Below are 115,343 nucleotides of genomic sequence, written 5' to 3'. Positions count from 1 at the left end.
TTCGACACCTCCGCCATGGACGGCTGGGCGGTCGCCGGCCCCGGCCCCTGGGACGTACGCGACGAGGGTGTCCTGGCCGGGCACGACGAGCCCGAGCCGCTGACCGACGGCGAGGCGGTACGCGTCGCGACCGGCGCCCGCGTCCCGCAGGACAGCACGGCCGTGCTGCGCAGCGAACACGGCCACATCGACGCCACGGGCCGGCTGTACGCCACCGAGCAGTCCGGGCACGGCAAGGACATCCGCCCGCGCGGGCAGGAGTGCCGCAGCGGGGACCAGCTGCTGCCCGTCGGCACCCTGGTGACCCCGGTGGTGCTCGGTCTGGCCGCGGCCGCCGGATACGACACCCTCACCACGGTCCCCCGTCCCCGCGTCGACGTCCTCGTGCTCGGCGACGAACTGCTCACCGGGGGCCTGCCGTACGACGGACGGATCCGGGACGCGCTCGGCCCGATGCTGCCGCCGTGGCTGCGGGCGCTGGGCGCCGAGGTCACCGGTGTGCGCCGGATCGGCGACGACACCAAGGCCCTGCACAAGGCGATCACCGGGTCGAAGGCCGACGTGATCGTCACCACCGGGGGAACCGCCGCCGGACCGGTCGACCACATCCATCCCACCCTGCGCCGCATCGACGCCGAACTGCTGGTGGACGGCGTCCAGGTGCGGCCCGGCCACCCCATGCTCCTGGCCCGCACCAAGGAGAACCAGCACCTCGTCGGCCTGCCCGGCAACCCGCTCGCGGCCGTGTCGGGTCTGCTGACGCTCGCCGAGCCGCTGCTGCGCACGCTGGCCGCGCGACCGGCGCCTGAGCCGTACACGCTGCCGCTGACGGACGTGGTGCACGGGCATCCGGACGACACCCGGCTCGTGCCCGTGGTGCTGCGCGGCGACCACGCCGTTCCGCTGCGCTACAACGGCCCCGCCATGCTGCGCGGTGTCGCGGCGGCCGATGCTCTCGCTGTCGTACCACCGGGTGGTGCCCGACCGGGCGCGGAGGCCGAACTCCTCGACCTGCCGTGGGCCGCCGCCGGAATCGGGGTGTGTTTCACGTGAAACTTCCGGGCCATGACGCGATCGCCCGCCAGGCGGACGAGCATCTCGTGACCCATCGGGTGAAACTCCCCCGAAAAGTGGTGGAGCGCCCGATACGTCAGGTCGGCAAACGACTGTCCCTGGCAGTCCTGGTGCTGCTGCTGACGGTCGTGATCGTCTACGTCGACCGCGAGGGATACCAGGACAGTGCCAAAGAAGCCCCGGTGGATCTCATCGCCGCGGCGTACTACGCGACGGTGACCCTCTCCACCACCGGATACGGGGACATCACCCCCGTCAGCGACAGTGCGCGCCTCACCAATATCTTCGTCATCACCCCGCTGCGTGTGATCTTCCTGATCATCCTGGTCGGCACCACGCTCGAAGTCCTCACCGAGCGAACCCGTGAGGAATGGCGTCAGAATCGCTGGAGGTCCGCTTTGCGCGATCACACCGTCGTCGTCGGATTCGGCACGAAGGGGAGGTCGGCGCTCCAGACCGTCTGCGCGGCCGGGCTGAAGAAGCAGCAGGTCGTCGTGGTCGACCCCAGCGCCAAGGTGGTCGACGCGGCCACGGCCGAGGGCTACGCGGGCGTGGTCGGGGACGCCACCCGCAGCGACGTGCTCATGCGGGCCGAGGTGCAGCGGGCACGGCAGATCATCATCGCCACCCAGCGGGACGACACCGCCGTGCTGGTCACGCTGACCGCCCGGCAGATCAACCGTTCGGCGAAGATCGTCGCGGCGGTACGCGAGGAGGAGAACGCGCCCCTGCTCAAGCAGTCCGGTGCCGACGCCGTCGTCACCAGCGCGAGCGCGGCGGGGCGGCTGCTCGGGCTGTCCGTGCTCAGTCCGGCCGCGAGCATGGTCCTGGAGGACCTCATCCAGCAGGGCAGCGGCCTGGACATCGTCGAACGGCCCGTCATAAAGGCCGAGGTGGGCCAGGATCCGCGGGACATGGACGACCTGGTGGTGAGCGTACTGCGCGGACACCGGGTGCTGGGTTACGACGACCCGTCCGTACGGGCACTGGAGCTGACCGACCGCCTGATCACCATCGTCCGGGCCACACCGGGCACGAAGGTCACCCCGGACACCCGGCCGCTTCCCCAGGACTGACTGACGGCGGCCTCACAGACGAAGCAGTAGCGTCGGGTCCATGCATGCGATCACGATTCCCGAACCCGGTGGGCCCGAGGCGTTGGTGTGGGACGAGGTACCGGATCCCGTGCCCGGCGAGGGGGAGGTGCTCGTCGAGGTGGCGGCGAGTGCCGTCAACCGGGCCGACGTCCTCCAGCGGCAGGGCTCCTACAACCCGCCGCCCGGTGCCTCCCCCTACCCCGGCCTGGAGTGCTCCGGGCGGATCGCGGCGCTCGGCCCCGGGGTGTCCGGCTGGGCCGTCGGCGACGAGGTGTGCGCGCTGCTCTCGGGCGGCGGTTACGCCGAGAAGGTCGCCGTTCCGGCCGGTCAGCTGCTGCCCGTGCCCGACGGCGTCGGCCTCCTGCAGGCCGCGGCGCTGCCGGAGGTCGTCTGCACCGTCTGGTCCAACGTCTTCATGGTCGCCCAGCTGCGCCCCGGCGAGACGCTGCTCGTGCACGGCGGCTCCAGCGGCATCGGCACCATGGCGATCCAGCTCGCCCGCGCCGTGGACGCGAAGGTCGCCGTGACCGCGGGAAGCAAGACGAAGCTCGAACGCTGCGCCGAACTCGGCGCCGAGATCCTGATCAACTACCGCGAGCAGGACTTCGTCGAGGAGATCCGGCGGGCGACGGACGGCGACGGCGCCGACGTGATCCTCGACAACATGGGCGCCAAGTACCTGGAGCGCAACGTCCAGGCCCTCGCCGTGAACGGCCGGCTCGCGATCATCGGTATGCAGGGCGGAACCAAGGGCGAGCTGAACCTCGGCATCCTGCTCAGCAAGCGGGCCGCGATCAGCGCGACCTCGCTGCGCGCCCGCCCGCTCGGTGAGAAGGCGGCCATCGTCGCCGCCGTGCGCGAACACGTCTGGCCGCTGTTCACCGACGGGCATGTCCGGCCGGTGATCGACCAGGAACTCCCGATGAGCGACGCCGCGGCCGCCCACCGGATCCTGGAGGAGAGCGGCCACATCGGCAAACTGCTCCTGGTGGCGCGCTGAGCTGCTAGCTCCGGCGCATGCGCAGGGCGATGAACGCCAGGCCGAGGCCGAGGCCGATCAGGACGAGCCCGCTCCCCAGCGGCAGATACCGCAGCACGGGCCCGGTATCGGTCTCGTCCTGCGCGACGGGCAGGCCGTCGGGGCCGTCCGTTCCGGACGGCAGGGGAGCGGCCTCCTGACCCGACGGCGAAACGCTCGGTGCCTCCGCGGTCGCGCTGTCGCTCCCGAAGTCCTCACCGCGGTGGTCGTGCTCCCCCGGTCCGTCCGTGTCGTCGTCCTCGTGCTCCGGCCGCCGATCGTGCGGCCGCCCCGGCCGCAGCCGCCCCTCACCCGGACGGCTCCCGGCCCGCGACGGGTCGGAGGAAGGCGAGGGCGGAGCGGCCGAGGTGGAGGCCGAGGCGGAAGGGGATGAGGGCGGGGACGCCGGCGCGGAGGACGGCGAGGTCCCGTGGACCGGCGAGGACCGGAAACCGGCGGCCATCTCGGGCGCGACGGCGCCCGAGGCCGCGGCGCCGGAGGGGTCCGTGGCGGGCGCGGGCGCGAGGTCGTACGGCGTGGCGGAGGCCGAAGGCGCGCGGTCGGGGTCGTACGCCCAGGCGGAGCCACTGGCCGGGACGGCCGCCGCCAGCGCGAGCAGCAGTACCGTCGCGCGCAGCGGAGCGCGCAGCCCTGGAGTCACGTCGGGGACCCCCTCACGGTGCCTGGCCGGTGCATCGGATCGTTCCTGCGACCACGGTCACATCACCGGATCAATGCGGCATTCCAGGTTCGGCCACGCGGTGGACCGCTTTCCGTGGGGGGCGCCACAGAAGTGGCGGGTGCGGGTGCGAGACAATGGACTCATGGAGATGCCGAGGAACGAACGGTCGCCGGAGAATCCGCAGATCCTGGTCGTGGGCCAGGACGGCATGGCGCTCGGCGGCGGCGGGGACGACGACTCCCGTGAGACCCCGGTGACGGAGCAGGTGGAGCAGCCCGCGAAGGTCATGCGGATCGGCAGCATGATCAAGCAGCTTCTCGAAGAGGTGCGCGTGGCTCCCCTGGACGAGGCCAGCCGGGTCCGGCTCAAGGAGATCCACGCGAGCTCGGTCAAGGAGCTGGAGGACGGCCTGGCGCCGGAACTCGTCGAGGAGCTGGAGCGGCTCTCCCTGCCGTTCACCGACGAGGGAACCCCCAGCGACGCCGAACTTCGCATCGCACAGGCGCAGTTGGTGGGCTGGCTGGAGGGTCTCTTCCACGGGATCCAGACGACCCTGTTCGCTCAGCAGATGGCTGCCCGCGCCCAGCTGGAGCAGATGCGCCGTGCCCTTCCCCCGGGTATCGGAGTCGAGGGCGGCGACGACCCCCGCACCGGCGGCCGCTCGGGCGGACCGTACCTGTAGGCACACGTACGCACCCGCACCCGCCCTTGTGACACGGACGCGGGAAGGCCCCGGCAGCCGGACTGCCGGGGCCTTCGACTCGCGCGACCGTCCGCCGTGCTCGACGGGATCCGGTCAGGACGACGGAGGGTTGCCGGTCGAGATGTCGAGCTGGATCACCGGCATGTTCTTCGGGTCGACGTCCGTGTCGGCCGAGGGGAACTGGTTGAGGACCGTGTCCTGACCGTACGTGTTCTCGTCGACGTAGACCTTCTTCAGCTTCCAGCCCGCGGCCTGGAGGCACTCCTTGACCGACCTGAGGTTCTTGTAACGGAAGTCCGGCAGCCGGATCTTGTCCTCGTCCTCGTAGGACACCCGCGGCTCCCCGCACTCGTCGGACTTGATCGTCTTCGAGGTGTCCGGCCCGCGGTGGCCCTCGACCACCGAGGTGGACGCGCTCGCGCTGCCGCCCCCTCCCTTGGCCTCGTCGCCACCGCCCCCGCTGCCGCTGCCGCTGTCCAGGATCAGCGCGACGACCAGGCCGAGCACCGCCATCGCGGCGACGGAGACCGCCCCGATGACCACGGGCCTGGTGTTCCGGTCGCCGCCCGGCGGGGGCGTGTGCTGGGTCGGGACACCGTACGGAGGCGGAGTCGGCGCCTGCTGCTGCGCGTACGGCGAGGAGACGGGCGTCTGGTAGCCGGGCTGCTGCGGGTAGCCGTAGCCGGGGGTGCCGGTGCTGTAGGGGTTGGGCGTCGGGGCCGGCTGGTACGGCGTCTGCACCTGGCCGTGTGACACCGGGCCGGTCTGGTCGACGGGCGGGAAGACGGCCGAGCCGACGCCCGCGCCGCTCGCCGTCCGGGCGCCGGGGACGATGCTGGGCGCGGCCGCCTGGAAGGAGGCCGCCACGCGCAGGCACTCGTCGCGCATGGACTCCGCGCTGGGGAAGCGCTCGTTGGGGTTCTTCCGCAGCGCGCGGGCGACCAGCGCGTCCACCGCCGGAGGGAGCGAGCGGTTGAGGGAGGAGGGCGCCACCGGCTCCTCCTGGACATGCGCGTACGCGATGGCCAGGGGCGAGTCCGCGTCGAACGGCAGCCGCCCGGTGGTCAGTTGGAACAGCATGATGCCGACCGAGTACAGGTCGGACCGCGCGTCCACGCCCCGGCCGAGCGCCTGCTCCGGCGAGAGGTACTGCGGGGTGCCGACGACCATGCCGGTCTGCGTCATCGAGGTCACGCCGGACTGCATGGCGCGGGCGATGCCGAAGTCCATGACCTTGACCACGCCGCGCTTGGTCATCATCACGTTGCCCGGCTTGATGTCGCGGTGGACCAGGCCCATCTCGTGGCTGATCTCCAGCGCGGCGAGCACGTCCGCGGTGATCTTCAGCGCCTTGTCGGCGGGCATCGCGCCGTGCTGCCGGATGTCCTCGTCCAGCACGGAGCTGAGGGGCCGGCCCTCGACGTACTCCATGACGATGTAGGGCGTCGTCATGCCGTCCACATCGTCCTCGCCGGTGTCGAAGACCGAGACGATGTTGGTGTGCGTGAGCTTCGCCACTGCCTGGGCCTCGCGGCGGAACCGCTCGCGGAAGGCCTGTTCGCGGCCGAGTTCGGTGTGGAGGGTCTTGACCGCGACCTGACGGTCGAGCACGGAGTCGTAGGCCAGGTGCACCGAGGCCATGCCGCCCTCGCCGAGCAGGTCGCGCAGCTGGTAGCGGCCGCCGGCCAGTGCCCGTCCCGGATACTGGCCGTGTGCGCCGTCCTGGCTCATGTCTCCCCGTCCCCCATTAGGCCGTCAGGCGCCCTCGTTGATCCAATGAGTCAATCCCGGCCAAGTCTGCCCCAGGGCACTGACACGTCAAGCTCAGTGCCCGTTCCGTGACCGTACGCGAAAGAAGCGTCGCGGAAGCGTTACAGCGGGCGTACCGCCGGTACACGGAATTTGCACCACGGCACCCGCACGGGGTTTCATGGCCGGTCAGCCTCGGGTCAGTTCCGGCGGTGCTCGCCGCGACGATCCTGGACCGGCGGCCCCCGCGGAGCCTGTAGCGTGGCCGACGGAGACCGTGACAACACCGCGCGCACCGCGGGCAGAAACGACGGCGAGGACTGATGGCACAGCAGCATCGCGCCCAGGGCCCGTCCGACCCCGAGGCGAGTGGCGGCAGTATGTCGGACGCGCCGGAGATGTGGGGCAACGACGGCGTGGTCGGCGACGGCCGGTACCGGCTGACGCACAGACTCGGCCGGGGCGGCATGGCCGAGGTGTTCGCCGCGGAGGACGTGCGTCTCGGGCGGACCGTGGCGGTGAAGCTGCTCCGCGCCGACCTGGCCGAGGACCCCGTCTCCAAGGCCCGGTTCACACGTGAGGCCCAGTCGGTGGCCGGCCTCAACCACCACTCGATCGTCGCCGTGTACGACTCCGGCGAGGACGAGGCGAACGGCCAGGCCGTGCCGTACATCGTGATGGAGCTGGTCGAGGGCCGCACCATCCGCGATCTGCTGCTCAACGCCGAGGCGCCCGGCCCGGAGCAGGCGCTGATCATCGTCTCCGGTGTCCTGGAGGCGCTGGCCTACTCGCACCAGCACGGCATCGTGCACCGCGACATCAAGCCGGCCAACGTCATCATCACCGACAACGGCGCGGTGAAGGTGATGGACTTCGGCATCGCCCGCGCCCTGCACGGTGCGTCCACCACGATGACGCAGACCGGCATGGTCATGGGAACTCCGCAGTACCTCTCCCCCGAGCAGGCCCTCGGCAAGGCCGTCGACTACCGCTCCGACCTGTACGCCACGGGCTGCCTGCTGTACGAACTCCTCGCGCTGCGGCCCCCGTTCACCGGCGAGACCCCGCTGTCGGTGGTCTACCAGCACGTCCAGGACATGCCGGTGCCGCCCTCGCAGGTCGCCGGCGGCACCTGCCCGCCGGAACTCGACGGCCTGGTCATGCGCTCGCTGGCCAAGGAGCCCGACGACCGTTTCCAGACGGCCGAGGAGATGCGCGGGCTGATCCAGTACGGCTTGCAGATGCTGTACGACCAGGGCGGCCACACCGGCACCTGGAACACCGGCCCGGTCGAGGGGCACGAGGGCCGGCACACCCCAGCGGCGGGCTTCGCGGGCACGACCGTGATGCCGCACGCGAACGACTTCGGCTCCGGCACCACGCAGATCCCCCAGCCGATCCTGCCCGCCGGGTACGGCAACGGCGACGACGGCGGCTTCGAGGGGTACGGCAACAAGGGCAGCGGCCGCGGCAAGCTGTGGATCCTGGCCGTCCTCGCGGTGATCGCCATCGCCGCGGGCGTGGCGCTGGCGCTGCAGACCACCGGTGGCGACACCGGCGGCGACCCCGAGACCTCCAAGTCGCCGTCGAACACGCAGTCCACCGACGAGGAGCAGCCCTCCGCCACCCCGAGCGAGTCGTCGAACGAGCAGCCGTCCGACACGTCGACGGACCGGGGCTACGGTTCGGGCGGGGGTAGCTGGGGGAGGTACACGCCGTCGTCCCGGCCGTCGTGGACCGAGTCCGAGCCGTCCGGCGAGCAGACCACCAACGAGCAGCCCGACCCGCAGCCCTCCAGCGAACCGGCCGACCCCGGGTCCGTGTCGCCGCCCCCGGACACGGGCGGCGCTCCGGGCGACGGCACCGGGGACGGCGGCGGTGGTGGTGGCGGCGACGCCGCCGGTACCTCCGCGGGGACCGCGGGGAATGTCGGCGGAGGCGCCTGAGTCCCGCCGGGGACCGACCATCCTTGCACGCGCGCGTGGGGCCGTACGGGCTCCACGCGCGCGGTGTTTCTCCGGCTCTTCCGGCGTCATCCCGCGCGTCATTCCGCGCGTCATTCGCGCGTCATTCCGCGAACGCGCCGCACACCGCGCCGTACTCCCGCGTCCACCACACCGCGAGCGCCGAGGCGGCCGGGAACTGCGGGTCGGCGCGGGTGTCGCCGCGCTCGTAGTGCCAGCGCAGCATCCAGAAGTCGTTCAGGCGCTCCCACCACACGCGGCGCACGGCCGCCGCCAGCTCCGACGGGGTGACACCGGCCGCCAGCCGGTACGCGCGTGCGTACGTCCTGACCTTCGGCAGGTCCAGGGTGCCGGCGGGCCGGACGAAGAAGATCGCGGCGGCGCGCACCGCCTCCTCCGCGCGGGGCTGCACGCCGAGCCGGTCCCAGTCGACGATCGCGGCGGGGGCGTCCCCCTGGTAGAGCAGGTTGAAGGGGTGGAAGTCGCCGTGCACCCAGCCGACGGGCCCGCCCGGCGGCGGGCGCCGGTCCGCGTGCCGTTCCAGGAGCGCGCGGCGCTCCAGGAGCCGGTGCCGGGCCAGTTCGTCGAAGGCGTCCGCGGGCCGGTGGCGGCGGACGTGCGCGAGCAGGTCGTCGATCAGGGCGAAGGTGTCGGAGGGATCGGCACTCCGCACGGGATGGGGACTCTCGGCGGGGCGGGTGCGGCACTTCGGCGGCATCACGCGTTCCAGACCGGCGTGCACGGCTCCCAGCAGCGTCCCGAGGCGGGCGCACTGCTTGGTGGTGAGCTGGCCGCCGTGCCGGTGCCGGCCGTCGATCCACGGGTGCAGGGCGTAGGCGTGGCCGCCCACGACGGCGACCGTGCGCCCGTCGCGGCCGGTGAGCGGCGGCGCCACCGGGACGCCGAGGTCGGCCAGGCGCTGGGTCGCCCGGTGCTGGCGCGCGATGGCGGCGGGATCGGCTGTGTCCGGATCGAAATGGTGCTTGAGGAAATAACGGCCGCGGGTCGTGCACAGCCGGTAGCCGCGGTTGAGCAGGCCCTGGTCGACCGGCTCGCAGGTGAGCGGCGAACCGGCGGCGTACTGGCGCATCAAGGCGCTCAGAGGGGGCGCGTGGGGCACAGGGGGTGGTACACATGGGCGCGGCACGCGCCAGATGCTAGGGCACCCCCGGAGGGCCGTGAGCTGGGGCTTGTCACAGAAAGTCGTCGGCGGTCACTTTCGGTCACGTAAGGTCGCGATGTCGTCCCGCGACCGCCCGCCGCGCGCCGATGCGCCCCCTGCCCGAGTCCCGCTTGTCGCCGCAGGACGGGTTCAGGCCCGCCCCCGCCGGGTCCCTTTCCGCCTTCCCCCGGGCGGGGTCATCCATCAAGAGCAGTTCCGGCCATTCGTCGACCCTTCCCGACTCGGGGGTGACCGGGATAACGTGCCGGTGTTCCGGCCCCCTGCACGGCTGTGACCAGCGGCTGCCCCGACTGCCCGGCGAGGTACTTGGACGTCCAAGCGTAAATACTTGGAAATCCAAGGAAACGCCCAGGTCAGGAGGGGTTTCCCAGAAATGTGGAGCACTGGGTAACGTGACTGCTGCAGGGCGCTCGCCGGGGCACCTGTCACGCCTGTTCCCGGCCGAGTGGCACCCACCCCGTGCCCGGTGGTCCGGAACAGGTGAGCCGCACTGGCTACCGGCAACCCCGGGGCCGGACCGACGGAGGAGCACACGTGACCGTGGAGAGCACTGCCGCGCGCACATCGCGACGCAGCGCCGGAAGCAAGGCCGGCGCGACCGGCACGAAAGCCGCCGGCACCAGGCGGCGTACCGGCGCCAAGAAGGGCGCCGACCCCGAACTCGTGCAGTTGCTGACGCCCGAGGGCGAGCGCGTCAAGAACGCCGAGTACGACAAGTACGTCGCCGGCATCACCGCCGACGAGCTTCGCGGCCTGTACCGCGACATGGTGCTCACCCGCCGCTTCGACGCCGAGGCCACCGCCCTGCAGCGCCAGGGCGAACTGGGGTTGTGGGCCTCGCTGCTCGGCCAGGAGGCCGCCCAGATCGGCTCCGGCCGCGCCACCCGCGAGGACGACTACGTCTTCCCGACCTACCGTGAGCACGGCGTCGCCTGGTGCCGCGGGGTGGACCCGACCAACCTGCTCGGCATGTTCCGCGGGGTGAACAACGGCGGCTGGGACCCCAACAGCAACAACTTCCACCTCTACACGATCGTCATCGGCTCCCAGGCGCTGCACGCCACCGGCTACGCGATGGGCGTGGCCAAGGACGGCGCCGACTCCGCGGTCGTCGCCTACTTCGGCGACGGCGCCTCCAGCCAGGGCGACGTGGCCGAGGCGTTCACCTTCTCCGCGGTCTACAACGCCCCCGTGGTGTTCTTCTGCCAGAACAACCAGTGGGCGATCTCCGAGCCGACCGAGAAGCAGATGCGGGTCCCGCTCTACCAGCGGGCGGCCGGCTTCGGCTTCCCCGGCGTCCGCGTCGACGGCAACGACGTGCTGGCCTGCCTCGCGGTCACCAAGTGGGCACTGGAGCGCGCCCGCAACGGCGAGGGCCCCACCCTGGTCGAGGCGTTCACCTACCGCATGGGCGCCCACACCACCTCCGACGACCCCACCCGGTACCGGGGCGACGAGGAGCGCCTGGCCTGGGAGGCGAAGGACCCGATCCTGCGCCTTCGCCGCCACCTGGAGGCCGCAAACCACGCGGACGACGGATTCTTCGCGGAACTCGAGACCGAGAGCGAGGCGTTGGGCAAACGAGTGCGCGAAGCGGTCCGTGCCATGCCCGACCCGGACCTCTTCGCCATCTTCGAGAACGTGTACGCGGACGGGCATGCGCTCGTCGACGAGGAGCGCGCCCAGTTCGCCGCCTACCAGGCGTCGTTCGCGGACGCAGAGGGGGTCTGAACATGGCTGCGGAGAAGATGGCCCTGGCCAAGGCGATCAACGAGTCGCTGCGCCGTGCCCTGGACAACGACCCCAAGGTCCTCATCATGGGCGAGGACGTCGGCAAGCTCGGCGGCGTGTTCCGGGTGACGGACGGGCTGCAGAAGGACTTCGGCGAGAGCCGCGTCATCGACACACCGCTCGCCGAGTCCGGCATCGTCGGCACCGCGATCGGCCTCGCCCTGCGCGGCTACCGCCCGGTGGTCGAGATCCAGTTCGACGGCTTCGTCTTCCCGGCGTACGACCAGATCGTCACGCAGCTCGCGAAGATGCACGCGCGCTCGCTGGGCAAGGTCAAGCTGCCGGTCGTCGTGCGCATCCCCTACGGCGGCGGCATCGGCGCGGTCGAGCACCACTCGGAGTCCCCCGAGGCGCTGTTCGCGCATGTGGCGGGCCTGAAGATCGTCAGCCCCTCCAACGCGGCGGACGCGTACTGGATGATGCAGCAGGCCATCCAGAGCGACGACCCGGTGATCTACTTCGAGCCCAAGCGGCGCTACTGGGACAAGGCCGAGGTCGACACCGAGGCCATCCCCGCCCCGCTGCACAAGGCGCAGGTCGTCCGCGAGGGCACGGACCTGACCCTGGCGGCCTACGGCCCGATGGTGAAGCTCTGCCAGGAGGTCGCCGCCGCGGCCGCCGAGGAGGGCAAGTCCCTGGAGGTCCTGGACCTGCGCTCGGTCTCCCCGATCGACTTCGACGCCATCCAGGCGTCGGTGGAGCGGACGCGCCGTCTGGTCGTGGTCCACGAGGCGCCGGTGTTCTTCGGCTCCGGCGCGGAGATCGCCGCCCGGATCACCGAGCGCTGCTTCTACCACCTTGAGGCTCCGGTGCTCCGGGTCGGCGGCTATCACGCGCCGTACCCGCCGGCCCGCCTGGAGGAGTCCTACCTGCCGGACCTGGACCGCGTGCTCGACGCCGTCGACCGCTCGCTGGCGTACTGAGGGAGAGGTTCGTGACGACGATGACCGATGCGTCCGTGCGCGAGTTCAAGATGCCGGATGTCGGCGAGGGTCTGACCGAGGCGGAGATCCTCAAGTGGTACGTCCAGCCCGGTGACACGGTCACCGACGGACAGGTGGTCTGCGAGGTCGAGACCGCCAAGGCGGCTGTCGAACTGCCCATCCCCTACGACGGGGTGGTGCGCGAGCTGCACTTCGCCGAGGGCACCACGGTGGACGTGGGCACGTCCATCATCGCGGTGCAGGTCGCGGGCGCGGCTCCGGCCGAGGTCCCGGCGCAGGCCGCCCCGGTGGCCGAGCCGAAGACCGGGCAGGGCACGGACGGGGAGGAGAAGCCGCAGGGCCGCCAGCCGGTGCTGGTGGGCTACGGCGTCTCGGTGTCCTCCACCAAGCGCCGCCCGCGCAAGGGCCCGGAGGCCGTGGCCGCCCCGGCGGCGACGGCACCGAGGGCGGAGCTGAACGGGCACGGCACCGCGGCCGCCGCGGCGCCCGCCGGGCCCCGCCCGCTGGCCAAGCCCCCGGTGCGCAAGCTGGCCAAGGACCTGGGAGTGGACCTCGCCACGGTCGTGCCGTCCGGCCCGGACGGCATCATCACCCGCGAGGACGTGCACGCGGCGGTGGCGGCACCGGCCGCACCCACCGCCCCCGAGCCGGCGGCTGCGCCGGCGCCGGTGGCCGCGGCTCCGGCTCCCGCCGTGAGCCACGACGGGGCGCGCGAGACCCGTATCCCCGTCAAGGGCGTCCGCAAGGCGACGGCGGCGGCGATGGTCGGCTCGGCGTTCACGGCCCCGCACGTCACGGAGTTCGTGACGGTGGACGTGACGCGCACGATGAAGCTGGTCGAGGAGCTCAAGCAGGACAAGGACATGCAGGGGCTGCGGGTCAACCCGCTGCTGCTGATCGCCAAGGCCCTGCTGGTCGCCATCAAGCGCAACCCGGAGATCAACGCGTCCTGGGACGAGGCGGCTCAGGAGATCGTCCTGAAGCACTACGTCAACCTGGGCATCGCGGCGGCGACCCCGCGCGGCCTGATCGTGCCGAACATCAAGGACGCCCACGCCAAGACGCTGCCGCAACTCGCGCAGGGCCTCGGTGAGCTGGTGGCCACGGCCCGCGAGGGCAAGACGTCCCCGGCGGCCATGCAGGGCGGCACGGTGACGATCACCAACGTCGGCGTCTTCGGCGTCGACACCGGCACGCCGATCCTCAACCCCGGCGAGTCGGCGATCCTCGCGGTCGGCGCGATCAAGCTCCAGCCGTGGGTCCACAAGGGCAAGGTCAAGCCCCGCCAGGTCACCACGCTGGCCCTCAGCTTCGACCACCGCCTGGTCGACGGCGAACTCGGCTCCAAGGTCCTGGCCGACGTGGCCGCGATCCTGGAACAGCCGAAGCGACTGATCACCTGGGCCTGACGGCCCACGGCACCACGGCGCCCCGCACCTCCGTCCGGAGGTGCGGGGCACACGAGAAGGGCCCGCCGCTGGTCTCAGCGGCGGGCCCTTCCGGCCCGGTGGGGCCGGTGAGCGGCGGTCAGCCCTTCTGGGTGAAGCCGTAGTTCAGGAGCTTCGTCGCGTCCGTCGCGCGCTGGGCGTACGTCGACGAGGCCAGGACGGTGCCGATGACGGTCCTGCCGTTCCTGGTGGCGGCGAAGACGAGGCAGGCGCCGGCCTGCGGGCCGGAGCCCGTCTTCACGCCGATCGCGCCGCTGTAGCTGCTGAGCAGCGTGTTCGTGTTCGTCCACTTGCCCATCGTGCGGATGCTGCCCGTCTTGGTGACGGTCTTGGCCGTGTACGACTTCGTCTTCACGACCGTACGGAACGTGGCGTTCTTCATCGTGCTGCGCGCCAGCTTCGTCAGGTCGCGCGGCGTCGAGTAGTTGTTGCCCTTGCCGATGCCGTCGAACGAGTCGAAGTGCGTGTTCGTCATGCCGAGGCTCTTGGCGGTGCTGTTCATCTTGCCGATGAAGGACTTCACCCGCGCGTCCCGCGTCGAGCCCGAACCGTACTTGTCGGCCAGCGCGTAGGCGGCGTCGCAGCCCGAGGGCAGCATCAGGCCGTACAGCAGCTGGCGGACGGTCACCTTGTCGCCGACGATCAGGTGGGCCTGGGAGGCGTTGTTCTTGACGACGTAGTCGCTGTACGCCTTCTGGATGGTGACCTTGGCGTCGAGGTTCAGTTTCGGCTGGGCCAGCACGACCTTGGCGGTCATGATCTTCGTGGTGGAGCCGGTGGAACGCTTGGTGTCCGCGGTCTTGGCGTAGAGGGTCTTGCCCGTCGCGTCGTCCATCACGAAGCCGCCCTTGGCCACGATCGACGGCGTGGCGACGGCCTGCGCGGGTGCTGCGGTGAGGGCCCCGGCGGCGAGCACGGCGCTCGCGGTCACGGTGACCGCGGCGGCTCTGCGGATACGGATGCCCTGGATGCCGGTTTTCAAGTGAGGTACCCCGATTATGTCGAATTCCTCTGCGGTGCGGCAGAGTTGAGAGCCCACAAGGTGGGGCCGCACCAGTCTGACTCGCGGGCGCCGTGGAAGGTTGTGCGGTTTCCGGGGTGGATTTCCCGCCGGGCCCGTATGGTCCGCATGCTGGATGCGGCGGGCCTTGCGTACGTGTTGTATCTATGCTGTGGGCATGAGCATGGCCGTGAAACAGCCCCCCGCCGCCGACCGCGTGTACACGCACGTCAAACAGGCCGTCCTGGACCGCAGTTACCAGGGCGGCACCCTGCTGACCGAGGGTGAGCTGGCCGAGGCCGTCGGGGTGTCGCGCACGCCCGTGCGCGAGGCTCTGCTGCGGCTGGAGGTCGAGGGGCTCATCAGGCTCTACCCGAAGAAGGGCGCCCTCGTCCTGCCGGTCTCCGCGCAGGAGATCGCCGATGTGGTCGAGACCCGGCAACTGGTCGAGGAGCACGCGGCCAGGAAGGCCGTACCCGCGCCGCCGGGGCTCATCGAGCGGCTCGAGGAACTGCTGCTGAAGCAGAAGAAGGAGGCCGCCGCCGGTGACTTCGCCGCGGCCGCCGTCACCGACCGCTGCTTCCACGCCGAGATCGTCCGCAGCGGCGGCAACGAGATCCTGTCCCGGCTCTACGACCAGTTGCGCGACCGGCAGCTGCGCATGGGCGTCGCCGTCATGCACTCCCACCCCGACCGGCTCGCCAAGACGCTCGCCGAGCACGAGCAGATCCTCGACGCGCTGCGCTCGGGTGACGCGGAGGCGGCCGTCGAGGTCGTGCACCGGCACGTCAACTGGTTCTCCCACCTCGCGCGGGGTGAGGTCCGGTGAGCGCCTCGTCCTCGTCGGCCTCCTCGCCGGCCATCCTGCCCGGCGATCCGCCCGGCGGCCGGCGTGCCGTCGCCGTGTGGAGCATCGGCGTCGCCGTCTACTTCGTCGCCGTCATCTTCCGCACGTCCCTGGGCGTCGCCGGCCTCGACGCCGCCGACCGCTTCCACGTGGGCGCCTCGGCGCTGTCGACGTTCTCCATCCTCCAACTCCTCGTCTACGCGGGCATGCAGATACCGGTCGGCCTGCTCGTCGACCGGCTCGGCACCAAGAAGGTGCTGGCCATCGGCGCCGTCCTCTTCACGGCCGGCCAGCTCGGCTTCGCGTTCTCCCCGTCGTACGGCACCGCGCTCGCCTCGCGCGCGCTGCTCGGCTGCGGGGACGCCATGACGTTCATCAGCGTGCTGCGGCTGGGCACCCGTTGGTTCCCCGTCCGGCGCGGTCCGCTGGTCGCCCAGCTGGCCGGACTGGTCGGAATGGCCGGCAACCTGGTGTCCACGCTGGTGCTGGCCCGGCTGCTGCACGGGGTGGGCTGGACGGCGGCCTTCGCGGGCAGCGCGCTGGCCGGAGCCGTGGTGCTGGTGCTGCTGGTGCTGTTCCTCAAGGACCACCCGGAGGGCCACGAACCGGAGCCGCTGCCCCACCTGGGCGCCGCGTACGTTCGCCGGCAGATCGCCGCGGCCTGGCGGGAGCCCGGGACGCGGCTCGGGCTGTGGGTGCACTTCACCACGCAGTTCCCGGCGATGGTGTTCCTGCTGCTGTGGGGGCTGCCGTTCCTGGTCGAGGCCCAGGGCCTGTCGCGGGCGGACGCGGGGGAACTGCTCACGCTCGTCGTGGTGTCCAACATGGCCGTCGGGCTCGTCTACGGGCAGATCGTCGCCCGGCACCACGCCGCACGGCTGCCGCTCGCGCTCGGCACGGTGGCGGTGACCGCGACCATGTGGGCGGTGACGCTGGCGTATCCGGGCGGACGGGCGCCGGTGTGGCTGCTGGTCGTGCTCTGCCTGGTGCTCGGCGCGTGCGGGCCGGCCTCGATGATCGGGTTCGACTTCGCACGCCCGGCGAATCCGGCGGAGCGCCAGGGGACGGCGTCGGGCATCACCAACATGGGTGGCTTCGTGGCCTCGATGACGACGCTGTTCGCGGTCGGGGTGCTGCTGGACGCGACCGGGGACGACTACCGGATCGCCTTCTCGGCGGTGTTCGTGCTCCAGGCGCTGGGCGTGAGCCAGATCCTGAGGCTGCGCAGGAAGGCGGCGCGCCGGGAGCGGGAGCGGCTGGTCGCCAGCCGGGTGGAGACGGTGCACGTGCCGGCGTGACGGTGCCCCGCGTCACCGCCGCGAGGCGGGGCCGGCGCCGGCGCGCTCGCCGCGGTCGGGAGGCGCCTCCCCCCAGGCTCCTGGAGCAGGGGGGATCCGGCTCGCCCCCGGGGAGGCACCTCTGTCCGCGGCCGCGGTCCCAGTGTCCCAACAGGCAACGTTCGCCCCGTCGTCGACGGGCAAACGTTGCCTGCCGCGGCACTAGGCAGTCACCACGAAGTTCCGCAGGATCGCCTCCGCCAGGTCCAGGTCGCCCTCCGTCTTCACCCGGTCCGCGACCGCTTCCGGGGTGGTCCGGCCGCAGGCCAGGCGTACGTAGGTCTCCCAGTCGAGCGCCAGGGTCGCCGCCGGGCCGAGGGCCGGGGCCGTCTCCAGGGTGCCGCGGCCCTGGATGTCGACGCGGATCGTGCGCAGGAACTCCACCGGGCCGTGCACGTCGAAGACGATCGCCGAGCTGCGCGGGGCGTCCGCCTTGACCGCGACCACGTCCGGGAGGGCGGCCAGCAGATGGTCACGGGCGACGTGGGCGCCCGGCGAGTCCAGGTTGCCGGGCCGGCCGAGGGCCACGCGCAGATCCTGCTCGTGCACCCAGATGTCGAAGGCCCGGTAGCGCATGGCCTCTTCGAGGGTGATCTCCGCGCTGAGCGGACCGCGCACCTTGGTGCCGGGGTCGCGGGCCTCGTTCCGCAGCTGGCGGTTGCGGCGGATGATCGTGTACTCCAGCTCGGAGGTCATCTCCGGCGAGGTGTGGTGACGGCGGACGTCGACCTGCATCTCCATGTAGCGCTGGTGCTCGTTGGTGACGTGGAACAGGTCGCGCGGCAGCGCGTGGATGGGCCGCGGGTCGCCCAGCATCTCGCAGTCCATGCCGATGATGTGCGAGACCACGTCGCGGACCGACCAGCCGGGGCACGGGGTGCGCCGGTTCCAGTCGGCTTCCACCAGGGGCTGCATCAGCTCCGATATCGCCTCGACGGAGTGGGTCCAGGCATCGGCGTAGGGCTGGAGGGTGGGATGCAGACTCACGGAACGGGACCCCTCGGCGGTCGGTACACGGGCAGGATGTGATGGCATTGCCAGTGGGCAGGTGGCTGCGGTCGGCGGGTGTCTTGAGACGCTAAGTTACGCTGCTGTGAGGCAGCCCGGCAGTGCTTTCGTGTGACGATCGTAGGCCTGTCCGGACGACTCGAGTGCCAGGACGGTGGTAGTGTGCGCGCTTCGCTGATCCAGATTGCCGTGGACGAGGGCGAATCGGTCGATTCGCGGCGTCAACGAGTGGCCGCACTGGTGTGCGAGCAGGCCGGGGCCGATCTCGTGGTGCTCCCGGAGCTGTGGACCACCGGGGCCTTCGCCTTCGCGGAGTTCGAACGCGAGGCCGAACCGCTGGAGGGGCCCACCTACGAGGCGATGGCCAAGGCGGCGAGCGACGCGGGCGTGTGGCTGCACGCCGGCTCGATCCCCGAACGCGTCGCGTCCGACGGCGATCCGGCCCAGGGCGCGGACGCCCTCTACAACACCTCCCTGGTCTTCTCCCCTTCCGGCGAGCTGGCCGCCGTCTACCGCAAGATCCACCGCTTCGGCTTCGACAAGGGCGAGGCCGTGCTGATGAGCGCGGGGCGGAAACTGGTGACGGTCCCTCTGCCGGACACCACCCTGGGCCTCGCGACCTGTTACGACCTCCGTTTCCCCGAACTCTTCCGCGGGCTCGTCGACGCGGGCGCGCAGACCCTGGTGGTCCCGGCGGGCTGGCCCGAGCGCCGGCGTGCGCACTGGACGCTGCTGGCCCGGGCGCGGGCGGTGGAGGACCAGGCGTTCGTGCTCGCCTGTGGAACGGCGGGGACGCACGCCGGAGTTCCGCAGGCGGGTCACTCGATCGTGGTGGATCCCTGGGGCGAGGTGCTGGCCGAGGCCGGCCCCGGCGAGGAGGTCCTCACGGTCGACCTCGACCCGGCGAGGGTGCGGGCCACCCGGGACCAGTTCCCGGCCCTGAAGGACCGGGTCCTCGGCCTGGAACCCCCACGCCGCCAGGACGGCGTCTAGCGCCGCAACAGGCAACGTCTGCCCCGTCGCGACGCCCGGCACGCTCCCCCGAGCTCTTCGAGCAGGGGGGACCCCCACTCGCCGCACCGGCCGAAAGCCAAGTACGTCCAGTACGAGGACTTCCGGCCGGCACGCCGAGAGCACGCACCGGACGCCGCTCCTTGACGGGCAAACGTTGCCTGCCGCGGCACTAGCGCCGGGGCTTCTCCGCCCGCCGGGACGGTGTCCGGCGCCGGGGATTCTCCGTGCCGCCAGGATCACGTCCAGCGACGGGGGGCCTCGCCGGCGCCGGGAGGGCTCCTGGCGCACGGGCTCCTCCTCGGCGCCTACCGGTGCTCGCGTTCCTTCTCCGCCAGGTGGATCACGCACACCGCCACCGCGATCAGCAGCGCGGGGTCGGCGTCCTCGCGCACGATGTCGACGCCGTAGGTCTCCACGACGCTCAGCCAGCGCCGGGAGATCACCGCGAGCAGGTCGCCGTCGTACTCCACGGCGAACTCCCGGTCGAGGATCTTGCCGCTGACGTCGAGCTCGGTGCCGTCCACCAGGGACACCCGGTAGTGGTTGCGCAGCAGCGACAGCCGCTTGCGCCTGATCTTCGCCAGGGCCTCCCCGTCCCGCTCGATCACCATCGTGTCCCGCAGCGCGAGCATCTTCTGGTGGATGTTGATGAGGACCCGGCCGTGGGCGTCCTTCAGCTCGAAGGTGTCCCGCAGCCGCATCGCCTTGCCGTCGACGAGGAAGACCTTGCGGCCGTGTTCGTCCTCGATCCAGTAGTCGTCACCGATGCCGAAAATCCGGTCGCGTACGAGGAATCTCATGTCCTCACCGCTTCCCCGGCTCCGCCCCCGCGACGCCGCCGGTGGTCCGACAAGCCCCGTACGGCACCGCGCCGGACGGGCCACCGCCGCCGGGTGGCACCCTTGGTCCCATGAACGACACGGCACCCCGACGCGCCCGCGTACGCGCCCCCGAACTGACCGGCAAGGGCGGCTGGCTCAACACGGGCGGGAAGAACCTCACGCTCGCCGACCTGCGCGGCAAGTGCGTCGTTGTGGATTTCTGGACGTTTTGCTGCGTGAACTGCCTGCACGTCCTGGACGAGCTGCGCGAGCTGGAGGAGCGGCACCGGGACACGGTCGTGGTCGTCGGGGTGCACTCGCCGAAGTTCGTGCACGAGGCGGAGCACCAGGCGGTGGTCGACGCGGTGGAGCGGTACGGGGTGGAGCACCCGGTGCTCGACGACCCGGAGCTCGCCACCTGGAAGCAGTACGCGGTACGGGCCTGGCCGACGCTCGTCGTCATCGACCCGGAGGGCTACGTCGTCGCGCAGCACGCCGGCGAGGGGCACGCGCACGCGATCGAGCGGCTGGTGGAGGAGCTGGAGGCGGAGCACGAGGCGAAGGGCACCCTGCGCCGCGGTGACGGACCGTACGTGCCGCCGGAGCCGGAGCCCACCACCCTGCGCTTCCCGGGCAGGGCACTGCTGCTGCCCTCCGGGAACTTCCTGGTCAGCGACACCACCCGGCACCAGCTGGTGGAACTGGCGGAGGACGGCGAGACCGTGGTGCGGCGGATCGGCCAGGGCGGCCGGGGGATGGCCGACGGCGGTCCGGACCGGGCCCGGTTCCAGGAGCCGCAGGGACTCGCGCTCCTGCCGGACGGCGCCGTCGTGGTCGCCGACACGGTCAACCACGCCCTGCGGCGCTTCGACCCGGAGACGGGCGTGACCACGACGCTGGCGGGCACCGGACACCAGTGGATGCAGGGCGAGGCCACCTCCGGCCCCGCCCTGGACGTGAAGCTGTCCTCACCTTGGGACGTGGCCTGGTGGAACGGCAAGGTGTGGATCGCCATGGCCGGCGTGCACCAGCTCTGGGCCTACGACCCGGAGGACAGGAGCGTCGCCGTCACGGCCGGGACCACGAACGAGGGGCTCGTCGACGGGCCCGGCGCGGACGCCTGGTTCGCGCAGCCCTCCGGGCTCGCGGCCACGCCGGACCGGCTGTGGCTCGCCGACTCCGAGACGTCCGCCCTGCGCTGGGTGGACCTCGAAGGGCACGTCCACACCGCCGTCGGCACGGGTCTGTTCGACTTCGGGCACCGGGACGGCGCGGCCGAACAGGCCCTTCTCCAGCACCCGTTGGGTGTCACGGCGCTCCCCGACGGATCGGTCGCCGTCAGCGACACCTACAACCACGCCCTGCGCCGCTACGACCCGGCGACCGGTGAGGTCACGACGCTCGCCACCGATCTGCGTGAGCCCAGCGACGCGGTGCTCGTCGGCGACGACATCGTGGTGGTGGAGTCGGCGCGGCACCGGCTGACCCGGCTGCGCCTGCCGGAGGAGGCGGTACGGGTCGAGGCGGTCGCCCACCGCACCCAGCGCTCCGCCACGGAGGTCGCCCCCGGCCGCCTCCGCCTCGACGTGATCTTCCAGGCCCCGGCGGGTCAGAAGCTCGACACCCGGTACGGGCCGTCGACCCGGCTGCTGGTCTCCTCCACCCCGCCCGAGCTGCTGCTGAAGGGCGAGGGCGCGGACACCGACCTGTGCCGCGAACTGGAGCTGAACCCCGCCGTCGCGGAGGGTGTCCTGCACGTCTCCGCGATGGCGGCCTCCTGCGACGACGACCCCGCGAACGAGTACCCCGCCTGCCATGTGCACCAGCAGGACTGGGGCGTTCCGGTCCGCCTCACCGAGGGGGCGGCGGACCGGCTGCCGCTCGTCCTGGCCGGGATGGACGAGAGCGCGGCGGGCTGACCCTCCAAGGGCTCCGGCGGCACCGTGTCACCCCCCGTCGTGATGATGTCGAGGGCGGAAAGTCTTCACGATGTTCACACAACACGACGAGGGGGTGGGCCGAGGGAAATGCTCGGGCTTGTCGCCGTCCGCCCGTCATGTTCCGTGGTCGCGGGGCCGGCCCGGTACGCGGCTCAGAGGCCGTAGCCGTCGCTGTAGCCGTCGCGTGCGTGGTGGTGGTGATCCTCTTCGACGACCGTGGTGGGAGGCACCATGACACGGCGGCGGCGGTAGATGCTGCTGAACGTCGTGACGCCGATCAGGCCGACGATCATCAGGATGACGCCGACCACGTGCAGGTTGACTCCCTGCATGTGCCAGTCGGTCGCGAACGTGAGGATGGCTCCCACGGCGATGAGGATGATGCAGCCGCCGAGGCCCATGAGTGTCGCCTCCCTGTCCGGTGTCGGATCCGGAGGGTCCGGCCGTGCCGGTCCCTTCCGGTCAACTCCGGGTACCCGCAAGCCGGGTGACCATGCGGAGGCGGCGCCTCATGGGCAGGGAGGCCGCGCCGCTCAGCCCTCCAGGAACGCCACCAGCGCGTTCGCCAGCAGGAACGGGTCGTCGGCGGCGCACAGTTCGCGGGCGCTGTGCATCGACAGGATGGCCACGCCGATGTCGACGGTGCGGATGCCGTGCCGGGCCGCGGTGATCGGGCCGATGGTCGTGCCGCACGGCATGGAGTTGTTGGAGACGAAGGACTGGAACGGGACACCGGCCTTCTCGCAGGCCGCCACCCACACCGCGCGTCCCGAACCGTCCGTCGCGTAGCGGTTGTTGACGTTGACCTTGAGGATGGGGCCGCCGCCCGCGCGCGGGTGGTGGGTCGGGTCGTGCCGCTCGGCGTAGTTGGGGTGGACGGCGTGGCCGGTGTCGGAGGACAGGCAGACCGTGCCGGCGAAGGCGCGCGCCCGGTCCTCGTACGACCCTCCGCGCGCGAACACCGAGCGCTCCAGCACGCCTCCGAGCAGCGGGCCGTCCGCGCCGGTGTCCGACTGGGAGCCGTTCTCCTCGTGGTCGAAGGCGGCCAGCACGGGGATGTACGGCAGCTCCGGCGCCCCCGTCGCGACGGCCGCGAGCGCCGCGGCGCCGGCGTGCACCGACAGCAGGTTGTCCATCCGGGGCCCGGCCATCAGCTCACGGTCCCGGCCCAGGTAGGCGGGGGGCTCCACGGAGTGCGTCATCAGGTCCCAGCCGGCCACCTCGCCCGCCGCGAGTCCCGCCTCCGCCTCGAGGAAGGCGATCAGATCGCCGTCGCGGACGTCGTCGCCGAGGCCCCACACCGGTTGCAGATGCCGCTGCTTGTCCAGCTTGAGGCCCTCCGCCGAGACCTGGCGGTCCAGGTGGATCGCGAGCTGGGGGACGCGCAGCAGCGGACGGTCGACGTTGACCAGGCGGGTGGAGCCGTCGCGCAGTGTGAGCCGGCCGGCCAGGCCCAGGTCGCGGTCGAGCCAGGAGTTCATCAGCGGGCCGCCGTAGATCTCCACGGCGACCTGGCGCCAGCCGTGCCCCCCGGTGTCGGGCAGTGGCTTGACGCGCAGGTTCGGGGAGTCGGTGTGCGCGCCGACGATGCGGAAGGGGGTGTGCGGCGCCGCGCCCTCGGGGACGTACCAGGCCACGATCGCCCCGCCGCGCAGCACGTACTTTCCGCCCGCCGTGCCGTCCCACGCGTCCGTCTCCGAGACCTGGCGGAAGCCGGCCTTCTCCAGCCGCTCGGCCGTGTTCGCCACGGCGTGGTACGGCGACGGGCTCGCCGCCAGGAAGGACATCAGGTCGTCGGTGTGGCCGCGGTCGAAGCGCTGGCTTGTACTCATGGGTTCACCTTAACGACGTCACGAGGGTCCGCTCCCGGTGCCGGGAGCGGACCCTCGTCGGGTGAGGAGCGGGCGGCGCCCGGTCCGGGGCTCGCCCTAGAAGGCGGCCTCGTCCAGCTCCATCAGGTCCAGGTCGACGTTCTGGGCGACCTTGCGGGCCAGGGTGACGCCCGGCAGGACGTTGGCCGCGAAGAACTTCGCCGCCGCGATCTTGCCCTGGTAGAACGCCCTGTCCTTCGTGGAGGCCGTCTCGAGCTTCTCGGCGGCGATCGCGGCGCCCTTGAGCAGCAGGTGGCCGACGATCACGTCACCGGAGGCGAGCAGCAGGCGGGTGGTGTTCAGGCCCACCTTGTAGATGCTCTTGACGTCCTTCTCGGTGGCCGCGAGGTCGGTCAGCATCAGGCCGACGAGGCCCTCCAGCTCGGCGGCGGCCCTGGCGAGGTGCTCCCGGGCGCCGGCCAGGTCCTCGCCGCCGGTGCCGAGGGCGAGGAACTCCTTGATGTCCTCGGCGACCGAGTTCAGCGCGGCACCCTGGTTGCGGACGATCTTCCGGAAGAAGAAGTCCTGGCCCTGGATGGCCGTGGTGCCCTCGTAGAGGGTGTCGATCTTGGCGTCCCGGATGTACTGCTCGACCGGGTACTCCTGGAGGAAGCCGGAGCCGCCGAAGGTCTGCAGCGACTGGGCGAGCTGCTCGTAGCCCTTCTCGGAGCCGTAGCCCTTGACGATGGGCAGGAGCAGGTCGTTGAGCGCGTGCTCGGCCGAGGCGTCCTCGCCGTTCGCCTCCTTGACCGCGATGGTGTCCTGCACCGCGGCGGTGTGCAGCACGAGGGCGCGCATGCCCTCCGCGTACGCCTTCTGCGTCATCAGCGAGCGGCGCACGTCGGGGTGGTGGGTGATGGTGACCTTGGGCGCGGACTTGTCCATGAAGTTCGCCAGGTCGGGGCCCTGGACGCGCTCCTTGGCGTACTCGAGCGCGTTGAGGTAGCCGGTGGACAGCGTGGAGATCGCCTTCGTGCCGACCATCATGCGGGCGAACTCGATGATGCGGAACATCTGGCGGATGCCGTCGTGCTTGTCGCCGATCAGCCAGCCCTTGGCGGGGTGGCGGTCGCCGAAGGTCATCTCGCAGGTGTTGGAGGCCTTCAGGCCCATCTTGTGCTCGACGTTGGTGGCGTAGACGCCGTTGCGCTCGCCGAGTTCACCGGTCTCGAAGTCGAAGAGGTACTTCGGGACGAGGAAGAGGGACAGCCCCTTGGTGCCGGGTCCCGCGCCCTCGGGGCGGGCGAGGACGTAGTGGAGGATGTTCTCCTCCATGTCGTGCTCACCGGAGGTGATGAAGCGCTTCACGCCCTCGATGTGCCAGGAGCCGTCCTCCTGCTGGACCGCCCTGGTGCGGCCGGCGCCGACGTCCGAGCCGGCGTCGGGCTCGGTGAGCACCATGGTGGAGCCCCAGGTCTTCTCGACCGCGATCGAGGCGATCTTCTTCTGCTCCTCGGTGCCCTCGTCGAAGAGGATGCGCGCGAACGCCGGGCCGGAGGAGTACATCCAGATCGCCGGGTTGGCGCCGAGGATCAGCTCCGCGTAGGCCCAGATCAGGGACGGCGGAGCGGTGGTGCCGCCGATCTCCTCGGGCAGGCCGAGGCGCCAGTACTCGGAGTCCATGAAGGCCTTGTAGCTCTTCTTGAAGGCCGCCGGGACCGGCGCGGTGTTCGTCTCGGGGTCGAACACCGGCGGGTTGCGGTCGGCGTCGACGAAGGACTCCGCCAGCTCGTTCTCCGCCAGGCGGGTCAGCTCCTCCAGGACGCTCCTGGCGGTGTCGGCGTCCATCTCCTCGAACGGACCGGTGCCGTACAGCTTGTCGCGTCCGAGCACTTCGAAGAGGTTGAACTCGATGTCGCGGAGGTTCGACTTGTAGTGCCCCATGGCCACGGCTCCCGTCGAGGACTCGGCGAGGCACTGACTCCTCGCATCTGGTTCACGTACCAACTAGTAGCTCCGATGATGCTACCCGTCGGTAATAAGAAGCAACCCCGATCCCGCCATGTGTGACCGAGCCCTCGTGCGGGTCAGTACGCTGTGGCTCATGTACGGATACGGCCAGCCGATGGACAGTGGGGCGGCACAGCAGGGGTACGTCCCTCCGCAGCAGCAGATGCCCGGCGGTGTCGGCGGGTACGGCCAGCAGGCTCCCGCCTACCCCGAGCCGTCGCCGCCCTCGCTCGCGGAGGCGGTGCGCGCCTTCACCACGGGGCAGATGGCCGCCGAGGACTTCCAGCAGGTCTTCGCGACCTCCAAGGTGTACTGCCCGCGCGGCGACAACCCCGGGTTCCTGGCGCTGCACAACACCCAGCAGCCGGTGATCCCGATGTTCACCTCGCTCAAGGAGCTGCGCCGGTACGCGGGCAAGGAGTCCAAGTACTTCGTGATCACCGGCGCCGAGGTGATCGACCTGCTGCCGACCGGCTACGGCTTCGTGGTCGACATGGAGGGCGAGCACCGGATGGTGTTCGACGCCAAGGCGGTCGAGCAGATGGTCGACTTCGCGATGCGCCGGATGTACGGCTAGGAGTCGGCACGTGGGTGCCGTGGAGCCCGGAGGGAATGCCCTCCGGGCTTCTTCTGTTGGGGCTGGCAGAAAGTTCAACGCTCAACTAAAGTGGGCGCACAAGGAGGAACCGACATGCCTGCAGTGACCGTCGAGAACCCGCTGACGCTGCCCCGTGTGGCAGCGCCCGCAGACGCCGTGGCACGTCCCGTGCTCACCGTCACGACCGCGCCGAGCGGCTTCGAGGGCGAGGGCTTCCCGGTGCGCCGGGCGTTCGCCGGGATCAACTACCGCCACCTCGACCCGTTCATCATGATGGACCAGATGGGTGAGGTGGAGTACGCGCCGGGCGAGCCCAAGGGCACCCCCTGGCACCCGCACCGTGGCTTCGAGACCGTCACCTACATCATCGACGGCACCTTCGACCACCAGGACTCCAACGGCGGTGGCGGCACCATCACCAACGGCGACACCCAGTGGATGACGGCGGGCAGCGGACTGCTGCACATCGAGGCCCCGCCGGAGTCGCTGGTGGTCTCCGGCGGCCTCTTCCACGGCCTCCAGCTGTGGGTGAACCTGCCGGCCAGGGACAAGATGATGGCGCCGCGCTACCAGGACATCCGCGGTGGCAGTGTCCAGCTCCTCACCTCCCCCGACGGCGGCGCGCTGCTGCGGGTCATCGCCGGTGAGCTGGACGGCCACGCGGGCCCCGGCAGCACTCACACGCCGATCACGATGATCCACGCGACGGTGGCGCCGGGCGCGGAGGTCACCCTGCCCTGGCGGGAGGACTTCAACGGCCTGGCGTACGTGATGGCGGGACGCGGCACCGTGGGCGCCGAGCGCCGGCCGATCCACCTGGGTCAGACCGCGGTCTTCGGCGCCGGTTCCTCGCTGACCGTCCGCGCGGACGAGCGGCAGGACTCGCACACGCCCGACCTGGAGGTCGTCCTCCTCGGCGGGCAGCCGATCCGGGAGCCGATGGCCCACTACGGCCCCTTCGTCATGAACACCCGGGAGGAACTCATGGAGGCCTTCGAGGACTTCAAGAAGGGCCGCCTCGGCACCATCCCCGCGGTCCACGGAATGTCTGAGAGCGGACTGTAAGGCCTGGCTGAAGCGGCACGCGGACGAGACCAGCCGGAGAGGGGCGGGGCTCGTCCGCGCTCGCTGCCGCCTTCTTCGTCTCCCAGTGCCGCGGCAGGCAAAGTTTGACCGTGAAGGAGCGGCGCCCGGTGCGTGCTCTCGGTGTGCCGGCCGGAGGCCCTCGTACTGGACGTACTTGGGCTTTCGGCCGGTGCGGCGAGTGGGGCGCCCCTATGGGGCGCGACGTCGACGCACCTCCGTCGACCCTGGTCAACCACTCCAATGGCATGCTGAGCGCAGGGACTGGATCTGCCCCGGCGCGCCCGCTGCGGGTGTCCTTTCGGGTGATCGACGATGCCGGGCCGAACCCACGAGCCCGGGGACAGGTCCGCGCCATGGCCGTGACCGTCGACCGGGTACGACATCGGGCAGGCGCGCGTCGTCGCTGCCGGCTCGCCTGTGCCTGACGCCCGCGACGGGCGGGCTGGACGGCATGTGGCGGCCTCGCTCCCGTTCCCTCACCCGTGAGCTGCCACCCCTTGCGCCTGCGCCCGCACACCGTCGAACTGTCCGCGCACACCGCCGTGGGGCCGGGTACGGGCCCCGCCGTGCCGGACGCGGCCCCGTCCCGCGACGGCGCGCGGCGCAGCCGGAGACGAACGGGGGGATCATCACTCGGCACCGGAGCCACCAACTCCTCCACAGCCGCACCGCCCCACGCCGGGGCCGAGCCCTGCGGTCCCTCCCCAAAATCGTCATCACCGCCGTGCCCTTCCGCGTATAGCGCTCCTGCGCGCACCCGGAAATCCCTTACGTGTCTCAGCAGCCCGTCAAGAGGTGCCGGCTGTTACCAAACCCGCCACGCCAACTGGTCGGCCGGCCAACCAAGTGGAAAGAGGCTCACGGACTTGTGCCCCTCGATGAGTGGTGCCTGCTGGTGAGTTGTGCTCGGCATGGTGTAGCTGATGGCGGGTGATCCGTTGGTCCTCCTGGCAGAGCGACGCCACGCCATCGCATTTCTTTCCGCACCTATACGCGTCTTTGTGTGTGGATACGAGTAACTTACGTTGGCGAGTGACGGTTCATCACGAATCCGTGAGATGCCGTCGTGAGTTCAGCGGCCTGTCACCTGACCGAACTGCCTTGGACGCCCGGACGCCCGGACGTCCGGCGACTGCGTCAATGCTGACGAGAAAGGACTCGTCCATGGCAATGGACACCCTCCCGTCCGACCCTCTGGGAAAACGACGAAAATTGAGATTCAGAGCGACTGTCGTCATGCTGCCCGCGGTCGCGCTGCTGATGTCGATCACTTTGATCTCGAACCTCGCGAGCGCAGCCGAGGCCCCGGTGGGACTGGGAACCGCCACGAGTTACGCGGTCCTGGCCGGTTCAGGGGTCACGAACACGGGTCCCACAGTCGTCAACGGCGACCTGGGAGTCAGCCCTGGGTCTTCGGTGACGGGCTTCCCGCCCGGAATCGTGAACGGAGTGCAGCACGTCGCCGATGCTGCCGCCGCTCAGGCCCAGTCCGACCTGACCACTGCCTACAACGACGCGGCCGGCAGAGCCCCGACCACCAACCTGACCTCCCCGGGCGACATCGGCGGACTCACGCTGACCCCGGGCGTCTACAAAGCTTCGTCGTCGCTGAATCTCACCGGGACGGTCACCCTTGACGCCCAGGGTGATCCCAACGCCGTCTTCATCTTCCAGATCGGCTCCACTCTGATCACGGCTCCGGGGAGCAACGTCCTGCTCGTCAACGGAGCACAGGCCTGCAACGTGTTCTGGCAGGTGGGCAGTGGCGCCACCCTGGACACCAATTCCTTCTTCAAGGGCAACATCCTGGCCCTGACATCCATCACGGTGAATACCAACGCCGCGGTCGAGGGCCGGGTGCTGGCACGCAATGGTGCGGTCACGCTGGACAGTAACGTGATCACGAGGGCGGTCTGCATGACAGGGCCGCCCGGGCCTCCCGGACCGACGGGGCCCACTGGGCCTGCTGGACCGTCCGGGCCTCCCGGACCGACGGGGCCCACTGGGCCTGCTGGACCGTCCGGGCCTGCCGGACCGACGGGGCCTGCCGGGCCGTCCGGGCCTGCCGGACCGACGGGGCCTGCCGGGCCGTCCGGGCCTGCCGGGCCGTCCGGGCCTCCTGGACCGTCCGGGCCTCCTGGACCGTCCGGCCACGGTCACAAGGGCCACGGTCACAAGGGCCACGGCTACAAGGGCCACGGTCACAAGAGCCACGGCTACAAGGGCCACGGTCACAAGGGCCACGGTCACAAGAGCCACGGTCACAAGAGCCACGGACACAAGAGCCACGGCTACAAGGGCCACGGACACAAGAGCAAGGATGGCGAGGGCAAGGGCCACGAGAGTTAGTTGGACGAGTCCTTCCGAACACGTTTAGTGGTCGTGGGCGGTCAGTGAGCAACTGACCGCCTGGCCGGTCCGCACTGCCGGATCGCTGCGGCCGCACCTGCGAGGACCGCGCCGCGCGACGCGTACGGCGACACCCTTGCAGGTGCGGCCGCGGTGTGGTTCCAGGTGAAACTGACTCTTCGGGGTGCCGTTCACCGACTCGATCAGCTGGCGGACCTTCTTGAGAATCGGCTCTCCGGGGCGGGGACCTCACACTTCTCTGCTGCTTGACGACCTTCACGGAAAGGGCGACGGCCAGGAGGTCGATCACAACAAAGCGTGCTCGAGGTTGAGCCGGTGGATCACGAATGCCGCCGCTGCGATGAGGACCAGGAAGGCGGCGGTCGTCAGGAGGTGTTCATGGCGGCCGTCTCACATGCCGATGATCAGGCGGCTGACGCCGCCGGCCTGTGCCGGTACAGCCGCAGAGGTCGAGGAGGCGCCGCCCTCGTACTCCCATGCCTCGTCGGGATCGAGTGGCCGGTCGGCCGCGGAGACGGCGTGCCGGGCCTTGTCCGCGGTGATGAGCGCGCTCGCGGTCAGCGGCGGCCCGTCGTAGTCGGACGCGACCGCCATCAGGCGGGCTGCCGACGCCGCCCCGGTCTCGGGCGGGACGACCAGCAGATCCCAGCGGCCGGTGCCGTAGGAGAGCAGCAGCAGCTTGTGCGGGTCGATTTCGGGGGTGAACCAGCCGACCTTGACGATGTGTCCGCGCACGGGAACCTTGTGCGGGATGACCGGCCAGTACTTCGGGTTGACGGCGATGCGGGTGATGCGGCCCCACAAGCGGTCCAGCACATCGGTCAGCGCGGGCAGCTCGCTCAGCAGATCCCGGGAGCGGGGCCACCAGGCACCGTCCAGGAGGCCGAGGGAGGTGCCGTCGGTCTTCAGCGCGAGACGCGCGGCCGGGGCTGCGACGGGCTCGTGGTGTGGCAGGGGTGGTTGCAAGGTCGCCGACATGATGCGGACCCGTCTCCGGGCCGCCTTTGCGGCGACCCGGGTTTCATCCTTCGCCGAGAACGACCCGGCGTGGAGACCGGTGTGCGAAATACCCTCGGTACTGTCCACCGTACTCCGCACACGCCGGGGCGGCTGTGGGGACGACTCCGTCTTCGGCGAAGCGGCTGTCGATACCGGCGGGATGCGCTGCGGGTGCGGGGGCACGTCGTATGCCGGCTACCGGACCGGTCTCACGGACGATGGCCCGCGTGCCCTGGCTGCCCCACCAATTCGTGCCGGTGTGCCGGTCCGCGTACCGCCCGTAGCTGATGCCGTGTCACCCGGGTGGGCCGTCCGTGCAGGACAGCACGTGCGGGGTGTGGTCGTCTGGAGGCGTGCAGGCCCCCGCCCCTCTGCTGCCCGAGCCCGTCCGGCGTCTCGCCGCCTGGTGCGCCGCCGTTCTGCTGGTCTCCGGGGTGGTGTGGATCGGGGCCGAGCTGTGCGTGCTCTTCCGGACCGCGGTGATCCCGGTGCTGCTGGCGCTGCTCGGCACCGCGCTGCTGCGGCCGCTCTTCAGGCGGCTCGTGAGCGCGGGGATGAACCGGTCGTTCGCCGCCGGGATCACCTGTGTGGCGGTCGTCGTGTTCGTGGGCGGGGTGGTGTACATCGTGGTGTCCGCGCTGATCGACAGCGGGGACCAGATCGTCGCCTCGCTCAGGAAGGCCGCGCAGTGGCTCGCCACCCACTTCGGGGCGGCCGGCACCTCGCTGGACGACCTCGCCTCCAACGGCAGGCGGCTGCTGGAGAAGTTCGCCGGGACGGCCGCCTCCAACGTCATCAGCGGGGTCAGCGTGGTCGGCGAGTCGATCGCCATGGCCGTACTGGCCCTGCTGCTCGTGTTCTTCTTCCTGCGCGACTCGCACAAGGCCGCCGCCGTTCTGCGCACGCTCGCCCCGCGCGGGAGCGGTGACACCGCGGAGGCCACGGCCCGGCGGGCCTTCGCGGCCGTGGAGGGCTTCATGCGCGGCACGACGCTCATCGCGCTGATCGACGCCACGTGCATCACCGTCGGCCTGCTCCTGCTGGGCGTGCCCGGCGCGCTCGGGCTCGGCGCGCTGGTCTTCGTCGGCGGCTATCTCCCCTACCTGGGCGCCTTCCTCTCCGGCACGGTGTCCGTGCTGGTCGCCCTCGCCGACCGCGGCTTCGTCGTCGGACTGTGGGCGCTCGGGGTGGTGCTGGCGGTCCAGGTGCTGGAGGGACACGTGCTCCAGCCGGTGATCCAGAGCCGGACCGTGCAGATGCACCCGGCCGCGGTGCTGCTGGCGATCACCGGCGGCGCGTCGGTCGCCGGGATCGTGGGGATGCTGCTGGCGGTGCCGCTGACGGCGGCGGCCTTCGGGACCGCGCACGAACTGCGGGAACGGTACGCGGCCGCGTCGTAGGGCTCACCCGGGGAGCGGCTCACCCCGGGGAGCGGCTCACCCGGCCGCCGAGGGCTCGTACAGCTCGAACCAGATGCTCTTGCCCTTGCCGCGCGGCACGACGCCCCAGGCGTCCGCGAGCAGTTCGATCAGCACCAGTCCGCGCCCGGAGGAGGCGAGCTCACCGGGCCGGCGCTTGTGCGGCAGGTCGTCGCCGGCGTCGGTGACCTCCACCCGCAGCCGCCGCTCCTCCTTCTCCCCGCTGACCTCGGCCAGCACCAGCGCGTCGGCGTCGGTGTGCAGCAGGACGTTGGCGAGGGTCTCCGACAGCAGCAGCACCGCCGAGTCCACATGCTCCTCGTCCGACCAGTCGTGCAGCAGCTCCCGCAGTTGCCTGCGGGCCACGGAGACCCGCTCCGGCTCGGCCTGGGCGACCGTCATCAGGGTGTGCCGCAGTCTGGGGCGGGCCGCCCGGCCGTCGCGGTGCCGGCCGAGCAGCAGCACGGCGATGTCGTCCTCGCGGCGGTCGGCCAGGGGTCCGGTGGTGTGGTGCGAGGAGGGCCCGTGCACGGCCTGCACCAGCGCGTCGGCCAGTTCCTCGGTGTCGCCGCCGTGCCGCTCCAGGATCGTGCGGATCCGCTGCCAGCCGGTGTCCAGGTCGTGGCCACCGGTCTCGATCAGGCCGTCCGTGCAGATCATCATCGTCTCGCCCGGCTCCAGCGTGAACCGGGTCGTCGGGTAGTCGGAGTCCGGGTCGATGCCGAGCGGCAGCCCGCCCGCCGTCAGCCGCTGCAGCACCGTGCCGTCCGCCATCCGGATCACCGGGTCCGGGTGCCCCGCGCGGGCCACCTCCAGGACCCCGGTACGCGGGTCGACCTCGACGTACAGGCAGGTCGCGAAGCGCAGGTCGGGCACCTCGTCGTCACCGCCGTCACCGCCGTCACCGCCGTGACCGTCGTCTCCGCCGCCGTCGCCGGCGGAGAGCATGCCGTGCAGGAAGCGGGAGGCGCGCGAGAGCACCGCGTCCGGGCGGTGCCCCTCGGAGGCGTAGGCGCGCAGGGCGATGCGCAACTGGCCCATCAGTCCCGCGGCGCGTACGTCGTGGCCCTGGACGTCGCCCATGACCAGGGCGAAGCGCCCCGATCCGGTGGACGTGCTGGACCGTGAGGTGGCGCCGGGCAGCGGGATCATGTCGTACCAGTCGCCGCCGACCTGGAGGCCGCCGCCGGTGGGGACGTAGCGGGCGGCTATGTCCATGCCGGGGACCTCGGGGCCCAGCGTGGGCATCATCGCGCGCTGCAGGCCCTCGCTCAGCTCCCGCTCGCTCTCGGCGGTCCCGGCCCGGGACAGGGCCTGGGCGAGCATGCGGGCCACCGTGGTCAGTACCGAGCGCTCGTCGGGGGTGAAGGCCACCGGGTAGGTGAAGGCGGCCAGCCAGGCACCCATCGTGCGGCCGGCGACGGTCAGCGGCAGGAACGCCCAGGAGCGGCGGTGGAAGCGTTCGGCGAGCGGCCAGGTGAGCGGATAGCGGGACTGGTACTGCCCCGGGGAGGAGAGGTAGACGGCCCGCCCGCTGCGGACCACCTCGGCGGCCGGGTAGTCCGTCTCCAGCGCCATGTTCAGGAACGGAGCCTCGTCGCCGGGCCGATGCCCGTGGTGGCCGATGATCGTCAGCCGGTCGCCCTGGACGCCGAAGACCGCCAGGCCGTCCGGCGAGAACCCCGGCATCGACAGGCCGGCCGCCACCCGCAGTACCTCGGCCGTGGAGCGGGCCTCGGCCAGCGTCCGGCCGGCGTCGAGCAGGAAGGCCTCCCGGGAGCGCCGCCAGTCGCCGGTGACCGCCCGTCGCCCCGCGGGGGAACCGGGTGTCGGCTCGGCGACCTCCTGAAGGGTGCCGATCAGCTTGTACGCCCTCTTGCGGGCGTCGAAGGCCGGTTTGGAGCGGCTGCGCACGACGCGGATGATCCGGTTGTGCTCGTCCATGATGCGGATGCGCACCTCGGCGAGGCTGTCCTCGGCGGCGGCGAGCTGTACGACGCCGGTGATCTCGTTCCAGTCGACCGGGTGGAGGCGGGCGCGCACCTGGGCTTCCGTGAGCGTGGCCTTCTCGGGAGGCAGCCCGAGCAGCCGGGCCGCCTCGGCGTCGACCGAGACCAGGCCTGTGGCCGTGTCCCACTGCCACATCCCGGTCGCGAGGGAGGCGAGTACGTCCCCCACAGCGGGCAGGGGCTCACCAGTGCGCATTGCCCCACTGTAAGAAGAGGCGATCGGACACTGCCACCGATGGCGTACGGCCGTACGGTCCGGGAGCTGCCCCGGGACCGGACGGGGCCGCTCCTTATTGTGGGGAGCCGATCTTGAGCCGCCCGGTACGCTTGGTAGGTCCGGGCCATGCCCGCCCGGTGATCCCCGATCCGCGAAGACTGGATGAACGACGATGCATCGGTACAGGTCCCACACCTGCGGCGAGCTCCGCGCCTCTGACGTCGGCACCGACGTCCGGCTGAGTGGCTGGCTGCACAATCGGCGAGACCTGGGCGGCATCCTCTTCATCGATCTGCGCGACCACTACGGCATCACGCAGCTCGTCGCCCGCCCGGGCACGCCCGCGTACGAGGCCCTGGACAAGCTCTCCAAGGAGTCCACGGTCCGCGTCGACGGCGGCGTTGTTTCACGTGGAACCGAGAACGTGAACCCGGACCTGCCGACCGGCGAGATCGAGGTCGAGGTGACCGAGGTGGAGCTGCTCGGCGCGGCTCAGCCCCTTCCCTTCACCATCAACACCGAGGACGGGGTCAACGAGGAGCGGCGCCTGGAGTACCGCTTCCTGGACCTGCGCCGCGAGCGCATGCACCGCAACATCCTGTTGCGCACGGCGGTCATCTCCGCCATCCGCCAGAAGATGTCGGCGATGGGCTTCAACGAGATGGCGACGCCGATCCTGTCCGCCACCTCCCCCGAGGGCGCGCGCGACTACGTGGTCCCGTCCCGGGTCCACGCGGGCCGGTTCTACGCCCTCCCGCAGGCCCCCCAGCAGTTCAAGCAGCTGCTGATGATCTCGGGCTTCGACCGCTACTTCCAGATCGCGCCCTGCTTCCGTGACGAGGACGCCCGCGCGGACCGTTCGCCGGGCGAGTTCTACCAGCTCGACGTCGAGATGAGCTTCGTCGAGCAGGAGGACGTCTTCCAGCCGATCGAGAAGCTCATGACGGAGCTCTTCGAGGAGTTCGGCGGCGGTCGCCACGTCACCTCGCCCTTCCCGCGGATCCCGTTCCGCGAGGCGATGCTGAAGTACGGCTCCGACAAGCCGGACCTGCGCGCCAAGCTGGAGCTCGTCGACATCACGGACGTCTTCGCGGGCTCGGAGTTCAAGGCGTTCGCGGGCAAGCACGTGCGGGCGCTGGCGGTGCCGGACACCGCCGGCCAGCCGCGGAAGTTCTTCGACCAGCTCGGCGAGTACGCGGTCGAGCAGGGCGCGAAGGGCCTGGCGTGGGTGCGGGTCGGCGAGGACGGCGTGCTGACCGGCCCGATCGCGAAGTTCCTCACCGAGGAGAACGTCGCGGAGCTGACCAAGCGGCTCTCCCTGGCCCCCGGCCACGCGGTGTTCTTCGGCGCGGGCGAGTTCGACGAGGTCTCGAAGATCATGGGTGCGGTGCGGGTGGAGACCGCCAAGCGCGCCGGCCAGTTCGAGGAGAACGTCTTCCGCTTCTGCTGGATCGTCGACTTCCCGATGTACGAGAAGGACGAGGAGACGGGCGGGATCGACTTCTCCCACAACCCGTTCTCGATGCCGCAGGGCGGTCTTGAGGCCCTGGAGACCCAGGACCCGCTGGACATCCTGGGCTGGCAGTACGACATCGTCTGCAACGGTGTCGAGCTGTCCTCGGGCGCCATCCGGAACCACGAGCCGGACATCATGCTCAAGGCCTTCGAGATCGCGGGCTACGACCGTGAGACCGTCGAGGACAAGTTCGCGGGCATGCTCCGCGCGTTCCGCTTCGGCGCCCCGCCGCACGGCGGCATCGCGCCGGGCGTCGACCGCATCGTGATGCTCCTCGCGGACGAGCCCAACATCCGCGAGACCATCGCCTTCCCGCTCAACGGCAACGCCCAGGACCTGATGATGGGCGCCCCGACCGAGCTGGACGAGTCGCGTCTGAGGGAACTCCACCTGTCGGTACGCAAGCCGCAGCCGAAGTAGTCCCCAGCGGTTGTTGGGAGAGGCCCGGAACCGCACGGTTCCGGGCCTCCGCCGTATCTGCTCCCTGGCTTCAGCGGTCGTCCTCAGCAGTTGTGCGGCTGGGTGCCTATCTGGTACGTGAACATGCCGCCGGGCACGATGACATCGCTGCCCTTCGGGTCGACGTCCGCGTGAGCGCGGCCGTGGAGGTAGAGGGCTTCGGCGGCTCTGGCCAACTCGTCCGCCTTCTTCCCATTTCCAGCTCAACCGCGTACTGCTTCCATGGCTTCGTCCAGGACGGCGCCCAGCTCGCGCAGCGCCTCTTGAGCGGTGACAGGGTCCTCGTCTTCCAACCTGCTCTGCGCGTGAGCCAGGCGGGAGGACAGGTCGGGGCGCCGGGCGATCTCGATGTTCCTGGCCCAGGTGAGGACCCAGCCTCGCACAGGGCTCAGAGACTGCCATTCGACGGCCTTGGCGAAGGCGCCGTCCTTGGTGGCCTGCATCTCCTCCAGGCGACCGGGATCGACGACGGCGAGAGCCGTGCGCAGGGCGTCAGGAGTCTGCTCGGGGCGCGGGATCAGCTCGTGTCCGTGATCGGCCTGAGTGCTCATGGTGTCCTCCACCGGGTGCCGTGGCCAGGGTATCCGGACAGGGGCGCGGAGGAGCCGGACCGGAAGCACGGCGGGACCCGGTCGGCCGCTCATGGCTGCGCCTGCGCGGAGAGCGGCGTCGCGCCGGCGCCGGAGTCGGGACTCCACGGGCCGGTGCCTGCTGACGCGCATCCCTGGCAGTTGTGTGGGTCGGGGCCTCGGTAGCCGCGGTCGCAGGTTTCGCAGTTGCGGAGTGGGTGCCTGACGGGCGCGCGGGACTACGGAGGGGTGCGGCATGTCGGTGGACGGCGAGGCGGTACGGCTCGGGGAAGAGGCGGACGAGCCGGGGTGGGAGGTGGATCCGGACGACGAGTGGGGAGTCGCCGTCATCACCACCGTGGGGCGGCAGTTGCGGCTGCGGCGGGAAGCGGTCGGGATGCGGGCTGCCGAGTTCGGGGTGGCGATGGGGTACGGGGAGGACCTGGTCTACAAGATCGAGGGTGGGAAGAGGATTCCCCGGCAGGAGTACCTGGACAAGGCCGACGAGGTGCTGCGCGCGGGTGGGCTCATCGCGGCGACGTGGGAGGACGTGAAGAAGGTCCGGTACCCGAAGAGCGTGCGGGCACTGGGCAAGCTGGAGGCCAAGGCGGTCGAGATTGCTCTGTACGAGTGTCACATCATCCCTGGGTTGTTGCAGACGCCTGAGCACGCGCGAGCCGTGATCGGGGCAGCGCAGCCGCCGTACTCTCCTGACGACGTGGAACGCATGGTGGCCGCTCGACTGGCCCGGCAGTCGGTCTTCAAGCGCTCACCTGCGCCAGCGCTCAGTTTCGTCCTGGAAGAGGGGGTCCTGCGGCGTCCCATTGGAGGCACAATGGCGTGGCGTCAGCAGCTTGAACGTCTGCTGGAGGTGGGGCGGTTGTACAACGTCGTGCTTCAGGTGATGCCGATGAATTGCAAGACCCACTCCGGCCTGGACGGTCGGATCGAACTGCTGAAGTTCCCGGACGGCACGGCCGTAGGTCGCTCCGATGGCGCGTTCAACGGCCGGCCGATCTCCGACCCCAAGCACCTGCGCATTCTTGAGCTGCGGTATGGCACCATCCGGGCTCAGGCGCTCTCGCCAGGGGAGTCGCTGGCCTTCATTGAGCAACTGCTGGGAGAAACATGATCCGCAAGACCACTGCCGGGGACGCCTCCGAGCTGGCGTGGTTCAAGAGCAGCTACAGCGGCGGCAACGACGGCAACTCCTGCGTTGAGCTCGCCGTCACCCCCGGCACCGTGCATGTCCGCGACTCCAAGAACACCGGAGGCCCTCAGCTCGCGCTCACGCGGGACGCGTGGAGGGGCTTCGTGGGCTATGCCTCGGAACGCTGACTCGGCAAGGCGTGCGAAGGGGTCCGGGAACAAGTCGTTCCCGGGCCCCTGTGCGCAGGCGGTGAGCCCTACTCGTCCGAGCCGCCGAAGCGCTCCTTGTAGGTCTCCAGGTCGTCGTCCGTGAGCTTGGCGAAGAGGACCGGGGGGACCGTGAACGGGGTGCCGGCGGGGACGGTGGTCAGGGAGGCCGCCTCGGCGGGGGTCACCCAGGTCGCCGTGTCGTCGTTCAGGGAGAACGCCGCGCGCATGGTTGCCGACGAGGTCGGGATGAACGGTTCCGAGACCACCGAATAGAGGTGGATCAGGTTCATCGCGGTGCGCAGGGTGAGGGCGGCGCCGTCCTTGTCGGTCTTGATCTCCAGCCAGGGCGACTTCTCCTCCAGGTAGGAGTTGCCCGCCGACCACAGGGCACGCAGGGAGGCCGCCGCCTTGCGGAACTGGATGGCCTCCATGTGCTCCTCGTACTCCGCGAGGAGGCGGGCGATCTCCTCGCCGAGCCGCGCCTCGGCCTCGCCCGGCTCGCCGCCCTGCGGGACCTCGTCGCCGAAGCGCTTGCGGGAGAAGGACAGCACCCGGTTGACGAAGTTGCCCAGGGTGTCCGCCAGGTCCTTGTTCACCGTGGCCGTGAAGTGCTCCCAGGTGAAGGACGAGTCGTCGGACTCCGGAGCGTTCGCCATCATGAAGTAGCGCCAGTAGTCGGCCGGGAGGATCTCCAGCGCGTCGTGCGTGAAGACACCGCGCCGCTGCGAGGTGGAGAACTTGCCGCCGTAGTAGTTGAGCCAGTTGAAGGCCTTGATGACGTCGACCTTCTTCCACGGCGAGCGGGTGCCCAGCTGGGTCGCCGGGAACATCACGCTGTGGAAGGGCACGTTGTCCTTGCCCATGAACTGCGTGTAGTGGACGTCCGCGTCCGACTCCCACCACCACGAGCGCCAGTCCCGGTTCTCCGGGTCCTGGTCCGCCCACTCCTTCGTGGCGCCGATGTACTCGATCGGGGCGTCGAACCAGACGTAGAAGACCTTGCCCTCGGCGGCCAGGTCCGGCCAGGTGTCGGCCGGGACCGGGACGCCCCAGTCCAGGTCACGCGTGATCGCGCGGTCGTGCAGGCCCTCGGTGAGCCACTTGCGGGCGATCGAGGAGGCCAGCACCGGCCAGTTGTCGGCGCGCTCGTCGACCCAGGCCTCGACCTCGCCGGCCAGTACGGACTGGAGGAGGAAGAGGTGCTTGGTCTCGCGGACCTCCAGGTCGCTGCTGCCGCTGATCGCGGAGCGCGGCTCGATCAGGTCGGTCGGGTCCAGGACCCGGGTGCAGTTCTCGCACTGGTCGCCGCGTGCCTTGTCGTAGCCGCAGTGCGGGCAGGTGCCGATGATGTACCGGTCGGGCAGGAAGCGGCCGTCGGTGTTGGAGTACACCTGGCGGATGGCCCGCTCCTCGATGAACCCGTTCGCCTTGAGCTCGCGGGCGATCTCCTGCGTGATCTCGCGGTTCTGCGGGGACGAGCTGCGGCCGAAGTAGTCGAACGCGAGCGAGAAGCCGTCGTAGACCGCCTTCTGCGCGTCGTGCGCCTGCGCGCAGAACTCGTCGACCGGGAGGCCCTGCTCCTTGGCCGCGAGCTCCGCCGGGGTGCCGTGCTCGTCGGTCGCGCAGATGTACAGCACGTCGTGGCCGCGCTGGCGCAGATAGCGGGAGTACACGTCCGCCGGGAGCATGGACCCCACCATGTTGCCCAGGTGCTTGATCCCGTTGATGTACGGAAGGGCGCTGGTGATGAGGTGTCGAGCCATCGCGGGCTGCTCCCAAGTCGCTACGTGGGGTGACGATCTCGTCGGGTGCGGGTCGTCTACGGAACCTTGAAATCGTAGCCGACACGGGTGGGCCGCCCGCTTCCCGTTTTAAGAGGTGGGAAGGGGCGGCCCTGGTGCGGTGCGGGTGCCGTGGGTTACGGGCGCGTGGTTCCGTGGGTCACGGGCGCGTGGTTACGTGGGTCACGGGCGCCAGTTGGCCAGTACGCCCTCGTAGAGCTCCTGGTCGGTCAGCTCGCGGGGGGTGGGGCCGGCGTGGAAGAAGGCCGCGGTGTCGGTCTTCAGCTTGCGGAGGTAGTCGAAGGCCTTGTTGTCGTGCTCGCCGAAGGCGACGAAGGAGAAGAAGACGGAGGGGTGCTTCTTCGCGGCGTCGGTGAGGGACTGGGTGGCGGGGGTCTTGGCGTCCGGCGCGCCGTCCGTCTGGAAGATCACCAGGGCGGGGGTCGCCGGGTCGTCGGCCGACTCCGCGCGGTGGGCCAGTACGGCGTCCACGGCGGCGTGGTAGCTCGTACGGCCCATGCGGCCGAGGGAGCCGTGCAGGTCGTCGACGCGGTTCTCGTGCTCGGCGAGGGTCAGCTCGCCGGTGCCGTCCACCTCCGTGGAGAAGAACACGACCTGGACCGACGCCTCGGGGTCGAGGTGGGCCGCGAGGGCGAGGGTCTGCTCGCCGAGGGCCTGCGCGGAGCCGTCCTTGTAGTACGGGCGCATGGAGGCGGAGCGGTCGAGGACGAGGTAGACCTTGGCGCGGGTTCCGGTGAGGTCGTACTTCGCGAGGGCGGATGCGGCGGCGTGGTAGGCGGTGGTGAGGGTGGGGGGGACGGTGGGGGCCGTGTTCTCCTCGGCGTCCGGCTGCGGCTCGGCTTCGGCCTCGGCCGCGGGCTCCGGCTCCGTGGTCGGCTGTTCGGCCTCGGCTTCGCCTTCGGCCGGGTCGTTCCCACCCGCACCACCCGTGCGGCTTTCGTTGTCGGGTGCCGTTGGCCCCTGCGGGGCTTCCTCGCCGTCGGCGGCTTGCGGAGCGTCCGCCTCGGGCTCCGGCGTCGGATCTTCGGCCACCGGCTCCGTGGTCGGTTCGGGCTCAGTTTCCGGCTGCTCGGCCGCGGGCTCCGGCTCCGTGGTCGGCTGTTCGGCCTCGGCTTCGCCTTCGGCCGGGTCGTTCCCACCCGCACCACCCGTGCGGCTTTCGTCGTCGGGTGCCGTTGGCCCCTGCGGGGCTTCCTCGCCGTCGGCGGCTTGCGGAGCGTCCGGCTCAGGCTCCGCCTCGGCCTGCGGCTCGGGCTCCGGCGCCGGCTGCTCGGCCACCGTTTCCGGGGCCGGTTCGGGGTCGGGCTCCGACTGCGGCTCCACGACTTCCGGTTCGGGAACCGGTGTCGGCTCCTCCGCCACCGGCTCCGGAGCCGGCTCGGGCTCCGACTCCGGCTCGGCAGCTGCCCGTTCGGGTTCCGGGGTCGCCTCCGGCTCCGGCTGCTCGGCGGCGGGGGCGGGCGTCGCCTCCGGCTCGGGCTCCGGCTGCTCGGCGGCGGGCGTCGGCTCGGGCTCCGACTTCTGCTTCGCAGCGGACGGTTCGGGTTCCGGGGTCGGTTCCTCCGCCGTCGGCTCCGGGGCCTTGGCTGCCGGTTCCTCCGTTGCGTCCGCGGGGGGCGCGGGCTTGGGGACCGTGATGTTGTCGAAGGCGGCCGAGACCAGTTCGTGCTCGTCGTCGCCGGACGGCTGGGCGGGGACCTTCGGTTCCGGCTGCAGGGCAGCGGTGGGTGCCGGCTTGTGGGCCGGAGCCTGTTCCGCACCCTCTGCCTCGGCCTTGGGCCCCTTGCGTGGTCGGCCGAACGCGTTCCGCAGGAGAGTGAGAATGCCCATGTGCGCAACCCTTCGTGAGTTGATGCCCGTCAATCCCTGGCCAGGACGGACACGTAAGGTTAGCGGCCCTCAGTGGTGATCTTGGGCAGGGGCAAGCACCCGGAGGCGGCTTCTGTCAATGCGCTCCTCGGCCGTCGTGCAGCGTGACGTCGACGAGCAGCGCGCGGTGGTCGGTGCCGGCGACGGCGAGGAAGCGGGCGCCGGTCGCGGAGAAGTCCCGTGAGACCAGCACATGGTCGATCTGGGCGCCGAGGGCGGGCGTGGTGCGGGACGGCCAGCTCGGGTCGCGTTCCGCGCCGGACAGCCGGGCCGCGTCACGCAGGCCGGTGTCGATGATGCGGCGGAAGGCCGCGTGGTCCTGGGAGGCGTTGAAGTCGCCGGCCAGCACGGTCGGCGTCGTACGGTCCGCCGCCGCGAAGGCCCGCAGCCGGGCGAGTTCCCGGTGCCAGAGCGCGACCTGGCCGGGCAGCGGCGGCATGGGGTGGGCGAGCTGGAGGCGCACCGCGTGCCCGCGCACGTCGGCGACCGCGCCCGGCATGCCCATCGTGCCGCGTACCCCGGCGGTGCCGCGCAGGGCGTAGCGGCTGAGGATCAGGGACCCCTCCGAGCCGTACGCCCGGACCGCCCGCCGGTAGGGGTAGTCGCCGCCGACCTCCCGGTCCAGCGTCGACTGGCAGGTGTACTCGCACTCCTCGACGAAGACGATGTCGGGCCGCTCTCGGCGGATGACCGGGACGAGGGCCGGGGCACCACGCCCGAACTGCACGTTCGAGGTCAGCACCCGAATCCCGGCCACGGCCGGGCCGGCCGGTGCGGAGACCTTGCCGTACGGCTCGATGTACCAGGCCAGCAGCCCGAGCAGCGCCACGCCCCACACCGCCCCCGTCCACCGGCGGCCGCGCAGCGTGAGCGCCAGGCCGAGCCCGGTGGGCACGAGCAGCCAGGGCAGGAAGGCGAGGAGCTGCGGTACGGGCGTGATGCCGTCGCTGTCGGCGATCCGGCATCCGACGACGACGCTCACCCCCGCGAACATCAGCCCGGCGCACCAGTTCGCGAACCGTCCCCCCTGCTTGATCACGCCGACGAGCCTACGGGGTCGGCACGGGACCCGGGTGTCCTGTGCGCGGGACCGGGCGCCGGGTCAGACGCGTACGCGCGGTGGCGGCTGCTCGGGGCGGCTCTGGGTGGTGGGGGCCGTGGACGCCCGGCGGCGGAAGGGCAGGCGCGGACGGCGGGTGAGCCAGGTCAGGGCGGCCACCGTCAGGCCGAGGGCGACGAGGATCCACGAGGCGGTGCGCAGGGTGGCGGTGAGGGCGTCGTAGACGGCGCCGACGGCCGGCTGGGAGACCTCGGCGGGCAGGTCGGCGAGGGTCAGGCTGCGTCCGACGGCGACGGCGAGGGCGAGCAGCGCCCCGCCCAGGGCGATGCCGAGCGCGGTGGCGGTCAGCGCACGACGGCGGCGGGCGGCCAGGGCGAGGCCGGCCACGGCGAACGCGACGGCCGCGATCGGCAGCCAGAAACCGGCGACTTCGAGCACGTGGAACCCCTTCCGCAGGCGGCCCAGCTGCTGGGCCGGAAGCAGGTCGACCTCGGTGTGCTGGACGGGGATGCGGTTCGCGAGCGGTACGTGGTCCTGGGCGAGCTGGGCCTTGACCTGGGCGGTGACGGGCGCGAGGTCGACGGTGACCGGGCGTTCGCGTCGGTCGCGTTCGTCGCGCAGGGCCCGCAGGACGGCGTCGTGGGCGGCCCGGTTGCCCTCGTTCCACACGGTGCGGAAGGCCTCGGTCCGGGTGAACGAGCGGACCGCGTCGTGCACGAAGGGGGTGATGGTGCCGCGGCGCACGTAGGCGTCCAGTTGGTGCCCGTACTCCTGGACGATCCCGTTCCCGACGGTGTCCGCGACGGCGTCGCGGACGTCCGGGTCGTCGGCGAGCGGCGCCATGGTGGTGACGTAGCGGCCGGTGTCGGAGAGCCCGTACGCCGCCCAGGCCGACAGCGCGCCGAACGGCACGAGCAGGCACGAGAGCGCGATGAGCACGGCCGACAGGCCGCTTCGCATACGTCGGGACACGTTCTCAGCCAAGGCCGTCGCCCGCCCCTCCGCGAGCGGAGGGGCGGCATTCGGGTGACCGGGAGAGGGCGGGCGGGCCGGCCGGGCGCCGGCCGGGGTGCGTCAGCGGGTCAGCGGGTCAACCGACGCGATGGCCCGCCGCGTCCTCGTGCGTGTAGAACCAGTAGAAGCAGAAGAGGCCCGCGACGATGCCGATCCCCAGGGACAGGCCCACCACCGACATGATCGCGTGGCCGCTCTGGCTGTAGAGGAAGCCGAACGCCACGCCGATGAAGGCGAACCACAGCGCGGCGTGCTGCTCCCGTCGCAACCGGGGGCCCACGACGAGGACGGCCGCCAGGAGCACGGCGAACACGATCGTGGTCACGAAGCCGAACAGCACGTTCCAGCCCGTGATCGGCCCGCCGTGGCGCCGGTCGGCCGCGGCCCAGTAGCCGTAGACGAGCCCCAGCGCGAGCGGTCCCGCCCACCGGCCGACGGCATGGGCGCGGGCGCTGAACAGGTCGGGCGGGCGGGTGGTGCGGGTGGTGATGCCGGACGCGGGTGCCACGTGAACCATGAGAGCGCTCCTCTCTCCTCGCCCCCCGCATACCAGAGCACACCGGGGAAGGGGCCCTGGCAAGTCGGTGGAGCCGTTAACGTGCTGGCGTAAGCGACCGACCGGATCACGACACGGGGGGACGATGCCCGGAACCGTGCTGCTGCTCGCGGCCGCGCCCGTGGGCAGGGGACGTCTGGTGGACGCCGCGTCCGTGCTGCCGGTGCTGGCCGCCGTGGCGCCCTCCGTGCTGTCCGGCACGGACACGGCGACCGTGGTGGAGCTCGCCGACCCGCTGGAGCCGCAGGCCGTGCTCACCCGGCTGCGCGCGGCCGCGGCGGCGCCCGGCCCGCTGACCGTGTTCGTCGCCGGACAGCTCCAGCTCGACCGCCGCCAGCGTCTGCTCCACCTGGCGCTCGCCCGCACCGCACCGGCGACCGTCCGCTACACGGCCCTGCCCTGGCACTGGCTGCGCGAGGAACTGCGGCTGCGCCCGGACGGCACGACCACGGTCGTGGCCGATCTGCACGCGGACGCCGAGAGCTGGGCGCTGCTGCGCGGGCGCCCCCTGGACTGCGGGCGCAACATCGCCCTGTACGGCCGGGTCGCACCGCCGCCGGCCCGGCGCACGGTGGCGGCACCGGCGTACATGAGGGCGGTGGCGACGATCCTGCGCAGCGGGCACCGGCCGCCGCCGGCGGAGCTGCACGAGCAGGCACTGTCGCGGCTCACCGAGGAGGACGGCCGCCCCGGCCTCGTGCTCACCGCGCCCGGCCCGGTGCCGGCCGACCCGCACACGGCCATCGCCGCCTGCGTGCGGTCCGGACGGCACGGTGACGCCGACGCGCTCGCCGCCCGCTGGGAGCGGGCCGCCGCCCTCGAGCACGGAGCGGCCTCCGAGGACGCGCTGCACTGGGCCGAGGTCCGCGCGGACCTGGCGATGCTCGCGGGCGACGCCGCCCGCAGCTGCCGGGCCTGGCTGACGGTGGCCGCCACGCGTCTGGACATGGGCCAGGCCGCCGACGCCGTGCCGGTCGAGACCGCCGTCGACCGCGCCCACCACCAGTGGGGGCTGATCCACGATCCCGGACGTGCCCGCGAACTCGGTTCGGTGCTCGCGGAGTTGCGCGGCCGGGTGCCGGGCCGCCGACAGGGCGCCCTTGACCATGTGCGCCGCCAGCTCAGCCAGTTGCAGGAACAGGCCTGACGCGGCTCTCGTACCCGGCTGCGGCTGCGGCTGCGGCTGCGGCGCGGACCCGGCCCCGGTCTCGCCGCGGACGGTACGGGTCCGGCGTGGCCGAAATGCGCCCTCCCGGGGAGTTGTGTCCCGCTGCCAGAATGATGAGTTATGGCTGAGGGGGATGGCGTGGCCGGCCGAGGTGTACGGGTCCGGCTGGACGGAAGTGCGAGCAGCAAGGACGTCGGCGCGCTGAAGGCGTGGCTGGAGCGGGAGAAACCGCTGGAGGAACTGGTCCGGCAGGGCCGGCTGCGGATCGACGAGCGGCCGCGCTCGGACGTGCCGCCCGGCCGCATGGGCGCCGGCATGGAGATCCTGCTGTTCCTGCTCGGCGCGGGCGCCGAAGCCGTGTTCGACGAGCTGGTGGCGCAGACCAGGCGGGCGGTGGCGGCCTGGCTGGAGAACCGCCGCCGGGTGGAGTCCGGCGACTCACCCGAGACCCACGTCGATCCGGTGCACCACGACGAGGGGTAGCCCCGTGGACCGTTTCGACCCGCGGGGGCGGGTGAACCGGGCGCTGCTGGTCGGTGTGGAGGAGTACGAGCACACGCAGCCGGACGATCCGGAGGGTGTGCCCGGCCAACTGCCTGCCGTCCGGCACAACCTGAGGCGGCTGGAGGGCGTGCTGCGCCGGGGCGGGATCTTCGGCGCGCGGAACGGCGACGGCGGGCGGGGGGACGACGGCGGGCAGGGGGACGGCGGCGGGCGGGACGGGATCACCGTCCTGCGCTCGCCGTCCCTGGACCAGTTCAGCGAGGCGCTGCGCACCGCCGCCCAGGACGCCGAGGGGCTGCTGCTGTGCTACTTCGCCGGGCACGGCGCCGTGCCGAGCGCGGGCAACGAGCTGTTCCTCCAGATGCGCAACGCGCGCGTGGTCGCCGGCGGCCGGGCCGTGTTCCCGGGCGCGGACGCGTTCACCGGGGTGCTCACCGTGCTCGCCGGGAGCCAGGCCGAGCGGATCGTGGTGATCCTCGACTGCTGCTACGCGGGTAACGCCGCCAAGGTGTGGCACGACTTCGCCGACCGCCGGCACCGGATCCTGCTGCTGATGAGCGTGCAGGCCAACCGGCTCATCGACTCGGGCGACGGCACGAGAGCCACCCCGTTCACCGAAGAACTCGTGCAACTCCTCGACATCGACGAGGAGTTGTCCTTTGTGGAGCTGTCCGACCAGCTGCGCGGGCAGATGGCCGAAGCGGGCCGCAGGACCCCGCTCGGGGACCTGTGGGAGCCGCAGTCCGCCGCCGAACCGGGTATGGACGTGCTGCTGACGGCGGGGGAGGAAGGGCGGGCGGACGGGCGGAAGGGCGAACAGGAAGACGGGCCGCAGGGCGGGCAGAAGGGCGAGCAGGAACAGGAGGACGGTCCGGGGCAGCCGTCCCTGACCCCGTCGGACCCGGCGCAGTCGTCCGAGGAGCCCGCGCCCTCGGCGCAGTCCTCCGAACAGCCGCCGCGCACCGAGCCGCCGGACGGGCGGTCCGGCTCCGAGCAGGCGGCGGGTACGGGGAGCCCGGTCCGCTTCCTGGTGGCCCTGCTCGCCGCGCTGCTCGCCCGGACGCGTGCCGTGATCGACTGGTTCGCCGGACTGCGCACCAGGACCCGGGTCGTGGTGAGCGCGCTGCTGGCGCTCGCGCTCGCCGCGCTCGGTGCCGGCGGCTACGAACTCGTCGGGCCCGGCGGTGGCCACTCCTGCGCGCCGCCGCTCGAACTGCGCCTGCTGACCGACCCCGACCTGGAACCGACGGTACGGGCCGCCGCGGACGCCTATCTGACCTCGCGGGCCAACACCACCGGGCACGGCTGCCGCCGCAGCGGCATCACCGTCTACAGCGCGGGCGCGACCGCCGCGGTCACCGCGCTGCGCCGGGAGAGCGACGCCTGGCAGGAACCCCGCGTGGAGGACACCAACCCGCAGCGGGACGTCGGGCCGCAGCCGGACGTGTGGATCCCCGCCTCGGGCACCGGGGCGGCCCGGGTCACCACCGACTGGACCACCCGCAGCTACGTCGAACTCCAGCCGGACGAGGGGCCGTTCGTGTACTCGCCCGTCGTGCTCGCCGTGCCGCAGGACCTCGCCGGGGCCCGACTCGACGAGCGCGTCGGGCTGCCGCTGTCCCGGCTGACCGCGAACCTGACGAAGCAGGACCGGAACGCCGGAGTGCTCCGGCCCGACCCGGAGTTCACCGACTCCGCGCTGCTGGCGACCATCGGCCTGTACGGCCCCGCCACCGACTCGCGCGCCGCCGAGCAGCGCGTGCGCCCCGCGGGACCGCCCTCGCCGACCGCCGCCGCGCTGCTGTGCGCGCTGCCGGCCGACCGCGCCGCGGACGGCCGCACCGCCGTGCTCGTGCCGGAGTTCCTGCTCAGGAGCGGGGTGGGCTGCGCGCGGAAGACCCGTGTGCCGCGGACCGCCGAGTACCCCGTCGACGTGCCGGCGCTGACGCCCACCTTCGTGCGGGTCCGCTGGGAGGGCGGCGACCTGGACGCGGCGGCGCGGGACGACGCCGTCGGCCGCTTCCGCACCTGGCTCACCGGAGAGGACGGCCTGGCCGCGTTCGCCGCCGCCGGCTTCCGGTCGGCGACGGAATCCGGCCACCGGCTGCTCGATGCGGACCACGTCGGCGTGGGCGTGCTGCGCGGCCCCAGCCCGCTGCCGGGCGCGGCCCGCCGGACGGCGATGGAGGAGGCCCTCACGCGGTACCGCAGCGCCCACGGCCCCGGCCGGGTCCTCTACCTGCTCGACAGCTCCGGTTCGATGAACACGCGGTGGCTGGGGCCCGGCGGCGGCCCCGGCATCCTGAAGCAGTCGTTGGGCGGGCTCGGCGCCCAGGACGACTACGGGGTGTGGGCGGTCCACGGCACCGGCGGCGACCGGTCCCACCAGGAGCTGCTTCCCTACGGGCACCACCGCCGCGCCGACGCCGAGCGCGTCGTCGACGCCGAGGCGCGGGTGCGCGACGCCGAGGCCGACCCGCACGCGGCGCTGCTCGACGCGCTGGACGACATGGCAGGGCGCGGCACCGACGACCAGCGGCCGCAGCTGATCGTCTACATCACCGACGACGAGGACAACAACCGGCTGACCGGCAAGAACCTGGACGAGGTGCTGGCCCGGGCGCGGAAGGCGAAGGTGCCGGTGGACATGGTGTCCCTGGTCAGCGGCTCCTGCGACGCGGACCGGCCGGACGCCCGGATCGCCGAGGCGAGCGGCGGCCGCTGCCTGGACGCGGGCGACGATCCCGGCCGGGGCCTGCGCGACGAGGTGGCCCGAGTGGGGACGGGGGAGCACTGATGGCACGACGACCGGCCGTGACGCTCGCCCGGCTGCTGGTGCTGCCGCTGCTCGCGGCCACCGCCTGCACCGGGGGCGGGCCACGGGACGGGCAGACGCCCGCCGCCGACGTGCCCGGGGACATCGTGGTGGCCAGCGGCCGGGACGTGACCGGCAAGAACGGCGTCCGCCAGCAGCTCATCGACGCCTGGAACCGGCAGCAGGAACAGCAGGACTCCGGCTACCACGCCCGGCTCGTGGAACTGCCCGGATCCGCCGACCAGCAGCGCAGCCAGCTGCTGGGCGCGCTCCAGTCGGGCAGCGCCCACTACGACGTGGTCAACCTGGACGTCACCTGGGTGCCGGAGTTCGCCGAGGCGGACCTGGTCAGGCGGCTGTCCGACGAGGCCGTCGACGACGACGTCATCAAGTCCGTGGCGGGCACCGCCCGCTGGAAGGACAAGGTGTACGCGGTGCCGTTCAACAGCGACGTCGGTCTGCTCTACTACCGGCGCGACTATCTGAGCCGGGCGGGCGTCCAGCGGACCGACCCGGACGCGATCCGCACCTGGCACGACCTGCTCGGGCTCGGCGACACCCTCGACTCGCGCCCGCCCAAGGGGTACGAGAAGCTCTGGACCACGCAACTGGCCGCCTACGAGGGCCGTACGGTCAACGCCGTGGAGGCGTTCGCCTCGGCGACCGACGACTTCGCGCTCACCGACGCCTCCGGCCGCTACACCGGCGATCTGCGGGAGCTGACCGACGGCATCGCGGAGCTGCGCCGGCGCACCGACAAGCCGTACACCCTGGACAGCGCCCTGGGCTCCGACGAGGCGTCCTCGCTCAGCGACTTCGAGAACGGCCGCACCGCCTTCCTGCGGCAGTGGCCGTACGCCTACGGCACGCTGCACCAGAGTTTCACCGAGCAGCAGCTCGGCGTGGCCCGGCTGCCCGGCAGGGCGGTGCTCGGCGGGCAGAACCTGGCGGTGACCCGGTCCTCGCAGCGGGCCGGGAAGGCGGCCGAGCTGATCACGTTCCTCACCAGCCCCCAGAGCGAACGCTGCCTGCTGGACGCGGGCTTCGCCGCCACCCGTACGTCGGCGTACACCGACGACCAGGTCCGCTGCGAGGCCTCCTCGGGCTCGGGCGGTTCGCCGTCGGCTTCGCCCACCGGCGAGAGCACCGACCGAGTGCCCCGTGACGCGGCCGGCCGTCCCGGCTATGCCCGCGGCATCCTGCTGCCCGCCCTCCAGCGGGCGGTCTCCCGCCCGCGCACCCCGCTCTACGGGGCGTTCACCCAGACCTTCACTGCCGAGCTGGGCGCCCTGTTCACCGACGATCCGCCCAGTGACGCGGTGCTGGCCGGCCGGCTGGACGAGGCGCTGAGCCGGGCGCTGCCGGGCTGAGCGCGAGCATGCGAGAGGCCGCCTCGGGCCGCTAGCGGCTCTGCACGGCCTGCGGGGCCGGGGCCGGGTCGGACGACGAGGCCACCGGTCCGGCGTTGGCCGCCGCGATCAGGGCGGCCACGGCTATGAGGGCCGCGCCGAATCCTCTGACGCAACGTGCGGAGAAGTGTCCTTGGCGCGCGACAGTGCGTCCGAGCACGGCAACCGACCTCGCAACGACAGTGATGGATTAAGCGCGTTTAACGCTGTCTCCAACGTAGGGGGTGGAAAGGCCGAACGGAAAGGCCGCCAGGGCGAGTTGGGGGCCACTGGGCGTAAGGTCCGGTGCTGACCCCTGGTCAGTCCTGCACGGCTCGTCACCAGGCGGCTTGCTGGCATGATGAAGCGCATGGCGAAGCGGGACGACCCGGAGACCATCGGGCGCAGGGTGCAGCGGCTACGGCGGGAACAGGGCCTGACCCAGCGGCAGTTGGCGGAGCCGGCGTACACCCCCGCGTACATCTCCACGCTTGAGGCGGGCCGGGTCCGGCCCTCCGACGATGCGCTCAGGCACGTCGCCGAGCGGCTCGGGGTCGCCTTCGACGAGCTCGCCACCGGACGCCCCGCCCATCTCGCCACCGACCTGCGTCTGAGGCTGACCGAGGCCCGGCGCACGCTCGCCACCGGGGAGTCCGAGAAGGCGGCCGAGCAGTACACCCGGCTGCTGGCGGAGGCCGAGGAGCACGAACTCGTCGACGTCCAGGCCGAGGCGCTGCTCGGGCTCGGCGAATGCGCTCTGGAGACCGGTGAGCTGGAGAGCGGCCGCCAGTTCTTCGAACGCTCGGAGCAGGCACTCGCCGACGCGCCGCTGCCCGCCCGCGTCCCCGCGCTGCGCGGCCGCGCCGTCTCCCACTACCTGGCGGGGGAGCTGCGGTACGCCGTCTACCTGATGGAGTCCACCCTCGACGAGCTCAACCGCGGCGGACTGCACGACCCGGACGCGCTGCTGCTGCTCTACGCCGGTGTCATCGGGCCGTACATGGACATGGGGGCGCACGCGCGGGCGGCCCAGGCCGCCGAGCTCGCGCTCGCGCTGGCCCCGCAGGCCGGCGATCCCGCGCTGGTGGCCCGGATGCACCGGTCGGTGGCGCGCACCCTGCTCGCCGAGGGCCGCATCGCCGAGGCCGACGCCTCGCTCGCCAAGGCCGCCGAGCTGTACCGGACCCTCCAACTGCGCACCGAACTCGCCAACTGCCACTGGATGCGCGGCTACGTCTGCGCCCAGAACGGCGAACTGAAGCTCGCGGAGAAGGAGTTGAGAGCCGCCCAGGCCATGCTGTCCGCCAAGCGGGCCGCGCTCTACACCAGCCAGGTCGCGGTCGAGCTGGCCGACGTCCTGCACCGGCGCGGCAAGTCGGAGGAGGCGGCCGAGCTGCTGCGGGACGTCCTCGGTGATCTCTCCCCCGAGCGGGGCGCCGTGCACGCCGCCGCCGCGCACCGGTTGCTCGGCATCATCGCCGAGGACGCCCGCGACACGGAGGCCGCCGAGGAGCACTACGTGCGGGCGCTGAGCCTGCTGGAGCGGGCGGGCGCCGCCGGTGACCTCGCCGACCTGTGCCGCCTCCTCGGCGACCTGCTGCGCCGCACCGGCCGTGTGGAGGCGGCCCTGGACGCCTACCGCACCGGCCTCGGCCACCGCACCGCTCCCGGCACCACGACCCTGGGCCCGGCCCCGGCGCAGCCGCCGCTGTGACAGCCGTGGCCTGGGCGGATCGCGTGATCCGGGGGCAATTTCCGGGCGGTTTCCCGGTGTGGGCCGGGGGTACCCGCCGCGTGCCCGGGCCGGGGACGCGCGTACGTGCGGTTCTCCTCGTTCGGCGTGTGCGGATGCGTCCGGTCCTGGCGAGGTGCGCGGACGGGTGACGACGGCCGCGCCGATGACGTGAGGAGGCGGTGGCCGTGCGGCCCAGGGACGACGGCCTCGGCGTCCCGGACGAGGAACCCGGCCGGGACGGCCCGGCCGGCCGGGGCGAAGGCCACCCGGAACGCTCCGGCGGGACGCCACGCGAACAGGGCCGTAGGGGAGGCCCGCTGGACGTCGCCGACGTGATCGCCGAGGGCGTGCGGGGCGTACCGGCCGCCGAGATCCCGCGCCGGCTGTGCGCGGTCGCGGTGGAACTGCTGCCGGTGACCGGCGCCAGCGTCTCGCTGCGCGGCAACGGCATGCCCGTGCGGATGGGCGCCAGCGACCCGGCGGCCGCCCGCCTGGCCGAGATCCAGGCCACCCTGGGCGACGGGCCCTCGCTGTACGCGGCCGAGGCCGGTGCGCCCGTGCTGGCCTCCGACCTGACCGCGGGCCGCGACGCCCGGCGCTGGCCGGTGTTCGCCCAGCAGGCGGCCGAGGCCGGCGTCCGGGCCGTGTACTCCGTTCCGCTGGGCGACGACGCCGTCTGCGTGGGCACGCTCGACCTCTACGGCGACGCCCCGCACGAGCTCAGCGGGCGGGAACTGCACACCGCGCGGCTGGTGGCCGGTGTGATGACACTGGCCCTGATGTCCCTGCCCGTGGCCGAGGACGACGACGCCCCCGCGGAGGCGTCCTGGCTGAACGCGGTCGCCGCCGAACAGGACGAGATCTACCAGGCCATCGGCATGATCATGGCCCAGCTCGGAGTCGGCGCCGACGAGGCGCTCGCGCTGCTGCGCGCCCACGCCTTCGCGGAGGGCCGCACGGCACTCGACGTGGCACACGAGGTGATCACGCACCGGATGAGATTCGACGAGGACTAGGGTCTTTCGTTCGGCGGCTCAGGCGTGGGCACGGGCCTTGCGGTGCACTGTCGTCAGGCGGTCCACGGCGTGCTGGACCGCCTGTTCGGTGGCGTTCCGCGCGGGCACGCCCAGGGCGCCGTTGGTGAGGACGATCGCGTCGTCGCCGACGCGTACCGTGGCGAGGTCCACGGTGAGCGTGTCCGCGGACGACTCGTCGGTGAGGGTGAGGCGCAGGCCCTGGCGGGCGTCGCCGGTCTCCGGCAGAGCGAGGTTCGCGACCCGTACGTCCAGGACGCCGGAGCTGGTGGTCCTGGCGGAGAAGTCCGCGCAGGTCTGCGGCATCGCCCTGAGCCACGCGAGGACGCGGTCCACGTCCGGGGCGTGCAGCGCGAGCACCTGGTGGCGCAGCTGGGCCTCGTTCGCGCCGTCGTCGTAGGCGGCCACCGCGTGCGCGCCCGAGGGGGCGCCGAAGGGTTCCTCGGTGTAGAGGGCGTCGAGGAGCCGCCCGCACTCGGAGCTGTCGGCCTGCGCCTTGAGCATGCCGTCCCGCCAGGTCGCCGCGCCCTGGGTCGGCGCCCACCCCGCTCCGAGGTCGGCCTGGGTCAGCAGCGCGGCCCGCGCCTGGTCCTGTGTGAGCGCCGCGGCCGGTGCCGCGGCGGCGGGGCCGGGCGGGCGGGTGGCCATCGGCGCGGGGGCGTGGACGGTCCGGGCGGACTGCCCGGTGGTGCAGGCGGCCCCGGCCAGCAGGGCGGCCGCGCAGAGCGCGGAAGCGGCCAGGACATGGGCCGGGGTACGGGACATGGAGGCCTCCAGACGGACGGGACCCGCACTGCGGACCTGGCGTCCGGGCGGCGGCGCTCCTCCCACGGCACCACCGGGCGGCCCCGGCCACCAGCGCGCCGGTCCGTCCGGGTGAGCGGCGCCGCCGGGGACGGGGGCGCGGTGGCCGGCCGGAGAAGCGACGATGGTGAAAGCCCCGTACGACGGACCACGGCGAGGCAACGTGCGACGAAGCCCGTACGACGGTGTCCGTGCGACGCCCGCGGCCGGGCGAGGCGGAACCGCACGGCGAGGCCCGCGAACAGACCCTGGTGGACGTGGCGTTGGGCATCGACGCCGAGCGGTGTGTCCGGCTGTACCTGGCCGCCGGCGAGGGCACCGGGGCACCGGGCCGACATGCGTGACGCCGGCCACCGTCGGCAAGCCGTGGTGGCCGGCGTCACGCGAGCCGTTGTGCGGGGATCAGGAGGACTGCTTCGCCGCCCGGCGCCGGGTGACGACGACGAGCGCCGCGCCGCCCGCCAGCAGCACCGCGGCGCTGCCCGCGATGAGGCCGGTGTTGCTGCCGCCGCCGGTCTCGGCGAGGTCGCCGCTGCCGCCGTTCGGGGCGGGGGCCGGCGCGGTGGTGGACTCGGAGGCCGACGGGGCCGGGGCCTCGTCCGACGGCGTCGCCGGGGCCGACGACGGGCTCTCCGTCTCGGCGGGGCTCTGCGTGGCCGGAGTCGTCGGCTCCTCGGCCGGGGACGACGGCTCGGAGGACTCGGACTCGGACTCGGACGGGGCCGGCGTGGACGGCGTGGCCGGGGGCTGCTCCTCGGCGGCCGTGCAGTCCTTGGTGCCGCCGTTCCAGGCCGCGATCAGCTTGTCCTTGATGACCGGGCGGTCCGGGCCCTTGGGCAGGTCGCCGTGCTCGAAGCCGTCGTTCGCGTCCTTCTTGCCGTCGAACTTGACCGCGCCGCGGTACAGGTCGACCTGGGCGAAGCAGCCCGCGTCCGGGACGGCGATGTCGAGGGAGTCGGTCTGGCCCCGCTTGACCGTCACCGTGTCGAAGTCGACGAACACCTGCTCGCCGGAGCTGGCGAAGGTCGCGCCGTGGGCGAGGTAGGAGGCCAGGGAGGCGGTGCAGGTCGTGGCGTCGCGGGCGGTGCGGACCTTGACGTGGACCTTGCCGTCCTCGGTGGGCCGCAGGTTCTGGTCGTCGACCTTGACAGCGTCGAAGAAGTTCTTGCCGTCCAGCGAGAACTGGCAGCGGTCGCTCTCGGTGACCGTGCCGGCGCCGGTGCCGGGCTGGTAGCGGCCGCCGTCCTTCCAGCCCTCGCCACCGGGCGCGCTGTGCGCCCAGGCACCGGAGGCGGCGGCGACGGAGGCCGCACACAGGGCGAGCGTGGCGACGCCCGTTCCCAGCAGGCGGGCGGCGGAGACACGACTGGCTATGGACATACGGATCCCATCTTGCTCGTGCGCGAGGTGGCTGGTCGCGGGGCAATGGCACGGACCGGGACGGGCCGACGGAAGGCCGAAGAGGACAGCGGGCCCATCGGTCACATGCGCCACAGTGTGAGGTCATGCTCGTGCGTGCGACTGAGCCTGTCAATCTGCCGGGCCACAAAGGGACTTCACGCCTTCATCACACTTGTGTCACATAGGGGGCGACTCGTTCCGTCGTGCGGCCGGTGTTCGCTTTTCGGGCCATGTGGACAGACTTACAGAGTTGTGGACAGAGCTCCCGTCTCGCCCGCAGTCATCCGTACCTCCGCGTACGCACCGAAGAGGAGACCGCGTGACCGATCACTCCACCACGCACGACTCCCCGCAGGACACCGCGTCCGACCTGTCGTCCAGGAACCCGGACTGGTGGCGGCAGGCCGTCGTCCACCAGGTCTACCCCCGCAGCTTCGCCGACTCCGACGGGGACGGGCTCGGCGACCTCCGCGGCGTCACCGGGCGGCTGCCGCACCTCGCCGCCCTCGGCGTGGACGCCGTGTGGCTCAGCCCCTTCTACCCCTCCGAGCTGGCCGACGGCGGCTACGACATCGCCGACCACCGCGACGTCGACCCGCGCCTGGGCACCCTGGACGACTTCGCCGCCCTGACCGCCGAGGCGCACCGCCTGGGCCTGAAGGTGATCGTGGACCTCGTCCCCAACCACACCTCCCGCCTGCACCCCTGGTTCCAGGAGGCGCTGCGGGCCGGCCCCGGATCCCCGGCCCGCGACCGCTACGTGTTCCGCGACGGCCGCGGCGCGCACGGCGAACTCCCGCCCACCGACTGGTTGTCCGTCTTCGGTGGCAGCGCCTGGCGGCGGGTGCCGGACGGGCAGTGGTACCTGCACCTGTTCGCGCCCGAGCAGCCGGACCTCAACTGGGACAGCGAGGAGGTGCGCGCCGACTTCCGCACCACGCTGCGGTTCTGGGCCGACCGCGGGGTGGACGGCTTCCGCGTCGACGTGGCGCACGCCCTCGCCAAGGACCTCGACGAGCCGCTGCGGGACGTCGGTGACATCGGCGCCACCGGCGAGGGCGCGCTGCTGCTCGTGCCGCCCGGCAGCCATCCGTACTACGACCGGGACGAGGTGCACGAGATCTACCGCGACTGGCGGCGGATCCTCGACTCCTACTCACCGCCGCGCACGGCGGTCGCCGAGGCCTGGGTGCCGGGCGCCCGGCGCGCGCTGTACGCCCGGCCCGACGAACTGGGCCAGGCCTTCAACTTCGAGTACCTGCAAGCCGGATGGGACGCCGAGCAACTGCGGCAGGTCATCACCGAGTCCCTGGCCACCGCGCGGGCCGCGGGCGCTTCGGCCACCTGGGTGCTGTCCAACCACGACGTCGTACGGCACACCTCGCGCCTGATGCTCCCGCCCGGCACCGACGAGAACGCCTGGCTGCTGTCCGGCGGCCGCGTCCCGGCCGTCGACGAGGCCGCGGGACTGCGGCGCGCCCGCGCGGCGACGCTGCTGATGCTGGCGCTGCCCGGCTCCGCCTACCTCTACCAGGGCGAGGAGCTGGGGCTGCCGGAGGTCGCCGACCTGCCCGCCGAGGTGCTCCAGGACCCGGTGTGGGAGCAGACCGGCCACGCCCGCAAGGGCCGCGACGGCTGCCGGGTGCCGCTGCCGTGGACCAGCACCGGACCGTCGCACGGCTTCGGGCCCGGCGCCGCCTGGCTGCCGCAGCCTCCGGGGTTCGCCGCGTACGCCGTCGAGGCGCAGGACGGGGTGGAGGGCTCGACCCTGGAGCTGTACCGCTCGGCGCTGCGGCTGCGCCGCAAGCTGCTGGAGGGTGAGTCGCTGACCTGGGTGGAGGACGGCCCGGCCGGGGTGCTGGCGTTCGTCCGCTCCGGCGGCCGGCGGTGCGTCACCAACCTGTCGGACCGTGCCGTGCCGCTGCCGCCGGGGGAGGTGCTGCTGAGCAGTTCGCCCCTGACGGGGCGCCGGCTGGACCCGGACACCACCGTGTGGCTCGCTTAGGGCCTCTCGTTCGGACCATTCCGGCTCGCGGGGCGCGGGTCCCCGCGCGCGGGCTTCCTCCCGCGCGCGGGTTCCGGCTCAGCCCGCCGCCGGGCTGGGGCTCGGGTCGCCGGGCAGCACGAGCGGGCTCGACGTGGCGTTCGGCGGCGGGGTGAGCACGACCTCGGGCTGTCCGCCGGAGGGGGGCGGCGGGGTCAGGTCCGAGTTGGGCAGCTTGGGCGGGGTCGTCTGCATGAAGAGCACCTGGTCGAAGTTGACCAGGCCGGTGTCCTCCATGACCGTGATGTGGTCCAGGACGGTGGCGTTGGCCTGGTTGGCGAGCTCGCGGACCAGGTCGTTCTTGGTGGTGGAGCGGATCTTCGCGATGGTGTTGAAGATCGCGCCGTGCGTCACGCGCAGGATGTTGGCCATGTCGGAGTCGAACTGCTTGCCGTCGTCCCCGGCGAGCTGGGTGACGAAGCCTTGCTGCTGGGGGCTGGCCACGTTCGGCAGCGTGATGTTGAGCAGGGGCGCGATCCTGCGGCAGCTCACGTCCAGCGCCGCGTGCCCGTCGATCAGGTGCTCGCCGGCCCTGACGACCTCCTTGGTGGTCCCCTTCTTCACCGCCATCTCGCCCACGGGGTACTCCCACAGCCCGGCCGCGCGCACCTTGACCACGAAGTCCCGGTCCGCCTCCGTCAGCGGACCCCACTGGGTCTGGGAGATGACCCGGGAGCCGTCGCTGGAGACCTTCTCCAGGCCCAGCATGCTCGGGTAGGCGAGCGCGACCAGGGTCAGACTGAGTGCCCCGCCCACGAAAAGAGTTCCCGTCGCGTTCCGCGAAAAGCGCACCGTGCCTCCTGCCCGGTCAAGGTCCCGCCGTGGGCGGTTCGAACACCCACATGTACGGGCCGGGAAGCCCGAAGAACCTTTTGATTCGGTAAAAAATATCGAACACGACGTGAGGCTGCTCACGCGGGTGAGAAGTTCGCCCCGCCCTGCTGGCAGTCGCGTCCAAGTCATCTTTCATACATCAGGGTTGACGGAACGTTGACCCGTTGGGGGGGAGAGCTCTGGCGAAAGCTCGCACTACCGGCAGCGCCTGCCCGGCGGCCGGCTCGACGGCAAGGTCGTGCAGCCCCCGCGCCAGAACCTCGTCGAGGCCCTGGGCATCTGGTTGGCCTGACCCCGGCAGCGGCACGCCGGCACGAGGCGGTGGCGGTAAGCGAACCGCGGGGTACGGGTACCCGCCCCTCCGTGGCACCCGCGCGGCCCCGCGGGGTGCCCGCCGTACCTACCAGGAGGAGCCAGGAGGAGGACGACATGACCGACACCCGTACCGTGGGCGTCCTGGGCACCGGGATCATGGGCTCCGCGATGGCCCGCAACCTCGCGAAGGCCGGACACACCGTCCGGGTGTGGAACCGGACCCGGGCCAAGGCCGAGCCCCTGGCCGCCGACGGCGCGCACGTCGCCAGCACCCCCGCCGAGGCGGTGCGCGACGCCGACGTGGTCCTGACGATGCTCTACGACGGCGGCACGGTGCTCCGGGTCATGCGCGAGGCCGCCCCCGCGCTGGGCCGGGGCACGGTCTGGGCGCAGTCGACCACCGTCGGCCTGGAGGCGGCCGGCGAGCTGGCCGCCCTCGCCGACGAGCACGGCCTGGTCCTCTACGACGCCCCGGTGCTCGGTACCCGGCAGCCCGCCGAGGCGGGCCGGCTGACCGTGCTGGCGGCGGGGCCCGCCGAGGGCCGGGAGACGGTGAGGCCGGTGTTCGAGGCGGTCGGCTCCCGCACGGTGTGGACCGGCGAGGACGCCGCGGCGGCCACCGCCACCCGGCTGAAGCTGGTGGCCAACAGCTGGGTCGTCGCGGCCACCGCGGCGACCGGGGAGACGCTCGCCCTGGCCAAGGGGCTCGGCGTGGACCCCCAGGGCTTCTTCGACCTCATCGCCGACGGCCCGCTCGACATGGGATACCTGCGCGACAAGGCCGGCATCATCCTCGACGACGCGTACCTGCCCCCGAGCTTCGCGGTGGCCACCGCGGAGAAGGACGCCCGCCTGATCGTCCAGGCGGGCGAGGCCCACGGCGTCCGCCTCGACGTGGCCGCCGCGAGCGCCGAACGCTTCGCCCGCGCCGCCGCACGGGGCCACGCCGGCGAGGACATGGCCGCGGCGTACTTCGCCAGCTTCGACGACTCCGGAGAGTCCTAGCCCAGGCAGACCACGAGCAGGCAGAGGTGGGACGGCGACGTGGGTGTGTTCGTGGGGCTCGTCTGCGGGGTCTGCTGGGTGGTGCCGTCGGACGCGGTGGACCCGGGCGCCGTCCGCTGGGTCGCCGTCGAGGAGGACCGGGAGGCCGACTGGCCGGACTGGGCCGGCCGGTCCGCCGGAACCGACTGGGCCGACTGGGCCGACCGGTCGGCGGAGGCGGAGTTGCCGGCGTCCGGTGCCGTGGCGCCCTCCTGCGGGGCGGACTGCTCCGTCCGGGCCGGCGCCGCGGACACGTCGGAGGGTTCCGACGGGGCCTGCGCCGTACGGGGAACGGCGGCGTCCGGGCGTACGTCCTGCGGCGTGGTGCCGCGCGGCGCCGACCGTTGGTGCCGGGAACCGGCCGCGGGTGAGGTCTGCCGGGCGTCCGAGGGCGTCGCGGCCGGGTCGCCGGGCTGCGCCGGCCGGCTGTCACCGACGGTGCCCGTGTGCGGGGCCTCCGGTGCCGGGGCCGCCTGCGTGCGGTCGGTGGAGTGCCGGTCCATCGAGGCGACGGTCAGGCCGCCCCCGACGAGGGCGACGGCGGTGGCCACCAGGGCCCTGCGCTGGGTCTTCTTCCAGCGGGCCAGCTGGCGGCGCCGCGCCGCCCGCCCGGGCCGCTGCCGTGAGGGCGCGTCCGACACGTCGGCGGGGAGGCCGGTGGGCGTGCCGCCGGGGACATCGGCGGGGTTGCCGACGGGCGCGAGGCCCGGGGCGGAGCCCGCGGCCCCGCCCGCCGCGACGCCGGCTCCGAGAGCCGTCGCGGGAACGGCCGCGGCGCCGGCCGCTGTATCGGCCGCGGTTTCGGTCGCTGTATCGGTCGTGAGGGGCGCCGTGACGTCCGGTGCTATGTCCGGTGCGTACGCACCGCAACCGGGGCACACCAGGGCGCCGTTGAGGTGCCTACGGCACGTGGAGCAGTAGTCCATCCGGTCTTCCTGACTAGGCCTGCCGAGCGGCCAGTCACGCTAACAAGGCCCGCGACGGACTGTGTGCAGCCTGTGTGACGCTCCTGCGCGGATTCCCGGCACCCCGACCCGGCCGGGCCGTCAGGCCCGGTCGGTGAGCTCGTCGGCGTACACCTGCGACAGCGGCTGCGGACCCACGTACTGCTGGCAGTTGCACTGCCCCGGCTCGAAGCGCAGCGGCTTCTTGTTCTCGTCCCAGGCCGTCGGCACCTCGACGCGCTCGTGGCACCGGCCGCTCTTGTCGTGCTTGGCCAGATGATGGGTGCACCCGCACACCGGCTCCGGCGGCTTGTGCGCCGCCTCGACGGCCAGCCGCTCCGCCTTCGCCGCCTCCATCAGTTCGAGCTTGCGCTCGTGCCGGTTGCGCAGCGCGGTGCGGATGTTGTCCCCGAGCCAGGCGAAACCGCCGGTCCAGAAGACGATCAGCACCCACCAGATCCAGCCCATCGGCGTCACCCTTCCCCCGTGGAGTTCCTCGTGATTTTAGGAGGAATCCCGGATGTTCGCGCCTGGCAGGGCCGGGTGGCGTCGCGGACGCGGCGGCCGGGGGTGCGGATACGGGACTGTCGGCGCGGCTGCCGGTGCACCCGCGCCTGCCGGGGCAGCCGCCGGAGCCGGGATCCGCCGCCACGGGACCAGTACAGCAGCCCGGCGCGGCAGCCATCCAGGGCCGCGGCCGTGGAAGAGCGCGAGGACGACCGCCGCGGCCACCGCGATCAGGTGTTCGCGCCCGGCCAGGTTGGGCTTGACCACCGACTCCACCACCATCGAGCCGCCGGTCAGGAGGAACACGACGGGGGCGCGCCGCACCACGGACAGGTAGGTGAACAGCCCCACCACGGCGGCCGAAGGCCCGGTGTCGAGGATCCGGCCGGTCTCGGGCGGCAGCCCCAGCCCCCACCAGCCGGGCCCGATCGCGATCATGAGCCGCACGGTGAGGGTGCCGGCCAGGGTGGTCGCGTACGAGATGAACAGCGTCCGGCCGCGGCCCAGGGTGAGTTCGGCCAGCGCGAAGGCGAGGAACAGCTGGGTGATGCCGGCCCACACCGGCAGGTCGAGCGCCGGGACGTACAGGGACACCGGGGTGCGCAGCAGGGCCAGCCACAGCGGCAGGTCGGCCTGGACGCCGCCGGCGATCCGTACCACCGCCTCCCCGGCCGGCCGCTGCGCCACCGCGTGGAAGAGGACCACGCCGAAGGCCGCCACGAAGGCCAGCACCAGCCCGGACAGCCCCCGGTGCGCCAACCGCCGTACGGGGTCGACGACGATGCCGTGCCACTCGGCGCGCAGCGTCCGCACGGTGAACCGCGCGAACCGCACCGCCACATCACGCACCCGCACCGGTGCGTCGCCCGCCGGTCTGCCGCCCCTCGCCGCGCCGTTCGCCGGTGGGCCGTCCGGTGGCCGGACGGCCCACCGGCCGCGGTCCCGCCGCCCGGCGTCCCCCCGTCCCCCCGGACGCTCCGGACGCTCCGGCCATTCCCTCGTCTTCCTCGTGTCCCTCACACCGCTGTGCTGCTGCACCGCTGTCCGGCTCCTTAGCAGTTCCCCCACCTCGTGCGCACAACCGTATGGACCGTAATTCAGGCCGCCGCGTTGCCACAGACGGCCTCACAGCGGCGGCAGGGGCCGCGGCGGGGAGCGTCGCGCGGTGGTGGCGTCGCGCGGGGGCGGCGGGTTCGGGGGACGGATCAGCCGGCGCGCTGCTGGCAGGGCACGCAGCAGCGCGCGTACGGCAGGATCTCCAGGCGCTCCACCGGGATGGGCTTGGCGCAGTCCTCGCAGTTCCCGTAGGAGCCGCCGTCCAGCCGCGCGAAGGCGGCCTCGATGTCCTTCAGCGCTTGCTTCAGGGCGTTCTTCTGCGCGGTCAGGAGGTCGTCGGCCTCCTGACCGCCGTCCTCGCTCTCCTGGACGGCCCGCAGTTGGGCGAGGCGGGAGTTGCGCTCGTGTTCGAGGCGCTGCCGGGCATCGTGCGCGCTCAGGCGCTCGGCCGCGGAGGCACTGCTGGTGGTCTCCCACGACATCGGCGATACGGTCCCTTCTGGCAAAAGAGCCGGTGACGAGGGGGGCCGCGGTGACGTACGGCCCCCCTCCTGACCTTCCAGCGTGGCCGCGCGCGGAAGCGGCGGCCATCGGTCGCAGTACCCATTTCCGGCGGGCGGCGGGGTGCACCGCCGCCCGCCGTCCGGGCCTCAGACCCGCGCCGCCGGTGCGGCGCGCTGTGCGGACCTGCCACCGCTCGAGCCACTGCCCGAGCCGCCGCCCGGACCGCGGCGCCGGCCGCCGCCGCGCTCGTGGCGGTGCAGCTCGATGGCGAGCGGGGACGCGGTGAACACCGAGGAGTAGGTGCCGACCACGAGCCCGATGAGGAGGGCGAGCGCGAAGTCGGTCAGCGAGTCCCCGCCGAAGACCGTCAGGGAGACCAGGATCAGCAAGGCGCCCATGCCCGTGTTGATCGTGCGGGGCAGCGTCTGCAGGATTCCCTGGTTGGTGATCTGCTCCAGCGGTGTCTTGCGGTCGCGTCCGAGCAGTTCCCGGATGCGGTCGAACAGGACCACCGAGTCGTTGACCGAGTAGCCGATGACGGTGAGCAGGGAAGCCAGGAACACACCGTCGATGGGCTTGCCGAGCCATGCGAAGACGCCGACGAGGATGACCACGTCGTGCGCGAGCGCGGCGACCGCCGCGGTGCCGAACAGCCAGCGGAAGCGGGCCGCGAGGTAGAGCAACTGGGCCCCGAGGGCGACGCCGAGGGCGATGAGCGCGTTGCGGCGCAGTTCCTCGCCCAGGCTCGGGCCGATCAGCTCGTCACGGACCTTCTCGGTCTTGCCGCCGAGTTCGCTGATGGTCCCGGTGACCTTGGCGGCCTCGGCGTCGGTCAGGTCCTCGGTGCGCACGGTCAGGCCGTTGTCGTTGGACGACTGCACGAGCGCGCCGGGGAAGCCCGCGTCGGCGAGGGCGGTACGGGCCCGGTCGGGGTTCACGGGCGTCGTGGTCGTGTACTCGATCAGCCGGCCGCCGGTGAACTCCAGGCCGAAGTTCAGGCCCCGGGCCGCGATGCCCGAGCCGGCGAGCACCAGCAGGACCGCGGAGACGGCCAGCCAGCGACGCGGGTGGCTCATCAGGTCCGGGCTGCGGCGCATGACCAGATCGCGGACCCGCCCGGTGGTCGCCAGGCCGGTGAACAGGTGGCGCCGGCGCACCCAGGCACGGTCCACGGCGAACTCGGCGAGCACCCGGGTGATCACCAGCGCGCTGATCATGGACGCGGCGACACCGATGGCGAGGGTGACGGCGAAGCCGCGCACCGGGCCGGTGGAAAGGAAGAACAGCAGTCCGGCCGCGATCAGCGTGGTGATGTTGGAGTCGGCGATCGCGCTGAAGGCGTTGCGGAATCCGGCGGTGAGGGCCGAGCGCGGGCTCGGCCGGTGCATGCCGGCGTACTCCTCACGCGCTCGTTCGAAGACGAGCACGTTGGCGTCCACGGCCATGCCGATCGCCAGGACGAAACCGGCCAGGCCCGGCAGGGTCAGGGTGGCGCCCAGGGCGGCCAGGGCGGCGTAGGAGATCAGTCCGTAGCAGAGCAGGGCCACGGCCGCGAGGAAGCCCGTGAGGCGGTAGACGGTGACGATGAACAGGATCGTCAGGGCGGTGCCGATCACCGCGGCCCAGGCGGTGGCCTCGATGGCGCTGGCGCCGAGGGTGGGGCCGATGGTGTGCTGCTCGACCGTCTCGACCGGTACGGGCAGGGCGCCGCCGTTGATGAGCAGCGCCAGCTCGCGGGCCTCGGCGTCGTCGAAGGAGCCGGTGATCTGCGTGGAGCCGTCGGCGATGCCCGTGCCGCAGGCGACGGACGGGGCGACCTGCGGGGAGGAGATGATCCGGTCGTCGAGCACGATGGCGACCCGGCGCGCGGGGTCGCCGACCTGGCGGCAGGCGGCCTCACTGGTCAGCTTGGCCCATGCGGACCGGCCCGCCTTGTCGAAGTCGACGGTGACGGTCCAGCCGGCGCCCGTCTCCTGCTCGAAGCGTGCCTGGGCGCCCTTGACGTCCCTGCCGGTCATGGCGCTGTCCTGGAGGCGCAGCTTCTGCCCGGACTCGTCGGGCAGCACGAGCTCCTTGGACGCCTCGGGTTCCTTCGAGGCCTCGGGCTTCTTCGAGGCCTCGGGCTCGGACTTGGCGGGGTCCTCGGCGCTGTCGGCGACGCCGACCACCGGGTGGAAGGTCAGCTGGGCGGTACGGCCGAGCACGTCGGCCGCCTTCTTCGGGTCCTGTACGCCGGGCAGCTCGACGATGATCCGGTTGCTGCCGGAGCGGACGAGGGTCGGTTCGGCGACGCCGAGCGCGTCGACCCGGCCGCGCAGCACTTCCAGGGCGCGGTCGGTCGCCTCGCGGTCGGCCTTGGTGGTCGCGGTGGAGCGGGTCTCCAGGACGATCTGGGTGCCGCCCCGCAGGTCGAGCCCGAGTCGTACGGGAACGGTGGCGGTGATGTACACGGACAGGGCGATCACGGCGAGGGCGAACAGCGCTCTCCACCTAGATGTGCGTTTGGTGTGCTTCGTGCGTGTCTTGGGGGTCAACGGAGGCCTCCGGCAGGCACGCCGCGACTGCGGCCGACGCGGTCACGGCGGTCGAGGGACGAAAGGGGGACGTCAGATGCCGAAGGCCCGCGGCGGCGCCCGGCCGCCGTCCTGCACCACGTGCACCGTGCGGGCGGCCACGGTCACCGGGACGGGACGCGTCCGTCCGGGTGCGGGGAGGGGAACGTCCGTGACGTCCTCGGTGGTGGCGAACTGCCCGTGCGCGACGGGCCGGTCCCCGTGGAACTCCTGCCGGGTCCCGTCCTGCGCCGAGCACACGACGGTGCACCCCTGCCCGGCGTGCGGAGCGTCCACGTGACGCTCGTCGGTGCCGGGACGGCCGTCGCCGGGCGCGGAGCCGGAGTGCTGTCCGGGCTCGAGGTCCGCGACGGAGGCGGCCGCGACGGGGGCGGGCAGTGGCGGCGGGCTGCCGGTGGTGAAGACCGCCAGGAGGGCGAGCAGCGCGGCCGTCAGGAAGGCCAGGGCACGGGAGGCGGGGTCGGTGCTCGGCGCTGGGTGCATGCACCGTCCCCTTTCGTGTGGCACTCGTGAGCGGACGCGGATGTCGTACCCGGGACCCCGGCCGGGGAGTGGACAGCCGGGACCCCGGGGGGTCGTGGGCGGGCGGTCAGGGCTCGATCAGACCGGCCCGGATGGCGTAGCGGGTGAGCTCCAGGCGGTCGCGCAGCCCGAGCTTCTGGAGCAGGTTGGCGCGGTGCCGCTGGACGGTCTTGATGCTGATGAAGAGGATCTCGCCGATCTCCTTCGAGGAGTGCCCCTCCGCGACCAGCTTCAGGACCTCCTCCTCGCGGGGTGTCAGAACCTGGTCCGGGGTCTCCTCGCCGTGGCGGACCCGGTCCAGGTAGTTGCGGATCAGCGCGGTCACCGCGCCCGGGTACAGGAACGGCTCGTCCCGCATCGCCGCCCGGCAGGCGGCGACGAGGTCCTGGTCGGCGACGGACTTGAGCACGTACCCGCTGGCACCGGCCTTGAGCGCCTGGAAGAAGTACTGCTCGTTGTCGTGCATGGTGAGCATCAGGATCCGCAGGTCCGGCTTGAGCGCGATCAGTTCGCGGGTGGCCTGGAGGCCGGTCAGCCGCGGCATCGCGATGTCCAGCACGGCCAGGTCGATGTCGTGGGTGCGGGCCATCTCGATGGCCTCCGCGCCGTCACCGGCCTCGGCGACCACCTCCAGGTCCGGTTCCTGGTCGAGGATGAGCCGCACTCCCCGGCGTACCAGCGCGTGGTCGTCGGCGAGCAGGATGCGGATCGTGGTCGGGTCGGACATGATCAGCTCTGCTTCCTGGGGACGACGGGCGCGGTGAGCCGGACCTCGGTTCCGGCCGTGGGGGCGGGGGCGATGTCGAGGCCGGCCCCGATGAGCAGGGCCCGCTCGCGCATGCCGCGTATGCCGGCGCCTTCGTGCGCCGCCTTGATGCCGCGCCCGTCGTCGGTGATGGCCAGCTCCACGGCGCCGTCGGTGTGCCGCAGGCTGACCTCGATCCGTTCGGCGTCCGCGTGCCGGGCCACGTTGGTCAGGCTCTCCTGGGCGACACGGTAGAGGACCAGCTCCGTCTCCGGTTCCAGGGCGGGCAGGTCGGCGTCGAAGCGGCGCACCACCTGCAGCCCGGTGTGGGTGGCGAAATCGGTGGTCAGCGAGGTCAGCGCGGCGACCAGACCGAGGTCGTCGAGGACGCCGGGCCGCAGCCGGCGTACCAGCCGGCGGACCTCGTCCAGGCTTCCCCGGGTGATCTCCTGCGCCTGGTGCAGCTCGTCGCGCAGCGGCGCGTCCGCCTCGTCCGCGGCCCGCTTGAGCGCGAGCAGGATCGCGGTCATGCTCTGGCCCACCTCGTCGTGCAGTTCCTGCGCGATACGGCGCCGCTCGGCCTCCTGGGCGAGCAGGACCCGGGCGCTGCTCGTCGCCCGCTCGTTCTCCAGCCGGTCGAGCATGGCGTTGAACGTGCGGATGAGCTCCGCCACCTCGCCGCCGCCCTGCTCGGGCAGCCGCTGGCCGGGGCGCAGCAGGTCCACGGTGGTCATCAGCTTCGTCACCCGGTCCAGGGGGGCCAGCCCCAAGCGCAGCAGGGCGGCGTTGGCGACCAGCATGACGGCCAGGCCGCCCACCAGGATGACGGCCTCGGTCAGCACGACCGGCACCGAAACGGTCACCGGGGCCCACAGCAGCAGTGCGGTGGCCGAGCCCAGCACCACGGCGTTGAGCCCGAAGATCCGCCAGAACAGGGACACCAGGGTCACGCCTCCTTACGTGATGCGGTCTGCCTCTACTGTCGGGCATCGCGCATCCCGGACGAGCCGCGGCCCCTGTGGTCCCGACCGGGCCTGCCGCCAGTGTGCCGTCCGCCGGCTCCCGCAAGCGATGGGGCCCGGTCCCCATTTCACCCGGTGCGGCCTACCCATGCACGGGTCGAGTGGATCCCCCGACCGGCCGCAAATGGGTCCTGGACCCGATGGGAAACCGCGGCCGGTTCGACCAGGGTTGAGGTGTGACCGACCCCCGTCCCCCGTTGCACAACGAAAGGCACTGACCATGTCGCTCGACGCCGCCCGGACCGAACCCCGCGAGCGCCTGTCCGCTCAGGAGGCCCGCCGGCGCCTTGAACACGCCCGCGGGACCCGGCTGGTCCAGCTGGAAGCCCTCGGCGAGACCGGGCAGACGGCGGACGACCACCTGATGTCCTCCCAGCGTGAGGCCATCATGCGGGTGCTGAAGGAGATCGACGAGGCGTTCGCCCGCGTCGAGGACGGCACCTACGGGTCCTGCCTGGAGTGCGGCAAGCCGGTGCCGCCGGAGCGCCTGGAGATCCTGCCGTACACGGGTCACTGCGTCGGCTGCCGGCGCCGTACCGCCTGAACCGTCCGCCTGTCCGTCCTGCCTTCGTCCTCCGCCCTGCCCGAGGGGTGAAACGGTGAACAACCAGATCATCGGCGACCGCGACACGCACCTGACGGCCGAGGACCTCGCCGCGCTGCGCGCGAACCTCGACGAGCAGCGCCTGTTCCGCCAGGAGCAGCTGGAGCAGATCTCGGCCGCCGCGACCTCCCGCGCGGACGCCCTGCTCCAGCAGCAGGCCGCCTCGCAGGTGGAGGTCCGTGTGAAACTCGCGGCCTCCGCCCGCATGGTCCTCGCCGACGTCGAGGCGGCCCTGGCGCGCATGGACGAGGGCGGCTACGGCATCTGCCACCTGTGCCGGCGTCCCATCGCGCGGGAACGCCTGGAGATAGTGCCGCAGGCCCGCTACTGCGCGCGCTGCCAGCAGGTCAGGGAGGCAGGGCGGTGACCGTCACCCAGCGTTCGCGTGCCGCCGCGGCCACCAGGCACCGGCCGTGGCCGCTGGGCCGGCAGGGCTGCGGCATCGCCCTCGACATGGGCAGCGCCCGCACCCGCGCCTGGGTCGCCGGGCGGGGTCTTGTCCTGGACGTCCCCACGGTGACGTTCCCCGGCTCCGGGGCGGTGTATCCGATCCAGCGCGGCACGATCATCGACACCGCGGGCACGGCCCGGATGCTCGACCGCCTGCTCGGCAACCGCCTGCCCCGCTTCACCCGCCCCCTGGTCGTCCTCACCGCTCCGGTACTGGACGGGGTGGCCTTCCGCAACGAGGCCCGCACGGCGGTGGAGGTGCTGCGGCCGCGCGGGGTGCTGACCATTCCCAGCGCGCGGGCCGTCGCCCTGGCCGCGGGCGCGGACCTGGCCCGCCCGCTGCTCGTGGTGGACATCGGCGCGCATCTGACCGAGGTGGTGCTGCTGTCGGAGGGCGCCGTCGTCGACGCGCGCCGCACGGCGCTGGGCACCAGCGACCTCGAATCGGCCGCGCCGATGCAGATCTGCGAGGCGGTGGCCACCATGGTGACCGCGATGCTGCGGCAGGACCGTACGTCGCTCACCGTGGACGCCCTGCGCCGGGGCGCGCTGCTGGCCGGGGGCGGCGCCCTGCGCCCCGAGATCACCTACCACCTCACCGGCAAGCTGCACGCGCCCCTCAGGGCCGTGGCGGCGCCGCACACCGCCGCCGTCCGCGGCGCCGCCACCCTGCTGCGCTCCGCGCACGACCACCTCGCGGACCCGGCGGACCAGCCCCCCGCCCCGTAGAACAGCCCCCGTCCCCACCCCACCACGAGGACAACGAGGACACGAAGGAGGGCCGCACCATGGCCGGCGGCATCCCTCGGGCACAGCCGCCCCCCGAAGGACTGTCACCCGACGACCCGCTCCCCGACGAACTCCCCCGCCGCGTGCTCTGGCGCCTGCGGCGCAACCCGATGCGCCGCCCGAGCGACCTGGCCCAGGCGTGGATCGGCCTCGGCGTCCTGCTGGCCGTGCTGGCCGGCACGCCCGTGGCCCTGTTCTTCGTCGGCGACACCGCCCTGCGCCACTACGAGCGGGCGGCCGAGCACCAGCGGAGGACGCGGTGGCAGACCACCGCGGTCCTTCTGCACGACGCTCCCCGCCACCCCGAGCCGGGCTCCGAGGAGGCGAAGGGGACCCGCTACCCGGTGCCGGTGCGCTTCACCGACCCGGGTGGGCTCGCCCGCACCGCGAGGACCGACGTCGAGCCCGGACTGCCGGCGGGAAGCCCCGTCGACGTGTGGGCCGACACCGACGGGCGGATCACCGCGCCGCCCCTGAGCGCCGCCCAGGTGCGCAGCCACAGCAAGGGCTGGGCGATCCTCGCCGCCCTGGCCGTCCCGGTCACCGGCGCCGCGGTGTACGGCGCCGCCGGACTGCTGCTCCGCCGCCGCAACCTGGCCGCCTGGGACAGCGCCTGGGCCCGCACCGCACCCGGCTGGACGCCGTCCCCGTGATCTCCGGGGGTGCCGCACCGCGGCCCGGTCGATCTTGATGATGCTCTGTCAGCCCACCGGCATGGAAGCACCCCCCAACATTGCCGGAAACCGGCAATGTGCGAGGTGGGACCGGTCGGGCATCATGTCGTGAGGGGAGCACCGCGGACGGTTCCGGTGCCGGGCATCGGCAGATGTCCGTTGCCGGAGCCGGCAGGGGGAAGTACTGCCGCCCGGTGCGTCGCAGGGGGAAGAGGGGGCTGACGATTCCGCGGCGCACCCGTCTCCCGCCGTCTCCCGGCGCCCGAGCCGCCGGGACACCGCGGGGGGCCGCACCCGGCCACCCGGTCTCTCCCTTACTCACCGTTCCTTACTGTCAAGGACGTATGCCATGGATGTCATCGGCGCACTCGTCGCGGGCTGCCTGCTCGTCGTTCTCCTGCTGCTGTTCACCTTCTCCCGGCTGTTCCGCAAGGTGGAGCAGGGCAAGGCCCTGATCGTCTCCAAGATGCGCAAGGTCGACGTGACCTTCACCGGCCAGGTCGTCCTGCCGGTGCTGCACAAGGCCGAGGTCATGGACATCTCGGTGAAGGCCATCGAGATCACGCGCACCGGCCGCGAGGGGCTCATCTGCCGGGACAACATCCGCGCCGACATCCGCATCACGTTCTTCGTACGGGTCAACAAGACCGCCGAGGACGTCGTCCGGGTCGCCCAGGCCGTCGGCACCGCCCGCGCCAGCGACCGGGACACGTTGCAGGAGCTGTTCCACGCCAAGTTCTCCGAGGCGCTGAAGACCGTCGGCAAGCAGATGGACTTCACCGACCTCTACACCAAGCGTGAGGAACTGCGGTTCCAGATCATCGAGGTCATCGGTGTCGACCTGAACGGCTACCACCTCGATGACGCGGCGATCGACTACCTGGAGCAGACGCCGCTGACCCAGCTCGACCCCGGCAACGTCCTCGACGCCCAGGGCATCCGGAAGATCACCGAGCTGACGGCCGTGGAGCACGTGCGCACCAACGAGGCGCAGCGCACCGAGCAGAAGGAGATCACCCGGCAGAACGTCGACGCGCGCGAGGCCATCCTGGAGCTGGAGCGCCGCCAGGCCGACGCCGAGATCAAGCAGAGGCGGGAGATCGAGACCTCCCGCGCCCGCGAGGAGGCCGAGACCGCCCGCGTGGTGGAGGAGGAGCGGCTGCGCGCGCAGAGTGCCTTCCTGCGCACCGAGGAGGAGCTCGGTGTCCAGCGCGAGAACCAGGCCCGTGAGGTCGCGGTCGCCGCGAAGAACCGCGAGCGTGTCATCGCCATCGAGAACGAGCGCATCGAGAAGGACCGCCTCCTCGAGGTCATCGCCCGGGAGCGGGAGACCCAGCTCACCCGGATCTCCGCCGACAAGGAGGTCGAGGCGGAGAAGCGGGAGATCGCCGAGGTCGTCCGCGAGCGGGTCGCGGTGGACCGCACGGTCGCCGAGCAGGAGGAGTCCATCAAGAAGCTGCGCGCCGTGGAGGAGGCGGAGCGCGAGCGCCAGGCCGTGATCATCGCCGCCGAGGCCGAGGCGCAGGAAAAGCTGGTCAAGGACATCAAGGCCGCCGAGGCCGCCGAGCAGGCCGCCACCCACCGCGCCGCCGAGGAACTCACCCTGGCCGAGGCCCGGTTGAAGACCGCCGACCTCGACGCCCGCGCCAAGCTGCGCCTGGCGGAGGCCATCCAGGCCGAGGCCGCCGCGGAGGGCCTGGCCGCCGTCAAGGTCCGTGAGCAGGAGGCCGAGGTCATCGAGAAGGCCGGCCGCGCCGAGGCCGAGGCGTTGCAGGCCAGGGCACTGGCCGAGGCCCAGGGCACCGAGGCCCGGCTGCGCGCGGAGGCAGAGGGCGCCCAGGCCAAGGCGCTCGCGGAGGCCGCCGCGATCGGCGAGAAGCTGAAGGCCGAGGCGGCGGGCCTGACCGAGAAGGCGGCGGCGATGGCCGCCCTGGACGAGGCCTCCCGCGAGCACGAGGAGTACCGGCTGCGGCTGCAGGCGGAGAAGGAGATCCGGCTGGCCGGCCTGGAGGCGCAGCGGCAGGTCGCCGAGGCGCAGGCCACGGTCCTCGCGACCGGTCTCGAGCACGCCGACATCGACATCGTCGGCGGCGAGTCGGTCTTCTTCGACCGCCTGATGAGCGCGATCTCGTTCGGCAAGGGCGTCGACGGGTTCGTGGAGAACTCCCGCACCGCGCAGGCCCTCGCCGCGCCCTGGCTGGACGGCTCGTCGAACTTCACCGACGACCTCGGTCGGATCCTCGGCCATCTGGGCTCGGCCGACGTCAAGAACCTGACGGTCTCCGCGCTGCTGATGAAGATGATGCAGACGGGCGGCGCGAACGCCGGCCAGCTCCAGCAACTCCTCGACCGGGCCGGTGAGCTGGGCCTCGCCGACACTCCGCTCACCGCCCTCAACGGCGCCGCCCTCAACGGCACCGCCCGGGCCTGACGAGCCGCGGAAGGGCCCCGAGCGGCCGCCTTCAAGGGGCGGTCGGGGGCCCGCCCCCCCCCCCCCCGCGGATCACGCCGCAGACGCGGGGCCGGGAACCCGGCCCCGCCGACGGGGGCCGGCCTGATCCGCCGGACAGGCCCGCCCCCGGGCCCGCACCTCTTCGTGAAGGGACGCACCACCCATGGCCACCGCCCTGGAGACGGGTTCGTACGACTCCGTGGACACCGGAACGTACGAGGTGCTGCGCGACCGGCTGACCGCGCAGGCCGCCGAGCTCGCCCGCGGGGCCGAGCGACTCAACGCCCGACGGGCCGAGGAGTTCGGCGCCACGCGCCTGGACCTCACGGGCACCGGCCGGCTGCGCACCGAGCACCCCAGCGTGCCCCGCGACGTCGTGGCCGTCGGCGACCGCCTGCTGTTCGGATACAACGGCCACCTGCCCGAACCCCGGGTCGGCGACGTCCTCGCACTGCACGACCGGGAGCTGAACCGGCTCCCCGAGGACGCGGTGCCCGGACTCCTCGACGACCCCGCGTTCGTGCGGGAGTTCGAGGCCCTGCACCGCTACTACCGGCAGGCCCGGCTGCTGAGCCTGCGCCGCGTCGAGGACCGCCTCCTCGCTGTCTTCCGGACCGGTGAGAAGGCCGGCGACATCCGGGTGCTGCGCTGGACGCTCACCGCCGACGGCCGGGCGGCGTTCCTGGACGGGCGCGGCGAACGCGACCACGTCCCGCAGCCCTCCCACGACTTCGAGTGGACCGCGACCGGCCGCGAGGACCACGTCCTCGGCCGCCACCCGCACGTCTCCGTGCGCGGCGAGGTCTTCGTCTCCACCGTCGGCGGCCGCCTCACCGTCAAGACGGAGGACGACACCGAGACCGGTGAGGGCATCCACAGCGAACCGGTCGACGAGCCGCTGCAGGCCCTCGCCGACGCGGACATCGCGTACGCGAGCGTGGGCCCGCTGATCCTGCTGCGGATCCGCCCCTACAAGGAGCAGGCCCACCGCCACCTCGTCTTCCACACCCTCACCAGAACCGTCGTCCGCATCGACGGCGTCGGGCAGGCCTGCCGCCGCCTGCCCGACGACCAGGGCATCGTGTTCCCCGGCGGCTACTGCCTGGCCACCGGCGCCCACAAGACCTACGAACTCGACAGCTCGGGGCTGGAGTTCGAGCGCGAGGTGCGTTCGCCCTACGGCGAGGACGTGCTGTACGCCTTCCACGCGCCCGCCGAGGGACGCAGCCTGCTGCTGTCGTACAACACCATCCGCGAGGAGGTCGCCACCCCGCTGTCCTGCCACGGCTGGGCGCTGTTCGACGACGGCACGCTGATGGCGCTGCGCACGGACCCCTCGGCCGGACCCGACGAGCCGGGCCGTGTGCACCCCCTGCAGCTGTGGAGCTCCCCCTACGTCTCCGACACCCACGCCGGCGCCGCGGGCACCGGACCCCTCGGGCGGATCGGCAACGCCGACCTCGTACGCGGCATCTCCGACTGCCTGTCCATCGGCCGCGCCGTCGCCGAGACCACGCCGACCGTCGAGGTGTACGAGGCGCTGGCCGCCGCCTGCGTCCGCGCCCTCGACACCCACCACTGGCTGGGCGAGGAGGAACTGGGCGACCTGCGCACCCCGCTGGACGCCGTACGGGCCACCGCCGAGCAGGTGCTGGAGGAGTTCCGTACCGTACAGGCGCTCACCCGGCAGGCCGCCGACGCGCTCGAAGCGGCCGCGGGCCGGCTCGCCGCGGTGGTGCGCCGGCTGCGCGGCGAGGCACCGCGCGGCGCCGCCGCCTGGGTCGGCGGCCTCAGCGAACTGCGGCAGGCCCAGGGTCACTTGCTGACCCTGAAGGAGATGCGGTACGCGGACACCGCCCGTATCGACGAGCTCGCCGCCGAGGCGGAGGCCGACCTCGCCACGTTCGGGCAGCGGGCGGTCGCCTTCCTGGCCCGCGAGGACGCCTTCGCCGACCACCACGAGGAGGTCGAACGCCTCGCCGCCGACGCCGAGTCGATCGGCAGCGTCGCCGAGGCGGCACCGGTCGCCGGCCGGCTCGACGACCTCGCGGGCACGCTGCGCACGGTCACCGAGGTCGTCGCCGGCCTCGACATCGGCGACGCCACCGTGCGCACCTCCGTCCTGGAACGCATCGCCGAGGTGCTCGGCGGCGTCAACCGCGCCCGCGCCCTGCTCGACGCCCGACGCCGTGAACTGCGCGACCAGGAGGGGCGCGCCGAGTTCGCGGCCGAGTTCGCGCTGCTCGGCCAGGCCGTCACCGGTGCGCTCGCGGCCGCGGACGATCCGGACGCCTGCGACGAGCAACTCGCCTCCCTGCTGGTGCGGCTGGAGAACCTGGAGTCCCGCTTCGCGGAGTTCGACGACTTCCTCGGCGAACTGGCCGACCGGCGCACCGAGATCTACGAGGCCTTCTCCGGCCGCAAGCAGGGTCTCCTGGACGCCCGCGCCCGCCGCGCCGAACAACTCGCCGCCTCCGCGGGGCGGGTGCTGGAGACGATCGCCCGGCGCGCGGCCACGCTCGCCGACACCGATGCCGTCAGCACCTTCTTCGCCTCCGACCCGCTGGTCGCCAAGGTCCGCCGCACGGCCGAGGAGCTGCGCGAACTCGGCGACCCCGTACGGGCCGAGGAACTGGACGGCCGGCTGAAGTCCGCCCGCCAGGAGGCGGCCCGCGCGCTGCGCGACCGCACCGACCTGTACGCCGACGGCGGCCGCACCATCCGCCTGGGCACCCACCGCTTCGCCGTCACCAACCGGCCGCTCGACCTCACCCTGGTCCCGCACGGCGACGGCCTCGCCTTCGCCCTGTCCGGCACCGACTACCGTGCCCCCGTCACCGACCCGGCCTTCGCGGACACCCGCCCGTACTGGGACCGGCGGCTGCCGTCCGAGTCGCCCGAGGTCTACCGCGCCGAACACCTCGCCGCCCGCCTGCTGCGCCGCCACGGCACGGCCGCGCCGGCCCGGGCCGACCTGCCGGCCCTGGTGCGCGGGGCGGCGGAGGAGGCGTACGACGAGGGCTACGAGCGCGGCGTCCACGACCACGACGCGACGGCGATCCTCACCGCCCTGCTCCCCCTGTACGAGCAGGCCGGGCCCCTGCGCCACGAGCCCGCCGCGCGCGCCGCCGCCCAGCTGTTCTGGGCGCACGGCACCACCCCCGGGGCCCGCACGGCCTGGACCCGCCGCGCCGCCTCCCTGGCCCGCGCCCGCGACACCTTCGGCCCGTCCCCCGCCATCGCCGAACTCATCACGGAACTCGCGACGTCCCTGGAAACCTGGCCGTCGACCGGCGGCGGTCCCGCCATGGCGGGCGGCCACGCGGCGGCGCCGACGAACGGCTACGGGCCGGGGGCCGACGGCGCCGCTCTGGCGGGCGGCTACGGTCCCGTGTCCGGGGACGGCCACGTGGCAGCGGTGACGAACGGCTACGGGCCGGGGGCCGACGGCGGCCGCGGACCGGCCCCGGCAGGCGGCCCAGGGACGGCCGCCCCCGGCGGCCGCGGGACGGCTTCCCTGGGCGCGGGCGACCTCGCGCCCGCTGCCGCGGCGTACCTCTTCGAGGAGCTGACGAGCGGGCCCGACGGGTTCGTCATCAGCGCCGCCACCCGCACCCTGCTCGACAAGTTCCGCCACACCGTGGGCAGTACCGCCTACGACGAGGACCTGGCCGCGCTCGACGACCTCGCCGCGCGCCGCCAGCTCGCCGGGGCGTGGCTGTCGGCGTACGTCACCTCCACCGGTACGGAGATCACCGCCGGGGACCTGGCCGAGGCGGTCGCCGCCGAGCTGTGCCCTGACCTGCCCCGCTACGAGTCCGAGGTCTCCCCGGTGACCACGGTCGAGGGCCTGCTCGGCACCCACCCGCGCATCGAGAACCGCACCCTCACCCTGCGGATCGACGAGTTCCTGGCCCGTACCGAACGCTTCGAGACGCGGGAGGCCCCCGCCTTCCGCGCCTACCAGCGCCGCCGCACCGCCCTCGTCGACGCCGAACGCGCCCGGCTGCGCCTGGACGACCACCGCCCGCGCTCCATGGCGGCGTTCGTCCGCAACCGCCTCATCGACGAGGTCTACCTGCCCCTCGTCGGCGACAGCCTCGCCCGCCAGCTCGGCACCGCGGGCGAGACGAAGCGCACCGACACCGGCGGCCTGCTGCTGCTCGTCTCGCCGCCCGGCTACGGCAAGACCACGCTGATGGAGTACGTCGCCGACCGCCTGGGCCTGATGCTCGTCAAGATCAGCGGGCCCGCGCTCGGCCACGCCGTCACCTCGCTCGACCCGGCCGAGGCCCCGAACGCCACCGCCCGCCAGGAGATCGAGAAGATCAACTTCGCGCTGGCGGCGGGCAACAACACCCTGCTGCTCCTGGACGACATCCAGCACACCTCGCCGGAACTGCTCCAGAAGTTCATCCCGCTGTGCGACGCCACCCGCCGGGTCGAGGGCGTGTGGAACGGCGAGGCGCGCACCTACGACCTGCGCGGCAAGCGCTTCGCCGTCTGCATGACGGGCAACCCCTACACCGAGTCCGGCGAGCGCTTCCGCGTCCCCGACATGCTCGCCAACCGCGCCGACGTCTGGAACCTCGGCGACGTCCTGACCGGCAAGGAGGACGTCTTCGCGGCCAGCTTCCTGGAGAACGCGCTCACCGCGAACCCGGTGCTGGCCCCGCTGGCCGGCCGCGACCGCCGCGACCTCGACCTGTTCCTCCGCCTCGCGGGCAACGACCCCGCGGCCCGCGCGGACCGACTCGGGCACCCCTACGCGCCCGCCGAGGTCGAGCAGATCGTGTCCGTGCTGCGCCATCTGCTCAGCGCACGCGAGACGGTCCTCGCGGTCAACGCCGCCTACATCGCCTCCGCCGCCCAGTCCGACGAGACGCGCACCGAGCCGCCGTTCCGCCTCCAGGGCTCCTACCGCACCATGAACAAGATCGCCCAGCGGCTGCGGCCCGTCATGAACGACACCGAACTGTCCGCCGTCCTCGACGACCACTTCACCGCCGAGGCACAGACCCTCACCACGGGAGCCGAGGCCAACCTGCTCAAACTGGCCGAGCTGCGCGGCTCCCTGACCCCGCCACAGGCGACTCGCTGGGCCGAGTTGAAGTCGGCCCACGTCCGTGCGCAGGCCCTCGGCGGCCCGGCCGGGGACCCCCTCACGCGCGCGACCGCCGCCCTTGCCCTGCTGGCCGACCGGATGGGCGCCATCGAGGCCGCCCTCACGGGCCGTACCGCCTCCCGGGCCCGGCACGCGGCCGAGCCCGGAACGGAGGAGTGACGACGATGGAGACGATGACGGCGGTCACCGCGGCGATGGCTGTGATGACGCCCTTCCTGGTCCCGCTCAGCACCGCCACGCTGATCGTGGCGGCCAGTACGACCGTCCTGGTGCGCCGCGACCGCCGCCGCGCCCACGCCTACCGGTGCATGTCGCCGGCCGAGGAGGACTGAGCGCCTCCCGGGCGGCGCCGCCGGCTCAGTTCCGCGAGTTGCCGAACAGGAGGCGGTAGCCGATGAGCAGCACGAGCGAGCCGCCGATGGCCGCGCCCCAGGTGTAGAGGTCGAAGAAGTTGTTCTCCACGGACCGGCCCAGGAACTTGGCGGAGAGCCACCCGCCCACGAACGCGCCCGCTACGCCGATGAGTGTCGTACCGATCAGTCCGCCCGGGTCCCGCCCGGGCAGCAGGATCTTGGCGATGGCCCCGGCCAGCAGTCCGAGAATGATCCAGCCGATGATGCTCACGTCGCCTCTTCTCCAGGAGTATGGGTTGCCTGATCGCGTGGTTCCGGATGCCCGCAATGGCCAGGACGCGAGGTACCGCGCCGGTGGTTGCCCGGCCGGTCCGTTTCCGGCACATATTTTCATTATTGCGCAACCCTGGAACTGCCGGGTAGGGCAGGCGCGTTGAGTCCCATGAACACGGGGGACCGGAAAAGCTGCGGAGGAGTTCGATGAGTGTGCCCTTGACCAAGGGCGGCAATGTCTCGCTGAGCAAGCAGGCTCCCGGCCTGACGGCGGTCACGGTCGGGCTGGGCTGGCGGGCGGATGCCGGATACGAGCTGGACGCCAGCGCGCTGCTGTGCGACGCGTCCGGAAAGGTGCTGTCCGACCGGCACTTCGTCTTCTTCAACAACCTGACCAGTCCCGACGGTTCGGTCCGCCACAGCGTCGGCGGCCCCGCCGGTGGCGACGACCAGCGCATCGACGTCGACCTGACCCGCGTCCCCGCCGAGGTCACCAAGGTCGTCTTCCCGGTCTCGCTCTACGAGGGAGCCGCGCGCGGGCACGCCTTCGGCCAGGTGCGCGGCGCCCACATCCGCGTGCTCGACCAGGAGGGCGGCGCCGAACTGGCCCGGTACGACCTGGCGGCCGACGGTCTGTCCGGCGAGACGGCACTGGTCTTCGGCGAGCTGTACCGGCAGGGCGCGGACTGGAAGTTCCGCGCGGTCGGCCAGGGCTACGCCTCGGGCCTCGCGGGCATCGCCGCCGACTACGGCGTGGACGTCCTGCGGGAGACCACGGACGCGGAGGGCAGCCCGGCCGCGTCCGGTCCGGTCCCGGGCCCGGCCTCCGGTGCGGGAGCGTACGACCCGGTCCCGTCGGCCCCGATGCCCACGACGCCCCCACCCCTGCCCGCGCCGCCCGCGCCCGCCGTCCCCGTGACGCCGACACCCACCCTGGTGTCCCCGCAGCCGCCGACCGTCACCGCACCCCCGCACCCCACGAGGAGCCCCGCCATGACCTGCTTCTTCGACCCCGGCCACGGCCCCGGCACGATGAGCGTGAACTGGTACCCGCAGTGGGGCGTACCCCGGCCGGTCCAGGCGTGCGCCGAGTGCGCGCAGCGCGTCCAGACCACCGCGCCGCCGTTCTACACCCCGCCCCAGCCGATGAGCCCGGGGTATCCCCAGGCCCAGCAGGGCTATCCGCAGCAGGGTTACCCGCAGCAGGGCTACCCGGCCCCCCAGGGCGACCAGCAGCAGGGCGGCCGCCGCTTCGGCACAGGCGCGCTCATCGGCGCCGGCGCGGCCGGCCTGGTCGGCGGGGCCCTGCTGAACGAGGCGTTCGACGACGACGAGCCGGACGTGGTGATCAACAACTACTACGAGGAGTGACCAGCCCGAGCGAAGCGGGGGAGCGGGGCAGGAAGGGTGGGAAGGGCGGGACATGACGGTCACCCGGTCACGGCGGCGCTGGCCGGCGGTGGTGCTCCTGGCCGCCGCCTGCTACGTCGCCGTGCGCGTGGCAGGCGGGCTGCCCTCCGGCTCCGACCCCCGGCCCGAACCGGCGGCCCCGGCCCCGGCCCCGGCCTCGCCCACCGCCCCGGCACGCCCCTCGGCGACGGCGACCGCGGGACCGTACGATCCGGCCGATTACGCCGCCCAGGTGCGCCGGAGGGCCGGACAGGCGGGCGTCGGCGCCCGGCTGCTGATGGCGATCCTCTACAACGAGTCGTACAAGCCCCACGAGCCGGGTCTCGAACGGGCCTGGCAGAAGTACAAGCCGGACGCCGCCTTCGGCATCGCCAACATGCACCGTGCGACCTTCGACGCCACCAGGAAGGACCGTGACTTCGCGAACCGCTCCTGGGACGAGCTGCCCGACGACCGCGACCTCGCCGTCGAGGCCGCGGCCTGGTACCTGCACGACCTCGCGGCCGTGCTCCCCGCCCAGTGGGCGGCCCCGTACAGCAGGGACGACCTGCTGGCCCTCGGCTACAACACCGGTCAGGGCAACATGCTCGCCTTCGCCCGCGGGGCCACCCCCGGCAGCCAGGCCCGGTCCTACCTCGACAAGCTGCACGCGAACTGGGCCGAGGCAGGCCGGGCGGTCCGCTCCTGATGTCCGGACGAGAGGCCCTACACCCGGGCCCGCGCCGCCGCGCGGCTCGCGCGGGCCGACGGACGGGCCCGCTTCGCGGTCCTGGCGACGAGCAGCGGGCCCAGCGGCCCGGTGGTCATCCGCTCCACCAGCGGCACGGCCAGCCGCCGTGCCAGCAGGACGACGATCACGGTCACCACGGTGCCCACCAGCGCGCCGACGCCGACGTCATGCGGGTAGTGGGCGCCGACGTAGACGCGCGAGGCACCCATCGCCACGGCCGTGAGCAGGGCGATGGATCCGAGCCACCGGTTGATGAGCAGCAGGGCCGCCGCGAACGCGAAGGCGACCGTGGTGTGGTTGCTGGGGAAGGCGTAGTCGTCGACCGGGGGGCACGCCTCGATGAGGAAGTCGTGCGGGAGGGCCCGGCAGGGGCGCGGCTCCTGGAAGACGTTCTTGATCCCGCTGTTGAGGGCGTACGCCAGGATCACGGCGAACGGCGTGGCCAGGACGGCGGTCATGACCGTGTTCCCCTGGCGCCGGGCCCGCCACCAGGCCACCAGCAGGAAGAGCGCGAACAGGCCCATGCCGAGGTCGGAGAAGACCGCGACGGGCTCGTTCAGCCAGTGGGTGTCCCGAGCGAAGTTGGTGACGTCGGTGTAGAGGCCGCCGTCGATGGCCGCGCCGTCGAGCCCCGTGGCGGGCGGGGAGGAAGTCGTCATCAGGTGGATCTCCGGGCCATGGGTCCACGTGCGTGAGCGCTCCGGGGAACGCGTGTGAACACACGCGGACGCAGAAGTGGAACCCTCGTGAAGCCGGGCCGTCCGAGGGGTGAACGTCTACAGATTGGTAGACGGTAGCAGTTGGTGGTCCGGTTGCCTCAGGCGCCGTCGCATTGCCCGCGAGGAGATCAAGGTCACTCGCTCAGGCCGACTGGACAGGGGCGGACCCGCCATGGGGGGTGCGGACGAGTCTGCCCCTGCACGGTGCCGCCCGCGTACCTCCCCCCGGAGAGCAGGCGGTCGACCCCGCGCGGGGGTCGCTGGTCTCAGCGTGGCGCGAGCGCCGGCTGTCGCGGGTGCGGGTGCACTGACACGAGGTCGACACAATCGTGCGGCGAGGCACCCGATCCGTCACTCGGTCTTCGCCGCACCGGCCTGACCGGGCTTCTCGTTCTTGGCGTTCTTCCCGCTCTGCTCGTTCTTCGTGTTCTTCGCGTTGTTCTGCTCGGTCGAGTGGCTGTTCGGCTGTCCGTTGTCCTTGGCCGGCCCGCTCCCGCCGTCCGAGCCGTTGCCCTTGCCCGCGTTGCCCGCGTTGCCCGTCCCGGACTGCGACAGTTGGTCGGCGCAGTAGGCCTCGACGTTGTCCTCGCCCCCGGCGGCCTCGATGAACCGCTTCCAGGCCGTCGACTCCAGCGCCTTGCCGCTGCCCTTCACCGACGGGTAAGCACGGCAGTGGGCCTGGATGTCCTTGGCCGTGGGCGGGCGGTACCGGGTCACGGAGGGCGCGGGCGCGGGCGCGGGCGTGGGGGAGCCGGGACCGGAGGGCGCGGGCGTGGGCGAGCCGGACCCGGACGGGGCGGTGGTGGCGGACGCCGGTGCCGACGCGGGCGCGGGCGCCGGGGCCTGTGGCGCGGTGGGCGACGGGTGCCGCCGTACCCGGCCGTCGTCCTCCACCTTCCCGTCGGACTCCGGTGAGCCGATCGCCGCGATCGCCACGCCGCTGAACGTCAGGCCGGCGAGGAGCACGGCGACGGCGGCCCGCACCGAGCGCCGCCCCGGGACGTGCCGTGACCGCCAGTCGTCCCGCCTCCGCGCCCGCTGGTGGACGCCCTCTGCCCGGGCGGCCCGGAAAGCAGCCACGGCCCGCTGCTCGGCCGACGTGTCGAGGGCCCCGGCGCGCAGGGCGCGGCGGAGTGCGGGCTCCAGCGCGGCGGCGCGGGTTCCGTCGTCGGCGCCCGACCCGTGGCCGCCCGTACCGGCGCGTCGGTGGTCCACGCCCCCACCGTCGCTGTGTCGGTCGCCCATGCCCGTGTCCATCCCATGAGGTAGCTGCTCGTTCGCTCTACGGATCCGACGCCCTCGCTGCTCATTCCGACTGCCTCAGCGTATGGAGGCCCTCTCCCGTCACACCCGGGTTCCGGCCGGCGGGGGCCAGGCCAGGGCAGGGAGCGGGGAGCCTTCGGGCGGCTCCTGCGGGCGGGGCCCATCGGGCCGTCTTCAGGCGCCGGGACCGCCGGGACCGCCGAGGCCGCCGGGACCGCCGAGGCCGTCGAGGAGCAGCGCGAGTCCGCCCAGGAACTCCTGGTCGGCGCCGACGTTCCGGGCGTGCCGGGCGGTCTCCGTCATGTGCGGGAACTCGGCGGCCGGCAGCTCGGTGATGGCCACGGTGCCCGCACCGGACAGGGCCCCGAGGTGTTCGAGCTGGATGGCTCCGATGACGTAGCTGAGCAGTCCGCGCAGGGCGACGACCCGCCGCTCGCCCTCGACGCCCGCCTCGGTGAGGACGGCGAGCACTGCCTCCGACCAGCGCAGCACCCCGAGGGAGCGGTGCCGGTGGCTGATGGCGAGCGGGACGATCGCCGGGTGGGCCGCCACGGCGTCGCGCAGCCGCCGCACCATGACCTCGATCCGCTCGCGCCACGGCATGCCGGGGTCCGGCGGCTCGACGTCCACACCGGCGAGTACGAGTTCGACGACGAGCCGTTCCAGCTCCTCGCGGTCGTCCACGTACCGGTAGAGCCCCATCGTGCTCATGCCGAGCTCCTTGGCGACGGCGCGCATCGACAGTCCGGTGAGCCCGTCCCGGTCGATGACGGCGAGGGCGGCCGCGGCCGGCTGGTCCGGTGTGAGTGAACGTGGGCGTGGCATGGCGGTTGACAGCGTACGGCATACGCCTACGCTGGTAAGCGTATGCCGTACGCCTACACAGGGGAGCCCGTCGTGCCCATGTCCCGCAGTCCGGTGAGGCCCGGTTCGACCGTCCGGGAAAGGCGTCTCACCACCGTCTCCGGTGACCGGGTCGCCGTGCCCGATCCCGACCGGCTGATCCACCTCCAGTTCCGGCGCTTCGCCGGCTGCCCGGTCTGCAACCTGCACCTGCGCTCGGTGGTGCGGCGGCACGAGGAGATCGAGGCGGCCGGAGTCCGCGAGGTCGTGCTCTTCCACTCGCCCGCCGACGAACTGCTGCCCCACACCACCGATCTCCCGTTCGCCGTCGTCGCCGACCCGGACAGGCGGCTGTACCGGGAGTTCGGCGTGGAGAGCTCACCCCGCGCCCTGCTCGACCCGCGCGCCTGGTGGCCGATCCTCCGCGCGGTCGCGAGCGGCCTGCGGGAGGTCGTCCGCGGGCGGGAGCACCTGCCGTCCACCAGCCCGCACGGCGGCCGCCTCGGCCTCCCCGCCGACTTCCTCGTCGCGCCCGACGGCCGGGTCCTGGCCGCCGCGTACGGCGAGCACGTCTACGACCAGTGGCCGGTCGACGAACTGCTGCGACTGGCGGCCACACACACGACGAAGCCCCAAAAGCCCGAACAGCACGGCTGACGACGGACGTCGGGCCCGCGCGAAGCCCCTCCACCCGACGCCACGCGACCCCGCCCCGCTCACTCCGGTGTGCGCCGGCGGTTCCAGGGACGGGGCTCGGGGTTGGTCACTCGGAGGCGTTGACCACCAGTTCGGCGTGGGAGTTGTCCGGCTGGGGGTCGTACGGGAGCTGCCGCGGGGTGGCGTGGAGCGTGACGGCGCCGGTGGCGTTCGGGATCACCTGGTCGATGCGCAGTTCGAAGGGGAACTGGATTTGGTCCTCGGGGGTGACCCAGGACCGGAGCTCGCACCGGTACGTGCCGGAGCCCACCGGCCAGCAGTTCTCCGGCGCCGAGACGACCGTGGTGCCGGCGGGCACCGCCACCGTGACCGTGGCGACCGCTTCACCGCTGCCGATGTTGGCGAACCAGGCGGGACCCCGGTTGCGGAACCCGATCGTGGCGGTGACCCTCTCCCCGGCCGCGCCGGTGACCTTGGCACCCTCGACGGCGAAGTCCGCCGTGTTCTGCGCGGCGATCGACGTACTGGTGAAGTTGTAGTCGGGGTCCTGTCCCTGCGTCCCCTTGAGCGGCTGGACGCCGAAGTCGAGTCGCTCGAACAGGGCGTGGGCCGCCACCGTGAGCCGGAGCGGCTCCGGCAGGGTGACGGAGGCACCGGGCTCCACGACGGTGTCGAACGTGCAGTCGAGCAGGCCGCCCGGTACGTATTTGGTGTCCAGGACGGGCGGGGTCCAGGTGCAGCCGGGGTAGCCGGAGGGCAGCTCCAGGCCGTAGGAGTGCCACACCTGGAGACGGAAGCCCTCCGCGGCCGCGTCGCCCGTGTTGGTGACAGTGAGAGGTACGGGCAGAGAGGTACCGGGGGCGACCGGGCCCACCGGCGCCGGCTCGGCCAGGCTCAGGTCCGGCGCCGGTACGGACTCCACCTTGACCGGTGTGCGTCCCCAGCCGGTGCGCAGCACACCGCCCGGGCCGTCGGTCTCCGCCTGCGCATGGTGGCCGATGCTCAGCTCCGCACCGGCCGGGGCGCCCTCCATTGTCCGGAGCCCGAGGGTGAACTGGGGCCCGTCGTAGGTACCGCCGGTGTCACCGACCTCCCAGATGTCGCACACGGCGCTGGCGACCGACTCGTACAGGGAGCAGTTGTCCGGTACCGAGACCTCGGCCACGCCCGCCAGTTCCGACAGGTCGAGGGTGAGCACGCCATTGACGACGTGATAGTCGCCGTTGTCGTGGGACAAGCCGAACGAGACCTCCTGGTACGAGCCCGGCGTGACGGACAGGGTCACCTCCCCCGTGGACTGGACCCACAGCCTGTCGCTCGCGGCGGAGGCCGGCGTGGCGCCGAGCACGGAGGCGCTCAGCGCCGCCGCCGCGACGAGCGCGTACGCGCCGAGCCGTCTTCTGCGGCCGGTGGCGGTTCTCATGACAACTCCCAGGTTGCACGGAGATCAACCCCGTGCCGACGGCCCCGAGGGCGTCCGCACAGAGTGATCGTTTCCGCTGCAAGACCGTAATGGCTTGTCAAAGCTTGTGCCAAGAAGGGGAGTTGAGGCGAACGGTGCCGCCGACAACGGGAGGCGGGCGCGGATACCTGTCCGCCCCCGAGCCCGCGGGGGCGCCGGACGGTCAGGCGGTGAAGTGGTGCGTGCCGGAGCCGACTTGATGGACCGCGCAGCCGTCCTCCATGCGCAGGAGTGTCCCGCCCGTGCGGGTGACCGCCTTCGGACTGGACGCGGGGATCCACACCTCGGCGGTCGTGTTCGGCGGCACCGTGCAGGTCAGGGTGAAGCGGCCGGCCCGCAGCCGCCATCGCGTGGAGACGGGCCCGTAGACCGAGGTGAAGGTGGCGCGGGAGGAGGTGACGGCTCCGCCCGGACGGGGGCGGACGACGATCTCGCGGTAGCCGGGCCGGCCCGCCGAGATACCGGCGATGTTGGCGTACATCCACTCTCCCACCGAGCCGTAGGCGTAGTGGTTGAAGGAGTTCATGCCCGGGTCCTGGAAACCGCCGTCGGTCCTGATGGAGTCCCAGCGCTCCCACATCGTCGTGGCGCCCCTGTCGATCTGGTGGCCCCAGCTGGGGAAGGAGCGCTGCTGCAAGAGGCGGTAGGCGATGTCGGTGCGCCCCGCGCCGGTCAGGACCGGCAGCAGCCGGGGCGTGCCGAGGAAACCCGTCGACAGGTGCCAGTCCCTGGCCTCGATCAGGGCGACGAGCCGGTCGGCCGCGGCCTCGCGCAGTCCGTCCGGCATCAGGTCCATCGACAGTGCGAGGACATAGGCCGTCTGCGTATCACCCTTGACCCGGCCGTCGGAGGTGACATAGGCGTTCCGGAACGCCTCTCGTACTCGTTTGAAGAGATCGAGGTACGAGGCGGGGTCCTTGCCGAGTTCCGCGGCCATCCGGGCCGCGAGATCGGCGCTGTGCGCGAAGTACGCGGTGGCGATGACGTCCTTGGGGGTCTCGTCGTCGGTGTTCAGCCAGTCGCCGTACCCCTCGGCCGGGCGCAGCAGCCGGACGCTGTTCTTCTCCAGGTACCTCAGCCAGGCCTGGACGGAGGGCCAGGCGTCCACGAGGACCTGCCGGTCGCCGTAGGCCTGGTAGAGGGACCAGGGGACGGTGACACCCGCGTCGCCCCAGCCGGCGGTGCCGCCGCCGAGCCCGCCGACATCCGGCGCCACGTTCGTGAACGCGCCCTGCGCGGTCTGGGCGTCCCGGAGGTCGACGAGCCACTTGGACAGGAAGCGGGCCGACTCCATCGTGTAGGCGGCCGTGGGTGCGAAGACGTTGATGTCTCCCGTCCAACCGAGGCGCTCGTCGCGCGCGGGCGTGTCCGTCGGAACGGAGAGGAAGTTGCCGCGCTGCCCCCAGATGATGTTGTGGTGCAGTTGGTTGAGCATCGGCACGTCGGTCTCGAAGTCGAGCGTGGGCGACGCTGCCGTATACATGACACGCCCGGTGACGGCTTTCGCCGAGGGGGTACCGGGGAATCCGGTCACCTCGACATAGCGGAAACCGTGGACGGCGAAGCGGGGCTCGTAGTTCTCCTCCCCGTGGCCCTTGAGGGTGTACGTGTCGGTCGCCGACGCGCTCCGCAGGTTGGCCGTGTAGACGGTGCCGTCGGGGTTGAGCACCTCGGCGTGTCTGAGCCGGACGGTCGTTCCCGCGGCGCCCGACACCCGCAGGCGCACCGAGCCGACCATGTTCTGGCCCAGGTCGAACACGAAGACCCCGGGCCTGGGTTGGGTCACCTTCTTCGGTGTCAGCTCCTCGGCCACGCGTACCGGACCGTTCTCCTGCGCGACGATCAGGCCGGGGCCGACGTCGCCGGCTTCGCGTACGCCGGGCCAGCCCCCGTCGTCGAAGCCGGGTGAGGTCCAGCCGGGCGTCTCCCTGCGGGCGTCGTACGTCTCGCCACCGTGGAGGTCGGCGGCGACGATCGCCCCGGAGGCGGCCCGCCAGCCGGCGCCCGAGGTGACGCGCTCGCTCGTCCCGTCCGCGTACTCCACCTCCAACTGCGCCAGCAGCGCGGGATGTTCGCCGTACTGGTGAGGGCCGAACATGCCGACGTCGCCCGCGTACCAGCCGGGCGCGAGATACACCCCGATGGTGTTGGCGGCGCCGGGCCGCAGGAGCGTGGTGACGTCGTACGTCTGGTAGTGGACGCGGGTGCGGTAGTCCGTCCAGCCGGGAGCGAGCTGGTCGCGGCCCACACGGCTGCCGTTGAGGTGGGCCTCGTAGAGGCCGAGCGCCGTGGCGTACAGCCGCGCGCGGGACACCTTCCGGTTGCGGAGCCGGAACTCGTGGCGCAGCTGGGTGACGGCGTACGTCACCGGGACGACCCTTCCCCAGGGCCCGCCGCCCCACGGCGCCGCCACCATCGCCGCCGGCCAGCCGGTGTCGTCGAAGCCGGGCCCGCGCCAGTCGGCGGGAGGCTGCTTGTCGGTTGCCTTCCAGGAGGCGTCGGTGACCGTCCTGTGCTCGCCGGAAGCGGTACGGACCGTGAGAACGGCGATGAGTCCCGCCGGGCCCGGGGACGCGTTGGTGGCGGAGACGGCGATGACGTTGTCGCCGGTGCGCACCCGGTCCAGTACGTCGATCACGGCCGGGCGGCGCCAGCCGTCGTTGTCGGTCTCCAGGTCGGTGCGGGCCACCTCGACCCCGTTCACGGACACGGCGTACACGTTGTCCGCGCTGATGGCGAGCGTCGCCGCGGTGATCCCGTCGGGCAGCTTCGCGATGCCGCGGAACCAGCGGGTGACCGCCGGAACACTGCTCGCCGGATCGCCCTCGGGGAACCAGATCCAGGAACTGCCCTCTAAAGAGGGCACGTTCGTGAGGCTCGCCGGAGCCGAGATCCAGTCGGCCGTCCACTGACCGGCCTCCATGAGGCCGGTCTCCCACCACGAGGGCTCGCTCCAGCCGGAGGCCCGGCCGTCGGTGTCCCACACGCGTACGGACCAGAAGTAGCGTGTCCGGGGGGCGAGCCGCGGACCGCCGTACGGTACGAGGACGGACTCGCCGGACGTGACCTTCCCGCTGTCCCAGACGTCCGGACGGGACAGGCCCTTCGCGGTGGTGGCGACGCGGACCTGATAGGCGCTCTGACGCATGTTCGGCTTCTCGGAAGCCAACGGCCAGCTCAGCCGCGGCCGTTGTGCGTCGAGACCGAGGGGGTGCTGGACGTACTCCACGCTCGGCGCCGTGACACGCAGACCGTCGTGCCCGGAGGCTGGTGAGGCCGTCGCCGGTATCGCGTCCAAGGACGCCGCCGCGACGGTGGCGGCCGCACCCGCCAGAACACTCCTCCTACTGATCACTACGACTCCTCGTCCAGAGATGGATGAATCGATTCAGTTCAGGTGAGTGTGGGTAACGTACGGGCGGGCGGAGTGTAGGTCAATCGGTGTGCGAACACTTTCGCAAGCGGCCTGTGCCCGGCCGTGACGCGGAGCGGGACCGGCGCGCCGCGCGGCGTCGGCCGATTGAACGGTTTCAATTCAGTGGCCCGCTCGGCCCGCTCGAGCCGGCCGGAGGCGGACGCGAGGCGTGAACCCTCAGACGCTCGTCCCGGTGGCGGGAGGGGCGGCCGGGCCCGACGCGGACTCGGGGGCGGTGCGGGCCCGCAGGATTCCCTCGACGCCGTCCAGGAACGTCTCGGAGATCAGTCGCGGATCGAAGAGGCAGCCGGCCGCCATCGCGCCGTCCCTGAGCATGACGAACTGCCGGCCTGCGGCGTCGGCCGGCGCGTCGCCGGTCTGCGCGAGCAGGTCGGTGACGGTGTCCAGGAACCACTGCCGGTGGGCGAGTACCGCCCGGTGGACGGGGTGGTCGGGATCGGGATACTCGGCCACCGCGTTGAGGAACGCGCAGCCGCGGAAACCGGGGGACGCGATGCCCTCCACGATGCACCGGCCGACGTCACGGACCCGATCGGCCGCCGATCGTCCGCTCGCCCGGGCGGCGGCGTCCACCTGCCCCCGGATCGCCCGGTCGGCCTGGTCGAGGTAGGCGAGGATGAGGTCTTCCTTGCCGGAGAAGTGCCGGTACAGCGTGGCCCGGGTCACCTGCGCCTCCGAGGTGATCCGGTCGATGCCGACGGAGTGGATCCCCTCCGCGTAGAAGATCTCGGTCGCCTTGCTGAGCAGCCGCGACCGCGCTTCCGAGGTGCTGCCGCCTGCTGTGCTCCGACTCATGCGGATCAGCGTACCAAGCCGATGAGGGAGAACGTTCGGTCTTGACAGTGACGCCGCCAGTCGCCTTGAGTAGGAACAAGAACGAACGTTCTCCCTCATGAAAGGCACGCACGTGAAGACCCTGGACACCCTGGAAGCCCGCACCACCACCGCTCCCCTGGCCCTGCGCAAGCTTTACTTCGTCCGCTTCGCCTTCGCGGCCGTATGGGCCGCTCTGCTGTTCGCGACGGCCTCGACGCTGGGCCCGCTGAGCGTGACGCTGCTGGTGATCTACCCCCTGTTCGATGTGGCCGCCGCGGTCGTCGACGTCCGTACCGCGAGGGCGAACGGCGGCGCGGCCACCGGCCTGTACACGAACATCGTGATCAGCACGCTGGCGGGCATGGGCCTGGCGGTCGCCGCCACGTCCGGAATCCCGGCCGTCCTGCGGGTGTGGGGTCTCTGGGCGATCACCGCGGGACTCGTGCAACTCGTCGTGGGGGCGGTCCGCCGCCGGCTGGGAGGCCAGTGGCCGATGATCACGAGCGGGGGCATCTCCACCGTCGCGGGCGCGTCGTTCATCGCCCAGGCCGGCGGGGGGAACGCCTCCCTGGGAAGCCTCGCGGGCTACGCGTTCCTGGGAGGCGTCTTCTTCCTGATCTCCGCACTGCGCCTGAAGGAGGCGGACGGGGAGGGATGACCGACCTCCGGAGCTGTCGCCTCCGCCGTGCGACGACGGGAGTTCGTCGCAGAGGAGGGGAGAACGTTGGAGATGGCGACAGCGGCGAAACAGCGGAGCCCGGGCGCCACTCGGGCGTCCGGGCTCCGTGGTCAGCGGTGTCACCGCCTTCTGTGCTCTATTCGGTGATGTCGATCTTGCCTTGGGACGGTTCGGCCGACGCCGGGGTCGAGGATTCGACCTGTGCCGGGGTCTTCGTCGTGCCGCGTCCCGCGAGGCCCTGGAGGAGCTGGGCGAGGTCGACGCCGGTGGTGGAGCTGAGGAGTTCCATGCCCTGGGCGACGTTGTCTGCGACGGTGCGCGGGAGTTGGCCGGCGCCGTCCGTGGAGATGACGGTCAGCTTGTCCACGGCCGACAGCGGCTCGGCCGCCTTGGCGACAACCTGCGGCAGCACCTCCACCAGCATCTGGAGCACCGCCGCGTCGCCGTACCGTTCGAACGCGTCGGCCTTCTTGTGCATGGCGTCGGCCTCCGCCGCGCCCTTCGCGGCGATCGCGGCCGCTTCGGAGTCACCTTCGATACGGACGGCCTCGGCGAGCGCCGCACGGTGGGCCTTCTCGCCCTCACCGGTGAGCCGTGCCCGCTCGGCGGCCGCTTCGGCCTCCTTGACCAGGGCGATGCGGTGGGCCTCCGCCTCCTGCTCGGCCCGGTAACGGTCGGCGTCGGCGGGCTTGCGGACCTGGGTGTCCAGTTCGCGGTCGGTCAGCGCGGCCTGCCGGACGGCGACCTTCTCCTGCTCCTGCAGGACTTCCTGCCGCCGGGCGGCCTCGGCGAGCGGGCCGGCGGCGTTGGCGCGGGCGGCGGCCTCGTCCGTCTCGGCCTTGATCTCGGCCTGCTTCAGGGCAAAGGTGCGCTGGGCGATCGCGATCTCCTCCTCCGCCTTGAGGCGGGCCTGCTCGGAAGCACGCCGGGCGACGGCCTCGGCGATGTCGGCCTCCTGCTTGGCGCGGGCGGCCTCAGGCCGGCCGAGGTCCTCCAGGTAGGAGCCCTCGGTGGTGATGTCCTGGATCTGGAAGGCGTCCAGCACCAGCCCCTGCCCGGACAGGCTGGCCTCGGCCTCCTCCGCGACCTGCCCGGCGAAGGCGGCCCGGTCCCGGATGATGTCCTCGACGGACATCCGCCCGACGATGGAGCGCAGCGCGCCGGACAGCACCTCCTGGGTGAACCCGACGATGCCGTCCTGCTGCTGCAGGAAGCGCTGGGCCGCGGCGCGGATCGAGTCCTCGGTGCCGCCGACCTTGACGATGGCGACGCCCTCCAGGTTGGCCTTCACCCCGCGCAGCGTGACCGCGCCCCGGACGGCCACCGGAATGTGCCGGCTGGACAGGTCGAGGCTGAACTTCTGCTGGACGAAGGGCACGACGAAGACACCGCCGCCGACCACGACCTTCTGGCCGCTGTTGTCGATGGAGACGCGGCCGGTCTCGGGGTCCGTGGACTTCTTGCCGCGCCGTCCGGTGACGATGAACGCCTCGCTGGGACCCGCGACCTTGTAGCGGGTGACGACCACGAGGGCCAGCAGGACCAGGAGTACGACGACTCCTGTCACGGCAATCAGTACAGGGCTCATGTGTGGAATCCCCTCAGCCCTCCCCGGGGGACGGCGAATCGGAACGGATCAGGAACGGACGCGGAAGGAAGCGAAGGAAGGCGAAGGGGCGGGCGTGCGGGCCTCGTGGTGTGGCGCGACTTCGACGGTCAGTCTTCGACCGGCCGGACCGCGACCGAGGTCGCGGACAGCACGGACTCCACCCAGACCTCGGCACCCCGCGCCACCGGCACCGAACACTTCGCGGCCAGCTTCAGCGGCTGCCCGGCGAGATACACCAGCACCTCGCCGTACCCCTCGGCCGGAATAGCGGTCACCACGGAACCGGAGCCGCCGACGAGATCGTCGCCCCGCGGAGCGGCAGCGCCCTGCTCCCGCATCAGGACGCGGCTGAGTTTCCACGTCAACCAGCCCGTGGCGACGCCCGCCACCACGCCGATCGCCGTTGCCCCCGTGACGCCCAGACCGGTGGTGCCGAGCGCGATCGCCCCGCCGAAGCCGAGCATGGACACGAATCCGGCGATGACCGGCAGCGACAGCAGCCCGTCGAACAACCCGTCCAGCACCCCGCCGAACAGGCCTTCCAGGATCCCGTCGAAGATCAGCGAGAGCACCAGCAGGACCAGTCCAGCGATACCGAGACCCACAAACCAGTTCATCTGGGCCGCGCTTTCACTCGACGATCTCCCCCGCCCGCATATTGCCATGCGATCGGGTGACAGCACATTGCCTGCTCCCGGCAGTCTTTACACGCACTTGATGCCGCCTTGATACGCCCTTCGCCCGGACGCCGACGTTCCGCTGCAACTCGTGACGGGGAGTACGGGCGCGAGCCGCGACGGCGGTACGGGCCGCCGCCCTGAAGCCCGACCCCCCTTCCGCAAACCGCGCGCTGCCCGCAAGACGCACCGCCCCGGGCCGGGGACGCGGCGCACCACGGCACAACGCTTCCGTTGCCGGGCAATGGAAGCGGCGGCGGCCGGACCGCCCTGACGGTGGCGCCGCCCCGCGCCGGTGAACGGGAGGAAGAGCCCGGGGCTGTCATGGCCCGACGGCCCGGGCGCGGGGCGGGTGGCCGGCTCGCGTGCACACGCCTCGCGTCCTTTCTGTGACTCCTCCTACACTCACCGTCACACGGCGCATCGACATGAGGGGGGCCTGATGCTGCTGAACGGGACGGCCGGGCAGGGAGACGCCGCCGCGGCGGGGCCGACGCTGGAAAGACTGCTGTCGGTCATGGGAGCCGGTGCGCTGGAGCTGTGCACGGCCCCGCGGGGCCTGGGGGGCGTGGTCGAGGGAATCACGGTGCTGGACCCGCTGGACTCGGGGCTGCCGCGGGGGCAGGTGCTGCTGGCAGTGGGCATGGATCCGCGGTCGGCCGCCGCCGTCGACGTCGTGCGCGATGCCGCCGGCTCGGGAGCGGCCGCGCTGGTCTTCGGGCCGGGCAGGTCGGGGCGGCCCCCGGACGCGCTGCGGGCGGCCGCCGAGGAGGCCGGTACGGCGGTGCTCTTTCGGACGGCGTGGTGCGGCTGGGTCGAGTTGATCGGCGCGCTGCGGGCCGGTCTGGTCCTGTCCGGAGTCCCCGCCGATCCGGCTGTGACGCCGGGCGACCTGAACGGGCTGGCCGACGCGGTGGCGGTCCTGGTCAGCGGCGCGGTGACGATCGAGGACGTGGAGTCCCGGGTCCTGGCGTACTCGTCCACGAAGGAGGACGTGGACGAGTTACGCCGGCTGACCATCCTCGGCCGCCGCGTGCCGGAGTGGCGCGTGGCCGCCATGCGGGAGGCCGGGTTCTTTCGCGCGTTGTGGGGCTCGGGGGACGTCATCCACCGGCCGGCGCACGGGGAGAATCCCGAACGTCTGGTGGTGGCCGTCCGGGCAGGCGGAGAGATCCTGGGGTCGATCTGGGTGGCGGCCGCGGGCGGCGACCTCCCGCCACACGCCTCCGACACACTGCGGTCGGCGGCACGGGTGGCCGCCGTGCACCTGCTGCACCACCGCTCGCACCGCACGCACGCCCGGCTGGTCGAGGACGCGGCCCGTGCGCTGCTCGACGGACGGGGATCCGCCGGCCTGCTGACCGAACGCACCGGCATTCCGGCGCGCGGGAACTGCGCCGTCCTGTCGGTACGCCCCGGAGCCTCCTGCAAGGCGGAGGAAACCGTAAGGCTGTGCGCCCTGATGGCGGTGTACTGCGGCGCGAACGACCTCACGCCGGTGGCGGTGCCGGTGAACCAGGGGGCCCTGGTCGTGGTGGGCGCGCTGCACCAGGACATGCAGCGGGCCGTCGAACAGGTCGCACGTCTGGGGAAGTCACTGGTCCGGCAGGTGGCCGACGCGTTCGGGCCGGAAGCGAGAATCGGTCTGGGCACGGTGGTCGGAACCCTGGCGGACCTGCCCGAGTCCCGCCGGACGGCGGACCTGGCACTGAGAGCCCTGCTCTCGACGGGAGAGCACCGCACCGTCGCCTTCGCGAGCGAGGTGGCCGAGACGATCGCCCTGAACCAGATGCTGGACACACTGACGGGACCGGCCCCGGCACCGGAGACACCGGTGGCACGCCTGGTGGCGTTCGACGCCGCGCACGGCGGAGGCACCATGGTGCGGACCCTGCGGGCCTACCTCGACCACTTCGGTCACGTGCCGGACACCGCGCGGGCGCTGGGTGTGCACGCGAACAGCCTGCGGCACCGGATCAGCCGGCTCACCGAGGTGTCCGGGCTGGATCTCCGCAGTCCGGACGCCCGGCTCCTCGCCCAACTGCAACTGCGCCTTCTCGACCGCGGTGGCCGGGAGGCGTGAGCATTCGGGCGCCGCCACGAAGAAGAGGCCGCTTCTTCGTGCCCGAGCACCATGGCGGCTGCGGCACGTCCGCGGCTTCGCTCCCCGGTGAGAACCGCGCGGCGGAAATCCGGGACTCCCGACGAAGACACCCGCACCGCTCCGACGAGAGTCTGATGGTCCGCCCCACGGCAGCCGTGGCGGCGAGAACTCGGCTCGGGGAGAGTGCACGATGAATGGTTCTGACAAGGCCGACCGGCGCGAGCGGATTCTGCGGGCAGCCGTACAGCAGGGGCTCCTGGAACCCGAGACGGCCGTACTGGCCGGGTTCGTCGACCTCGACGGCGTCAACGACACCGTCACGTCCCTGCGGAGCGCGTTCCCCGACTCCCTCCGGGTCCTGCACGCGTTCGCGGCCAAGGCGAACTGCCTGGTCCCCGTGCTCGAGGAAGTGCGCCTGAGCGGCATGGGCTGCGAGGTCGCCAGTGCCGGCGAACTCGCCCAGGCGCTGGAGGCGGGCTTCGAACCGGCACACATCGTCTTCGACTCCCCCGCCAAGACACGGGCCGAACTGGTCCGGGCACTGAGCCTGGGGGTCGCGGTGAACGCGGACAGCTTCCAGGAACTCTCGCGGCTGGACGAGATCCTGGCGACCCGCCGTTCCGACTCGCGCATCGGCGTGCGCGTCAACCCCCAGATCGGCGCCGGCTCGATCACCGCCATGAGCACGGCCACGTCGACCTCGAAGTTCGGTATTCCGCTGGAGGACGAGGGCAACCGGCGCCGACTGCTCCAGGCGTACCGGGACCGTCCCTGGCTCACCTGGGTGCACACACACGTCGGCTCGCAGGGCTGTCCCCTGGACCTGATCGCCCGGGGCATCGCGAAGGCGGTGGAGTTCGCCGAGGAGATCAACGCCCACCTCGGCCGCCGGCAGGTCACCGGCATCGACATCGGGGGAGGGCTGCCGGTCAATTTCGACAGCGACGAGACGACGCCCGGCTTCGACACCTACGTGGACCACCTGCGCGAGCACGCGCCGGCCCTCTTCTCGGGCGAGTACGAGATCATCACCGAGTTCGGCCGTTCCGTGCTGGCCAAGAACGGGTTCACCGCCGCGTACGTCGAGTACACCAAGACCGTCGGCGGACGTCCCATCGCGATCACCCACGCCGGCGCACAGGTGGCCACACGGACCGTGTTCGCCCCCGACGCATGGCCCCTGCGGATCGAGGCGCACGACCGCGGCGGCCGGGCCAAGCACGGCCGGCCCGTGGCGCAGGACATCGCGGGCCCGTGCTGCTTCGCGGGTGACCTGCTGGCACGCGACCGTGCGCTGCCCCTCCTCGACGTCGGCGACCTCGTCGTCGTCCCGGACACCGGCGCCTACTACTTCTCCACGCCCTTCCACTACAACAGCCTGCCCGAGCCCGCCGTGCACGGCGCCCGCGTCGACGCCGACGGCCGGGTCACCTTCCGGCAAATCCGCGCCGCACAGGCCGTCCACCCGGCCCCGGACCCGGCCCTTGCCGGACGGTGATACGCGCTCTCCCGCGTGCCCCCACCGGAGAGCCGATAGCGACCACTTGGGCCGGGCGCGCTCCGAGCGAGCACGTCCGGCCGCCCGGAGAAAAGAGAAAAACCACGACGCCAGGAAAGGCAGGTGTAACCGCCATGAAATTACGGTCCGCCCGGGCAGGGTGTTCCACGGAGAAAGCGACACCCCCGGGCCGACGGGGGGCCGTCGGACGCCGGCTGTCCGCCAAAGGGGTGCGCTGCGGCCGAGCGATGTGCGATGTCGCGCGGTGGTTCTCACGACGCCGTCGCGTCGCGGCCGACCAGTTCCTCCGCGGCGCGTGCTACGGGACGGGCACGGCCGTGGTCGGTCTGCTGGTGGTGTGGGCGCAGACCCGCTGACGACAAAGGAGCCCCGGACCGCGGTCCGGGGCTCTCGCGCTGCCCGCCGGCGCCTGTCAGGCGTATTCGCTCTGCCCGCCGGCGCCTGTCAGGCGTATTCGCTTGGAACAGGAGTGGCCTGGTGGTAGTACATCCGCCAACCAGAGGCGTCATCCAGCTTTCGCCAGATCGAGCTTCTCCGCGCTCGCCGTCCATCGAGCATGGTTTCGAACGTGAGATGCACCAACCCGGGTGCCAGGACGGTGCCTGTCATGCCCGTGGGTTCATATCTCGGGCCGTCCTCGTCCGCGCCCTGCATATCCGGCAGTGCGGAGAGTATCGCCTCACGGTCCCACCTGCGCCCCGAGGCACCCACCTCCGTGAATTCCGGATCGAAGAGTTGATCCGCAAGTGCCCTCGATGCCCGCACGCTGGGACTCATCAGTTGCAATTCTCGCGCGATCGCCTCAGCCACGCCGTCCGTGTCCATGCTCATTGGATCATCATGGCCCGACTGCCCTCGGCACTCGCAAGTGGAATAGCCACCACTCTTTCGTGATGGCCGGCGCCCGTTGCCGGGAAATGGAGCGGGTCACAGGTGATGGAGGCCCATCTCGGTCATGCCGCTGCCTGTGAGGTTGGGAGCCAGCAGGGGCACCCAGAAGACGGCGAGCGCGAGCGCGAGCGAGGTGAGGCCGACGACCCGGGCGACAAGACGTCCCCGAGGCAAGCGTTTCTCTGCGGCGACGATGGCGGTCAGGCCCGCCATGGCCCAGAGGTTCATCACACCGAACGCTGTGAGCAGCAGCATCAGGGACCAGCAGCATCCCAGGCAGAACGCGCCGTGATGCGCTCCGGCACGTAGATGGCGCGAGGGGCCGCGGTACGACGCGTAGCGTAGCAACAGGCCGATCGGTGAGCGGCACTTGGCGAGGCAGAAATCCTTGAGGGCGGTGAGCTGGTAGACACCGTTGACGGCGAAGACGGCGGCGGCCGCCGCCGTCCCTGCCGTGGGATGTGTGGCTGCGACGCGCTCAGCGCCGACGGCCAGGGCGTATGCCGGCAGCCCGGCGGCGGCCCAGACCATCACGTAGCCGGTGGTGAACGCGATCATGCGTGGCGTCCGGTGGACGGGGACCGTCCGCGCGTACAACGAGGCGACAGGTGCCGTGGCCGGCAGCATCATCGCGGTCATCATGATCGTCCAGATGCCCATGAAGGCGGGCAGACCCCCGGCCATGGTCCGCGACCCCATGTCCCCCCGGCGCAGTGCCACCCATGCCCAAGCCGCGGCCGCCGTGAGCAGCACCAGCCCGGAGTAGCGGGCGCCGGGCCGGACTGTGATCGTTGTCCTGGTCACGCCGACCATGAGAAGGGCGCCGAGTGTGCGTTGCGCCCGGTGAAGTCCCATGAGCGGCCGTGTACGCCATTGCCGATGGCCCGCGTCGAACGGGCGATCGTCAACGTGCTGTTCGCGGGGTGGAACATGCCGGTCAGCCCCATCACGGGACCGTCCTCGCCGAACTGCGGGGCCACCTGGTCCTCGATCTCGATGTCGATGGCGTCGGCCACTCGCACCGTGTGGCGGCGGCCGTCGTCGTGGAAGCCGATGGAAACACGTTCGACGCCGAGGACCTCGCCGATGAGGGGGACGAGCGCCGCCATCGGTCCGCCCACCTGCCCGGAGAAGACCTTGCCCAGAGCGTCGGCCTGGCCGTCGTCGGCCGAAGCGTCGATGTACAGCACGACCTGCCAGCCGCCGTCGGCCATCACGCGGGGCGCGTCGGCGAAGACAACGACGCTGTGGTCCGAGACGTCCACGCCGTCGACCTCACCCCGTGCGACGTGGAATGCGAGAGTCACCTGGCAGCGCTCGTTGTCGGCGGGTGCGGTCAGGCCTGAGGTGGTGCACGGACACACGGTGTCGCAGTTGCAGCTCTCAAGATATGTACCGTTCACGTTCCAAGCCATCTCCGCACTCCTGCCTGGTCCACACGCCTGTCGGCGATGCGACGTGGCACCCGGCCGACAGAGCGAAAGGCCTGATGCGAGCGCCGGCCTTGTGCGGCGCCTCGACCTCATGAGGAAAAAAGGGGCCGCGGACGCGTGCCGCGCCCGCCCGACCGCAAGATCGGCACCAGGAAAGCTCCTTGGCCCGAACGGCCGCCCGAGTACTTCCCAGGCTAGTCCCGCACCCGCCCACCACGCCCGTCACGGCTGCCCGCACGTCCTCCGCCGACGGCAGGCGCAGGTGCACTCGGGGTGGTCGTGTGCGTCGGATCGCGCGGCTGTCGTCGACCGTGGTTTTCCGCCCCGGCCCGCGTCCGACACAGCGGTGGGAGAAGACGCCGAGGGCCTGAGGGAGCGTGAGGGGATGCGCGAGACGGCCTGTCACTGGGCCAGGGCTAGTCTGTCCGACCTGCGTGTCTCAGTTCTTTCACAGGAGCTCCATGCGCCTCAAGCAACTGTCGCTCGCCACGGCCTTCGTGGTCGTTGCCGGGCTGACCACTACCACCGTCGGCCTCACCGGCTCGGCCGCCTTCGCCGACAGCACCGCGGCGCTGCCGCTCACCGGCTATGCGCACATGCTGGTCGACGCCGCTCACCAGCGCATCTTCTTCAGCCAGGGCTCCGGCTCGACCCGTATCGTGGTGACCGACCTGTCCGGCGCGCCCGTCACCACCATCGCGGACGAGCAGGGCGCCAACGGAATGGCGCTGTCCACCGACGGCGGCACGCTGTACGCGGCTCTGGCGGACGCCGACGCGATCGCCGCCATCGACACGGCGACTCTCTCCGAGACCGGCCGTTGGTCCACGGGCGCGGGCAGCGCCCCGGTCTCCGCCGCCGTGGCGGGCGGCCGCGTCTGGTACGGATACAAGAGAGCCGACGGGCAGGGCGGCATCGGATCGGTCGACCCGTCCGCAGCCACCCCGGCGGCGATCCCCCAGCCCGCCATGTCGAACTGGTCGGTCGCACCGCTGCTCGCGACGGGCGGCGGCGTGCTCGCGGCCGAGGAGCCGCAGCAGAACCTCAGCCACGTGGCCACCTTCGACGTCTCCTCCGGCACCGCGTCGGTCAGGGCCGACACCCTCGTTCGCGGCGGCACGGCGACCGGGCTCCAGGTCACCGGCGACGGCACGAAGGTGCTGCTCGCCGCCCCGCAGCAGGCCGCCCTCCAGGTCTACCGCAGCTCGGACCTCGCCGACGCTGGCCCCTCCTCGTACTTCACCGGCGGCGTGGGCTCCGCCCCGAACTCGGTCGCGGTCGACACCGACGGCACGATCGCCGTCGCTGGCATCCCCGCCGTCTACCTCTACGCCGAGGCGAACAACCTTGCCGAGAACCGCCTCACCCTCCCGTCCGGGACGGTGGCTCCGGACGGCCTGAAGTGGGGAGCCGACGGCACGACGCTCTACGCCGTCACACGGGACTCCTCCGGCGCCCACACTCTCAACGTGCTCAGCGCGCCGAAGCTGACCGACACCCAGATCTCCCTGCGGCACCCGAACTACGCGGTTCCCACCCAGCAGTACACGATCACCGGCTCGCTCAGCACCCAGGGCCCCCTGCCGGCCGGGGCGCCGCTCCAGGTCACCCGCGACGGCACGGCCCTGCCCGACACCGCGGTCGGCAAGGACGGCACGTTCGTCCTCAGCGACACCCGACAGGACGAGGGCGCGTACACCTACCGGGTGTCGTACGCCGGTGACGCGACGCACCGGGCCGCGACGGCCTCGCTGACGGTGCACGTGAAGAAGCTGTCGACCACCCTCACCCGCTCGGACACCAGCTCGGCGAGCCCGGGCTCGGTCGTCTTCACCGGCTCGCTCCTGACCGAGCTGGGCTTCGGCAGCCTCCCCCAGGGCACCACAGTCCAAGTGGCCAGGAGGAACGAGGTCACCCAGGAGACGGTGCAGCTTCCGTCGGTGCCGGTCGACCCGGCCAGCACCCGGTTCACGGTCACCGACGCCCCGGGCAGTGCCGGATGGTTCACGTACATCCTGTCGTATGCGGGTGACGCCACCCACGAGCCGACGTCCTCCGGCATCAGCCTGACGATTTCCCCGTACGCCCCGGACCTGACGTTGAAGGCCCCGGCGGCCGCGCCCCGAGGGGCCGCCCTGTCCTTCGGCGGCAGGCTCAGCGACGCCCCGTACGGCAGCGGCCAGAAGGTCACCGTCTCCCGCACGGACGCCGCCCACACCAAGACGCCGGTGAAGTGGACCGTGCCCGTGGGCGCCGACGGCACGATCTCCGTGAAGGACACGCCGTCCATCGGCGGCGCCAACACCTACACGGTGAGCTATCCGGGTGACGCCTCCCACCGGCCGGCCACCGCGTCCGCGATCGTCCAGGTGTCCCGCACGGCGACGGCCGTGTCCGTCACCACGAGCGCGTCCTCATATGCGTACGGTGCGACAGCCACCGTCACCGCGCACCTGGGCACGACGTACAGCACCCGTAAGGTCTCGATCTACGCCACGCCCAACGGCGGTAAGAAGACACTGATCAAGACCGGGACAGTGGACGCCAAGGGCAACCTGAAGGCCACCTACAAGATCACCCGCAACACCACGTTCACGGCGTCCTTCGCGGGCGACGACTGCTACGCGCCGGGGACGGCCACTCGCGCCGCCAACGCCTATGCGAAGGTCGCGACGACGCTCGGCGGCTACTACACGAGCACCAAGTACAGCGGTATCACCTACCGCGTCTACCACCGCACGGTGAAGCCGAAGGTGACCGCGACCGTGACGCCGAACAAAGCGGGTCAGTGCCAGCGCTTCCAGGTCCAGCGGTACTACAGCGGCGCCTGGCACACGCTCACCACGTCGAGCTGCTTCGCGCTGACGTCGAAAAGCACCGCCAAGACCCAGCTGAGTCCCACCAAAGCGCTCAACCAGAAGTTCCGGGTCCGCTCCAAGTACGAGCGCAGCACGAAGGACAACACCAACGTGAGCACATGGAGCAGCTGGCTCCACTTCACCGTCAGGACCTGAGGCCCGCCCAGGAGGCCCCCGCCGGAAGAGCGGCGGGGGCCGGCCCGCCGGCGGGAGCGGGTGCCGGGTCCGGCCGCGAGCGCGACGGCCGAAAAGCCTTCTGTCATGAACCTCGCACGCGGCGACTGATCACCACGCACAACAACAAGGCCCAGGTCGCTGACCTGGGCCTTGTTCATGGAGCGGGTGACGAGAATCGAACTCGCGCTCTCAGCTTGGGAAGCGACGGCGCTTGGGCGGCCAGACGGCCGCTGACCTGCGTTGATTCGCGGCGCCGCCGCTGTTTCATGAATCTGATCGCACCGCTGTTGACCGTGGTTGTCCGCCCTTACGGGCACGGATTGGGCACGGCCTCGGACCGTGCCGCTCGGCAGTCCCCTCCTGATCGGTGGAGCCGTACCGGATGGCACGTCGACCGGAGCGCGTCCGGGCGAGCTTGCGTGCGCAATCAGCGGCCACTGGCTGGTGAGGGGCGCAGCCGTACTGCGGGCCGGTTCGCTGTGAGCACCCCCGACGCGGTGGAGCGGGCCGACTTCGGGGAGCCCGTCCGCGAGCAGGTGTCGGGTGGACAGTGTCCCCGGGCCGAAGACGGGGACGCGCCGTGCGTGACGGAGGCACGTTCCTCATGGGCGGTGCCTCACCTGGGCGGCAGGTCCGCGGCGAAGGCGCGTCCCTCGTCGAGCCATGCGCCGAGCGTGTAGTCCTCCGAGACCGCGGTGCCGTCGACCACGATCCAGCCGCGCATCGGGCGGCCGGTCATGTCGAAGACGCGCGTCCCCGGCCGGGCGAGCGCCGTGACGGTCACGTCCGGGCCGACCCTGACCACGAGGTCGTCGGTGGCGCCGACGGCCATGTCGAGCTCAGGAAGTACGCCGTACGGGTGGCCACGGCCCCGGTTCCGAAGCCGCCTCCGGCCGTCACGGCGATCGTCACGGCCTCAAGCTTCTGTCCCCTCGGGAGCGGTCACCACCCGGTGAGCAGCAGATGGTTGAGGAGCAGGGCGAGCAGCGCCTGGGCTGTGAGCCAAGCGCGGACGGGGGTCCCCCCTGCTTGAGCGGAGCCGTGAGCTTGGGGGAGGGCGAGGAATGCGCACGCCGGGAGCAGCCACAGCGCGAAGGGAAGCCAGATGCGTTCCGTCTCCGCCTTGCTCATGCCGGACAGGTCGGCGACCAGCAGGGCGAGGAGTGCTGCGGACACGAGGAGTGCGAGGCGGGCCTCGGATGCCCGGTCGGGGGCGTCGCCGCGGCGCCGGACGAGCACCGCACCGGTCCGCCGCAGGCCCGCCGCCGTCGCCAGGCCCGTGATGAGTACCGTGCAGGCGAGGTTGGCCCACACCCAGTAGCCGTAGGGGCGGATGCCGCCCGCGCCCTGGTAGTAGCGCGTGACCAGCAGGTGGTACGCCTCCCACCAGTTGAACCCGGCGAGCGTGAACGCCGTCGGGACCACCGCCAGTCCGGCGAGCAGGGGCACCAGCAGGGCGGGGCGCCCTCGGATCCCGTGTCGGCCGAGCACCAGTACCGCCGCCGCGATCAGTGCGACGAGCGTGAGGCCGTACGACAGGTAGCAGGTCAGGCCGAACAGCAGCCCGGACGCCCCCGCCCACCACAGAGACCGTCCGGTGACCGCCAGTGCGAGCAGCGCCACCGCCCACGCGGCCACCGCCGCGAAGTACGCGTCGGCCGAGGTGCCCATCCACACGGCGGTCGGGGCCAGGACGAGGAAGGGCGCCGCCCCTCGCGCGAGTCCCTCGTCGGCCAGGGCGCGGACCGTGACCAGCACGGCCACGCAGGCCGTCGCCCCGACGGTGATGCACCACGCCCCGGCCCAGCCCCCGCCCCGCAGTCCGATCCGGTCGAGCAGGACGAAGGTGAGCGTGGCCGCGGGCGGGTGGCCGGCGATGTGGGCGGGCCAGTTGTCGGGGGAGCCGAGCAGGATGTGCCGGGTGAAGCCCCGCAGCGCCGCCGGGATGTCATGGAAGCGGTCGATGACCTGGAGGTACTCGTGGCGGGTGGTGAGCCGGACTGCGATGCCCCGGTGCCAGCCGTCGATCAGTGCGAGGGAGTAGGTCCACGCCATGGCCGTGCCCCACGTCAGGTGGACCAGGGCCCGCCAGGGGAGACGGGCCGCGAGGGAGGGGCCGTAGGCCACGGTGGCGATCGCCACCAGGACGGCCGCCGGAGTGCCGGGGCCGAGGTGGGGTTCCCAGGAAGCCGACAGCGGGGGCCAGTTGACGAACAGCGTACGGCTGGTCCCTTGGATGTGGTGGCCGACCAGCACGGCCGTCGTCACGAGCAGCACGGCGGCCCCGGCTGCGTACAGGTCACGGCTCCGGGCGCGGGGCACGCCGGAGCGCGCGGTGCCGGGCTCGGTGGAGGGCTCGGTGGAGGGCAGGGTGCGGATCACACCGGAACGCTAGGCCGCGCGGCCGGTCACGGGGTGGGGTCCGGGCCCGATGTCAGCGTTTCGTCATGGGTTGCGCACCCTTTCGCGGGGTGGTTCCGGTCTACCGTCGGGACATGCGCGACCCCGACGCCCCGCGGCTTCCCTCCTCGCCCGGCTTCTGGCGCAGCCCCCTGCGCGGCCCCTGGTTCACCTCGGTGCTGGGCCTCGTCCTGCTCGTCGGCATCACCGTGCTGTTCATGACGGGCCTGGTCTCGTACGCCGCTTACAACCCCGGCCTGTCCCCGGTGAACGACAAGACACCGGACAAGGGGATCCTTGGCTTCTACCTCTTCGCCTGGCCGACGAACCCGCACTGGCTGTACCGGCTCAACCAGGGCGTCCACGTCACCCTCGGCATCACCCTGATCCCCGTCCTGCTCGCCAAGCTGTGGTCCGTGGTGCCGAGGCTGTTCACGCTGCCGCCGGCCCGCTCGCTCGCGCACGCCCTGGAGCGGATCTCGCTGCTGCTCCTGGTGGGCGGCGCACTGTTCCAGTTCGTGACCGGTGTGCTCAACGTCCAACTCGACTACGTCTTCCCCGGCTCCTTCTACCCGCTGCACTTCTACGGGGCGTGGGTGTTCTTCGCCGCGTTCGTCGCCCACGTGCTGCTGAGGATGCCCACGGCGCTGCGCAATCTGCGGCACCTGCGGGAGGAGAAGGACGACCTGGTGTCTCCGCGCCCCGCCGAGCCGACCGTCTCCCGGCGGGGTGCCCTGTGGTTCGTCGGGGGCGGCTCGCTGCTGCTGTTCGCCACCACGGTGGGGCAGAACTTCGACGGTCCGCTGCGGCGCACCGCCCTCCTCGCACCGCACGGCGGCGGCGATCCCGGCAGTGGCCCGAACGGCTTCCAGATCAACAAGACCGCCGCGTACGCCGGGATCGACGCGGCGGAGACGGGCCAGGACGCGTGGCGGCTCGTCGTCACGGGACGCACGGGCACCGTCCGCCTCCGCCGGGACGAGTTGCTCCGGCTCCCCCTGTACAGCGCGGCGTTGCCCATCGCCTGCGTGGAGGGCTGGTCGACGTCGGACCAGTGGTGGCGCGGGGTGCGGCTGCGCGACCTCGCGGCGCTCGTCGGGTACGACGACCCGCCGGACGTGTTCGTCGAGTCCCTCCAGCGGAGCGGTGCCTTCCGGAAAGCCGCCCTGCGCGCCAACCAGGTGGCCGACCCGCGTTCCCTGCTCGCCCTGTACGTCAACGGCGAGGAGCTGTCCCCCGACCACGGCCACCCGGCGCGGATCATCGTGCCCGCCGCGCCCGGTGTGCTCAACACCAAGTGGGTGGCCCGGATGACGTTCGGAGACCTGTGATGCTTCCGCGGCTTCCGCGCATTCCGATCGGCAGTCCCCTGCAGCTCCTGCTGCTCGCCTGTTCGTTCGTGCTCGCCGCCTACGCGGGTGTGCGGCTGCTCGCGGACGACTGGTTCGGTGTGGCGCTGTGGTTCGTGGGGGTGGCGCTGCTGCACGACCTCGTGCTGCTGCCCCTGTACGCGGTCGCGGACCGGGCGGCCGTACGGGGGCTCGGCGCGGTCCGGCGCCGGGTGGGGGCACCGCCCACGCCCTCAAGGCAGTGGGGGAGGGTGCCATACGTGCGCGTACCGGCGGCCCTCTCCGGGCTGCTCCTTCTCGTGTGGTTCCCGCTGATCAGCGGCATGGTGGAGCGACGCTACCGGTTCGGCACCGGGCTGCCGGCGGACGTGTTCCTCGCCCGCTGGCTGCTGATCACTGCCGTCCTCTTCGGCGGTTCGGCGCTGCTGCTGGCGCTGCGGCTGCTGCGGCTGCGCAGGGCGGCGAAGCACCGCCCACCGGCCGTCCACTGACCGGCTCGCTCCCAGCCCTGTGCGTACCGGAGCAGCGCCCGTGTGCCGAGCCTCGCCCAGGGGAAGAGGGCGTCGGTTCCGCCGGCGTCGGTGAGGTCGACGACCTGCACCTGGGCGCGTTCGTCGACGTCCATTGGTGCGGCCTCGGCGATCAGCAGGCCGCCGGGGCGCAGGAGCCCGGCCATCCGGTCCAGGAGCGCACGCGGGTCACCGCCGATGCCGACGTTGCCGTCCATGAGCAGGACGGTGCCCCAGCGCCCCTCGCCGGGCAGCGGCTCGAAGACCGAGCGCCGCAGCGCCCGACCCCCGAGCCGCACGGTGTGGTCCACGGCGGCCTCGCTGACGTCGATGCCGAGGACGGCCCGGCCCCGGGCGGCGAGTTCCGCCACCAGTCGCCCGGGCCCGCACCCCACGTCCAGCACGGTTCCCTCGCAGCGGTCCAGCACGTCCCGGTCGACCGCGTCGGCCCGGGCGCACCAGCGTTCCACCTCCAGCGGCAGCAGCCAGCCGTCGGCGCGGCGCAGGAACAGTGGGCCGCGGCCGGCGCGCAGGGCGGCGGCGTAGGGGTCGGCGGTCGCCCAGGCGAGGGCGGTGGTGGGTGGGGTGCTCATCGGGGTGTGGCCGGGGGCGAAGTCGGCTCCGCGACGGGCCAGGGGTTTGGTGGGGAGTCCGGTCGGTCGGTGGGTGGGGAGTTCGGTCCGGAGTCCGGCTCCGTGGCCGGCGGCGAGTCGACCCCCGTGACCGGCCGCGCATCCGGCCCCGCGACCGCCGTGCACCGGGCCAGCCGTGCCGCGAAGCGGCCGTGCGGGACCAGGGCGGCGACGGCGTGGGCGTCGGCGGCGGTGTCGACGTCGCGCAGGGGTGGCAGGTCGCGCACCCGCAGGCCGGCGGTGAGGAGCCGGTCCCGTTGGGCCGCTCCCGTCACCGAGGTCGACATGGGCACGCCCCGCAGCAGGTCGGGATCGGGGCGTGCCAGGCCGAGGGCCCAGAAGCCGCCGTCCTCGGCCGGGCCGAAGTGGGCGTCGCAGTCGGCGAAGTCCACGGTGAGCAATTCCGGCGTCACCTGCGGGGTGTCCATGCCGATGAGCAGGGCCGGGCCGTCGCAGCGCGCGAAGGCGTCCGCCAGCCGCTCGTCCAGCCCGCCCGCGCACTGCGGTACGACGTCGAAGCCGGGCGGCAGCCAGGGGCCGGGGGTGCCGTCGAGGACGAGGACGCGCCGGGAGGCGGGCGTGGCCGCCACGGCGTGCAGGGTGTCCGTGAGGGCCGCATCGGCCAGCTCCGCCGCCTGACCGGGCGTGAACGGCGGGGTGAGCCGGGTCTTGACCCGGCCCGGCCGCGGCTCCTTGGCGATGACGAGGAGCGTGGTCAACGGACGGTTCCTCCTCCGTGCGCGGGGGGTTCGCTCAACACGCGGCTCATGTCCCGTACGGCCTGCCAGGTGCCGCGCCAGGTGCCCGTCACCTTCGAGGCTCCGGTGCGCGGCAGGTACGGCACGTCGTGCTCGGTGATCCGCCAGCCGGCGTCGGCCGCGCGGACGACCATCTGGAGCGGATAGCCGCTGCGCCGGTCGGTGAGGCCGAGGGCGAGCAGGGGCTCGCGGCGGGTGGCGCGCAAGGGACCGAGGTCGTGCAGGCTCAGCCCGGTGCGGCGGCGCAGCATCCGCGCGAGCGCCAGGTTGCCGGCGCGGGCGTGCGCGGGCCACGCGCCCCGGCCGCGCGGACGCCGTCGGCCGAGCACCAGGTCGGCCTCGCCGTCCCGGACTTCACGGACGAAGGGGACGAGGAGCGACGGGTCGAGGGAGGCGTCGCCGTCGCAGAAGCACACCACGTCTGCGGTGGCGGCGGTCAGCCCGGCGTGGCAGGCGGCGCCGAAGCCCCGGCGCGGCTCGTGCACGACGGTCGCGCCGCACGCGCGGGCGACCTCGGCCGAGCCGTCGGTGGAACCGTTGTCGACGACGAGCGCGCGCCAGCCCGGCGGGATCCGTTCGAGCACCCAGGGAAGGGCCTCGGCCTCGTTCAGGCAGGGCAGCACCACGTCGACGTCCGAAGGAGTCGTCGTCACGGTCTCACCCTACGAATCCGAATCGTACATATCGGACTTCCGCTCCTTACGAAACGCGGACGTCCAAGGCCAGAGTGGTGTTCGGGCGCGCACCGGCGATGGCGCGGTGCCAGGCTGGAGGCATGCAGCAGGAGCCGTACGAGCCCCTGGGGGCGCAAGCCGCCGACGGGTCCCCCCGAATCCTGGTCGTCGACGACGATCCGACCGTCGCCGAGGTCGTCGCCGGGTACCTGGACCGCGCCGGTTACGTCGTCGACCGCGCCGACGACGGCCCGACGGCCCTCACCCGCGCCACCGCACACTGGCCGGACCTGGTCGTGCTCGATCTGATGCTGCCCGGCATGGACGGCCTGGAGGTGTGCCGGCGTATGCGCGGTCACGGCCCCGTGCCGGTCATCATGCTCACCGCCCGCGGTGACGAGGACGATCGCATCCTGGGCCTGGAGGTCGGCGCCGACGACTACGTCACCAAGCCCTTCAGCCCCCGCGAGCTGGTGCTGCGCGTGGAGTCGGTGCTGCGCCGCAGCAGGCCCGCCGCCACGGGACACCGACTGGGGGCGGCCGGTCTGGCCGTCGACCCGGCGGCCCGCCGGGCCACCAAGAACGGCACTGAACTCGCCCTCACCCTCAGGGAGTTCGACCTGCTCTCCTTCTTCCTGCGCCATCCGGGGCGGGCCTACGGCCGCGAGGACCTGATGCGCGAGGTGTGGGGCTGGGACTTCGGCGACCTGTCGACCGTCACGGTCCACGTCCGCCGCCTGCGCGGCAAGGTGGAGGACGACCCGGCCCGGCCCCGCCTGATCCAGACCGTGTGGGGCGTGGGCTACCGCTTCGACCCCACCGGCGCGGAGGACTGACCGTGCGTGACACCCTCCTCATCGCCCTGTACGCCTTCGCCGGTGCCGCCGCCACGGGCCTGGCCGGAGCGGGCGTACTGCGCCTGATCCGGCGCCGCTCGCTGACCGCCTCGCTCGCCGTGGTCGCGGCGGTCGGGGTCGTCGCGATGCTCGCGGGCACGCTCGCCGTCGCCCGGGCGATGTTCCTGTCGCCGCACGACCTGACCGTCGTCACGACCGTCGTCGCCATGGCGGCCGTCGTCTCCCTGGCCACCGCGCTGCTGCTGGGACGCTGGGTCGTCGCCCGCAGCCGCGAACTCGCCGTGGCCGCACGCTCCTTCGGTGACGGCGCCGACTTCGCCGCCCCCGATGGCCCGACGACCGCCGAACTGGATTTCTTGAGCCGCGAGTTGACGGCCACCAGCGCCAGACTCGCCGAATCCCGGGAGCGGGAACGTGCGCTGGAGACCTCCCGGCGCGAACTCGTCGCCTGGATCTCGCACGACCTGCGCACCCCGCTGGCAGGCCTGCGCGCCATGTCGGAGGCCCTGGAGGACGGCGTCGCCGCCGACCCCGACCGCTACCTGAAGCAGATGCGCACCGAGGTCGAGCGTCTCAACGGCATGGTCGGCGACCTCTTCCAGCTCTCCCGCATCCACGCCGGCACGCTCCCCCTGGCCCTCACCCGGATCTCCCTGTACGACCTGGTCGGTGACGCGCTGGCGGGAGCCGACCCGCTCGCCCGGGAGCACGGGGTGCGGCTGGTGGGCGACCGCATCGAGCCGGTACCGGTGGAGGTGGACGGCAGGGAGATGAGCCGGGTGCTGGGCAACCTGCTGGTCAACGCCATCCGCCGGACGCCGGCCGACGGCACGGTCGCGGTCGCCGCGGAGCGTTCCCCCGAGGGCGTGGTGCTGTCGGTGACGGACGGCTGCGGCGGCATCCCCGAGGAGGACCTGCCGCGCGTCTTCGACACCGGCTGGCGCGGCACGCACGCCCGGACGCCCCCGGCCGGTGCGGGCCTGGGCCTCGCCATCGTCCGGGGGATCGTGGAGGCGCACCAGGGCCGGGCCACCGTACGCAACACTCCCGGCGGCTGCCGCTTCGAGGTGGTGCTGCCCGCCGCCGCTTCCTGATCGCGGGCAGCACCACCGGTCCACCGCGGTCCTACGCCCCCCGCATTCCGGCCCGCGCGAACTCCGCCATGCCCTCCTCGAAACCGACCTCCGGCTTCCACCCCAGCCCGACCCGCAGCCGCGACGAGTCCGCGGTGATGTGCCGTACGTCCCCGAGCCGGTACTCACCAGTGACGACCGGCTCGGGCCCGCCGTGCGCGGCGGCCAGCGCCCGTGCCATCTCGCCGACGGTGTGCGGTTCACCGCTGGCGGTGTTGTACGCCGTGAGCACACCCCGGGCGGCCTCCGCCTCCAGCGCCATCGCGTTGGCCGCCGCCACGTCCCGGACGTGCACGAAGTCCCTCAGCTGCCGCCCGTCCTCGAACACGCGCGGTGCTTCGCCCCGGGCGAGCGCCGAGCGGAAGAAGGAGGCGACACCGGCGTACGGGGTGTCGCGGGGCATTCCGGGGCCGTACACGTTGTGGTAGCGCAGCGACACCGCCGACCCGCCGGTGCAGCGGGCCCAGGCGGCGGCCAGGTGCTCCTGGGCGAGCTTGGTCGCCGCGTACACGTTCCGGGGATCGGCCGGGGCGTCCTCGCCGACCAGGCCGGGGGAGAGGCCGTCCCCGCACACCGGGCAGGCGGGCTCGAACCGGCCCGCGTCGAGGTCGGCGACGGCCCGCGGCCCGGGCCGTACGACCCCGTGCCGCGGGCACTCGTACCGCCCCTCCCCGTAGACGACCATCGACCCGGCCAGCACGAGGCGCCCGACGTCGGCCTCCGCCATGGCGGCGAGCAGCACGGCGGTGCCCAGGTCATTGCGCGAGACGTACTCCGCCGCGTCGGCGACCCCGTTGCCGAGCCCGACCATCGCGGCCTGGTGGCACACGGCGTCCACACCGGACAGGGCGCGGCCGACGGCTGCCGGGTCCCGTACGTCGGCGCCGGGATCCTTCCGCACGTCGAACACGAGCGGCTCGTGTCCGCGCTCCCGGAGCGCGGACACGACATGGGACCCGATGAACCCGGCACCGCCGGTGACCAGTACGCGCATACGGCCACGCTAGGTCCGCACCGGCGCCGCACCACGGGACCGCGCCCGTACGTCATGACTCCGTAAGGCATGTGCGGGTGCGTCGAACCAGGACGAACCAGAAACCGTGCGAGAGGCTGCCCCCCCCATGACAGCCTCACCCTCCACCGACACCCCGTACCGCTACGACGACCTGACCGCCCTCTACGTCAACTGCACCCTCAAGCCGTCCCCGCAGCTCAGCCACACCCAGGGCCTGATCGACAAGAGCCGGGCCATCATGGACGCCGTCGGCGTGACCACGGACCTGATCCGCGCCGTGGACCACGACATCGCACCCGGCGTCCACCCGGACATGACCGAGCACGGCTTCGCCACCGACGCCTGGCCCGGGCTGTACGAGAAGGTGACGGCCGCCGACATCCTCGTGCTCGCCGGCCCGATCCGGCTGGGCGACAAGCTCCGTCACCAAGCAGGTCATCGAGCGTCTCTACGCCTGCTCCTCGCTGCTCAACTCCCAGGGTCAGTACGCCTACTACGGCCGCGTCGGCGGCTGTCTGATCACCGGCAACGAGGACGGCGTGAAGCACTGCGCCATGAACGTCCTCCACAGCCTCCAGCACCTCGGCCACACGATCCCGCCACAGGCGGACGCCGGCTGGATCGGCGCGGCCGGCCCCGGGCCGTCGTACCTCGACCCGGGCTCGGGCGGTCCGGAGAACGACTTCACCAACCGCAACACCACCTTCATGACCCGGAACCTGATGCACCTCGCCGCCCTGCTGAAGCGCGCCGGAGGCATCCCCGCCCACGGCAACCAGCGCTCGCAGTGGGACGCCGGCTGCCGCCCGGGCGCGGACACCCCGAGCAGCGCTGACCGCTCCCCGGCGGACGTAAGGGTTTCGTCGTCCGCCAGGCAGCCCAGGACGGCCGCTCCGTCCGTTGAATGCGAGTGAGACGAGTGACTTCCCAGGAGGTGGGCGATATGAGGCGGGGACGACTGGAGCGGCCGGCGTCGGACGAGTCGTGGGAGCCTGATCACTCCAGCGCTTCCTGCAGGCGCTGCCGCAGCTCAGGGCGGCCGCCGGCCTGGGGCACGCCAAGGGTCGCCGCCCTCAGTCGGACTGGACAACAACAAACCCCAGGCCGTTGACCTGGGGCTTCTCTCTGGAGCGGGTGACGAGAATCGAACTCGCGCTCTCAGCTTGGGAAGCTGCGATCATTTGCGGCGGACTTTGGCGCTCACCTGGGCGAACGGCCTTGGTGCTGCCTCGTCCCGCTTGGCGGCTTTCACCGTGGTTCCCCGCAGTTCCCCGCTCGACCTGGTGCGCTTGTGGTGCAGGGCTGCGGCTTGGCCCCTCGCTCCTGTAGCACGTCTCATTTGATGTCAGAGGGCACGAAAATGCCAACGATGGCGTCCCTGTGCGTGCATAATCTTGCTCATGCAGAATCTGACCCGGTGGCTGAACCGGCTTGACAGAGCCATAGCGAAGAAGGAATTCAAGTTCGCTGAATCATTTAGACAAATTCTCATACCTGGCCCCAATCAGGTCGAAACGGAAGGCCTGTTGCGGATAGAGCCAGCAAGTCACATCTACATACCGGGGTCAACTTACCAACATCTCCATGTGATGGGATGGCTTGATGCAGGTGGGAATTCTTTTGAACTGCCCGACGATATAGGTGCGGCGCTAACCCTCGTGACAGACCGAAGGGTTGAAGTGATACCTGCCCAGCCGCTCACCATGGAGGGAGAGCCCAACCGAAAGGTTTTCTTGTCCATGTCTGATCTCCCTGATCGTCGGCTCATGGGTCCGCTTGATGAAGGTTTCGACTTAGATGGGGAATTCCGCGATCTTCTGGGTGGCATACGATCCCTTGATGATCGCAAATCGGAAGTCATTAACGCTGCCATGAGGCTTCACTACGGCGCCTGCCTCCTTTTCGCGACAGACCTCGCAGCAGCTTATACACTGATCGTAGCGGGAATCGAAACCCTTGCTGGAGAGTTTCACGACTTCAGTCCCAGTTGGGAAGTCTGGGATCAGGCTAGAAGCTGGGAAAAATTCATCAAGGCGCAAGCGCTATCGGATAGGCAGGCGGAAGCGCTCAGGTCGAAGCTGCTGGAAAAGAACGCGCATATGAGGCTAGGTGAGCGATTCTCCGAATACGCCACGCGGGGGATCACCGACGCGTTCTTTGAGCAAGAACTATCCGTATGGGTGCCGGACATTGACTGGGCCAGGGGAAGCGTCACGGGCGGATCTTGGCATCCAGGGCCGCGTATAGGAGATGTCAACTCAAATGTCGATGAACTCAAGAAGGCGCTAAAGAAATCATACGCTGCACGCTCAGGTTTTGTGCATTCAGGTGAAAGGGCAGTAGACTCAATTAATCAGGCCGTAGGGGCGTATGCTGGATACAAGGCTTCTGCGCCGGTTCCGTTCGCCATCCTGAGGTCGCTACTCCGGCATCTAATCTTTAGGGAAATCGATTCCCGGTGTACAAGTCGAGAAACACCTCCGATTGAGGACCGCAAAGCCCAAAATGTTGCGACTCTACTGCAGGAGGCTGCCCCATTTCTTAGCAATACTAAGAAGAAATCGCGTTGATTGTCATCGCTGACACGACGAGGTCGGCGGAGTCTCAATGGGCGTGGCAGCGCCGGCAACTGCGATCGGTGGCCGGTCTACTGATCAGCCCTTGCGCCGACCAGCGGCACAAAAGAAGCCCACTGCTCTGACCAGATCAGATGCCGTGGCTTCTGTCGTTGTCAGTCGGCGTCGAGTGACCTCGGACGGCCCGGGGCGGCCCAGCGGCTGCCGCTAGACCGCCCCTGCCCCTCCTGCCGAGCGAGTGCAGCCAGGGACCTGAATACCCGGCCCAGCCTGCCTCCCGCCGGCGGTTCCGGGATGGGCGCGCCAGCAGCAACTACACCACACGGATCCGCAGGCCGGTTCCGTCGCTTCCGACCGAGACAGCCTGGTGCTGGGGACCGTTCGCAGCTGCTCCAGTGGCAACAGGCGCCCACGAACCGCGAAGTTGGCGAGCTCTCCGCAGGTAGGCGCTGACTCTTCCTTCACGAAGACGTTCATACATCCCCTTTTCGACCCCTCTGAAGATTTCGAGAGATGCACCGTTGGGGAGTGGCATGGAATACTCGACGCCAACAAACCGATGTGAATCAATGTTGGATTCGGAGCTGACTGTAAACGTCTGCCAGTCTGGGGCTAGGTCATCTAAGGGTAAGCGCTGATAGTCTGCGGTTCTCGTTGAGGCGAATTGCGATGCAGCAGTGTTGTCGCCCGCGAACCGTAGAACAGAGTGAGCCGCATTTCTTGCCAGAATGCGGAATAGCCATTTTTTGCCGTCCTCGGGCACCTGGAATAGGGCGGGCAGTTCACCCACGCTTGCCTCATACTCAGTGCGTGCAGCCTCCAAGTCTGCCTCATTGGCTTGAAATTCTCCTACCCCTAGAAGCTCTCGCTGCCGCGCTAAGAACTGTTCGAAGGTGGGCTTGCCCGATGTCCACTGCTGGGGTCCAGGATCCTCAGATATTAATGCATCGAACTCCTCAGACTCCCCGTCCCATAAGTCGTCATCGCCAGGCGGGTCGAGTACGTCTATGGAAACACCCTTCGTGGACAGACGAGAGGCAACAATGAGGCTCGGCAACGTTCGAGCGCCTACCTCAATGGAACCTACTTGAAGAGAAGCTGTGGCCAACTGCTGCTTCGAATGGTACGCGTTCCCGTGGGTCCCCTTGCACTCCAAGATATACACCTTGCACCCTGAATTTCCGCCCCCGGCGCGACGGCCGACCAAGAAATAATCGGGACGCATTGTCGCCTTGTTCTTCTGGCGGACTAGGCCTACCCCTTCAATGAAGCCAGCGTTGAGTGCGACATCCACGTCAACGCTCGAAAACAGCCAGCCGGGGTATTTCCGCTCAAGGACCCTTTTGGCCACCACTAGAGCTAAGCCAATTCCGAGTTGTTCTGACTGTGCCACTTTATGGTGGTGCACTATGTCGGAGCCCGCCTGAGTCAGGGCCAAGACCTTTTTTCTATTGCTCCTGAGGGTAGCGCAGTATCGTACATGCGCCCAGTGGCGAGCTATGTCAGCGAAAGGCGATGCTGTAACGAATGTGGTGGCCAACCCTAATTCGCGCAGAACCTCTGCCGGGCTGGATTCTATTCCGGTAAATAATTCTGATGGGATTGCGTACACTGGCTTGCGGTAGAGATAAGAAGCACCGCGTTTCGGTCCGACGCGCTCTCGAGCTTCCTTTTCGACCTCTTCGGCCAGTTCCGGCGTCGAGCTGACAACGAGCTTGGAAGGCGTCCCCAGCTCGCGCACTAAGGCACTGAAGTCAAGATGCACGCTTCCCCCAAGGGCGCAGCACTACTTGAGGAGGTCGACCGTAGATGCGGATGCAGACGGGCACAAGACCGCCTGCTGCGATGCCGGCATGGGACGGGCGTGCCGGAGAGCTAGGGACACTGAGCCCTTTCCAACTTGAGTGCGGATCACGGCAGTTGGGCTGACAACGTGGTGAAGCCCCTGGTAGATGGGTTTTCGACCAAGAGAACCGTCTCCACCAGAGGCTTCACGTGCTTGTTTACCCGTCCGGCATCGACGTGTCCAGCTCTGCCCTTCGCTTCCTCGCTCAGGAGTTGCGGCGGCACCGCCGTGTGATCGGCTCCCGTTGGCGGCGGCTGAGCGCCGGTCGTCAGGCCCTCCTCACCCTCGCC

Annotated in this window: 93 protein-coding genes and 3 pseudogenes (1 of these 96 running past the window's edge); 48 read left to right on the top strand and 48 right to left on the bottom strand. The window is 71.8% G+C overall.

Annotated elements, in window-relative coordinates; genetic code table 11:
* The 3 genes in view from ACIOWN_RS10205 to ACIOWN_RS10195 are tightly spaced (at most 40 nt apart) and all read left to right on the top strand, a layout consistent with a single transcriptional unit that may run on beyond the window.
* A protein-coding gene (locus ACIOWN_RS10205; RefSeq protein WP_362350609.1) for a molybdopterin molybdotransferase MoeA crosses the window boundary here: on the top strand, positions 1-1,053 show its 3' portion. Its footprint begins 372 nt before the window's first position; the window shows 1,053 of its 1,425 coding nt (coding positions 373-1,425); the start codon falls outside the window, past its left edge; its stop codon occupies positions 1,051-1,053.
* The gene (locus ACIOWN_RS10200) at positions 1,050-2,150 is read left to right on the top strand and encodes a potassium channel family protein (RefSeq protein ID WP_362350606.1); all 1,101 of its coding nucleotides are present in this window, start codon (positions 1,050-1,052) and stop codon (positions 2,148-2,150) included. The genes ACIOWN_RS10205 and ACIOWN_RS10200 overlap by 4 nt, the downstream gene beginning before the upstream one ends.
* Positions 2,151-2,190: 40 nt before the next feature.
* Positions 2,191-3,171, top strand: coding sequence for an NAD(P)H-quinone oxidoreductase (locus ACIOWN_RS10195; RefSeq protein ID WP_362350604.1), 981 nt, complete (start codon positions 2,191-2,193; stop codon positions 3,169-3,171).
* A gap of 4 nt (positions 3,172-3,175) precedes the next feature.
* Here the strand turns inward: ACIOWN_RS10195 and ACIOWN_RS10190 are convergent, their stop codons facing one another.
* On the bottom strand, positions 3,176-3,850 hold the full coding sequence (locus ACIOWN_RS10190) for a hypothetical protein (protein ID WP_362350602.1): 675 nt from the start codon (positions 3,848-3,850) through the stop codon (positions 3,176-3,178).
* Between the two features lie 163 nt (positions 3,851-4,013).
* Between ACIOWN_RS10190 and ACIOWN_RS10185 the strand changes: the two genes are divergently transcribed.
* Positions 4,014-4,553, top strand: coding sequence for a bacterial proteasome activator family protein (locus ACIOWN_RS10185; protein WP_362350599.1), 540 nt, complete (start codon positions 4,014-4,016; stop codon positions 4,551-4,553).
* Positions 4,554-4,667: 114 nt separating this feature from the next.
* Here ACIOWN_RS10185 and ACIOWN_RS10180 read toward each other — a convergent pair whose 3' ends face one another.
* Complete coding sequence (locus ACIOWN_RS10180; RefSeq protein WP_362350596.1) at positions 4,668-6,305, bottom strand: protein kinase domain-containing protein; 1,638 nt, start codon at positions 6,303-6,305, stop codon at positions 4,668-4,670.
* 341 nt (positions 6,306-6,646) lie between these two features.
* On the opposite strand from ACIOWN_RS10180, the gene ACIOWN_RS10175 reads away from it, so the two are divergent.
* A complete protein-coding gene (locus ACIOWN_RS10175) occupies positions 6,647-8,269 on the top strand; it encodes a protein kinase domain-containing protein (RefSeq protein WP_362350593.1) in 1,623 nt (540 codons plus the stop codon).
* A gap of 121 nt (positions 8,270-8,390) precedes the next feature.
* Here ACIOWN_RS10175 and ACIOWN_RS10170 read toward each other — a convergent pair whose 3' ends face one another.
* A complete protein-coding gene (locus ACIOWN_RS10170) occupies positions 8,391-9,377 on the bottom strand; it encodes a phosphotransferase (protein ID WP_362350591.1) in 987 nt (328 codons plus the stop codon).
* Between the two features lie 627 nt (positions 9,378-10,004).
* Here ACIOWN_RS10170 and pdhA point away from each other — a divergent pair.
* From pdhA to ACIOWN_RS10155, 3 genes are read left to right on the top strand one after another with little or no spacing between them, the layout of a single operon-like run.
* The gene (gene pdhA, locus ACIOWN_RS10165; RefSeq protein ID WP_362350588.1) at positions 10,005-11,201 is read left to right on the top strand and encodes a pyruvate dehydrogenase (acetyl-transferring) E1 component subunit alpha; all 1,197 of its coding nucleotides are present in this window, start codon (positions 10,005-10,007) and stop codon (positions 11,199-11,201) included.
* Positions 11,202-11,203: 2 nt separating this feature from the next.
* A complete protein-coding gene (locus tag ACIOWN_RS10160; protein ID WP_362350585.1) occupies positions 11,204-12,184 on the top strand; it encodes an alpha-ketoacid dehydrogenase subunit beta in 981 nt (326 codons plus the stop codon).
* A 20-nt stretch (positions 12,185-12,204) separates the two neighbouring features.
* Positions 12,205-13,614, top strand: a complete 1,410-nt coding sequence (locus ACIOWN_RS10155) for a dihydrolipoamide acetyltransferase family protein (protein ID WP_362351000.1) — start codon at positions 12,205-12,207, stop codon at positions 13,612-13,614.
* A 118-nt stretch (positions 13,615-13,732) separates the two neighbouring features.
* Here the strand turns inward: ACIOWN_RS10155 and ACIOWN_RS10150 are convergent, their stop codons facing one another.
* On the bottom strand, positions 13,733-14,635 hold the full coding sequence (locus ACIOWN_RS10150; protein WP_362350582.1) for a serine hydrolase: 903 nt from the start codon (positions 14,633-14,635) through the stop codon (positions 13,733-13,735).
* 196 nt (positions 14,636-14,831) lie between these two features.
* Between ACIOWN_RS10150 and ACIOWN_RS10145 the strand changes: the two genes are divergently transcribed.
* Both ACIOWN_RS10145 and ACIOWN_RS10140 read left to right on the top strand, forming a co-directional pair.
* Positions 14,832-15,482 (top strand): GntR family transcriptional regulator, encoded by a 651-nt coding sequence (locus ACIOWN_RS10145; RefSeq protein WP_100568575.1) that lies wholly within the window; start codon positions 14,832-14,834, stop codon positions 15,480-15,482.
* A complete protein-coding gene (locus ACIOWN_RS10140; protein ID WP_362350579.1) occupies positions 15,479-16,798 on the top strand; it encodes an MFS transporter in 1,320 nt (439 codons plus the stop codon). The genes ACIOWN_RS10145 and ACIOWN_RS10140 overlap by 4 nt, the downstream gene beginning before the upstream one ends.
* A gap of 201 nt (positions 16,799-16,999) precedes the next feature.
* Here ACIOWN_RS10140 and ACIOWN_RS10135 read toward each other — a convergent pair whose 3' ends face one another.
* Entirely contained in the window at positions 17,000-17,824 is an 825-nt protein-coding gene (locus tag ACIOWN_RS10135; RefSeq protein ID WP_362350577.1) for a maleylpyruvate isomerase family mycothiol-dependent enzyme, read from the bottom strand.
* Between the two features lie 183 nt (positions 17,825-18,007).
* Between ACIOWN_RS10135 and ACIOWN_RS10130 the strand changes: the two genes are divergently transcribed.
* A complete protein-coding gene (locus ACIOWN_RS10130; protein WP_362350575.1) occupies positions 18,008-18,838 on the top strand; it encodes a carbon-nitrogen family hydrolase in 831 nt (276 codons plus the stop codon).
* Between the two features lie 326 nt (positions 18,839-19,164).
* Here ACIOWN_RS10130 and ACIOWN_RS10125 read toward each other — a convergent pair whose 3' ends face one another.
* Positions 19,165-19,659 carry an LURP-one-related family protein gene (locus tag ACIOWN_RS10125; RefSeq protein ID WP_362350572.1) on the bottom strand — a complete coding sequence of 165 codons (495 nt, stop codon included), beginning with the start codon at positions 19,657-19,659 and terminating at the stop codon, positions 19,165-19,167.
* A gap of 110 nt (positions 19,660-19,769) precedes the next feature.
* On the opposite strand from ACIOWN_RS10125, the gene ACIOWN_RS10120 reads away from it, so the two are divergent.
* Complete coding sequence (locus ACIOWN_RS10120; protein ID WP_362350570.1) at positions 19,770-21,599, top strand: NHL domain-containing thioredoxin family protein; 1,830 nt, start codon at positions 19,770-19,772, stop codon at positions 21,597-21,599.
* A 173-nt stretch (positions 21,600-21,772) separates the two neighbouring features.
* On the opposite strand, the gene ACIOWN_RS10115 is transcribed toward ACIOWN_RS10120, so the two are convergent.
* The 3 genes from ACIOWN_RS10115 to ACIOWN_RS10105 all read right to left on the bottom strand — a co-directional run bounded on the left by ACIOWN_RS10115 (position 21,773) and on the right by ACIOWN_RS10105 (position 25,375).
* Positions 21,773-22,021 carry a DUF6458 family protein gene (locus ACIOWN_RS10115; protein WP_362350567.1) on the bottom strand — a complete coding sequence of 83 codons (249 nt, stop codon included), beginning with the start codon at positions 22,019-22,021 and terminating at the stop codon, positions 21,773-21,775.
* 132 nt (positions 22,022-22,153) lie between these two features.
* Complete coding sequence (locus tag ACIOWN_RS10110; protein ID WP_362350565.1) at positions 22,154-23,452, bottom strand: M18 family aminopeptidase; 1,299 nt, start codon at positions 23,450-23,452, stop codon at positions 22,154-22,156.
* A gap of 96 nt (positions 23,453-23,548) precedes the next feature.
* Positions 23,549-25,375, bottom strand: a complete 1,827-nt coding sequence (locus ACIOWN_RS10105; protein WP_362350562.1) for an acyl-CoA dehydrogenase — start codon at positions 25,373-25,375, stop codon at positions 23,549-23,551.
* A gap of 160 nt (positions 25,376-25,535) precedes the next feature.
* Between ACIOWN_RS10105 and ACIOWN_RS10100 the strand changes: the two genes are divergently transcribed.
* From ACIOWN_RS10100 to ACIOWN_RS10090, 3 genes are all read left to right on the top strand, one after another.
* Complete coding sequence (locus tag ACIOWN_RS10100) at positions 25,536-26,018, top strand: SseB family protein (protein WP_100568576.1); 483 nt, start codon at positions 25,536-25,538, stop codon at positions 26,016-26,018.
* A 114-nt stretch (positions 26,019-26,132) separates the two neighbouring features.
* Complete coding sequence (locus ACIOWN_RS10095; RefSeq protein ID WP_362350559.1) at positions 26,133-27,104, top strand: pirin family protein; 972 nt, start codon at positions 26,133-26,135, stop codon at positions 27,102-27,104.
* Between the two features lie 1,185 nt (positions 27,105-28,289).
* Positions 28,290-29,474, top strand: coding sequence for an ice-binding family protein (locus ACIOWN_RS10090; protein WP_401981452.1), 1,185 nt, complete (start codon positions 28,290-28,292; stop codon positions 29,472-29,474).
* Positions 29,475-29,885: 411 nt separating this feature from the next.
* On the opposite strand, the gene ACIOWN_RS10085 is transcribed toward ACIOWN_RS10090, so the two are convergent.
* Positions 29,886-30,581 (bottom strand): DUF5994 family protein, encoded by a 696-nt coding sequence (locus ACIOWN_RS10085; protein WP_362350554.1) that lies wholly within the window; start codon positions 30,579-30,581, stop codon positions 29,886-29,888.
* 227 nt (positions 30,582-30,808) lie between these two features.
* Between ACIOWN_RS10085 and ACIOWN_RS10080 the strand changes: the two genes are divergently transcribed.
* Positions 30,809-31,894, top strand: coding sequence for an AI-2E family transporter (locus ACIOWN_RS10080; protein ID WP_362350551.1), 1,086 nt, complete (start codon positions 30,809-30,811; stop codon positions 31,892-31,894).
* A 36-nt stretch (positions 31,895-31,930) separates the two neighbouring features.
* On the opposite strand, the gene ACIOWN_RS10075 is transcribed toward ACIOWN_RS10080, so the two are convergent.
* Positions 31,931-34,117: a SpoIIE family protein phosphatase gene (locus tag ACIOWN_RS10075; RefSeq protein WP_362350548.1), complete on the bottom strand. Its 2,187-nt coding sequence runs from the start codon at positions 34,115-34,117 to the stop codon at positions 31,931-31,933.
* Positions 34,118-34,310: 193 nt separating this feature from the next.
* Between ACIOWN_RS10075 and aspS the strand changes: the two genes are divergently transcribed.
* Positions 34,311-36,074: an aspartate--tRNA ligase gene (aspS, locus tag ACIOWN_RS10070; protein WP_362350545.1), complete on the top strand. Its 1,764-nt coding sequence runs from the start codon at positions 34,311-34,313 to the stop codon at positions 36,072-36,074.
* Between the two features lie 83 nt (positions 36,075-36,157).
* On the opposite strand, the gene ACIOWN_RS10065 is transcribed toward aspS, so the two are convergent.
* Complete coding sequence (locus ACIOWN_RS10065) at positions 36,158-36,289, bottom strand: hypothetical protein (protein ID WP_362350542.1); 132 nt, start codon at positions 36,287-36,289, stop codon at positions 36,158-36,160.
* A gap of 27 nt (positions 36,290-36,316) precedes the next feature.
* On the bottom strand, positions 36,317-36,664 hold the full coding sequence (locus ACIOWN_RS10060) for a hypothetical protein (protein ID WP_362350540.1): 348 nt from the start codon (positions 36,662-36,664) through the stop codon (positions 36,317-36,319).
* Positions 36,665-36,938: 274 nt separating this feature from the next.
* Between ACIOWN_RS10060 and ACIOWN_RS10055 the strand changes: the two genes are divergently transcribed.
* Together ACIOWN_RS10055 and ACIOWN_RS10050 are read left to right on the top strand one after the other, a co-directional pair.
* Positions 36,939-37,814, top strand: a complete 876-nt coding sequence (locus ACIOWN_RS10055; protein WP_362350537.1) for a helix-turn-helix transcriptional regulator — start codon at positions 36,939-36,941, stop codon at positions 37,812-37,814.
* Positions 37,811-38,020 carry a DUF397 domain-containing protein gene (locus tag ACIOWN_RS10050; RefSeq protein WP_362350534.1) on the top strand — a complete coding sequence of 70 codons (210 nt, stop codon included), beginning with the start codon at positions 37,811-37,813 and terminating at the stop codon, positions 38,018-38,020. The genes ACIOWN_RS10055 and ACIOWN_RS10050 overlap by 4 nt, the downstream gene beginning before the upstream one ends.
* A gap of 68 nt (positions 38,021-38,088) precedes the next feature.
* Here the strand turns inward: ACIOWN_RS10050 and metG are convergent, their stop codons facing one another.
* The 5 genes from metG to ACIOWN_RS10025 form a co-directional block, all read right to left on the bottom strand.
* A complete protein-coding gene (metG, locus tag ACIOWN_RS10045) occupies positions 38,089-39,804 on the bottom strand; it encodes a methionine--tRNA ligase (protein ID WP_362350532.1) in 1,716 nt (571 codons plus the stop codon).
* Between the two features lie 201 nt (positions 39,805-40,005).
* Positions 40,006-41,673: a VWA domain-containing protein gene (locus ACIOWN_RS10040; RefSeq protein WP_362350529.1), complete on the bottom strand. Its 1,668-nt coding sequence runs from the start codon at positions 41,671-41,673 to the stop codon at positions 40,006-40,008.
* Positions 41,674-41,788: 115 nt separating this feature from the next.
* Complete coding sequence (locus ACIOWN_RS10035; RefSeq protein ID WP_362350998.1) at positions 41,789-42,706, bottom strand: endonuclease/exonuclease/phosphatase family protein; 918 nt, start codon at positions 42,704-42,706, stop codon at positions 41,789-41,791.
* A 108-nt stretch (positions 42,707-42,814) separates the two neighbouring features.
* Complete coding sequence (locus ACIOWN_RS10030; protein WP_362350527.1) at positions 42,815-43,744, bottom strand: hypothetical protein; 930 nt, start codon at positions 43,742-43,744, stop codon at positions 42,815-42,817.
* Positions 43,745-43,862: 118 nt separating this feature from the next.
* Positions 43,863-44,303 (bottom strand): hypothetical protein, encoded by a 441-nt coding sequence (locus tag ACIOWN_RS10025; protein ID WP_362350524.1) that lies wholly within the window; start codon positions 44,301-44,303, stop codon positions 43,863-43,865.
* Positions 44,304-44,427: 124 nt separating this feature from the next.
* On the opposite strand from ACIOWN_RS10025, the gene ACIOWN_RS10020 reads away from it, so the two are divergent.
* The 6 genes from ACIOWN_RS10020 to ACIOWN_RS09995 all read left to right on the top strand — a co-directional run bounded on the left by ACIOWN_RS10020 (position 44,428) and on the right by ACIOWN_RS09995 (position 52,968).
* On the top strand, positions 44,428-45,489 hold the full coding sequence (locus ACIOWN_RS10020) for a hypothetical protein (protein WP_362350521.1): 1,062 nt from the start codon (positions 44,428-44,430) through the stop codon (positions 45,487-45,489).
* Positions 45,490-45,648: 159 nt separating this feature from the next.
* A complete protein-coding gene (locus ACIOWN_RS10015; RefSeq protein ID WP_401981445.1) occupies positions 45,649-45,993 on the top strand; it encodes a hypothetical protein in 345 nt (114 codons plus the stop codon).
* A gap of 4 nt (positions 45,994-45,997) precedes the next feature.
* On the top strand, positions 45,998-48,811 hold the full coding sequence (locus ACIOWN_RS10010; RefSeq protein WP_362350515.1) for a caspase family protein: 2,814 nt from the start codon (positions 45,998-46,000) through the stop codon (positions 48,809-48,811).
* Complete coding sequence (locus tag ACIOWN_RS10005) at positions 48,811-50,199, top strand: extracellular solute-binding protein (protein ID WP_362350512.1); 1,389 nt, start codon at positions 48,811-48,813, stop codon at positions 50,197-50,199. The genes ACIOWN_RS10010 and ACIOWN_RS10005 overlap by 1 nt, the downstream gene beginning before the upstream one ends.
* Before the next feature lie 388 nt (positions 50,200-50,587).
* Positions 50,588-51,931, top strand: a complete 1,344-nt coding sequence (locus ACIOWN_RS10000; protein WP_362350509.1) for a helix-turn-helix transcriptional regulator — start codon at positions 50,588-50,590, stop codon at positions 51,929-51,931.
* A 200-nt stretch (positions 51,932-52,131) separates the two neighbouring features.
* Positions 52,132-52,968: a GAF and ANTAR domain-containing protein gene (locus ACIOWN_RS09995; RefSeq protein ID WP_401981441.1), complete on the top strand. Its 837-nt coding sequence runs from the start codon at positions 52,132-52,134 to the stop codon at positions 52,966-52,968.
* A gap of 18 nt (positions 52,969-52,986) precedes the next feature.
* Here ACIOWN_RS09995 and ACIOWN_RS09990 read toward each other — a convergent pair whose 3' ends face one another.
* Positions 52,987-53,751, bottom strand: coding sequence for a hypothetical protein (locus ACIOWN_RS09990; RefSeq protein ID WP_362350505.1), 765 nt, complete (start codon positions 53,749-53,751; stop codon positions 52,987-52,989).
* A gap of 230 nt (positions 53,752-53,981) precedes the next feature.
* On the opposite strand from ACIOWN_RS09990, the gene ACIOWN_RS09985 reads away from it, so the two are divergent.
* Complete coding sequence (locus tag ACIOWN_RS09985; RefSeq protein ID WP_401981439.1) at positions 53,982-54,134, top strand: hypothetical protein; 153 nt, start codon at positions 53,982-53,984, stop codon at positions 54,132-54,134.
* Between the two features lie 58 nt (positions 54,135-54,192).
* On the opposite strand, the gene ACIOWN_RS09980 is transcribed toward ACIOWN_RS09985, so the two are convergent.
* Positions 54,193-55,170 (bottom strand): LAETG motif-containing sortase-dependent surface protein, encoded by a 978-nt coding sequence (locus ACIOWN_RS09980; protein ID WP_362350502.1) that lies wholly within the window; start codon positions 55,168-55,170, stop codon positions 54,193-54,195.
* Positions 55,171-55,510: 340 nt separating this feature from the next.
* Here ACIOWN_RS09980 and ACIOWN_RS09975 point away from each other — a divergent pair, with 340 nt between their 5' ends.
* Positions 55,511-57,196, top strand: coding sequence for a glycoside hydrolase family 13 protein (locus ACIOWN_RS09975; protein WP_362350499.1), 1,686 nt, complete (start codon positions 55,511-55,513; stop codon positions 57,194-57,196).
* A 78-nt stretch (positions 57,197-57,274) separates the two neighbouring features.
* Here the strand turns inward: ACIOWN_RS09975 and ACIOWN_RS09970 are convergent, their stop codons facing one another.
* Complete coding sequence (locus ACIOWN_RS09970; RefSeq protein ID WP_362350496.1) at positions 57,275-57,991, bottom strand: DUF4142 domain-containing protein; 717 nt, start codon at positions 57,989-57,991, stop codon at positions 57,275-57,277.
* A 507-nt stretch (positions 57,992-58,498) separates the two neighbouring features.
* On the opposite strand from ACIOWN_RS09970, the gene ACIOWN_RS09965 reads away from it, so the two are divergent.
* A complete protein-coding gene (locus ACIOWN_RS09965) occupies positions 58,499-59,389 on the top strand; it encodes an NAD(P)-dependent oxidoreductase (protein ID WP_362350494.1) in 891 nt (296 codons plus the stop codon).
* Here ACIOWN_RS09965 and ACIOWN_RS09960 read toward each other — a convergent pair.
* From ACIOWN_RS09960 to ACIOWN_RS09925, 8 genes are all read right to left on the bottom strand, one after another.
* Positions 59,386-60,354 (bottom strand): hypothetical protein, encoded by a 969-nt coding sequence (locus tag ACIOWN_RS09960; protein ID WP_362350491.1) that lies wholly within the window; start codon positions 60,352-60,354, stop codon positions 59,386-59,388. The two genes, ACIOWN_RS09965 and ACIOWN_RS09960, sit on opposite strands and share 4 nt — an antisense overlap.
* A 120-nt stretch (positions 60,355-60,474) precedes the next feature.
* Positions 60,475-60,840, bottom strand: a complete 366-nt coding sequence (locus ACIOWN_RS09955) for a hypothetical protein (protein WP_100568357.1) — start codon at positions 60,838-60,840, stop codon at positions 60,475-60,477.
* A gap of 36 nt (positions 60,841-60,876) precedes the next feature.
* Complete coding sequence (locus ACIOWN_RS09950) at positions 60,877-61,719, bottom strand: hypothetical protein (protein ID WP_362350488.1); 843 nt, start codon at positions 61,717-61,719, stop codon at positions 60,877-60,879.
* A gap of 365 nt (positions 61,720-62,084) precedes the next feature.
* The gene (locus ACIOWN_RS09945) at positions 62,085-62,417 is read right to left on the bottom strand and encodes a TraR/DksA C4-type zinc finger protein (RefSeq protein ID WP_362350486.1); all 333 of its coding nucleotides are present in this window, start codon (positions 62,415-62,417) and stop codon (positions 62,085-62,087) included.
* 168 nt (positions 62,418-62,585) lie between these two features.
* Positions 62,586-64,973, bottom strand: a complete 2,388-nt coding sequence (secD, locus tag ACIOWN_RS09940; protein WP_362350483.1) for a protein translocase subunit SecD — start codon at positions 64,971-64,973, stop codon at positions 62,586-62,588.
* A gap of 72 nt (positions 64,974-65,045) precedes the next feature.
* Entirely contained in the window at positions 65,046-65,495 is a 450-nt protein-coding gene (locus ACIOWN_RS09935; protein ID WP_362350480.1) for a hypothetical protein, read from the bottom strand.
* Positions 65,496-65,601: 106 nt separating this feature from the next.
* A complete protein-coding gene (locus ACIOWN_RS09930) occupies positions 65,602-66,261 on the bottom strand; it encodes a response regulator transcription factor (RefSeq protein ID WP_362350478.1) in 660 nt (219 codons plus the stop codon).
* Positions 66,262-66,263: 2 nt separating this feature from the next.
* A complete protein-coding gene (locus tag ACIOWN_RS09925; RefSeq protein ID WP_362350993.1) occupies positions 66,264-67,220 on the bottom strand; it encodes a HAMP domain-containing sensor histidine kinase in 957 nt (318 codons plus the stop codon).
* A 301-nt stretch (positions 67,221-67,521) separates the two neighbouring features.
* Between ACIOWN_RS09925 and ACIOWN_RS09920 the strand changes: the two genes are divergently transcribed.
* The 7 genes from ACIOWN_RS09920 (at position 67,522) to ACIOWN_RS09890 (ending at position 77,727) form a co-directional block, all read left to right on the top strand.
* Entirely contained in the window at positions 67,522-67,845 is a 324-nt protein-coding gene (locus ACIOWN_RS09920; protein WP_362350475.1) for a TraR/DksA C4-type zinc finger protein, read from the top strand.
* 55 nt (positions 67,846-67,900) lie between these two features.
* A complete protein-coding gene (locus ACIOWN_RS09915; protein WP_362350472.1) occupies positions 67,901-68,272 on the top strand; it encodes a TraR/DksA C4-type zinc finger protein in 372 nt (123 codons plus the stop codon).
* Positions 68,269-69,084, top strand: a complete 816-nt coding sequence (locus tag ACIOWN_RS09910; RefSeq protein WP_362350469.1) for a rod shape-determining protein — start codon at positions 68,269-68,271, stop codon at positions 69,082-69,084. Before ACIOWN_RS09915 ends, ACIOWN_RS09910 begins: the two co-directional genes overlap by 4 nt.
* Positions 69,085-69,143: 59 nt before the next feature.
* A complete protein-coding gene (locus ACIOWN_RS09905; protein ID WP_362350466.1) occupies positions 69,144-69,797 on the top strand; it encodes a hypothetical protein in 654 nt (217 codons plus the stop codon).
* A 370-nt stretch (positions 69,798-70,167) separates the two neighbouring features.
* Entirely contained in the window at positions 70,168-72,249 is a 2,082-nt protein-coding gene (locus ACIOWN_RS09900; protein WP_362350464.1) for a flotillin family protein, read from the top strand.
* Positions 72,250-72,433: 184 nt separating this feature from the next.
* Positions 72,434-77,554 (top strand): DNA repair ATPase, encoded by a 5,121-nt coding sequence (locus ACIOWN_RS09895; protein ID WP_362350462.1) that lies wholly within the window; start codon positions 72,434-72,436, stop codon positions 77,552-77,554.
* A 5-nt stretch (positions 77,555-77,559) separates the two neighbouring features.
* Positions 77,560-77,727, top strand: a complete 168-nt coding sequence (locus ACIOWN_RS09890) for a hypothetical protein (RefSeq protein ID WP_362350460.1) — start codon at positions 77,560-77,562, stop codon at positions 77,725-77,727.
* Positions 77,728-77,752: 25 nt separating this feature from the next.
* On the opposite strand, the gene ACIOWN_RS09885 is transcribed toward ACIOWN_RS09890, so the two are convergent.
* Positions 77,753-78,019, bottom strand: a complete 267-nt coding sequence (locus ACIOWN_RS09885) for a GlsB/YeaQ/YmgE family stress response membrane protein (RefSeq protein WP_100568368.1) — start codon at positions 78,017-78,019, stop codon at positions 77,753-77,755.
* Between the two features lie 209 nt (positions 78,020-78,228).
* Between ACIOWN_RS09885 and ACIOWN_RS09880 the strand changes: the two genes are divergently transcribed.
* Together ACIOWN_RS09880 and ACIOWN_RS09875 are read left to right on the top strand one after the other, a co-directional pair.
* Positions 78,229-79,392: a TerD family protein gene (locus ACIOWN_RS09880; protein ID WP_362350457.1), complete on the top strand. Its 1,164-nt coding sequence runs from the start codon at positions 78,229-78,231 to the stop codon at positions 79,390-79,392.
* 52 nt (positions 79,393-79,444) lie between these two features.
* A complete protein-coding gene (locus ACIOWN_RS09875) occupies positions 79,445-80,119 on the top strand; it encodes a lytic transglycosylase domain-containing protein (protein ID WP_362350454.1) in 675 nt (224 codons plus the stop codon).
* A gap of 17 nt (positions 80,120-80,136) precedes the next feature.
* Here the strand turns inward: ACIOWN_RS09875 and ACIOWN_RS09870 are convergent, their stop codons facing one another.
* From ACIOWN_RS09870 to ACIOWN_RS09860, 3 genes are all read right to left on the bottom strand, one after another.
* Positions 80,137-80,820 carry a phosphatase PAP2 family protein gene (locus tag ACIOWN_RS09870; RefSeq protein WP_362350452.1) on the bottom strand — a complete coding sequence of 228 codons (684 nt, stop codon included), beginning with the start codon at positions 80,818-80,820 and terminating at the stop codon, positions 80,137-80,139.
* Between the two features lie 411 nt (positions 80,821-81,231).
* Complete coding sequence (locus ACIOWN_RS09865; RefSeq protein ID WP_362350449.1) at positions 81,232-82,095, bottom strand: hypothetical protein; 864 nt, start codon at positions 82,093-82,095, stop codon at positions 81,232-81,234.
* 222 nt (positions 82,096-82,317) lie between these two features.
* The gene (locus ACIOWN_RS09860) at positions 82,318-82,968 is read right to left on the bottom strand and encodes a TetR/AcrR family transcriptional regulator (protein WP_362350447.1); all 651 of its coding nucleotides are present in this window, start codon (positions 82,966-82,968) and stop codon (positions 82,318-82,320) included.
* Positions 82,969-83,046: 78 nt separating this feature from the next.
* Between ACIOWN_RS09860 and ACIOWN_RS09855 the strand changes: the two genes are divergently transcribed.
* A complete protein-coding gene (locus ACIOWN_RS09855) occupies positions 83,047-83,643 on the top strand; it encodes a peroxiredoxin-like family protein (protein WP_401981427.1) in 597 nt (198 codons plus the stop codon).
* Positions 83,644-83,749: 106 nt separating this feature from the next.
* Here ACIOWN_RS09855 and ACIOWN_RS09850 read toward each other — a convergent pair whose 3' ends face one another.
* From ACIOWN_RS09850 to ACIOWN_RS09840, 3 genes are all read right to left on the bottom strand, one after another.
* Positions 83,750-85,066: a hypothetical protein gene (locus ACIOWN_RS09850; RefSeq protein WP_401981424.1), complete on the bottom strand. Its 1,317-nt coding sequence runs from the start codon at positions 85,064-85,066 to the stop codon at positions 83,750-83,752.
* Positions 85,067-85,268: 202 nt separating this feature from the next.
* Positions 85,269-88,460: an alpha-L-rhamnosidase gene (locus tag ACIOWN_RS09845; protein WP_401981421.1), complete on the bottom strand. Its 3,192-nt coding sequence runs from the start codon at positions 88,458-88,460 to the stop codon at positions 85,269-85,271.
* 237 nt (positions 88,461-88,697) lie between these two features.
* Complete coding sequence (locus ACIOWN_RS09840) at positions 88,698-89,336, bottom strand: TetR/AcrR family transcriptional regulator (RefSeq protein WP_362350434.1); 639 nt, start codon at positions 89,334-89,336, stop codon at positions 88,698-88,700.
* A gap of 97 nt (positions 89,337-89,433) precedes the next feature.
* Here ACIOWN_RS09840 and ACIOWN_RS09835 point away from each other — a divergent pair, with 97 nt between their 5' ends.
* Entirely contained in the window at positions 89,434-90,015 is a 582-nt protein-coding gene (locus ACIOWN_RS09835; protein ID WP_401981418.1) for a hypothetical protein, read from the top strand.
* Between the two features lie 157 nt (positions 90,016-90,172).
* Here the strand turns inward: ACIOWN_RS09835 and ACIOWN_RS09830 are convergent, their stop codons facing one another.
* The gene (locus tag ACIOWN_RS09830) at positions 90,173-91,624 is read right to left on the bottom strand and encodes an SPFH domain-containing protein (protein WP_362350428.1); all 1,452 of its coding nucleotides are present in this window, start codon (positions 91,622-91,624) and stop codon (positions 90,173-90,175) included.
* 128 nt (positions 91,625-91,752) lie between these two features.
* Positions 91,753-92,262, bottom strand: a complete 510-nt coding sequence (locus ACIOWN_RS09825; RefSeq protein ID WP_362350425.1) for a hypothetical protein — start codon at positions 92,260-92,262, stop codon at positions 91,753-91,755.
* A gap of 502 nt (positions 92,263-92,764) precedes the next feature.
* On the opposite strand from ACIOWN_RS09825, the gene ACIOWN_RS09820 reads away from it, so the two are divergent.
* The gene (locus ACIOWN_RS09820) at positions 92,765-94,405 is read left to right on the top strand and encodes a helix-turn-helix domain-containing protein (RefSeq protein ID WP_362350422.1); all 1,641 of its coding nucleotides are present in this window, start codon (positions 92,765-92,767) and stop codon (positions 94,403-94,405) included.
* A gap of 211 nt (positions 94,406-94,616) precedes the next feature.
* On the top strand, positions 94,617-95,924 hold the full coding sequence (locus ACIOWN_RS09815) for a diaminopimelate decarboxylase (RefSeq protein WP_362350419.1): 1,308 nt from the start codon (positions 94,617-94,619) through the stop codon (positions 95,922-95,924).
* Positions 95,925-96,389: 465 nt separating this feature from the next.
* On the opposite strand, the gene ACIOWN_RS09810 is transcribed toward ACIOWN_RS09815, so the two are convergent.
* From ACIOWN_RS09810 to ACIOWN_RS09800, 3 genes are all read right to left on the bottom strand, one after another.
* Positions 96,390-96,776, bottom strand: coding sequence for a nuclear transport factor 2 family protein (locus ACIOWN_RS09810; protein WP_362350417.1), 387 nt, complete (start codon positions 96,774-96,776; stop codon positions 96,390-96,392).
* A 96-nt stretch (positions 96,777-96,872) separates the two neighbouring features.
* Positions 96,873-97,640 carry a DUF2182 domain-containing protein gene (locus tag ACIOWN_RS09805; protein WP_362350414.1) on the bottom strand — a complete coding sequence of 256 codons (768 nt, stop codon included), beginning with the start codon at positions 97,638-97,640 and terminating at the stop codon, positions 96,873-96,875.
* Positions 97,637-98,251, bottom strand: coding sequence for a DUF1326 domain-containing protein (locus ACIOWN_RS09800; protein ID WP_362350411.1), 615 nt, complete (start codon positions 98,249-98,251; stop codon positions 97,637-97,639). The genes ACIOWN_RS09805 and ACIOWN_RS09800 overlap by 4 nt, the downstream gene beginning before the upstream one ends.
* Positions 98,252-98,730: 479 nt before the next feature.
* Between ACIOWN_RS09800 and ACIOWN_RS09795 the strand changes: the two genes are divergently transcribed.
* Entirely contained in the window at positions 98,731-101,283 is a 2,553-nt protein-coding gene (locus tag ACIOWN_RS09795) for a hypothetical protein (RefSeq protein ID WP_362350409.1), read from the top strand.
* Positions 101,284-101,920: 637 nt separating this feature from the next.
* Here ACIOWN_RS09795 and ACIOWN_RS09790 read toward each other — a convergent pair.
* Together ACIOWN_RS09790 and ACIOWN_RS09785 are read right to left on the bottom strand one after the other, a co-directional pair.
* Complete coding sequence (locus ACIOWN_RS09790; protein WP_362350406.1) at positions 101,921-102,136, bottom strand: hypothetical protein; 216 nt, start codon at positions 102,134-102,136, stop codon at positions 101,921-101,923.
* A 110-nt stretch (positions 102,137-102,246) separates the two neighbouring features.
* On the bottom strand, positions 102,247-103,626 hold the full coding sequence (locus ACIOWN_RS09785) for a hypothetical protein (RefSeq protein ID WP_362350990.1): 1,380 nt from the start codon (positions 103,624-103,626) through the stop codon (positions 102,247-102,249).
* A 173-nt stretch (positions 103,627-103,799) separates the two neighbouring features.
* Between ACIOWN_RS09785 and ACIOWN_RS09780 the strand changes: the two genes are divergently transcribed.
* Positions 103,800-105,035 carry a molybdopterin-dependent oxidoreductase gene (locus ACIOWN_RS09780; protein WP_362350403.1) on the top strand — a complete coding sequence of 412 codons (1,236 nt, stop codon included), beginning with the start codon at positions 103,800-103,802 and terminating at the stop codon, positions 105,033-105,035.
* 355 nt (positions 105,036-105,390) lie between these two features.
* On the opposite strand, the gene ACIOWN_RS09775 is transcribed toward ACIOWN_RS09780, so the two are convergent.
* The 3 genes and pseudogenes from ACIOWN_RS09775 to ACIOWN_RS09765 form a co-directional block, all read right to left on the bottom strand.
* A complete protein-coding gene (locus ACIOWN_RS09775; RefSeq protein ID WP_401981412.1) occupies positions 105,391-106,155 on the bottom strand; it encodes a class I SAM-dependent methyltransferase in 765 nt (254 codons plus the stop codon).
* 152 nt (positions 106,156-106,307) lie between these two features.
* Positions 106,308-106,913, bottom strand: a pseudogene (locus ACIOWN_RS09770) (DUF2064 domain-containing protein); the annotation flags it as partial.
* A complete protein-coding gene (locus ACIOWN_RS09765) occupies positions 106,910-107,605 on the bottom strand; it encodes a glycosyltransferase family 2 protein (RefSeq protein ID WP_362350397.1) in 696 nt (231 codons plus the stop codon). The pseudogene ACIOWN_RS09770 and the gene ACIOWN_RS09765, both read right to left, overlap by 4 nt.
* A 122-nt stretch (positions 107,606-107,727) precedes the next feature.
* Between ACIOWN_RS09765 and ACIOWN_RS09760 the strand changes: the two genes are divergently transcribed.
* Complete coding sequence (locus ACIOWN_RS09760; RefSeq protein WP_362350395.1) at positions 107,728-108,462, top strand: response regulator transcription factor; 735 nt, start codon at positions 107,728-107,730, stop codon at positions 108,460-108,462.
* Between the two features lie 2 nt (positions 108,463-108,464).
* A complete protein-coding gene (locus tag ACIOWN_RS09755) occupies positions 108,465-109,577 on the top strand; it encodes a HAMP domain-containing sensor histidine kinase (protein ID WP_362350393.1) in 1,113 nt (370 codons plus the stop codon).
* A 31-nt stretch (positions 109,578-109,608) separates the two neighbouring features.
* Here ACIOWN_RS09755 and ACIOWN_RS09750 read toward each other — a convergent pair whose 3' ends face one another.
* The gene (locus tag ACIOWN_RS09750) at positions 109,609-110,610 is read right to left on the bottom strand and encodes an NAD-dependent epimerase/dehydratase family protein (RefSeq protein ID WP_401981409.1); all 1,002 of its coding nucleotides are present in this window, start codon (positions 110,608-110,610) and stop codon (positions 109,609-109,611) included.
* A 127-nt stretch (positions 110,611-110,737) separates the two neighbouring features.
* Between ACIOWN_RS09750 and ACIOWN_RS09745 the strand changes: the two are divergent.
* Together ACIOWN_RS09745 and ACIOWN_RS09740 are read left to right on the top strand one after the other, a co-directional pair.
* Positions 110,738-111,455 (top strand): annotated as a pseudogene (locus ACIOWN_RS09745) (flavodoxin family protein); the annotation flags it as partial.
* A gap of 576 nt (positions 111,456-112,031) precedes the next feature.
* The gene (locus ACIOWN_RS09740; protein WP_401981408.1) at positions 112,032-113,201 is read left to right on the top strand and encodes a hypothetical protein; all 1,170 of its coding nucleotides are present in this window, start codon (positions 112,032-112,034) and stop codon (positions 113,199-113,201) included.
* A 319-nt stretch (positions 113,202-113,520) separates the two neighbouring features.
* Here the strand turns inward: ACIOWN_RS09740 and ACIOWN_RS09735 are convergent, their stop codons facing one another.
* Positions 113,521-114,972: a hypothetical protein gene (locus tag ACIOWN_RS09735; protein WP_401981405.1), complete on the bottom strand. Its 1,452-nt coding sequence runs from the start codon at positions 114,970-114,972 to the stop codon at positions 113,521-113,523.
* A gap of 230 nt (positions 114,973-115,202) precedes the next feature.
* On the opposite strand from ACIOWN_RS09735, the pseudogene ACIOWN_RS09730 reads away from it, so the two are divergent.
* A pseudogene (locus ACIOWN_RS09730) lies at positions 115,203-115,343 on the top strand (IS5/IS1182 family transposase); the annotation flags it as partial.

The sequence above is a fragment of the Streptomyces sp. NPDC087787 genome, assembly GCF_044743035.1.
Lineage (GTDB): Bacteria > Actinomycetota > Actinomycetes > Streptomycetales > Streptomycetaceae > Streptomyces.
This window is presented reverse-complemented; position numbering and strand designations above follow the sequence as displayed.

What these genes read in the sequence shown, in the direction of transcription:
- ACIOWN_RS10195 (WP_362350604.1), top strand. Translation starts at nt 2,191, where the DNA reads ATGCATGCGATCACGATTCCCGAACCCGGTGGGCCCGAGGCGTTGGTG.
- ACIOWN_RS10185 (WP_362350599.1), top strand. Translation starts at nt 4,014, where the DNA reads ATGGAGATGCCGAGGAACGAACGGTCGCCGGAGAATCCGCAGATCCTG.
- ACIOWN_RS10180 (WP_362350596.1), bottom strand. Translation starts at nt 6,305, where the DNA reads ATGAGCCAGGACGGCGCACACGGCCAGTATCCGGGACGGGCACTGGCC.
- ACIOWN_RS10175 (WP_362350593.1), top strand. Translation starts at nt 6,647, where the DNA reads ATGGCACAGCAGCATCGCGCCCAGGGCCCGTCCGACCCCGAGGCGAGT.
- ACIOWN_RS10170 (WP_362350591.1), bottom strand. Translation starts at nt 9,377, where the DNA reads ATGCGCCAGTACGCCGCCGGTTCGCCGCTCACCTGCGAGCCGGTCGAC.
- ACIOWN_RS10160 (WP_362350585.1), top strand. Translation starts at nt 11,204, where the DNA reads ATGGCTGCGGAGAAGATGGCCCTGGCCAAGGCGATCAACGAGTCGCTG.
- ACIOWN_RS10155 (WP_362351000.1), top strand. Translation starts at nt 12,205, where the DNA reads ATGACCGATGCGTCCGTGCGCGAGTTCAAGATGCCGGATGTCGGCGAG.
- ACIOWN_RS10145 (WP_100568575.1), top strand. Translation starts at nt 14,832, where the DNA reads ATGAGCATGGCCGTGAAACAGCCCCCCGCCGCCGACCGCGTGTACACG.
- ACIOWN_RS10125 (WP_362350572.1), bottom strand. Translation starts at nt 19,659, where the DNA reads ATGAGATTCCTCGTACGCGACCGGATTTTCGGCATCGGTGACGACTAC.
- ACIOWN_RS10120 (WP_362350570.1), top strand. Translation starts at nt 19,770, where the DNA reads ATGAACGACACGGCACCCCGACGCGCCCGCGTACGCGCCCCCGAACTG.
- ACIOWN_RS10115 (WP_362350567.1), bottom strand. Translation starts at nt 22,021, where the DNA reads ATGGGCCTCGGCGGCTGCATCATCCTCATCGCCGTGGGAGCCATCCTC.
- ACIOWN_RS10110 (WP_362350565.1), bottom strand. Translation starts at nt 23,452, where the DNA reads ATGAGTACAAGCCAGCGCTTCGACCGCGGCCACACCGACGACCTGATG.
- ACIOWN_RS10105 (WP_362350562.1), bottom strand. Translation starts at nt 25,375, where the DNA reads ATGGGGCACTACAAGTCGAACCTCCGCGACATCGAGTTCAACCTCTTC.
- ACIOWN_RS10100 (WP_100568576.1), top strand. Translation starts at nt 25,536, where the DNA reads ATGTACGGATACGGCCAGCCGATGGACAGTGGGGCGGCACAGCAGGGG.
- ACIOWN_RS10095 (WP_362350559.1), top strand. Translation starts at nt 26,133, where the DNA reads ATGCCTGCAGTGACCGTCGAGAACCCGCTGACGCTGCCCCGTGTGGCA.
- ACIOWN_RS10090 (WP_401981452.1), top strand. Translation starts at nt 28,290, where the DNA reads ATGGCAATGGACACCCTCCCGTCCGACCCTCTGGGAAAACGACGAAAA.
- ACIOWN_RS10075 (WP_362350548.1), bottom strand. Translation starts at nt 34,117, where the DNA reads ATGCGCACTGGTGAGCCCCTGCCCGCTGTGGGGGACGTACTCGCCTCC.
- aspS (WP_362350545.1), top strand. Translation starts at nt 34,311, where the DNA reads ATGCATCGGTACAGGTCCCACACCTGCGGCGAGCTCCGCGCCTCTGAC.
- ACIOWN_RS10060 (WP_362350540.1), bottom strand. Translation starts at nt 36,664, where the DNA reads ATGAGCACTCAGGCCGATCACGGACACGAGCTGATCCCGCGCCCCGAG.
- ACIOWN_RS10055 (WP_362350537.1), top strand. Translation starts at nt 36,939, where the DNA reads ATGTCGGTGGACGGCGAGGCGGTACGGCTCGGGGAAGAGGCGGACGAG.
- ACIOWN_RS10050 (WP_362350534.1), top strand. Translation starts at nt 37,811, where the DNA reads ATGATCCGCAAGACCACTGCCGGGGACGCCTCCGAGCTGGCGTGGTTC.
- metG (WP_362350532.1), bottom strand. Translation starts at nt 39,804, where the DNA reads ATGGCTCGACACCTCATCACCAGCGCCCTTCCGTACATCAACGGGATC.
- ACIOWN_RS10040 (WP_362350529.1), bottom strand. Translation starts at nt 41,673, where the DNA reads ATGGGCATTCTCACTCTCCTGCGGAACGCGTTCGGCCGACCACGCAAG.
- ACIOWN_RS10035 (WP_362350998.1), bottom strand. Translation starts at nt 42,706, where the DNA reads ATGTTCGCGGGGGTGAGCGTCGTCGTCGGATGCCGGATCGCCGACAGC.
- ACIOWN_RS10025 (WP_362350524.1), bottom strand. Translation starts at nt 44,303, where the DNA reads ATGGTTCACGTGGCACCCGCGTCCGGCATCACCACCCGCACCACCCGC.
- ACIOWN_RS10020 (WP_362350521.1), top strand. Translation starts at nt 44,428, where the DNA reads ATGCCCGGAACCGTGCTGCTGCTCGCGGCCGCGCCCGTGGGCAGGGGA.
- ACIOWN_RS10005 (WP_362350512.1), top strand. Translation starts at nt 48,811, where the DNA reads ATGGCACGACGACCGGCCGTGACGCTCGCCCGGCTGCTGGTGCTGCCG.
- ACIOWN_RS10000 (WP_362350509.1), top strand. Translation starts at nt 50,588, where the DNA reads ATGGCGAAGCGGGACGACCCGGAGACCATCGGGCGCAGGGTGCAGCGG.
- ACIOWN_RS09990 (WP_362350505.1), bottom strand. Translation starts at nt 53,751, where the DNA reads ATGTCCCGTACCCCGGCCCATGTCCTGGCCGCTTCCGCGCTCTGCGCG.
- ACIOWN_RS09980 (WP_362350502.1), bottom strand. Translation starts at nt 55,170, where the DNA reads ATGTCCATAGCCAGTCGTGTCTCCGCCGCCCGCCTGCTGGGAACGGGC.
- ACIOWN_RS09965 (WP_362350494.1), top strand. Translation starts at nt 58,499, where the DNA reads ATGACCGACACCCGTACCGTGGGCGTCCTGGGCACCGGGATCATGGGC.
- ACIOWN_RS09960 (WP_362350491.1), bottom strand. Translation starts at nt 60,354, where the DNA reads ATGGACTACTGCTCCACGTGCCGTAGGCACCTCAACGGCGCCCTGGTG.
- ACIOWN_RS09955 (WP_100568357.1), bottom strand. Translation starts at nt 60,840, where the DNA reads ATGGGCTGGATCTGGTGGGTGCTGATCGTCTTCTGGACCGGCGGTTTC.
- ACIOWN_RS09945 (WP_362350486.1), bottom strand. Translation starts at nt 62,417, where the DNA reads ATGTCGTGGGAGACCACCAGCAGTGCCTCCGCGGCCGAGCGCCTGAGC.
- ACIOWN_RS09935 (WP_362350480.1), bottom strand. Translation starts at nt 65,495, where the DNA reads ATGCACCCAGCGCCGAGCACCGACCCCGCCTCCCGTGCCCTGGCCTTC.
- ACIOWN_RS09930 (WP_362350478.1), bottom strand. Translation starts at nt 66,261, where the DNA reads ATGTCCGACCCGACCACGATCCGCATCCTGCTCGCCGACGACCACGCG.
- ACIOWN_RS09920 (WP_362350475.1), top strand. Translation starts at nt 67,522, where the DNA reads ATGTCGCTCGACGCCGCCCGGACCGAACCCCGCGAGCGCCTGTCCGCT.
- ACIOWN_RS09905 (WP_362350466.1), top strand. Translation starts at nt 69,144, where the DNA reads ATGGCCGGCGGCATCCCTCGGGCACAGCCGCCCCCCGAAGGACTGTCA.
- ACIOWN_RS09900 (WP_362350464.1), top strand. Translation starts at nt 70,168, where the DNA reads ATGGATGTCATCGGCGCACTCGTCGCGGGCTGCCTGCTCGTCGTTCTC.
- ACIOWN_RS09895 (WP_362350462.1), top strand. Translation starts at nt 72,434, where the DNA reads ATGGCCACCGCCCTGGAGACGGGTTCGTACGACTCCGTGGACACCGGA.
- ACIOWN_RS09890 (WP_362350460.1), top strand. Translation starts at nt 77,560, where the DNA reads ATGGAGACGATGACGGCGGTCACCGCGGCGATGGCTGTGATGACGCCC.
- ACIOWN_RS09880 (WP_362350457.1), top strand. Translation starts at nt 78,229, where the DNA reads ATGAGTGTGCCCTTGACCAAGGGCGGCAATGTCTCGCTGAGCAAGCAG.
- ACIOWN_RS09875 (WP_362350454.1), top strand. Translation starts at nt 79,445, where the DNA reads ATGACGGTCACCCGGTCACGGCGGCGCTGGCCGGCGGTGGTGCTCCTG.
- ACIOWN_RS09870 (WP_362350452.1), bottom strand. Translation starts at nt 80,820, where the DNA reads ATGACGACTTCCTCCCCGCCCGCCACGGGGCTCGACGGCGCGGCCATC.
- ACIOWN_RS09860 (WP_362350447.1), bottom strand. Translation starts at nt 82,968, where the DNA reads ATGCCACGCCCACGTTCACTCACACCGGACCAGCCGGCCGCGGCCGCC.
- ACIOWN_RS09855 (WP_401981427.1), top strand. Translation starts at nt 83,047, where the DNA reads ATGTCCCGCAGTCCGGTGAGGCCCGGTTCGACCGTCCGGGAAAGGCGT.
- ACIOWN_RS09850 (WP_401981424.1), bottom strand. Translation starts at nt 85,066, where the DNA reads ATGAGAACCGCCACCGGCCGCAGAAGACGGCTCGGCGCGTACGCGCTC.
- ACIOWN_RS09840 (WP_362350434.1), bottom strand. Translation starts at nt 89,336, where the DNA reads ATGAGTCGGAGCACAGCAGGCGGCAGCACCTCGGAAGCGCGGTCGCGG.
- ACIOWN_RS09835 (WP_401981418.1), top strand. Translation starts at nt 89,434, where the DNA reads ATGAAAGGCACGCACGTGAAGACCCTGGACACCCTGGAAGCCCGCACC.
- ACIOWN_RS09830 (WP_362350428.1), bottom strand. Translation starts at nt 91,624, where the DNA reads ATGAGCCCTGTACTGATTGCCGTGACAGGAGTCGTCGTACTCCTGGTC.
- ACIOWN_RS09825 (WP_362350425.1), bottom strand. Translation starts at nt 92,262, where the DNA reads ATGAACTGGTTTGTGGGTCTCGGTATCGCTGGACTGGTCCTGCTGGTG.
- ACIOWN_RS09820 (WP_362350422.1), top strand. Translation starts at nt 92,765, where the DNA reads ATGCTGCTGAACGGGACGGCCGGGCAGGGAGACGCCGCCGCGGCGGGG.
- ACIOWN_RS09815 (WP_362350419.1), top strand. Translation starts at nt 94,617, where the DNA reads ATGAATGGTTCTGACAAGGCCGACCGGCGCGAGCGGATTCTGCGGGCA.
- ACIOWN_RS09810 (WP_362350417.1), bottom strand. Translation starts at nt 96,776, where the DNA reads ATGAGCATGGACACGGACGGCGTGGCTGAGGCGATCGCGCGAGAATTG.
- ACIOWN_RS09800 (WP_362350411.1), bottom strand. Translation starts at nt 98,251, where the DNA reads ATGGCTTGGAACGTGAACGGTACATATCTTGAGAGCTGCAACTGCGAC.
- ACIOWN_RS09795 (WP_362350409.1), top strand. Translation starts at nt 98,731, where the DNA reads ATGCGCCTCAAGCAACTGTCGCTCGCCACGGCCTTCGTGGTCGTTGCC.
- ACIOWN_RS09790 (WP_362350406.1), bottom strand. Translation starts at nt 102,136, where the DNA reads ATGGCCGTCGGCGCCACCGACGACCTCGTGGTCAGGGTCGGCCCGGAC.
- ACIOWN_RS09780 (WP_362350403.1), top strand. Translation starts at nt 103,800, where the DNA reads ATGCGCGACCCCGACGCCCCGCGGCTTCCCTCCTCGCCCGGCTTCTGG.
- ACIOWN_RS09775 (WP_401981412.1), bottom strand. Translation starts at nt 106,155, where the DNA reads ATGAGCACCCCACCCACCACCGCCCTCGCCTGGGCGACCGCCGACCCC.
- ACIOWN_RS09760 (WP_362350395.1), top strand. Translation starts at nt 107,728, where the DNA reads ATGCAGCAGGAGCCGTACGAGCCCCTGGGGGCGCAAGCCGCCGACGGG.
- ACIOWN_RS09750 (WP_401981409.1), bottom strand. Translation starts at nt 110,610, where the DNA reads ATGCGCGTACTGGTCACCGGCGGTGCCGGGTTCATCGGGTCCCATGTC.
- ACIOWN_RS09740 (WP_401981408.1), top strand. Translation starts at nt 112,032, where the DNA reads ATGCAGAATCTGACCCGGTGGCTGAACCGGCTTGACAGAGCCATAGCG.